The organism is Streptomyces sp. NPDC036764, assembly GCF_055609385.1.
Map to the genome: position 1 here is coordinate 228,668 of NZ_JBVJPT010000006.1, position 111,923 is coordinate 340,590.

Sequence of the window (111,923 nt, forward strand, 5' to 3'; positions counted from 1 at the left end):
GTTTTTGGTTTCCCTCCCTCCTGTAGGTTGTTGAAAAAAACCCCAACGGGAACCCCGACCACACTCCCCCCCCCCCCCCCCTCCCCCCCCTCCCCCCCTCCCCCCCCCCCCCCCCCCCCCCTCCCCCCCCCTCCCCCCCCCCCCCCCCCCCCCGCCCGTTTCGGTATTTGTTCGGACTCGCCGCTCGCCCGACTCAGGCCTTGCGGGCCCGCGTCGTCTTCTTCGCGGGAGTCGCCTTCTTCGCGGCGGCCGCCTTCTTCGTGGCCCCGGCCGCCTTGTCGGTGGCCTTGTTGTTGGCCGCCTTCGTGGTCCTGGCCGTCGCCGTCTTCTTCGCCGCCGTCCCCGCCGCGACCGTCTTCCTGGCCGCCGCCTTGCGTGGGGCCTTCACCGAGGCCGCGTCGCTGATGCGGTCGGCGCCGAGGACCTCGCGCAGGAACTTGCCGGTGTGGCTGGCGGGCACCGCGGCAACCTGCTCAGGCGTGCCCTCCGCGATGACCAGGCCACCGCCGGCGCCGCCCTCGGGGCCCATGTCCACGAGCCAGTCGGCGGTCTTGATCACGTCGAGGTTGTGCTCGATGACGATGACCGTGTTGCCCTTGTCGACCAGGCCGGAGAGGACCTTGAGCAGCTTGCTGATGTCCTCGAAGTGCAGACCGGTGGTCGGCTCGTCGAGGACGTAGACCGTGCGGCCGGTGGAGCGCTTCTGGAGCTCGCTCGCGAGCTTCACGCGCTGGGCCTCACCGCCGGACAGGGTCGTCGCCGACTGGCCGAGCCGGACGTAGCCGAGACCGACGTCGTTCAGCGTCTTCAGGTGCCGGTTGATCGCCGGGACGGCCTCGAAGAAGTCCATGGCCTCTTCGATCGGCATGTTGAGGACCTCGGAGATGGACTTGCCCTTGTAGTGGACCTCCAGGGTCTCCCGGTTGTACCGGGCACCGTGGCAGACCTCGCACGGGACGTACACGTCCGGGAGGAAGTTCATCTCGATCTTGATGGTGCCGTCGCCCGCGCAGTTCTCGCAGCGGCCGCCCTTGACGTTGAAGGAGAACCGGCCCGGCATGTATCCGCGGACCTTCGCCTCGGTGGTCTCGGCGAACAGCTTGCGGATGTGGTCGAAGACGCCGGTGTACGTCGCCGGGTTCGAGCGCGGGGTGCGGCCGATGGGCGACTGGTCGACGTGCACGACCTTGTCGACGAGGTCGTCGCCGTCCACGCGCGTGTGCCGCCCGGGGACGTTGCGGGCGCCGTTGAGCTCGCGGGCCAGGTGCGTGTACAGGATGTCGTTGACCAGCGTCGACTTGCCGGAGCCGGACACGCCCGTGACCGCGGTGAACACGCCCAGCGGGAACGAGACGTCGATGTCCTGGAGGTTGTTCTCCCGGGCGCCGTGCACCGTGAGCAGCCGGGACGGGTCGTGCGGGCGCCGGATGTCGGGCAGCGGGATCGCCTTCTTGCCGGCCAGGTACTGGCCGGTCTGCGACTCGGAGTTGGCGAGCAGCTCCTTCAGGGAGCCGCTGTGCACGACCTTGCCGCCGTGCTCACCGGCGCCGGGGCCGATGTCGACGATCCAGTCGGCGGTCTTGATGGTGTCCTCGTCGTGCTCGACGACGATGAGCGTGTTGCCCATGTCGCGCAGCCGGACGAGGGTCTCGATCAGCCGGTGGTTGTCGCGCTGGTGCAGACCGATGGAGGGCTCGTCGAGGACGTACAGCACGCCGACGAGTCCGGAGCCGATCTGGGTGGCCAGGCGGATGCGCTGGGCCTCGCCGCCGGAGAGCGTGCCTGCCGCGCGGTTGAGCGAGAGGTAGTCGAGGCCGACGTCGACCAGGAACCGCAGCCGCTCGTTGACCTCCTTCAGCACGCGCTCGGCGATCTTCTTGTCGCGGGCGTTGAGCTTCAGTTCGCCCAGGAACTCGGCGCAGTCGCTGATCGACATCGCGGAGACCTCGGCGATCGACTTCTCCATGATCGTGACCGCGAGGACGATCGGCTTCAGTCGGGTGCCTTCACAGGTGGGGCAGGGCACCTCGCGCATGTACCCCTCGAAGCGCTCACGGCTGGCGTCGCTCTCGGACTCGCTGTGCCGGCGCTTGACGAAGGGAACGGCCCCCTCGAAGGGCGTCGTGTACACACGCTCGCGGCCGTACCGGTTTCGGTACCGGACCTCGATCTGCGTCTTGTGGCCGTAGAGCAGGGCCTTCTTGGCGCGCTGCGGCAGGCCCGCGAAGGGGATGTCGGTCCGGAAGCCCAGCGCGTCGGCGAGGGCACCGATCAGACGGCCGAAGTAGTCCTTGGTGTGCCCGTGCGACCAGGGGTGGATGGCGCCCTCGTCGAGGGACTTGTCCTCGTCCGGGACGATCAGTTCGGGGTCGACCTCCATGCGCGTGCCGATGCCGGTGCACTCGGGGCAGGCGCCGAACGGAGAGTTGAAGGAGAAGGAGCGCGGCTCCAGCTCCTCGAAGGAGAGGTCGTCGTACGGGCAGTACAGGTGCTCCGAGTACATGCGCTCGCGCTCGGGGTCGTCCTCGGGGAGGTCGACGAAGTCGAGCACGACCATGCCGCCGGACAGGCCGAGGGCCGTCTCCACGGAGTCGGTGAGGCGGCGCTTGGCGGAGTCCTTCACCGTCAGACGGTCGACGACCACCTCGATGGTGTGCTTCTCCTGCTTCTTCAGCGTGGGCGGGTTGGAAAGCTGGACGGTCTCGCCGTCCACCCGCGCGCGGGAGTAGCCCTTGGTCTGCAGGTCGGCGAAGAGGTCGACGAACTCACCCTTGCGCTCGCGCACCAGCGGCGACAGCACCTGGAAGCGGCTCCCCTCCGGCAGCTCCAGGACCCTGTCGACGATGGCCTGCGGCGACTGACGGGAGATCGGCCGGCCGCACTCGGGGCAGTGCGGCTTGCCGATGCGCGCGAAGAGCAGACGCAGGTAGTCGTAGACCTCGGTGATGGTGCCGACCGTCGAGCGCGGGTTGCGCGAGGTCGATTTCTGGTCGATGGAGACGGCCGGGGACAGACCCTCGATGAAGTCGACGTCCGGCTTGTCCATCTGGCCGAGGAACTGCCGGGCGTACGACGACAGCGACTCCACGTAGCGCCGCTGCCCCTCGGCGAAGATGGTGTCGAAGGCCAGCGAGGACTTGCCCGACCCCGACAGGCCCGTGAAGACGATGAGCGAGTCGCGTGGCAGGTCGAGCGAGACATTCTTCAGATTGTGCTCGCGCGCGCCACGGACGATGAGACGGTCGGCCACGCCGGTCCGCACCTTTCTTGAGAGAAGTGACACGGAGGCGAGGCCCCCGTGTGTTCTCGGACTCGAGTCCCCCCGTGCTTTCTCAGACTAGGGGGCGCCACTGACAACGCCGGTCGGATTCCTGGATGCGTTAACAATCCCCGGCCATCCAGCATGCCCGACGCCACGACCGACCCTATAGCACGCGCATTCGATTTACGGCACTCGTTCACCACCTTCACCCAAAGGAGTGGCGAGGCTAGTGTCAGCACCATGATTGATCACGCTCGTGACCTGGTGTCTGTACATGAAGCGACCGATCGGCTGCTGACCGCAGCGGCGAAACTGGACAACGCGTCAGTGGCCGAGCCGTCACGGCTCCCCGGATGGAGCCGCGGCCATGTCCTCGCGCACATCGCCCGCAATGCGGACGCCCTCGTGAACGTCCTCGAAGGGCGCCCCATGTACGTCTCCGCCTCCGCCCGGGACGCCGACATCGAGCGCGACGCCCCGCGTCCCCTCGACGTCCAGCTCACCGACGTGCGCGCGAGCGGCAGCCGCTTCCAGGAAGCGGGCGCCGCGCCCGCGGACTGGGCGCGCACGGTGGAGCTGCGCAACGGGGTCACCGACGCGGCGGCCCGGGTGCCGTTCCGGCGGTGGGTCGAGGTGGAGCTGCACCACGTCGATCTCGGGATCGGGTACGAGCTGGAGGATCTGCCGGCGGAGTTCGTGGAGCGGGAGATCGACTTCTTGGCGGACCGGTTCACCGGTCACGCCGACGTGCCGTCGACCACGCTCACGGACGGCACGCACGCGTGGAGCACAGGCCGCAAGGCGGACTCCGCCGAGGTCACCGTCCGAGGCGCCGCACCCGACCTGCTCGGCTGGCTCGCCGGGCGCCGCGACGGGTCCGGACTCACGACGGTGGGCGGCGCGCTGCCGTCGCTTCCCCCGCTGTAGCGCCGGGGGGCCGCCGGCCACCCCGCCGCTATAGGCTGCCGCCATGACGTACAGCGGACAGGTGACGGTCGGTGGCCCCGCCGACGTGCATGAGCTCAAGGACCTGATGATCACCAAGATCGCGGTCGGCCCGATGAACAACAACGCCTATCTGCTGCGCTGCCGGGCCACGGACGAGCAACTGCTGATCGACGCCGCCAACGACGCGGACACCCTGCTCGGCATGATCGGGGACGACGGCATCGCGTCCGTCGTCACCACGCACCAGCACGGCGACCACTGGCAGGCGCTCGCCGCGGTCGTGGAGGGCACCGGCGCGCGCACGTACGCCGGCCGGGACGACGCCGACGGCATCCCGGTGCCGACCGACGTCCTGGTCGACGACGGCGACACCATCCGGGTGGGGCGCGTGGAGCTCACCGCGCGCCACCTCGTGGGGCACACGCCGGGTTCGATCGCCCTCGTCTACGACGACCCGCACGGGCATCCTCATGTGTTCACGGGGGACTGTCTCTTCCCCGGCGGTGTGGGCAACACCCGTAAGGATCCGAAGGCGTTCGCCAGCCTGATCCACGACGTGGAGACGAAGATCTTCGGCACGCTGCCGGACGAGACGTGGGTCTACCCCGGGCACGGCGACGACACGACCCTGGGCGCCGAGCGGCCGCATCTGCCGGAGTGGCACGCGCGGGGTTGGTGAGCGCAGGGTTGGTGAGCGCGGCCCAAGCGCTGTACTCACGGGGCTGGTGAGGCGCGCGGAGCAGTGCACGCGCGAATACTGGAAGCGCGCGCCCCGCGCACGCGCCCCGTGTGAACCGTTCACACACGCTGGTGTCATGCGCGCGCTCCCGGCGCGCGTTGTTGCGCAGTCAACTGGAAGCAGCCCCGCGAAGGATGACGGCTCCTGAGCGGAAAGGGCCGCCGGTCTCTCAATCCCCGCCCTCGACCGGCGGCCCCGGCGATCTCCCGCCGGACATGTTCACAGGAACGCAACACCCGTTCCCAATATGCGGACATTCACCGTCGTGACCTCGACAAAGTCGACGATGTACTGTCAATCTCGCGCCATGCACCCTGCCCCCCGCGCGCTGCGCCGCGCCGTCGCCGTCGCAACGACCGCCCTGCTCGCCACCGCTCTCGGTTGTGCTCCGCAGCCGGACGAGAAGGCCGCCGACGCGCCGTCGGGTTCGGCCGGGAACACCTGTGCCAAGGGCAAGTTGGCCACCAAGACGTCCGGCAAGCTGACCGTCGCCACCGACGAGCCGGCGTACGAGCCCTGGTTCAAGGACGACAAGCCCGCGAGCGGCGAGGGCTTCGAGTCGGCGGTCGCGTACGCCGTGGCGAAGCAGCTCGGCTACGACAAGGGCGCGGTCGTCTGGCAGAGCGTCCCGTTCAACAAGGCTTTCGCACCCGGCGAGAAGACCTTCGACTTCGACATCAACCAGGTGTCGATCAGCGACGAGCGCAAGAAGGCCGTGGACTTCTCGTCCGGCTACTACGACGTCCGCCAGGCCGTCATCGCGCTCAAGGGCGGCAAGGCCGCCAAGGCGAAGAGCGTCGCCGACCTGAAGGGCCTCAAGCTGGGCGCGCAGGTCGGCACCACCAGCCTCGACTACATCGACGACGTGGTGAAGCCGACCCAGCAGGCCGCCGCCTACGCCAAGAACGACCAGGCCAAGTCGGCGCTGAAGAACGGGCAGGTGGACGCCATCGTGGTCGACCTGCCGACCGCCTTCTACATCACCGCGGCCGAGGTGACGGACGCGACGATCGTCGGCCAGTTCGAGAACCAGGGCGGTACGCCGGAGCAGTTCGGGCTCGTGCTCGACAAGGGCAGTGCGCTGACCTCGTGCGTGACGGACGCCGTGGACGCCCTGCGTAAGGACGGCACCCTCGACAAGCTCGAGCAGCAGTGGCTGTCCGACGCCGTCGACGCCCCGGTGCTCAAGTGACGGTCACGAAGGAGGAGTCCGGCCAGGACGGAGCGGACGACGACGGCGGCATGCCGGGCGCGGACGACGGCTACGTCCCCTCGCAGCGGCGCCTGGACCGCGAGCGCTTCAAGCGCGCCCGCGCCCGCCGCGCCACGGCCATCGGCGCCCTCTCCACCCTGGTCAGCGGTGTCGTCCTCTACCTGGTCGTGGTCAACGCGCCGGGCTGGCCGCGCACCAAGGAGACGTTCTTCGAGTGGGAGTACGCGCGCGAGGCGTTCCCCAAGGTCCTCGAAGGGCTGTGGCTCAATGTCCGGCTGCTGCTGATCTGCGGCGCCTGCGTGCTGGTCCTCGGGATGCTCATCGCCGTCGCCCGCACGCTGCGCGGCCCGGTGTTCTTCCCGCTGCGGGTGCTGGCGGCCGCCTACACGGACTTCTTCCGGGGTCTTCCGCTCATCATTAACCTCATGATCGTCGTCCTCGGCGTCCCCGCACTGCGGCTCCAGGGCGTGACCGTCGATCCGGTGCTGCTGGGCGGCACGGCCCTCACGCTGACGTATTCGGCCTACGTGGCCGAGGTGTTCCGGGCGGGCATCGAGTCCGTGCACCCCTCGCAGCGCGCCGCCGCGCGCTCGCTCGGCCTGACCAACCGGCAGGCCCTGCGGCACGTCGTCCTGCCCCAAGCCGTGCGCCGCCAGGTGCCGCCCCTGCTGAACGACCTGGTGTCGTTGCAGAAGGACACCGGGCTGGTGTCGATCGGCGGCGCGGTGGACGCCGTACGGGCCGCGGACATCATCGTGGGTCGCAGCCTCAACTACACGCCCTACATCGTCGCCGGCCTGATCTTCGTGGCGCTGACCATTCCGATGACCCGCTTCACGGACTGGGTGACGGCCCGGATGGACCGCCGGCGTGCCCAAGGAGGTGCCCTGTGAGCGACGCATCCGTGAGTGACGCACCTGTGCTGCGCATGGAGTCCGTCCGCAAGGCCTTCGGCGGCTCGTTGGTGCTGCGGGACGTCGACCTGGAGGTCGCCCCGCACACGGTGACCGCGCTGATCGGCGCCTCCGGCTCCGGCAAGTCCACGCTGCTGCGGTGCGCGAACCTGCTGGAGGAGATCGACGACGGTGCGATCTGGCTGGACGGTGAGGAGATCACCGATCCACGCGTCGACCAGGACGCCGTACGCCGCCGTATCGGCGTGGTGTTCCAGGCGTACAACCTCTTCCCGCACATGACGGTCCTGGAGAACATCACCCTCGCCCCGCGCCGGGTGCACGGGCAGTCCCGCGCCGAGGCCGAGGCACACGCGCGTGAGCTGCTGGAGCGGCTGGGGCTCGCCGAGAAGGCGGGCGAGTACCCGGACCGGCTGAGCGGCGGTCAGCAGCAGCGGGTCGCGATCGTCCGAGCGCTCGCCGTACGTCCGCGGCTGCTGCTGCTCGACGAGATCACCGCCGCCCTCGACCCCGAGCTCGTGGGCGAAGTCCTCACCGTCGTGCGTGACTTGAAGGCGGACGGGATGACGATGGTGCTGGCCACGCACGAGATGGGGTTCGCTCGCGAGGTCGCCGACCAGGTTTGTTTTCTGGACGGAGGGGTGGTGCTGGAGCGCGGCACGGCCGAGCAGATCTTCGGCGATCCGCAGCAGGAGCGCACGCAGCGCTTCCTGCGGCGCATCGTGGAGGCCGGGCGGCTGTAAGGACCGCTTCGCAAGGGCGGGCGGTCCTTACAGCCGTGCCTTCCCGCAGCCGCGGCCCGGCCGCGTCACGTGTTCGCCTGCCCCTCCCCCACCAGCGCCGCGACCCGCTCCACTCCGAACACGTAACCCTGCACACCGCACCCGGCGATGACCCCGTCGGCGCGCAGCGAGACGTAGGAGTGGTGCCGGAAGGACTCACGCTTGTGGATGTTGGAGATGTGGACCTCCAACACAGGAATGCCGTCACAGGTGTTGAGCGCATCCAGGATCGCCACGGAGGTGTGCGAGTAGGCGCCGGGGTTGATCACGATCCCGCAGTGGTTCAGCCGCGCCTCGTGGATCCAGTCGACCAGCTCGCCCTCGTGATTGGACTGCCGGAGGTCGATCGTGCCGCCGTGCGCCGCCGCCGCCTTGGCGCACAGGGCCTCGACATCGGCCAGCGTCTCGGAGCCGTAGATCTCCGGCTGGCGCTGGCCGAGCAGGTTCAGGTTGGGGCCGTTGAGGATCATGATCGGGGCGTTGGCCAGGGTGCGGGGCACGGTTCCTCCGGTCCGTTCAGGGTGCGCGGTCCGTCGATGACCGCTGCTCAGACCCCGGTTTATCACGATGCACGAAGCGCGCCTCGCGCCCTACCCTCCGGACATGACCACGATCTCGTACCCTCCCAAGCCCTCACCCGGCGACCGCGTCGCCGTCATTTCGCCCGGCGCGGGCCTGCCCGGACTCTTCCCGCGCCCCTACGAACTGGGCCTGGAGCGGCTGCGCAAGGAGTACGGGCTCGAACCGGTCGAGTATCCGGCGACCCGCAAGATGGGCTCGACGCCTCAGGAGCGGGCCGACGACATCCACGCCGCGTTCGCCGACCCCGACATCAAGGCGGTCATCGCCTCGATCGGCGGCGACGACCAGATCACCGTGCTGCCGTTGCTGGACCGGGAGTTGATCCGGGCGAACCCGAAGCCGTTCTTCGGGATGAGTGACAACACGAACCTGCTGATGTTCTTGCGCAACACCGGAATCGTCGGCTATCACGGCGCCACCGTGATGTGCGAGCTGGGCCGCCCGGGTGCCATGCACCCGCAGACCGCCGACTCGCTGCGGGCCGCGCTGTTCACCTCTGGCGAGTACGAACTCGGGCCCGCCGAGCGCTGGAACGACATCAACCGTGACTGGGCCGACCCCGCGACCTTCGACGCGGAGCCGGAGACGCGGCCCGGCGGCGGGTGGACGTGGGTGAACGCCGACCGGGTGGTGGAGGGCCGCACTTGGGGCGGCTGCCTGGAGATCGTCGGTTGGCTGCTCATGGCCGACCGGGAGATCGCGCGCGATCTCTCCGAGTACGACGGTGGAGTGCTGTTGCTGGAGACGTCGGAGGAGATGCCGAGCGCTGACGAGGTCTTCTGGACCCTGCGCAACATGGGCGAGCGCGGGCTGCTCCACCGCTTCTCCGCACTGTTGATGGGGCGGGCGAAGACCTGGTCCTTCGTGCGCCCCAACGGCCCGGAGGAGGCCGCTCGTTACGCTGCGGACCAGCGCGAGGCCGTGCTGCGGGCCATGCGTGTATATGCACCGCACATCCCCATCGTCTTCGACGTGGACCTCGGCCACACCGATCCACAACTCGTGATCCCCTACGGCGGCACCGTCCGCATCGACGGCCCCGCCCGGCGCATCACCGTCACGTACTGACAAAGCCCCAGCGCGCCCGTACGCCCCCGTAACCAGCGGTCACGCTGGGTAGTTGACGCAGCATGCACGACGTACGCACAGTAAAGGCACCCCCGTCCATGCTGCGGCTCGCGGCCGCCTCGCTCGCCGGGACGGCCATCGAGTTCTACGACTTCTTCGTCTACGGAACCGCGGCGGCACTGGTCCTGGGGCCACTGTTCTTCCCGACGTTCTCGCCGGTGGCGGGAACCCTGGCCGCCTTCGCCACATTCGGGGTGGGCTTCGTGGCACGGCCCCTGGGGTCGGTGCTGTTCGGGCACATCGGGGACCGGCACGGACGCCGACCGGTCCTGGTCGCCTCACTGCTGCTGACCGGGGCGTCCACGGTCGCGGTCGGCTGCGTACCGACGTACGGAACGATCGGTGTGGCCGCTCCCCTGCTGCTGCTCGTGCTTCGTTTTCTCCAGGGACTGGGACTCGGCGGCGAGTGGGGCGGGGCCGTCCTGCTGACCGTCGAGCACGCGCCGGCCGGGCGGCGCGGTCTGTGGTCGAGCTTTCCGCAGGTCGGGCCCGCGTTGGGCTTCCTGCTCGCCAACGGTGTCGTGCTGGGGCTGTCGGCGACGCTGTCCGACGCGCAGTTCGCCTCGTGGGGCTGGCGTGTGCCTTTCTGGGCGGCGGGTGTGCTCGCGCTGGCCGGGCTGTGGCTGCGGTCGTCGCTCGCCGAGAGTCCCCGGTTCCTCGAGATCGACGACCACGCGCGCGTGCCGCTCACCGAGGTCGTACGCGACCACTGGCGGCTCGTGCTGCTGACGGCCGGAGCGCTCGCGATCGGGTACGCGATCTTCTACGCCGTGACGACCTGGTCCCTCGCGTACGCCACCGAGCGGCTGGGGGTGAGTCGTGGCGTCATGCTGACCTGCATCATGGCCGCGGTGGTGGTGAAGGGCTCGCTGACACCGCTGGCGGCGATCCTCGGCGACCGGTACGGGCGGCGGCCTCTGTGCCTCATCGGATGCACGGCGTCCGCCCTGTGGATGTTCCCGCTGGTCGCCCTTCTCGCCACGGGCCAGCCGCTGCTGATGTTCCTGGGCTTCCTCGGGGCGATGCTCGCCTTCATCACCATGTTCGCCGTGATCGCCGCGTATCTGCCGGAGCTGTACGAGCCCCGAGTGCGCTGCACGGGTGCCGCGGTGGGCTACAACCTCGGCGGCGTGATCGGGGGCGCGCTCACGCCGATCGTGGCGACAGCGCTGGTCGAGCAGGGCGACGGCCGGGTGCCCTGGGGCGTGGGGGCGTATCTGACCGGCGTCGCGCTGCTCAGTCTGGGGTGTTTCACGCTGCTGCCCGAGACGCGTCCGGTGCCGGCCGCGGCTGCGGAGCCCGCCACCGGGTGACGGGCTCCGTGGTCGGGGCGGGTTCACGGATTGATCGCGAGCTCCAGGTACGCGGCGAACAGCACCAGGTGGACGCCGCCCTGGAGCGGTGTCGCCCGCCCCGGTACGACCGTCAGCGAGCTCACCACCACCGTCAGGGCGAGCAGCACCATGTGGGTGGGGCCGAGGCCGAGGACGAGCGGGCCCGTGAGCCAGACCGAGGCCAGTGCGACCGCCGGGATGGTCAGCCCGATGCTCGCCATCGCCGAGCCGAGCGCGAGATTCAGACTGGTCTGCACCCGGTCACGGCGGGCGGAGCGCAGCGCGGCGATCGTCTCGGGAAGCAGCACCAGCAGAGCGATGATCACGCCGACGACGGCATGGGGCAGGTCAGCGGCCGCCACTCCGTCCTCGATGGTGGGCGACACCCCCTTGGCCAGGCCGACGACGCCGATCAGGGCCAGGCCCAGCAGCCCCAGGCTCACCAGCGCCGTGCGGGCGGAGGGCGCGTCGGCGTGGTCGTCACCGTCGATCACGTCGCCCTGCCGGGTGATGGGAAGGAAGTAGTCGCGGTGCCGCACGGTCTGTGTCGTCACGAAGAGGCCGTACAGGATCAGCGACGAGACCGCGGCGAACGTGAGCTGCACCGTGGAGAACTCCGGGCCCGGCTTGCTCGTGGTGAACGTCGGCAGCACCAGGCTGAGCGTGGCCAGGGTCGCCACGGTCGCCAGGGCGGCGCCGGTGCCCTCCGGGTTGAAGACGGCCGTACGGTGCCGCAGCGAGGCGACGAGCAGACACAGGCCGACGATGCCGTTACAGGTGATCATCACGGCCGCGAAGACCGTGTCGCGGGCAAGGGTGGAACTCTTGTCGCCTCCGTCGACCATCAGGGTCACGATCAGGGCGACCTCGATGATCGTGACGGCGACGGCGAGGACGAGTGAGCCGAAGGGCTCGCCGACGCGGTGCGCGACCACTTCGGCGTGGTGTACGGCGGCCAGGACGGCACCCGCGAGGACCAGCGTCACGACTGCGACGACCGCGCCGGGCAGGTCCCGCCCCCAGGTGAAGGCCAGCAGGACGACCGCGAGCGCCGGCACGAGGTACGTCCACCCCGTCGCGAGCGACCTGAGCCGATCGATCATGGAGCGATCGTCGCAGAGCGGTTGAGGCTTCGCATTCTCGTCTGTGTGGTGGTCAGGATGGCGGTCAGGCGGCCCCGCGCCCTGGGGATGCGGGGCCCCTGTGCTTCTTATGTCGCTACGCGAAATCGGTTGTCTCCTGTACGTCGCAGTCCGTGAAGGACGGCGGCCTGGTGCACAGCGCGGCCATCTGCTCCGCGAACTTGGTCGTCTCGGGGTCCTCGCTGTTGCGCATCGCGTCCTCGTGGGAGTCGAACTCGATCACCACGAGGTAGCGGTTGGTCTGCGCCCGGTCCTTGATGACGAGCCGCCGCGTGGGGCCGCCGCTGCGGCCCGCGAGGCGCTGTTCCGTCTCTTGGGCCAGCTCCCGCATCTCATCGATGCGCTCGGTCTCGAAGTCGATGATCTGTACGAACTTCATGGGTGCGTCCACAGGTGCCTCCACCCCCGGCCGTGGTGTCCCCCTGCGAGGACATCCAGCACCCAAAGAAGCACCGGGAGCGGTGCTCGGCAATTCGCTGAGCACCACCCCCGGTGATGGTTCTTCCTACGTCCGACATGGTCAGACGTCGATGCTGTCCTTCGGAGCGCCTTCGCTCCGCTCCTGCGCCGCCTCGGCCGCCGCCTGCTTCTTGGAGGCCCTCAGGCTCGTGATCGTGGTGACGATCAGGACCGAGCAGATCACGCCGAGCGAGACCGGAATGCTGATCTCGGGAACGTGGACGCCGGACTCGTGCAGTGCGTGCAGCACCAGCTTCACGCCGATGAAGCCGAGGATGATCGACAGGCCGTAGCTGAGGTGGACCAGCTTCTTCAGCAGACCGCCGATGAGGAAGTAGAGCTGCCGCAGACCCATCAGCGCGAACGCGTTGGCCGTGAACACGATGTACGGGTCCTGCGTCAGGCCGAAGATCGCCGGGATGGAGTCCAGGGCGAAGAGCACGTCCGTCGTGCCGATCGCGAGCATCACGACCAGCATCGGGGTCATGACCCGCTTGCCGTTCTCCTGGATCCACAGCTTGGTGCCGTGGTAGCGGTCGGCGACACCGAACCTGCGCTCGGCCGCCTTCAGCAGCTTGTTCTCCTCGAACTCCTCGTCGTCATCGTCGGCCCGGGCCTCCTGGATGAGCTTCCAGGCGGTCCAGATCAGGAAGGCGCCGAAGAGGTAGAACACCCACGCGAAGCTGGCGAGGATCGCGGCACCCGCGGCGATGAAGATGGCCCGCAGCACCAGGGCGATGAGGACACCGACCAGCAGCACCCGTTGCTGATACTGGGACGGCACGGCGAACTTCGCCATGATCAGGACGAAGACGAAGAGGTTGTCGACACTCAGCGACTTCTCGGTGATGAAGCCGGCGAAGAACTCGCCGCCGGCCTGTCCGTCGCCGAAGATCAGCAGGCCGAGCCCGAAGAGGCCCGCCAGGGCGATCCAGACGACCGTCCAGATTCCGGCTTCCTTGATTGATACGTCGTGTGGCTTTCGGCCGATGAAGAAATCGACCGCGATCAGGGCGGCTAGGCCCACGATGGTCAAGACCCACAAGGTCGTGGAAATTTCCACTGCGCCTCCGGCAGTCGTAACGGCAAATGTCAGCGTCGTCGCGCGCCGGAGGTCTCTTCCACCCACGATGGGCCGACGCCCCGGGATCTGGCCGGATCCGTATTGACGGGAACGTCGCAGCAGACAGGGAGTACTCCCCTCCGTGGGACAAACAGTACCCCATTCACCAAGGAAAGGTAAAGCGCTTGGCAAAAGAAGTACCAAGTTAGCTGGTCAGGGGCCCTTTACCAGTGCTTGGCCCGGGCCGCTGCGACCTGTGTGAGCACCTGCTGGAGGATCTGGCTGCCGGCCGGCACGAGCGAGGGCTCGTAGGTCCAGGCGTGCCCCACCCACGGGTCGGCGAGGTGGTCGTCGGCCACGGGGGTCAGACGCAGCAGCGCACGCCAGAGGGGGTCGAGCAGCGGGCCGTAGCCGGCCGCCTCCTCGCGGTCCGCGACCATCATCAGGTGGACGCCGACGGCGGGACCCTCGTCCGCCAGGTAGCGGAGCTGGGTCACGGCCCGGTCGTCGAAGCCGTGCGGGAAGTCGTTGACGATCAGTAGCTGCTGCGAGGTGTCGAAGCCCGGCGGCAAGGAGTCGGGCGCACCGGCGCGCAGCGCCATCTGCACGAGGTCGACGCGCTGCGTGAGCCGCGCGAGGACGTCCGCGACCCCGGCCGCGCCCACCGCGGGCGGGGCCGCCAGCACACCGGTCTGCACCAGGGGTGCAAGTGCCTGCGCGCCCGAACCGGCCGGGTCGATGACATGCACGGTGAACTCGCCGGCCGGGTAGACGGCGAGCAGCCGCGCCGCGTTCGCCACCGCCGTCTCCAACGCGAGGCGGTGCAGGTCGTGGGAGTCGTGGAAGGAAGCATCGAGCGACCCGCTGCGCCCGCTGTCGATCCACAGGCCGCGCTCCAGCGGCAGCCGGACCAGCATCGGGATGCGCAGCTCGGCGCTCTCGGGCAGGTGGAGCTCACCCAGGCGCAGGGCCATGGGGATCTCCATCGGTACGCGGTAGCCGTGCCAGACCGGGTTGTCCCAGCGGGCGTAGGCGAGCGGCAGCGCGGGTTCGACGACCTGGGACTCCGCGGTGAGCTGGGCGAGATCCCGGTCGAGCGAGGCCCTGGCCTGATTGACGAGCTCCGCGTGCTTGGCCTGGGCCGCCTCGCGGGCGGCGTCGCCCTGTCCGCCGATCCGGCTGCGCGGGTCCGACAGGACCTGGTCGAGCTCCTTCTCCATGCGCGATTCGGCGAAGTCGACCGCACTGCGGTACGCGGCGGTGGTGCGGGCCAGGTCCTCGAACATGCCCCACACCTGGTTGTAGAGCCGCTCCTCCATGGACCAGCCGGTGGCGTCGCCCGCGACGGGCTGCGCGGGCTGTCCGGGCTGCGCCGGGGGCGCGGTCGGCGGGGGCGGCGGCGGAGCCGTGTTCTGCCGGCGCGGGTGGCTGTAGTCGATCGGTCCGCCGGACGTGGGAGCGGACGGCTGGGTGGGATCGGTGGCGCCGGTTCCGCCCTGGTACGACGGCTGCGGCGCGGACTGGCCCGGCATGCCGGGCGTCTGCGTGCCGTAGGGCGACGTCGGCTGCGGTGACACGGAACCTGAGGTGCCCTGCTGTGCCGGGCCCGACTGGTCCGGGCCGAGGCCGGGTCCGGCCGCCTGCCGGGAACGGTCGCCGTCCGTGCGCGGCGGGGGCGCCGGGATCGAGCGGGCCACGCCCTGGGCCACCGCTTCGTTGATGCCACCGGCGAGCTGGTGGGCCTGGGCCAGGCCCTGGTCGGTGAAGAGGTCGGCGAGGCCACCGGCGTACCCCTGGCCTATGGCGCGCACCTTCCAGGCACCCTGGCGGCGGTAGAGCTCCAGGGCGACCACGGCGGACTCGGCCTCCAGGCCGGCGATGGTGTAGCTGGCCACCTCGGTGCCGTCGAGGCCGGTGACCGCGACGAACGGGGCGGGGACGGCGCCGAAGCGGGTCGGGCCGCCGCCCCCGATCGGCAGGGCGAGCAGCACACTGACACGGTGGACGGCCTCCGGCATGGCGTCCAGGTCCACCGCGAGGCGATGGTCGGCGGCCGCCTGCCGGGAGACCTCGAGGCCGGGCAGGGTCGGGGCGCCGGGGTGGGCCACCCATTCGACGCCGTGGATCCTGCCCTGCTCGTCGCCGAGCGTGGCGGCGGCCACGATCGGCGCACCGGCCGAGACCCGGATCTCCAGACGGGCCTGGGAGAGCGGGTGGTTCTGCCCCCGCACCAGCTCGGCCGTCATGCCTTCGTCCCCCTGTGTCAGTTGTCGTGTCGTGTGCCGCCCGCCGGGCCGCCTTGCGTGTTCTACAGGTGCGGCAGGATCGCCGGCATCAGGTCCTGGAAGGTGCGGCCGTTGGCCGGGGTGCCGAGGGCCGTCATCGCCCAGCCCGGGCCCGAGCGGTGCACCTTCGCCATGATCTGGGCCGTGTAGGCGCCGCCACCCGCGAGGGTGTAGCGGGCGAGCTCCTGGCCGTTGGTCTCGTCGACCAGGCGGCAGAACGCGTTCTGCACCTCCTGGAAGGTCTGGCCCGTGAAGGAGTTCACGGTGAAGACGATCTGGTCGATGTGGACCGGGATGCGGGCGAGGTCGACGAGGATCGCCTCGTCGTCGCCGCCCTGGCCGACACCGCCGACGAGGTTGTCACCGGTGTGGCGCACGGAGCCGTCGTCGCTCACCAGGTGGCGGAAGAAGACGACGTCGACCGGCTGCTTGTCCGCGAACAGGACGGCCGAGGCGTCGAGGTCGACCTCCCGCGTGCGCGAGCCGAACAGGCCGCGCCGGGGAGCAGCCTGCCAGCCGAGACCCATGCGCACCGCGGTCAGGCTGCCTCCGTCGTTCTTCTGCAGACTGATTGCCTGACCCTTGGTCATGTTGACGGTCACGTGCTGATTCCCCTCTCGAGCTGTCCCCTGTTGGCCGCGGAGTCCGCGGATGACGAGAACCCTACGCAGGGGCACTGACAGTGACGTACCCCGGTCCCCACTTTGTGTCGGTCTTGCAACACAGCGAGTACGGGGGGCCGGTGGACGGCCGTTCGGGCGGCGCCGGTGCCGTGCTGCGGACCGGCGCCCATGGCCCCGTCAGGCCAGTCCCGCCTCCTTCATCTGACGCAGTTCCTTCTTCATCTCGGACACCTCGTCGCGCAGCCGTGCCGCGATCTCGAACTGGAGATCCGCCGCGGCGGCGCGCATACGCTGCGTCAACTCCTCGATCTGCTCGGCGAGATCCGCCGCCGGCCGATCGGTCGGCACCGTCTCCTTGGCCTTGCCCTTGGCGGACTTGGCCGTCTTCGCGCCCTTGGCCGCCTTGTCGCCGAGGGAGGGCACGGGGGCCTTGGTGCCCCGGCCGTCCTTCTTCGCGCGGTAGCCGCTGCCGAGCAACTGCTCTGTGTCGACGTCCTCGCGGGCGATCTGCGCGACGATGTCGTTGATCTTCTTGCGGAGCGGCTGGGGGTCGATGCCGTTCGCCTTGTTGTACGCGACCTGCTTCTCCCGGCGGCGGTTGGTCTCGTCGATGGCCTTCTCCATCGCCGGGGTGATCTTGTCCGCGTACATGTGGACCTGGCCGGAGACATTGCGCGCCGCGCGGCCGATGGTCTGGATGAGGGAGGTTCCGGAGCGCAGGAAGCCCTCCTTGTCGGCGTCGAGGATCGCCACCAGGGACACCTCGGGCAGGTCGAGGCCCTCGCGCAGGAGGTTGATGCCGACGAGGACGTCGAACTCACCCGAGCGCAGCTCGCGCAGCAGCTCGACCCGGCGCAGGGTGTCGACGTCGCTGTGCAGATAGCGCACCTGGATGCCGAGCTCCAGGAAGTAGTCCGTGAGGTCCTCGGCCATCTTCTTGGTGAGCGTGGTGACCAGGACGCGCTCGTCCTTCTCGACGCGCGTGCGGATCTCGTGCACCAGGTCGTCGATCTGGCCCTCGGTCGGCTTGACGACGACCTCCGGGTCGATGAGGCCGGTGGGGCGGATGATCTGCTCGACCTGGCCGTCCCCGCGGGAGAGCTCGTACTTGCCGGGGGTCGCCGACAGGTAGACGGTCTGTCCGATGCGCTCCTGGAACTCCTCCCACTTCAGGGGACGGTTGTCGAGCGCGGAGGGCAGACGGAAGCCGTGGTCGACGAGGGTGCGCTTGCGGGAGGCGTCGCCCTCGTACATGGCGCCGATCTGCGGCACGGTGACGTGCGACTCGTCGATGACGAGCAGGAAGTCGTCCGGGAAGTAGTCCAGCAGCGTGTTCGGCGGGGAGCCGGGTTCACGGCCGTCGAAGTGCATCGAGTAGTTCTCGACGCCGGAGCAGGAGCCGATCTGGCGGAGCATCTCCAGGTCGTACGTCGTGCGCATGCGCAGTCGCTGGGCCTCCAGGAGCTTGCCCTGCTTCTCCAGTTCGGCGAGGCGCTCCCCCAGCTCCTTCTCGATGTCGTTGACGGCCCGCTCCATGCGCTCGGGGCCTGCGACGTAGTGGGAGGCCGGGAACACGTAGAGCTGCTCGTCGTCGCTGATGATCTCGCCGGTCAGCGGGTGCAGCGTGGACAGGGCCTCGATCTCGTCGCCGAACATCTCGATGCGGACGGCGAGCTCCTCGTAGACCGGGAAGATCTCGATGGTGTCGCCGCGCACGCGGAAGGTGCCGCGGGTGAAGGCGAGGTCGTTGCGCGTGTACTGGATGTCCACGAAACGGCGCAGCAGTTGGTCCCGGTCGAATTCCTCGCCGACCTTGAGGGGGACCATGCGGTCCACGTACTCCTGCGGCGTGCCGAGGCCGTAGATGCAGGAGACCGAGGCGACCACGACGACGTCGCGGCGGGTGAGCAGCGAGTTCGTCGCGGAGTGGCGCAGGCGCTCGACCTCCTCGTTGATCGAGGAGTCCTTCTCGATGTAGGTGTCCGACTGCGGGACGTAGGCCTCGGGCTGGTAGTAGTCGTAGTACGAGACGAAGTACTCGACCGCGTTGTTCGGCAGGAGCTCGCGGAACTCGTTGGCCAACTGGGCGGCCAGCGTCTTGTTCGGTGCCATCACCAGGGTGGGCCGCTGAAGCTTCTCGATCATCCACGCGGTGGTCGCGGACTTGCCTGTGCCGGTCGCGCCGAGCAGGACGACGTCCTTCTCACCGGCTTCGATGCGCCGGGCGAGCTCGGCGATGGCCGTCGGCTGGTCGCCGTTGGGCTGGTAGGGGCTGACGACCTCGAAAGGCGCCACCGTGCGTTCGATGCTGGAAACGGGCCGCATGGGATCCACCGTACGACCCCCCACTGACAACGCGGTCCGGTCAGTGGTTCTGCGGGGCCCTGGAGCCTCGGGTTCCGGCGGTACGGCGGGGCCGCAGGGAGGGGCGGCGGGCCTGGTGCGGGACGGTGGCGTGGGCCGGGACGCCCGGCTTGTGCTCGATGGGGGCCTCGGCCGGGCGCCCCATGATGATCTTCGGGTCGAACAGCACGACGGCACCGGCGAGCAGCAGGAAGGCGAGGGGGCCGACCAGCATCGGCGCGAGCAGGGCGGCGGGCGAGTCGCCGGTGGAGGGCGCCCCCGTGCCGTGGAGGTGGACGTTCAGGGCGGCCATGCCGGTGTAGTGCATGCCGCTGACGGCGAGGCCCATGACGAGGCTCGCGCCCACGCTCCACAGGAGTCCTCTGACCTGTCCGGCGGCCCACAGGGCGGCGGTGGCGGCGCCCATGGCTATGACGACGGAGACGGCCACGGTGAACGTGTTGTACTCCAGCTTGCCGTCGAGCCGCATGCCGGCCATGCCCAGATAGTGCATCGACGCTATACCGAGGCCGGTGATCGTGCCGCCGGTGAACAGGGCCGCGCCGCGGGCGCCTCGGTAGCCGACTATGAAGATCCCGACACCCACCATGACGATGGCGACGGCGAGGCTCGCGAACGTCATGGTCTTGTCGTAGTGGATGGGCGTCTCCTTGACGGTGAACCCCATCATGGCGACGAAGTGCATGGTCCATATGCCGGAGCCGATGGCCGCCGAGCCGAGGGCGAGCCAGCCTGGGCGCCAGGAGCGCGAGACGAGCATCGATCTGGTGGTGCAGCGAAGGCCGAGCGCACCGCCGAGGCAGGCCATGAGGTAAGCCACCAGAGGTGTGACGAGTCCGTAGCTGAATCCGTCGATGGTGCCCTGCATACGCGGCTGCCCTCCCCGCCCTTTTACGTCCCGGAACTCCGTGAAATGCGCCCCCTCCCAGGACCGCCCGAGCGGTCAGGGTTGAGGCAGAGGGTAACGCCCACCGGAATGGTCGAACGATTTTCCGGCAAAGAAACACGGCCTTGCCCCAGTTGTGCCGCACGGGTGAGCGCGCACAGGCAACTCCATTCAATCTGTGGTCATTCTGTACTCCTCCGCCGTTGACCCTCTGCTGTCACAGTTGAGCTGTTCGTGATCGTCCGACGCGAGGAGTACGCATGCACGCGCGCGCTGTAGCCGCCACGACGACCGCACTCCTGGGAACCGCCGCTCTGCTCATCCCCGCCCCCCACGCCCTGGCCGGCTCGGACCAGCCCACGGTCATCGCGCATCGGGGAGCTTCCGCTTACGCCCCCGAGAACACGCTGGACGCCGTCGACAAGGCCGCCGAGCTGGGTGCCGACTGGGTCGAGAACGACGTCCAGCGCACCAAGGACGGCGAGCTGGTCGTCGTCCACGACGACAACCTGAAGCGGACCACGGACGTGGAGGAGGTCTTCCCCGACCGTGCGCCCTGGAAGGTGAAGGACTTCACGGCCGCCGAGATCGCCCGGCTGGACGCGGGGAGCTGGTTCGGCCCCGCGTACGCGGACGCGCGCGTGCCGACGCTGAAGCAGTTCATCGACCGCGTGGAGCTGCACCACCAGAAACTGCTGCTGGAGATCAAGAACCCGGAGCTGTACCCGGGCATCGAGCAGGAGACCCTGAAGGTCCTGGACAACGAGGGGTGGCTGGACGCGCCCCATCTGGAGAGCCGTCTGATCGTGCAGAGCTTCAGCGCCGCCAGCGTGCGGACCGTCCACGAGCTCAGGCCCGCCGTGAAGACCGGCCTGCTGGGCACACCGCCCGTGGCGGACCTGGCCCGGCACGCGGCCTATGCCGACCAGATCAACCCCTCCTACGGCTCCATCTCCCTGGGCTACGTCGCCGCCGTCCACGCGGTCCAGGGGCCGCACGGCAGGCCGCTGGAGGTCTTCACCTGGACCGTCAACGACGCGAACACCGCCCGGCTGGTCGCCGGGTACGGCGTCGACGGCATCATCACCAACACTCCCGACGTGGTGCGGGACGCCCTTCCCACGACGTGAGGCCGCACGGCCGGATCCCGAGGGCGTTGTCAGTGGTCGGCCGTACGGTGGGCGCATGGACAGCCATGGACAGTACGAGCCGCGGGTCGTGTGGGCCGTCATCGGCACCGACATCGGTCCGCTGATGCTGGCAGCGACCCGCGACGGCCTGGTCAGCGTCGTCTTCCACGCCACGCAGAAGGTACGCGAGACGATGCTCGACCGGCTGGCCTCCCGGCTGGGCGTCGAGCCGGTCGAGGCGCCCGACTCCCCGCTGCTGGCCGAGGCGATACACCAGATGGAGCAGTACTTCGCCGGTGCGCGGCGGGACTTCGAGCTGCCGCTGGACTGGTCGCTGATCTCCGGTTTCAACCGGCAGGTGCTGCGCGAGCTGGCTTCCGGTGTCCCGTTCGGCACGGTCGTCGGGTACGGCGATCTGGCCGGGCGGGTCGGGCAGCCGGGTGCGGCCCAGGCCGTGGGTATGGCGATGGGCGCCAATCCGCTGCCGGTCGTCGTGCCCTGTCACCGGGTCGTGGAGAGCGGCGGCGGCATCGGCGGGTTCGGGGGCGGCCTGGAGACCAAGCGGAAGCTGCTGGCGTTGGAGGGGGTACTGCCGGAGCCCCTGTTCTGAGGGCTCCCCCGCTTTTTCGCGGGGTGGGCAGGCGGGAGAAGAGGGGGGAGACTGCGCCTGTGACGACACCTTTCACCCACATGTACGCGGCCGGTCCGGTGTGCTGTCTCCGGCCGGCCGGTCGGAGGCGTCGTGACGCCGGGTGTGCGGCGTGACCGCCGTCGAGCGCCAGGTCGTCGTGTCGGTCACGGCCGACCGGCTGCCGGCCCTGCGGCGCTGTATCTCGGCCGTACTGATCACGACGCAGATCCTGGGCGGGCTCGGCGTCGCCACCGGCATCGCGCTCGCGGCCGTGCTGGCCAAAGAGGTCAGCGGCACCGAGTCGCTGTCCGGGCTCGCACCCACCGCCACCGTCGCCGGCACCGCGGTGCTGTCGATGCCGCTGGCCGCGCTGATGACCGCGCGCGGCCGCCGTCCCGGTCTCGTCCTGGCCTATCTCATCGGTGCCGTGGGCGCCGCCGTCACGGTGATCGCGGCCCGCGTCGGAAGCTTTCCGCTGCTGCTGTGCGGGATGGCCGCGTTCGGAGCCGCGTCGTCCGCGAACCTCCAGGCGCGGTTCGCGGCGGCGGATCTCGCCGAGCCGGAGCGTCGGGCGCAGGCGATCTCGCTCGTCGTGTGGGCGACCACCATCGGGGCGGTCCTCGGCCCGAACATAGCCGCGCCCGCCGGTCGCAGCGTCACCGGCCTCGGGATACCGGCGACGGCGGGGCCGTTCCTGTGGGCGGCCGGGATCTTCCTGATATCCGCGCTCGTGGTGGCGGTCCTGCTGCGGCCGGACCCGCTGCTGACGGCGCGTGCGCTGGCGCCGGCCGAGGAAGGGTCGCCCGCCGCCCGTTCGCTGCGCGCCGGGATGGCCGCCGTGGCCGCCTCGCCCCGGGCGCGGCTCGCGGTGGTCACGGTTGCCGTGGCACACACGGCGATGGTGTCGGTGATGTCGATGACCCCGGTCGACCTGGCGCACCACGGCGCCGGGATCGATCTGATCGGGCTGGTCATCAGCGTGCACATCGCGGGCATGTACGCGTTCGCACCGCTCATGGGGCGGTTGTCGGACCGGCTTGGGCGGTTGTCCGGGATCGGGCTCGCCGTGGGGCTGCTTGCGTGTGCGGTGTTCCTCGCCGGTACGGCGGGCGGCAGTCACGGACAGACGGCCGTCGGGCTGTTCGTGCTGGGGCTCGGCTGGTCGGCGGGGCTCGTCTCCGGTTCCGCGCTGCTCACGGACTCGGTGCCGCAGCCGGCGCGGGCCGCCGCGCAGGGCCTGTCCGACCTCATCATGAACGCCTCCGCCGGCGTCGGCGGAGCGGTCGCGGGGCTCGTGGTCGCCAAGGCGAGCTACGGCTGGCTGAATCTCACCGCCGCGTGCCTGCTGCTCCCGCTGGCGGCGTTGGCGCTGTTCACGCGGGGCAGGCGGACGCAGGACGTTTCCACGGCCGACTGAAGTGACCTCCCGCTCCGTGGGGGAAGGACATCGTCCCGACCGGCTTCCACGGAGTGGTCAGCTCGGGTGCGGGTGCCGGCCACAGGGCGATGTGGGCGAGCAGATCGCGACGTCACCGACGCGGGTCGGCGTCTGCGAAAGGGGGCCACGCACGCGTGGCCCCCTTCGCGGCCCGTCAGTCGTAGTGCCGGGCCTCGAAGATGTTGCCGTCGGGGTCGCGGAAGTAGAAGCTGCGCGTGGCCTTTCCGCGAGCGCCGAAGGAGTCGCGGGAGATGTCCGACACCGGTGCGCCGCGCTCCTCAAGGCGGACGCGCAGGGTGTCGAAGTCGTCGCCGGGCAGCGCCAGGCAGACGTGGTTGACCGGGTGTCCGGAGCTCTCGACGGAGCCCGGCAGCATCTTCATGCGCTCCGCCATGGTGAGCGGCATGAGGTCGAGAATGGTCTCCTCGTTGAGACGTACGGAGGGGAACGGAACGGCCCCCGCGGAGAACTCCGAGAGCCTGACCGGCTCCATGCCGACCGCCTTCTCGAAGAAGTCGGCCGACGCCTCCGGGTCGCGTACCCAGAGGACGACATGGTCGAGACGTGCAATGTGGTCCTTCATACAGCCAAGGCTGGTGTCATCCGCCACAGGCTGCAAGGGGTTTGATCGGGCACGGCGCCCGCCAGAGATGAGGGAGTACCGACAGACAGGAGGCAGGCGCGTGGTGCTGGTGGTGTCGGAAGAGGTACGGGATGCGATTGACGCGCGTCGACCCGTGGTGGCCCTGGAGTCCACGATCATCGCGCACGGGCTGCCGCGCCCGCGCAATCTTCAGGTGGCACTGGAGCTGGAGGAGGTCGTACGGCGGGAGGGCGCCGTTCCGGCGACGATCGCGGTGCTGGACGGCCGCCCTCATGTCGGCCTGGACAAGGACCAGCTCGAGCGGATCGCGAACGAGGACGGGATCCGCAAGCTGGGGCACCGGGATCTGCCGCTCGCGGTGGCCGCCGGGGCGAGCGGCGCGACCACGGTGTCGGCGACGGCGCTGCTGGCTGCCCTCGCGGGCGTGCGGGTGTTCGCGACGGGCGGGCTCGGCGGTGTGCACCGGGAGTGGACGGTGACGCAGGACGAGTCGGCCGACCTGGGGCTGCTCGCACGTACCCGGATCACGGTGGTGTGCGCCGGGGTGAAGTCGATCCTGGACGTCCCGGCGACCCTGCAACGGCTGGAGACTCTGGGCGTCGCGGTGGCCGGCTATCGCACGGAGCACTTCCCCGGCTTCTACCTCTCCGACTCGGGTCACCCCGTGGACTGGACACTCCGGTCACCGGAGGATGCGGCCGAGGTGATGCGCGCTCAGGACGCTCTCGACGGGCCCGAGTCGGCTCTGATCGTCGCCAACCCGGTTCCGGAGGCGGAGCAGTTGGATCCCGAGCTGCACGCGCGTGTGCTCGCCGACGCGTTGCGCGCGTGCGATGAGCAGGGCGTCACCGGTCAGGCGGTCACGCCGTTCCTGCTGGACCACCTGGTACGGCACACGGACGGCGCCTCGCTGAGCGCCAACCTGGCGGCGGTGCGCGGCAACGTACGGCTGGCGGGGCGGATCGCGGCGGCCTGGGCCGGGGCGTGAGCGGGACGCCGTCCGGCGGATCGGACACGTTGAGCGCTCGCGACGGCGCGCTGCTGGTCGTCGGCGATGTGGTGACGGACGTCATCGCCCGGCATCAGGGGCCGCTCGCTTCGGGCACGGACACGGCCGCGGCCATCCGGACGATGCCGGGTGGCGCCGGCGCCAATGTGGCGTGCTGGGCCGCGCATCAGGGCGGTCGCCAGGTACGGCTGCTGGGGCGGGTGGGCGCGGACGCCGTCGAGTGGCACGAGCGCGAGCTGACCGCGAGCGGGGTGCGGCCCTGCCTCGTCGTCGATCCGCAGGCACCGACCGGGACGGTGATCTGCCTGGTCGACACGGGTGCCGCCGCCGAGCGGACGTTCCTGACCGACAGTGGTGCGTCCCTGCGGCTGGAGCCACGCGACTGGTCGGATGCGCTCCTCGACGATGTCGCATGGCTGCACCTGTCGGGCTATCTGCTGTTCTCCGAGCAGAGCCGCGCGCTGGTGGCGGTGGCTCTCGCGTCCGCACACGCGCGTGGAGTGCCGGTGAGCCTGGATCCCGCCTCGGCGGGGTTCCTCGTGAAGCTGGGCGTCGACCGTTTCCTGGCGCTGGTGGACGGCGTGGACGTCCTGCTGCCGAGCCGTGACGAGGCATGCCTGCTCACGGGGTTGCCGGACGCGGAGGACGCGGCCGCCAAGTTGAGCCGCCATGTCCCGCTGGTCGTCGCCAAGCAGGGCGCCGACGGCGCGCTGGTGGCCCGGTCGGGCGCGGTCACCGCCCATGTCCCCGCCGTGCCGGCCGTGCCGAGTGACACCACCGGAGCGGGCGACGCCTTCACCGGTGCCTTCCTCGCCGCCCTGCTCACCGGTGCCGCTCCGGAGGAGGCGGCTCGGGAGGGGTGCCGGGCGGGGGCGCTGGCGGTGGAACGAGTGGGCGGGAGGCCGCCGGGGGCCGGGTGACGGCGCCGACGACCGGGAAAGGGCCCGCGAGCCGTCGGCCACGGCTTGCAGTCACGGCCGCGATCAACTCTCCAGGCTGCCGCCCCGCCTACGGCCGCGATCAACTCTCCAGGCTGCCGCCGCACCTACGGCCGCGATCAACTCTCCTAGCTGCCGCCGCACCTACGGCCGCGATCAACTCTCCTAGCTGCCGCCGCACCTACGGCTGCCATCAACTCTCCTAGCTGCCGCCGCACCTACGGCTGCCATCAACCCTCCTAGCTGCCGCCGCGTCTACGGCTGCGACCACGGCTCGAAGCTACGGCTTGCGTCCCCACGCCGAGATCAGCGGGGCCGTGGCCAGGTCCATCTTGCCGGAGGCGACGTTCGCGAGGTGGCGGTCGATGTCCTCGTCCGTGGCGATGCCCTCGGTGACCAGCTCGCCGCGGATCTGGCGGACCGTGGCGGACTCCAGAGCGGCGCAGGCGGGCGAGGTGACCGGGAAGTACGCGTCGGCCGTCACCTGGCGCAGACCCGCCTCGCGGAGCAGACGGGGGAGCCTGCGGCCGTAGGAGAGGTCGGCGCCGCGGTCGGCGAGGAGCTTGCGGAAGCCGTGGCGCAGCCGGTTGGCCAGCCGCTGCTCGGCGCCGTACTCGTCGGGGCAGATGAGCGGCTGGAGGGCGGGGTCGGCGTCCTCGATCAGGAGCCGTCCGCCGGGGCGCAGTGACTCGATCATCGTGCGCAACGCCCGTTCCCGGTCCGGCACATGGACGAGGACGAGCCGGGCGTGCACCAGGTCGAACCCCTCCCCCGGCGGTTCGTCGGCGCTCACGTCGTGGACGCGGACCTCTACGGGTGGCCGGGCGGCGGAGGCGAGTTGCGAGGTGTCGATGTCGGTCGCGATGACCCTGCCGGTCGGGCCGACCTTCTTGGCCATCCAGGACACCACGGACGTGCCGCCGGCGCCGACCTCCCAGCAGCGCCAGCCGGGTCCGATGCCGAATCCTTCGAGGTGCCGGAAGGTCGTGGGGTCGAAGAGGGTGGCGAAAGCGTCGAAACGTTCGCCCGCCTCGGTCTGCCGGTTGTCGAGGAGATACCCGTCGTTTCGCGTCATACCGCGATCATTCCAGTTGGCCTGCTCGTCTTGAGCGGGCGACGCGGCGCCTACGACGAGATGGCGGACGCCGGGTCCCGCGGGGGCGGGGTTCGAGCCGATGGCATGCGCGGCGGCATCACGGGGGAAACGGTGGGCGTGGGCTCGCGCCCCCTGGCGGAACGGTGCATCCAGCCCGGCAAAGGCTGCGTCCTACCTGGGTGGGCCGGTCGTCCACAGGCGGGAACAAAGCGGAATCAGTGATTCCCACAGGCTTACCCAGCACTCACCACCGGCTGGCAAACTGGCACGCCAAGGCGCAGAGATGCGGCGCGAGGGATCCACGCAAGGAGATCCAGATGTCCATGGCAGGGAATCTGCGGAAGGTCACGGGCCTAGACAGGGTCGGCGGCCTGCGCAAGGTGGCACGGCTGGCTCGACGGCGCCCCCGCGTCGACCTCAGCCACCCCGCCAGGTCTCCGCTGGGCTCCTCCGTGGTGAACTGCGTCACGTACCGGGACGGCGCACGGGTCTCGGAGACCGGTGATCTGGTCGACGTCGTGCAAAGAGTGCGCAAGCGCGGCGGCGGATTCGTCTGGCTCGGCCTCCACGAGCCGACGGACCGGGAGTTCGCGGGCATCGCCGAGCTCTTCGACCTGCACCCGCTGGCGGTCGAGGACGCGGTCGAGGCGCATCAGCGGCCGAAGCTGGAGCGCTACGACGAGACGCTGTTCGCCGTGTTCAAGACCGTCTGCTACGTCGAGCACGAGAAGCTCACGGCGACGAGTGAGGTGGTGAACACCGGCGAGATCATGGTGTTCGTCGGCCGGGACTTCGTGATCACGGTGCGCCACGGACGGCACGGCTCGCTGGGGCCGTTGCGCGAGGAGCTCGAGTCCAACGCCGAGCAGCTAGCCAAGGGCCCGGCGGCCGTGCTGCACGCCATCGCGGACCACGTGGTCGACGATTACCTGAGCGTCACCGACTCGGTGCAGGAGGACATCGACGCGGTCGAGACGGACGTGTTCGCGGAGAACGGCGCGCGGGCCGACCCGGGGCGGATCTACCAGCTCAAGCGAGAGCTGCTGGAGCTGAAGCGAGCCGTGGTTCCGCTGAGCCGACCACTGGAGGAGTTGGCCACGGGCTCCATACGGGTTATCGAGCCGGAGATACAGGCCTACTTCCGCGACGTCTCCGACCATCTGCTGCGCGCCAAGGAGCAGATATTCGCCTTCGACGAGTTGCTCAACTCGATCCTCCAGGCGCACCTGGCACAGGTCACCGTCTCGCAGAACGAGGACATGCGGAAGATCACCGCCTGGGCCGCGATCATCGCCATCCCGACGATGGTGTGCGGGGTCTACGGCATGAACTTCGACTACATGCCGGAGCTGCGCTGGACATTCGGTTATCCGCTGGTCATCGGCGTGATATCGGTCGCGTGTGTGCTGTTGTACCGCGGCTTCCGGCGCAACGGGTGGCTCTGACGCGGCGAACACCTCTCGCCGACCGGTTCCACCCGCGAACTCCGGCGCGTCCTCGTCCGGCACGGCCGGCCGAACGAGGACGACCCGTACGGTGTGGGGCGTTCGCCGAAGCAGCGAGTCGCGTCGTCAGGGCACCGTTGAGTCAACGCGCCCCGGGTGCCGCGCTCGTGGCATAGACGCTCTCGACCCATGGGCCGATCTCGTCCTCAGACAGGCTCCGGGCCAGATCGGCCTCGCTGATCATGCCGACGAGGCGCTTGTTGTCGATGACGGGGAGCCGGCGGATCTGGTGATCCTTCATCTCCCTGAGCACATCGCTGATGTCGGCGCTCGCGTCGATCCAGCGCGGGGTGCCCTGGGCCATCTCGCCGGCGGTGACCTTGCTCGGGTCGTGGCCCACGGCAACGCAGCCGATGACGATGTCGCGGTCGGTGAGGATGCCGCAGAGCCGTTCGTTCTGATCGCTGATGGGCAGGGCTCCGACACCCAGCTCACGCATGAGCTGGGCGGCGCGGTCCAGGGTCTCGTGGGCCGGGATCCACTGGGCGCCTCGGTGCATGATGTCTCCGGCAGTGGTCATGGACTACCTCCCGATGCCGGACGGCCGGCGCGGCGCGGGACGCACCGCTAGTCCCGGCGCCCTTCATTCTCGCCGCGGCGTCCGGCCCATGCACCCGGAACCGAGCGGTAACGGCCGTGGAGGGCGGGCGGCGATCAGGCGGAGAAGCGCACGAGTTTGCTCGGGACGACACGGATGATCACGCGGGCCTCGTCGTCCTTCTCGGCGGGCGGGTCGATGCCGAGGTACTTGTGCGAGAGCTCGAACGGGAGCCGCTTGGCCTCGTCCGGGACGATCTCGGCGATGCCGCGGATCTCGACGGAGGAGTAGGGGTTGGCGAGGTCGTAGACGGAGACGCTGACGCGGGGGTCGCGGCGGAGGTTGCGCACCTTCTGGCGGGTGTCGATCGAGGAGAAGAGCACGGTGTCGCCTTCGCGCTTGATCCAGACCACCGAGTTCTGAGGAGCGCCGTCGGGGCCGAGGGTGGCCACGCTGGCGAAGTTCTTGCCGTCCAGCAGGGTGCGGACGGAGTCGTCGAAGGAGATCGGATCGCTCGCGGAGGTCGTCATGCCCCCAGGATATTTAAATGCATGCGCATGTAAAAGCGTTTTGGCGGATCACGGCTCAACCGCTCCACGCCGGGTGCCGTGGGTCGTCGGCGCGCACCAGTACATCGGCGATGCCGGCCGGGTCCGCCTCCTGGGCGTAGCGCTCGAAGGCGGGGAGGGTCCAGTGCTCGGACTCGGGGGTACGGCGGTGCAGGGCGCCCGGCGAGAGGAGGACGTGGACTGTCAGATCGAAGGGGAACCAGTGGCGCAGCAGGAGGGGGCCGTGCAGCAACAGGAAACCGCCGGGCGGGAGTTGGACGTGGGGGCTGCGGGTGGCTCGGTCGACGACCGGGTCCCACAGGTCGGGCAGGACGCGGCCGTCGCCGCCGGGATCGAGGGGGCCGAAGACCTCGCGCCACAGGGCGCCGGTGTCGACCCAGCCGTCGTAGTAGGCCTCGACGTCCCGGTGGCCGTACTCCAGGCGGACAGAGGCGGGGCGCAGGAAGCCCGCCGTGCCGACGGTGAGCGAGGGGCGGCCTCGGATGCGCAGTGCCTCACCGACCCGCTCGGCGAGGTCGCCGGGCCGGGCCGCCGGGGCACCGTCGAAGGCGACGCGCGGCCAAGGGCTGCCGTCGGCCGGCTTCAGATCGAGCAGCCGATCGGCCAGCAGTTCGCCGAGCCGGTCCCAGGTGATCGCTTCCAGTCGCACACGGCCCATGATGCGACAGGTGGCGGGCGGGGTGTGGTGCGGTCCGGGGGTGAGGGGGTGCCCACGCCGAGCCGCGTAGCCCCGTCGGTGAGTTCTCCACCCCTGATCCGAGGGGAATGAACCCGGTATGGCACCCCTTGCAACTCCCCCGCACCGCACCGGTCTTCTCGTCATTCAGCCCATCAAGCGGCGGCATTGCGCCGAGTGTCATGCGGGACCATTGCAGATGCTCGTGTTGGAGGACGGTGCGCCGCGGTGTCTGGACTGCGCCGATCTCGGGCACCTGGTGTTTCTGCCGCGCGGCGACACGGCGTTGACGCGCCGGTCGCGGGAGGAGAGTGCGCTGTCGGCGGTGGTCGTGCGGTTCAACCGGCGCCAGAGCCGTTACGAGCGGCAGGGCGTTCTCGTCGAGGAGGCGGGGCTGGCCCGTGCCGAGGAGCGGTGCCTGGTGGACGCGGAGGCCCGGCGGCGCCGCCGGATGCGGGACGCGCGGCGCCGGGCTCAGGAGGACGTGCGGTTCGCGGAGGCGTTCGCGGCGGAGATACGGCGGCTGTTCCCGGGATGTCCGGCGGACCGGGCACGGGACATCGCCGGGCATGCGTCGGTGCGGGGCAGCGGGCGGGTGGGGCGGAGTGCGGCGGGGCGGGCGTTGACCGAGGTGGCGGTGACGTCGGCGATCGTGGCGTCCGTGCGGCACGTGGACACGCCGTACGACCAGTTGCTGATGAGCGGGGTGCCGCGGCACGAGGCCCGGCGACGGATCGCGCCGGTGGTGGAGGCGACGTTGGGGGCGTGGAGGGCGCGGGCGTCGGAGGCCGGCTGATGGTGCCCCCATCACCCACGCTGCCCCCTGTCCCGTACCCCGTACCCCGTACCCCGGTCCCCGTCCCCCGTCTCAGCATGCCCACCCCCGCTCTGGACGTTCGCGTATGCCGTCGCGTCGTTCGGCCATGGTCACTGATGTCGTACAGGATTTCACTTGAGGTGACGGACGGGGCCGGGCAGGATCCCGACTGGATGCGGGAGTTGAAGTTGACATGATCGATGGGCCGTACTTCGTACTGATCGTGATCGGTGTGGTCGGCACCGGCCTCGTGGCCGGGGTCTTCTGCGCCTTCTCGACCTTCGTGATGCGCGGGCTCGCCGCGCTGCCGCCCGCGCAGGGCGTCGCCGCGATGAAGGCGATCAATGTGACCGCGCTGATGCCGGCGTTCATGCTGGTGTTCATGGGGACCGCGGTGCTGTGCGCGGTGATCGCCGTGGTGACGTTCGTGCTCTGGCCGGACGAGGGGACGGTGGAGCTGTTGCTGGGCAGCGCGCTGTATCTGTTCGGCTCGTTCGGGGTGACCATGGTGGCGAACGTGCCCCGTAACAATGCGCTGCTGAAGCTCGATGCGGGTACTCAGGAAGCGGCCGACTACTGGCCGACGTACGTGCGGGAGTGGACAGCGTGGAACCACGTCCGCACGGTCGCCTCGGCCGCCGCGACGGTGTTGTACGTGCTGGCCGTGAGCTGACGCTCCCCCCCCCCGGAGAAAGCGCTGTCCCTCCACTCTGCGCACGTGACCGGTGAGACGTATCGTTTTGGGGAGAGTGCCGCCCGATGACGCACGGCTCCACCACGTCACGCGCGCACGCGCACGCGAGGAAGACGGCCATGGCCGATCCCAAGGGCTTCATGACGACCCCCCGCCAGGACTGGCCGCGCCGGCCCGTCGAGGAGCGGGTCGGGGACTGGGACGAGGTGTACGTCCCCGGGGCGCTGCTGCCGATCATCAGCAAGCAGGCCGACCGCTGTATGGACTGTGGCATCCCGTTCTGCCACGAGGCCTGTCCGCTGGGCAATCTGATCCCCGAGTGGAACGACCTGGTGTCGCGGGAGGACTGGCGGGCGGCGGCGGACCGGCTGCACGCGACGAACAACTTCCCGGAGTTCACCGGGCGGTTGTGTCCGGCGCCGTGCGAGGCCGGGTGCGTGCTGGCGATCAACCAGCCGGCCGTCACCATCAAGAACGTCGAGTGCGCGATCGGCGACCGGGCGTGGGAAGAGGGGTTCGCTCCGCCCCGGCCGCCGGAGCGGCTGTCGGGTCGGACGGTCGCGGTGATCGGCTCGGGGCCCACGGGGCTCGCGGCGGCGCAGCAGCTCACCCGGGCCGGCCACACGGTCGCCGTGTACGAGAAGGACGACCGGATCGGCGGCCTGATGCGGTACGGCATCCCCGAGTTCAAGATGGAGAAGCACCATCTGGAACGGCGGATCGAGCAGATGCGGGCCGAGGGGACGAAGTTCCGTACGTCGACGGTGGTGGGGCGGGACATCGGGGCGGCCGAGCTGCGGTCGCGCTACGACGCGGTGGTGATCGCGACCGGGGCCACCGCTTGGCGTGAACTTACCGTTCCGGGCCGGGAGTTGAGCGGCATCGAGCAGGCCATGGAGTATCTGCCACTGGCCAATCGGGTGTGCGAGGGGGATCTGGAGTCGTCCCCCATGTCCGCCGCCGGGAAGCATGTCGTCATCGTCGGCGGCGGGGACACGGGCGCCGACTGTCTGGGCACCGCCGTGCGCGAGGGTGCCGCGTCCGTGACCCAGTTGGACATCTACGCCCAGCCCGGCGCCGAGCGGGACGAGGACGCCGAGCCCTGGCCGACGTACCCGAAGATCTACCGGCTCTCGGCCGCGCACGAGGAGGCGCGCGACCTGGTGACCGCGCCCGCGGCGGACGCCGACGCACGGCTGTTCGCGGCGTCCACGCTCCAGTTCACGGGCGACGCCGACGGGCACGTACGGTCGCTGCACCTGGTCGAGGTGGACGCGCAGCGCCGCCAGATGCCGGACACCGGGCGGACGCTGCCGGCCGACCTCGTGCTGCTCGCGCTCGGCTTCTCCGGGCCCGACCGGACGGACGGGCTCATCGAGCAGCTCGGGCTGGAGATGGAGCCGCGCGGCACGATCATGCGAGACGCCGGGTTCGCGACGAACGTGCCGGGCGTGTTCGCCGCCGGGGACGCCGCCCGGGGGCAGTCGCTCATCGTGTGGGCCATCGCCGAGGGGCGAGCGGTGGCGGCGGCCGTCGACCGTCATCTGACGGGGAGTTCGAGGCTGCCGGCACCGATCTCGCCGTACGACCGGCCCATGACCGTTTGACGCGACGCTGGGCGGTGGGGTCGCTTTCACGCGGCGGTGAGCGATGGAGGCTCCATTGAGCGCAGGCCACTTTGACGCGGCGGCGAGCGATGGGGCCGCTCGTCAGCGCCGCTCGTCCGTCCCCGCCACCTTGCCCGTGGCCAGCGCGACCCGGTTCCACGTGTTGATCGTCATGATCAAGGCCATCACGTGGGCCAGTTCCGTGTCGTCGAAGTGGGCCGCCGCCTGTGCGTAGGTCTCGTCCGGGACGCCTTCGTCGGCGACCAGGGTCAGGGCCTCCGTGAGGGCCAGGGCCGCCTGCTCCCGCTCGGTGAAGAAGTGGCGGGCCTCGCGCCAGACGGCCACCAGGTGCAGCCGGTCCTCGCTCTCTCCGGCCTTGCGGGCGTCGTTGGTGTGCATGTGGAGGCAGTAGGCGCAGTGGTTGATGAGCGAGGCGCGGATCTGGATCAGTTCGACGAGGGCAGGGTCGAGGCCCGCCCGGGCGGCGGCGTCGAAGCCGACGATCGCGCGGAAGACCTTCGGGGCGGACTTCGCGAAGTCCAGCCGGGTGCGGGCGGCCTCGGCCTCGGTGATGGCCCCGGCGATGTCGATCTCGTTGCCGTTGCCACTCGTCTTCGTGGTCGAGTCGATCGTGGTCGAGTCGATCGTGGTCGTGTCCGTCGTGTTCGTCGTCATGTTGATCGCGTTCGTCGTCATGTGGACCAACCTACGGGCCTCAAAGACCGGCTGTAGGGTGCATTTCCATGGCAGATTCGTGGGTCAATTCATGGGTCGACTCGGCGCAGCGGATCGGTGCCGACCTGCACCTGGACCTCGCGGAGTCGTCCGGACCCGGTGGCCGGCGGGCCGCGGTCACCCGTGCGCTGCGCGACGCCGTGCGCAGTGGGCGGCTGGCGCCGGGCACCCGGCTGCCGCCGTACCGTTCGCTCGCCGCCGACCTCGGGGTCGCCCGCAACACCGTGGCCGACGCGTACGCGGAACTGGTCGCCGAGGGCTGGCTCACCGCCCGGCAGGGCTCCGGGACGACCGTGGCCGAGCGCGCCGAGCCCCTGCGGCGCGCCGCGCGCGTGCCCCGCAAGGCCCCGCCACGCGCGCGTGGGCGTCTGCACGACCTTCGGCAGGGCACGCCGGACGCGTCGGCGTTCCCGCGGGCGGCCTGGCTGGCCTCCTATCGGCGGGCCCTTCAGCAGGCGCCGAACGAGGTCTTCGGGCCGGGCGACCCGGCCGGACGCGTCGAACTGCGCGAGGCGCTCACCGAGTACCTTGCACGCGCGCGTGGCGTGCGCACCGAGCCGAACCGGATCGTGATCTGCTCCGGCTTCGCGCACGCCCTGCGGCTGCTGTTCAGCCAGGACCGGGCCGGAGGCAGCAGCGTGCTGCGCGGGCCGCTGGCCGTGGAGGCGTACGGGCTGGGCTTCCACCGGGAACTGCTCGCCGCCGCGGGCGTCCGGACCGTACCGCTCCCCCTCGACGAGGACGGCGCGCGCGTCGACCGGCTGGCGCGCGAGCGGGCGGTGCTGCTCACGCCCGCGCACCAGTTCCCGACCGGCGGCCCGCTGCACCCCGAGCGCAGGGCCGCCGTGATCGACTGGGCACGCGCGCGTGGCGGCGTGGTCCTGGAGGACGACTACGACGGCGAGTTCCGATACGACCGCAAGCCCGTCGGAGCCGTCCAGGGCCTCGATCCGGAGCGGGTGATCTTCATCGGCTCGGTCAGCAAGAGCCTGTCGCCGGCGCTGCGGCTGGGCTGGATGGTGCTGCCGGAGCGGTACGTCGGCGACGTGCTCGCGGCCAAGGGCGAGCGCGAGGCGTGGGCGAGCGTGCTCGATCAGCTCAGCCTCGCCGACTTCATCGTCTCCGGGGCGTACGACCGTCATGTACGGCGCATGCGGCAGCGCTACCGGAGCCGCCGCGACCGTCTCGTGGCCGCCCTCGCCGAGCACGCCCCGCACATCGAGGTCACGGGTGTCGCCGCCGGGCTCCACGCGGTACTGCGACTGCCGTCCGGCACCGAGCGGTCCACGGTGAAGGCGGCCACCTGGCAGGGCGTCGCCCTGGACGGCCTCGCCGAGTTCCGGCACCCGGAAGCGACCGAGGCCGAGATGCCGGCCCGCGACGGCCTCGTCGTCGGTTGCGCCACGCCCTCGGAGCACGCATACGGGGCGGCGCTGGAGGCGCTGTGCGGGGTACTGCCCCCAGGGGAGGAGCCGGGGCCGGGCGCCGGGTGAGGGGGCGAAGGGGCCGGCACCGGACGGATGAGGGAGCCGAGCCGCCTCCTGCCTGCGAACGAGCCGCCCGCCGCGCCTCCTGCTCACAAAGGAGCCGCGGTCTGCTGCCGTCGGATGAGTCGGCCGGACCCGGCATACTGCCGCATTCGGATTTGTTCTCTTATCTGTCCGAAAAGTGGCTTTCAGGCTACATACAGCCAAACAGGAGTGGGATCCTCGGAACAGGAGGCGTGCTGTAGTCGCACCCCGACCGGCCCGGTAGCGGCTCGCCCCCTTCCTTCGTTCCGTCGTCAGGCGCAGGGCCACCCCCCGCGCGTCCCCCCTGTTGGCGGTCGGTCCTGGAGGGTGTTCGATGACGACGCTCGAAGAACGTCATGGAGAAGGTGCCCGCCACAGGGACGAGTGCCGGGGCGAGGTCGCCCTCGGCCAGGCCGGGACGTACGGCCCGGCTTCGGTGCGGTCGGCCATGGTCCCGCTGGACCGGCCCGGCACCGGGCTTCCGCCGCTCATGGGATCCAAGGCCGCGAACCTCGCCCGTGCCGCCGGCGCCGGACTGCCCGTGCTCCCCGGGTTCGTGATCCCGCACCGCAACCCGCACCGCACAAGCGGCGACATGCTCGACATGGTCGCCCTGCGGCGCGCGTGGGACGAGCTCTCCGACGGCGGCACCCGCCCCCTCGTCGTACGGTCCTCCTCGCCGCAGGAGGACACCGGGGAGTCGTCGCTGGCGGGCCAGTTCGCCTCGGTGCTGGACGTGCGCGGCTGGCGGGACTTCCTCGCGGCCGTGCGCACCGTGCTCGACTCGGCCGAGCGGCCCGACGGGTCCACGGCACCGATGGCGGTGCTGGTGCAGCCCATGCTGGCCACCCGGGTCGGCGGAGTGATGTTCGGTGCCGACCCGGTGGCGGGGCGGTCCGACCGGATGCTGGTCAGCGCGGTGCGCGGCGGGCCGGACAGCCTGGTCAGCGGTGCGCAGACCGGCACCGGCTACTGGCTCAGCACACACGGACGGCTGCTGCGGACCGACGTGGCCGGGACGGCGGAGGCCGGGACGGCAGAGGCCGGGACGGCAGAGGCCGGGACGGCAGAGGCCGGGACGGCGGAGGCCGGGACGGCAGAGGCCGGGACGGCAGAGGCGGGCCCGCTGCTCACGCGTGCCGAGCTGTTCCGGCTCGCGCGGCTCGCGCGGCGGGTACGGAAGGTCTTCGGCGGGCCCCAGGACGTCGAGTTCGGGTTCGACGCCGACGGACGGCTGTGGCTGTTCCAGAGCAGGCCGATCACCGCGATGGCGGCCCGGCCGGCGCGTGGGGCACGGTTGCTCGGGCCCGGTCCGGTGGCGGAGACGCTGCCCGAGCAGCTCGCGCCGCTGGAGGAGGACCTGTGGGTGGCGCCGATGGCCCATGGCCTCGCCACCGCGCTCGACATCGGCGGCACCGCACCGCGCCGCCTGCTCAGGTCGGTGCCCGTGGTGCTGACGGTCGGCGGGCGCGCGGCCGCCGACCTGCGCCTTCTCGGTACGGTGCCGCCACGCCACCGCTGGCTCGCGCTGCTCAACCCGGCGCCCGGGGCACGCCGGCTCGGCGCGGCCTGGCGGATGGGCCGCCTCACCGCCTCCCTGCCCGGACTGGCCACCGACCTCGCCGCCGACGTCGACCGCCGCCTCGCCGAGGTCCCGTCCCCCACGACCCTCACCGGCACCGCCCTGTCCGCCGAGCTCCGCTGGACCCGCCGGGTCCTGGTCTCGCTGCACGCCCAGGAGGCCCTCGCGGGTGCCCTCCTGCACGAACCGCCCAAGAGCCGCACAGCGGCCGGCGCGGCCCTCACCGCCCTGACCGAGGCCCGCGGCCGAGGCGTCGCCGACGATCAGGTGGCCGCCACGGACCCGGTCGTCCTGGCCCTCACCGCACCGAGCCTGCGCGACCGGGGACGGCTCCCGGACGCCGCGCTCCCGCCCGCGGCGTCGCGGCCCGGGGAACCGGAACACGGGCAGCCACGGCATTCCGCACCGACCGCTCCGGCGACACCCGCCGACAACCTGAGCAGCGCGATCCTCGCCGGCTACGCCACACCCTTCACACGAGCCGCTCAACCCGCCACGAACACGACGGGCACGACGAACAACACGATCAACACGAACCACACGAACACATCCGTCACCCCACCCCCCGCGACCCCACTCGCACACCCCCTCGCACACCCCCTCGTAACGGCCCTCCCACCCCGCGAAGCCCTGCGCCTGCGCGTCCGCTGGGTGCAGGAACTTCAGGTGCGGCTCGTCCGAGAGGTGGCCCTGCGACTGGGCATCGAGGCTGAGCGCATCGGCCTGTTGCGGTGGGCGGAACTGGCCCACGTACTGGACGGCGGCCCCCTGCCCGCCGACCTGCACGCACGCGTGCCGCAACCCGCCTCACCCCCGCTGCCGGACGAGTTCCGGCTCGCGGACGGTCAGGTCGTCGCCGCCGAGCGCGGCAGCCGCCGTCAGGGCGACGGGGTGCGGGGCGTGTCCGCGGGGCGCGCCGTCGGGACCGTATGGGACGGGTCGGGGCCGCGGCCGTCGGACGCCGTGCTGGTCGTGCGGACACTGGACCCCGCGCTCGCCCCGCTGCTGCCGGGCCTGACCGCTCTGGTGGCGCAGACCGGGAGCCCGCTGTCGCATCTGGCGGTCCTGGCGCGGGAGTTCGGGCTTCCCGCGGTCGTCGGCGCCGTGGACGCCGTGCGCCGCTTCCCGCCCGGCTCCCGGCTCACGGTCGACGGGACCGCCGGTGACGTACGGCCGGACGTACGACTGGGGGACGCGCCATGAGGAAGATCGCCTATGTCTTCGGAATCCTCGCCGCGACGGGCGCGGGCACCTACCTGATCGTCTATCTCTACCGGTGGCAGTGGCAGCGCGCGATGATCTGCGGCGTGCTGCTGCTGGTCGTCGAGGTGATGCTGTTCGGCCTGGTCACGCTGGGGCGGCTGAACCGGATCGAGGATCGGCTGCGCGACACCGACCGGCGGCAGCGGGAGCTGGACGCCCGCCAGGAGGACGTCCTGACCCGGCTGCGCGAGCCGGCCATGGCGCAGGAGGAGAGGCGGTTCCGCTGGCTGGAGGACCCGGCGGACCGGTCGTACGTCTTCGTGCCGGTCCTGATGGTCGCCGGCGTGGTGCTGTCCGCGCTCGCCTGGGTGGTGCAGAAGGTCGCGTCGACCACGGCAGGGCCCGCCGAGCAGCGCCTGGCCGGACGGCTGGCCGTCCTCTCCGCGCCCGATCCGGCGGCCTCCGGCGACCTGGAGGACCTGCCGGCGCCGGGCACGGGTTCCGGGCGCCGTACCAGGCGGGTGACCACCGTCGGCGTCCTCTCCGTCGCGATGCTCGCCGCCCTGATCGTGGCCCTCGCCGACCTCACGCAGACCCGCGCGGACGAGACCAACGAGCACGAGGCGACCTCTGTGCTCGTCCAGGTCGATCTGCGCGGCACGGACACGTCGACCGGCCGCAGGGCGCTGGCCGCGCAGCAGATCTGGCAGAGCTGCCGGGACTCCACCTCCGCACCGCTGCGGCACGCCCCCCTCGGCGACCTGGGGAACGGCATGTTCGCCGGGGTCGTACGGCCCGCGCTCACCGACCACGACCTCATGCGGCTGCGCGGCTGCCTGGAGGACGCCACCCTGGAGCGCGCCCACCTCACGGTGGTGGCCGTCAATGACGTGGAGTCGGGCGACGACTCACGGTGACCATCGGGGACGACTCACGGTGACCATAGGGGGACGACTCACGGTGACCGTGGGGCTTGAGCGTTCACCATGGCGGCCAACCGGACATGACAAGTGAGACGTATTGCACAAAAAAGGACACATCACCCATTGATCGCAATCTCCGGGGTACTCTGCCAAGGCGCCCACCGTCCCCTAGTCCCCCGGGTCGCTCATGGCTGTCCTCTCCGCTACTTTGCCCCGCCCTGCCCTCCGCAAGCGCCCACTGCCCCAGCGTGCACTGCGGATCCTGATCGGCATCGTGATCGGTTACTTCATTTTGTGGGCGGCAGGCGCCGGCGGCATCCTGGGGTTGTCGTACCTGGCCCGGACCGAGACTCCCGCACCCGCCGGAACGCGCGTGGTCCAGGGCGTGAACCACTTCCAGCCGGTGGACTCCGACGGCCGGCTGTGGCGCGGCTCCGCCCCCTCCCCGGCCGGTTACCGGGCCCTGGAGGGCATGGGCATCACCACCGTCGTCGACCTGCGCGCCGAGCACATGAGCGCGGCCGAGCTCGCCGAACCGCGCGATGCCGGGCTGAATGTCGTACGCCTGCCGATCCGTGACGGTCAGACGCCGGCGCCCAAGCAGGTGCAGCGCTTCATCAACGTCGTCTCGTCGGCTTCCGGCCCGGTGTTCGTGCACTGTGGCGCGGGTGTCGGCCGTACGGGCGCGATGGTCGCCGCATACGTCGTGAACACCGGTGAGGAGTCGCCGTCTCAGGCGGTCCGGCGCAACCTCGCGGTGGGACCGCCGTCGATCGAGCAGATCTGGTACGGGCTGAACCTGAGCCCGGCCAAGGCGGAGCAGCCGCCGCTGCCGGTGACGATCGTCAGCCGCCTGGTGGACGCGCCGCGGCGCATCATGTCGTACCTGTAGTGACCGCGGGGCCTTGAGGCCCGCCGAACATGAGGCCGTATCAGCAGCCGTGGCTGCCGGTACGGCCTCCGTCGTCCTACGGCTTGCGCCCCACCGCTCCGTACCCGGGAATGACCCCGTCGTCCTGTCCCGGTACGGGATCTACCAGGTCGGGGTGCCACTGGTGCGGCACCTCGACGCCCGGCGGGACGAGTTCGAGGCCGTCGAAGAAGCGGGTGAACTCGTCGCGGGAGCGCAGGGCCAGCGTGACACCCGCCGCCTTGAGTTTCTCGGTCGCCGCCGCCGACTCCTCGGGAGTGAAGTCGGCGGTCGCGTGGGTCATCACCAGATAGCTGCCCGATGGGAGTTCGGACAGCAGCCGGGCGACCAGTTCGTGCGCGCCGTCCTCGTCGGAGACGAAGTGCAACAGCGCGACGAGGGAAAGCGCGACCGGACGGCTGAAGTCCAGAATCTTCCGGGCGCCTTCGACGATGGCGCCCGGATCGCGCACGTCGGCTTGCAGGTACTCGGTGACGCCCCCCTCCGCGCCGCGCAGCAGGGCCGCCGCGTGGGCCAGCACGATGGGGTCGTTGTCGCAGTAGACGACGCGTGCGTCGGGGGCGATCCGCTGGGCGACCTGGTGGAGGTTGGGCTCGGTCGGGATTCCGGTCCCGATGTCCAGGAACTGGCGTACGCCCCGCCGGGCGAGCCAGCGGGTGGACCGGTGCATGAAAGCCCGGTTGACCCGCGCCATCACGGGGACGCGCGGGTCGAGGGCGAGCATCTGCTGCCCCATGGCCTCGTCGACGGGGTAGTTGTCCTTCCCGCCGAGATACCAGTCGTACATCCGCGCGGGATGCGGCTTGCTGATGTCGATCTCGGTCATCAGGCACTCCGTAACAAGCAATGGATTATCAACCAAGCACCAAATCAAGGACGTTGTGCGAGAAGCAGGCAAGTGACGGGCAACTGGTTCAGGACAGCAGGAAGTCGGCCTCCCCCGCCTTGGCGCCCTCGATGAACGCCGTCATCTCGTCCGGGGTGTAGATCAGCGCCGGCCCGTCCGGGTCCGTCGACTGACGCACGGCGATCCGGCCGTCGGCGAGCTTCATCGCCTCCAGGCAGTTGCCGCCGTTGCCCCCGCTCCACGGCTTGTGCCAGCCCTCGCTGCCCAAGTCCCGCGCGGGCATGCCGTTGTAGACGCGTATGCGCGGCTTGATGCGATCCATTCACAGCTCCTTGCGGAGATCCCGCAGGATCTCCTTCGTGCGATGTGCCGTGGCGGCGTGCGCCGCCATGCGGTCCATGACCTCGAGATGGGTCGCCACCTCGGCGCGCGCGTCGAGGTAGACGGCGCCGGTCAGGTACTCGCTGTAGACCATGTCCGGCAGTTCTGACACGGCAAATCGGAACAGCACGAACGGCCCGTACGTGCCGGGGTGCGGCCCGTTCGCGAACGGGGCCACCTGCAACGTCACGTTGGGCAGCTTCGCGGCCTCGAGCAATCTGTCGATCTGGGCACGCATCACCTCCGGGCCGCCCACCGGGCGGCGCAGCGCGGTCTCGTCCATCACGACCCACAGCCGGGGCGCATCCTCACGGGTGAGCAGCCGCTGGCGTTGCATACGCAGGGCGACATGGCGCTCGATGTCGTCAGGGCTGGTCTGGCCGATGGCGCCCGACTTCAGCACTCCGCGCGCGTAGTCCTCGGTCTGCAGCAGACCGGGCACGAAGTGGGGTTCGTACGACCTGATGAGGGCGGCGGCACCCTCCAGGCTGACGTACATGGAGAACCAGCCGGGCAGGATGTCGTGGAACCGCTGCCACCAGCCGGGCCTGTTGGCCTCCTCGGCCAGCAGCACGAACGCCTCGGCCTCCTCGTCGGAGATCCCGTAGGCCTTCAGGAGCAGTTGGAGGTACGGGATCTTGAGCCCGACCTCGGCCATCTCCATACGGCGGACCGTCGCGGGGGCGACGCGGAGGACGCGGGCGGCCTCCTCACGCTTGAGCCCTGCGCGTTCCCGCAGGTCCAGCAGGCGCCGGCCCAGGACGACCTGGCCGACCGTCGGCGCGGACCGCGGTTCGCTCACGCTCCACCTCCACGAATGAATCCGTACGCATCCCAAAGACCGGCCGAACCAGACCGGCCGAACCAGACCGGCCGAACCAGACCGGCCGAATCACACCGGCTGAATCAGACCGGCCGGATCGCACCGGCTGAATCAGACCGGCCGGATCAGACCGACTGCATATTGGCAGACGGACCGAATCCCGGCAGATCGACCGAACGCCGACAGGCCGACGGCGCCATTCGAAGACCTATTCGAAGATCGCAACGGATGCTCGATGATCCCAACTGGCGCCGTTCGACATGCTGTTGCGAGCAGTGTGCCACGGCCTTCCAGAGAGTCACACAGCACTCTGCATTTTTCAGAGTGACACTTGCCAAGTGTTCACGGCGGGGCGATAGTGGCAAGCGTGATTCCGTCCCCGCCCTTAGGAACAGACGCCACTGTGGCCCCCCACGGCCTCGGTGCCCCCACGGGAGTCGGCCCCCAGCGGGGCGTCGGCGCCGAGCGCCGGTTCCGGTTCGAACTGGCCGCACATCCGGGTTCTCCCGCGCAGGCCAGACGCCTGACCAGGGCGCGGCTGAACGGCTGGGCGGTGTGCGAGGACACCTGCGACACGGCGGCTCTCGTCGTGTCCGAGCTGGTCACGAACGCGATCGTGCACACGGCCAGCGAGCACATAGTGTGCGAGCTGCACGACGGCACCGATCTGGTCCGCATAGCCGTGCACGACGAGGGATGCGCGCCGGGTGAGCCCCACCCGGCGCCCGCGCGTCCCGAGGAGGAGCACGGGAGGGGACTGCTCCTCATAGACGCCCTCTGCCATGCCTGGGGGGCACAGGAACACGGGTCCGGACTGGTGGTCTGGGCCGATCTGCAGCGCGGGACCGTCTTCCACGACGTACCGCGCACCGACCGCGGGCCCTGCAACGACCTCGGCTGGGGGTCCCGGCCCAAGCCGGGTCCGCCCGGCGGCCCGGGCGACGAGGACGACGCCGAGGCTCGACACGACAGGGGAGCGGGATCCGCATGGCTGTGAGCGGCGTGTCCGGCGGCGGTCAGGTGCTGAGCCTTGACTCGCTGGTCCGCCTTCGCCGCGGCATGCGCACATCGGCCGCCCCGCGCCGCCTGCCCGTTCCGGAGGGGATGACAGCGCCCCTGGGCTGCGACGCGGTGGCGGTTCCCGCCCGCTTCGGTCCGCTGGTCCTGCCCCGGCTGCCACGCGTGGGGTGCGTGTACGCCGACGACGTGCACTGGTGGTGGATCGTCCCGTCCGACTCCGACTACGCGCTGGAGTGGCCGGCGTCCGTGCGGTACACCACGGGCGCGATCGTCACGGACACCCCGCGGCTGATCCACCGCCCGGAGGGGAAGGTGCCCTACACCCCGCCGATTCCGCTGTATCTGGCGCTGTGCAGGGTCATGGGGACCACACCGACCTGGTCCAAGCAGATCACCGCGTGAGGCTTCGCCGACTCGTCCGTCGTTCTTGAGCACGGGTACCTGACGGCGCACGCCCGCGCGCACCTCCCACCCCCACCTGCGCCCTCCCCCGGACGTCCCCACCCCGCCATAGTGGCCCTCCGTCGTCGAGGGCGGTCGGGGGAGGGTGTGCGGTGGGGAAGAAACAGGGCGCCGGTGAGGCCCGGGTGTCGGAGTCGGAGCGGCTGCTCTTCGGGGGTCCGCTGCGGTACGACATGGGGTGGAACCAGCACCGGGACGCGTTCCTGGAGCTGAGCCTGCGCGCCATGGTGACGCGGTTGCCGTCCCTGCTGGGGTCGAGCTTCCGGCTCGCCTGGCAGGCCGACCGGCGGGCCGCGCGGACCGTGCTGGTGGCCGAGGTGGGCCGGGGTCTGGCGCAGGCGGTCGGACTGCTCGCCGTCAACAGTGCGCTGGGGCGGCTGATCGAGGCCGGGGAGCTGGCCGAGCGGTTACGCGGTGCCGTTCCCGCACTCGTCACCATGGCCGCCGTCATGGTCGTCTCGACGCTGCTGCGGGCCGCGTCGACGTACGCCACCGGGCGCCTGGAGCCCAAGGTGGAGCGTGTGGCGACCGAGCTGTATCTGGAGCGGGCGGCGGCCGTGGAGCTGGCGGCGATCGAGGACCACGCCTTCCACAAACTGCTGGACACCGCGCAGTACGGCGCTGCGTCCGCGCGCCGCATGATCTCCTACAGCGCCCGCGTCGTGAACGCGGGCATCTCGCTGATCGCCGCGGCCGGCGTGCTCACCGTCCTGCACCCCGCCCTGCTCCCGCTGCTCGCCACCATGACGCTGCCCAGCGCCTGGAGCGCCCTGACCAACGCCCGGCGCCGCTACGAGTCCTTCCACACCTGGGTGCAGCACGCCCGCGCGGGCCATCTGATCAGCGGGCTGCTGACCGAGCCCGCCGCCGCGCCCGAGATCCGGGTGCACGGTGTGGGCCCCTTCCTGCTGCGCCACTACCGGGCCATGTCGGAGACGGCGGAGGCGGAGCAGGCCCGGCTGGCCCGGCTCGCCGCGCGCACCGGGCTCATCGCGGCGGCGTGGACGGGGCTCGCGACCGTCGCGACGTACGCGACGCTGGGCGGGCTGCTGCTCGCCGGTGCCATGGCGCTGTCCGTGGCGGGTACGGCCGTGATCGCCATCCGCACCGGGTCGTCGAGTCTGGACAGCCTCGTCCTGGAGGTCAACGCGCTCCACGAGGAGGCACTCTTCGTGGGCGATCTGCAACGGCTCTACGTCGAGGCGGCCGAACGGGCGATCCCGGTCGGCGGCGCCGCCCTGCCCGAGGACCCCCGGGAGGTCCGCTTCGAGAACGTCAGCTTCTCCTACCCCGGCGAGTCCGCCCGCCCCGCCCTCGACGACGTCACGCTCACCCTCCCCCTCGGCCGGATCGTCGCGCTGGTCGGCGAGAACGGCTCCGGCAAGACCACCCTGGTCAAGCTGCTCGCCGGGCTCTACACCCCGGACCGGGGCCGCATCCTGTGGGACGACGTCGACGCGGCCGGCGCCGACCGGCACCAACTCGCCGAGCGCATCGCGATGGTGGCCCAGGACTTCAAGCGCTGGCCGTTCACCGCCCGGGTCAATGTGGCCGTGGGCCGCTCCTCCGTGCCCCTCACCGAGGAACGCCTGGCCACCTCGGTCGCCGAGGCCGGGGCGCAGGAGGTGGTGGCGGACCTGCCGCGCGGCCTGGACACCCTGCTGGCCCGCCAGTTCAACGGCGGGCACGAGCTGTCCGGCGGCCAGTGGCAGCGGCTCGGGATCGCGCGGGCCGCCTACCGGCGGGGCCGCATCCTGATCGTGGACGAGCCGACGGCGGCCCTGGATGCACGGGCCGAGCTGGAGGTCTTCGAGAAGATCCGCGCCCTGGCCTCCAGCGGCCAGACGGTCGTCCTCATCACGCACCGGCTGGCGTCCGTCCGCCATGCCGATCTGGTGCACGTCCTCGACCAGGGCCGGCTCGTGGAGTCAGGGACTCCGGACGAACTGCTGGCCACCGGCGGGGTCTACGCCGAGCTGTACTCGCTCCAGGCCGAGCAGTTCACCTCGCAGGTGCCCGCACCGAAGGCGGGCTGACCGGCACGGCCTTGCCCGAGCCTCACGCGGCGGCGTCCACCGCGCCTTGCCCGAGCCTCACGCGGCGGCGTCCACCGCGCCTTCACCGCGGACGATCACCAGGAACGCGTCCGTCGCGAGGTCCATGACGACCTCGGCGGGCAGTCCCTCCATGCGCCGCGCGTGTGCGAACTCCTCCGCCGGCCACGATCCTCGCGGCCCGCCCGCGGAAAAGCGTTCGAGCACTGTTCGCCCGTTCACCATCCTGACCTCCGATAAGCGTCGTACTTGTAGGAGTTAACGCCTGCCGGAGGTGAATCGCCTCGCTCAGTGACGGGACTGAGACGTAGTTGACACTCGTTCACCGCTATGTGTGAGCAATTGACCACTCTCGATGATCATTCACTACACCGCGTGTCAGTCTTCGTACTCATCGTGATATCGGATGCGTTCGCTGCCCGCGGGCGCCCCGAGAGCCGACGCGCGCCCCTTGGGTTCCTCCCACTCCTCCTGCCGGCCCAGCGCGGTGAGGTCGAGGAAACCGGTGGTCGAGCCCAGTCCGTCCAAACCGCGCTCGTAGGTCGAGTAGGTGTGGAACACGCGGTCCCGGTCCCGCAGGAAGGAGCTGACGCCGGGCCGCTCCACCAGCTCGCCGTCCCGCTCCAGGGTCACCTCGAAGTCGCGGTTGAAGTCGCTGCCGTACGACGAGAACCAGGGCAGCGTCCAGCCCATGCGGGCCTTGAACGGCAGGATCCGGGTGAACGGCGCCCGGGAGACGGCGACGAGAGTGGTCCCGCGCGCCTTCAGATGCGCCAGATGCCCGATCTGGTCCACGAACCCCGAGCAGCTACGGCAGCCGGCGTCCCATTCGGGGGCGAACATGAAGTGGTAGACGAGAAGTTGGTGCCGTCCCTCGAAGAGGTCGAGCAGGGTCGCCTTGCCGTCGCCGCCCTCGAAGACGTACTCCTCCTCGACCTCCACCATGGGCAGTCTGCGCCGCTCGGCGTTGAGGGCGTCACGCGCACGCGTGGCCGCCTTCTCCTTGACCAGCAGTTCCTCACGTGCCGCGCGCCACTGCTCGCGCGAGACGATCTCCGGAAGCGACATGGGCGCCCTCCTGTGCAACGGTCCGTTCAAGGGTGGTGACCGCGGGCAACGGCGGAACTCATCGCCGGGCGCGAAGAAATCTCAGGAATTCTTGCCGGAGTACGACCCTGAGTACGCCTCGGAGTACGGCACCGGCAGCGCGAGCAGGCCACGCGCGCGCAGGGAGCGGCGCCACCGGAGGTCCGCGTCCGCGAGGGCGAGTTCGGGGAACCGCTCCAGCAGCGCGGTCAGGGCGATCTCGGTCTCGGCGCGGGCCGGCGGCGCGCCCAGGCAGTGGTCCACGCCGTGGCCGAGGGCGAGGTGGCCGGAGGCGATGGGGGCACCTCCCGCTCGAGCGACGCCGAGAGTGGGGGAGGGAGAGGTCCAGGCGGTCGGGGTCGGGGAAGCGGGCCGGGTCGCGGTTGGCGGCGGCCAGGGACAGCAGGACGGTCTCGCCTGTCAGCACGGTGACACCGCCGATGGTCATGTCCTCGGTGGGGAAGCGACGGATGGCGAGCAGGGCGGGCCCCTCGAAGCGGTGGAACTCCTCCACGGCGGCGGCGACGCGTGTGGGTCCCCGCGCAGGGCGTCGAGCTGTTCGGGGTGCTTCAACAGTGCCAGCACCGCGTTCCCGATGAGCTGCACGGTGTTCTCGTAGCCGGCGAAGAGGATGAGGAAGGCGAGGGACATCAGCTCGTCCTCGCTGAGCCGGTCGCCTTCGCGGACCGCGATCAGGTCGGAGAGCAGGTCGTCGCCGGGCTCCTCGCGCTTGTCGGCGAGGAGTTCACCGAAGAAGCCGAGCATGGCGACGACCGCCGCCTTCGCGTCCTGCGGGCGGGTCGGGTCGGGGGCGGAGAGCCGCGGGTCGGTCAGGTGCCTCTCGCACGTCCTGGTACCGGGTGACGACCCACGCCGAGTTGCCGTCGGCGCCGGCGATGCGGTGCACCGGCGCGGTGTCGCGCAGGCGCCGGTACACGTCGCGGGGGTGGTCGATGAGGCCGTCGGCGGGATCCATGGGGATCAGGCTAGGGGCGGTCTCAGGTGTCGTAGTCCTGGATCCGCCTGCCGTGACCGCGGTCGAGGAGGGCGGGCATGCGCTCCCCCAACTCCCTTACAACCGAAGGGACATCGTCGTCAACAGCTCCCGGTCGCGCATCAGGATCCGCCCGTCGACGATGGTCGTGCGCACGTCGGAGGAGCGGGCGCTGTGCACGAGCGTCGCGGCCAGGTCGTGGACCGGCTGGGTGTGCGGGCCGCTGAGGTCGACCAGGACGATGTCGGCGCGCCGGCCGGGCGCGAGGGTGCCGAGGCGGTCGCCGAGCCCGATCGCGCGGGCGCTCTGGAGCGTGGCGTGGTGCAGGGCTTGACGGGATGTCAGCCAACGCGGGTCGCCGGTGGTCGACTTCTGGATGAGGGCGGTGAGGGTCATCGACTCCCATACGTCGAGGGTGCTGTTGGACGCGGCGCCGTCCGTGGCGAGGCCGACGGGGATGCCGATGTCGTGCAGGGCGCGTACGGGTGTGGTGGTGGGCCAGGCGAACTTCAGGTAGCCGCGCGGGGCGGTGGCGACGGCCGTAGTGCCGTCGGCGGCTTCGAGCAGCGGCAGGTCGCTGTCGAGGATGCCGGTGCCGTGGGCGATGAGGACGTCGGTGTCGAGGATGCCGGTGCGCCTGAGCACCTCGATGGGGGTGACGCCGTGCCGGGCGAGGCTGGTCTCGGCCTGGTCGCGGTTCTCGGCGGCATGGAGGTGGACGGGCAGGCCGTGGTCGCGGGCGAGAGCGGCGGTGGCGGCGAGGTCGGCGTCGTCGACGGTGTAGGGGGCGTGCGGGGCGAGGGCGGTGGTGATACGGCCGCCGGCGCCGCCGCGGTGCCGCAGCGCGAACTCCAGTGACCTCTCCCGCCCTTGGGGACCCTGGGAGGAGAAGTACGCCTCACCGAGGTGCGCCCTGATCCCGCACTCCTCGACGACGGCGGCGACGGCGTCCATCGAGAAGTAGTGGTCGGCGAAGCAGGTGACGCCCCCGCGGATCATCTCGGCGCAGGCCAGCTTCGCCCCCAACTCCACGTCCTTCTCCGCGAGATTGGACTCGATCGGCCACACGACGTCGTTGAACCACTCCTCGATGGGCAGGTCCTCGGCGACCCCGCGCAGCGCGACCATCGGGGCGTGGGTGTGGCAGTTGACGAGGCCGGGGAGCGCGACCTGCCCGGCGGCCTCGATCCGCTCGACGGCGGCCCGCCCGCGCACGGCATCGGCGCTCACGACGGACTCGACGACTCCGTCCCGTACGACGATCGCGGCGTTCTCCTCGAACCCGATCCTCTCCTGATCGTCGTGCACGAGGACGGTGCATCCGGTGATGACGAGGTCGGCGGGAGCCGCTGCGGGAGAAAGCGTCATCACGCCAACGTACGACGCGGTCGTCGGGTCGCGTGAGGTGAACCGCGCATCCGGTCAGGGGCCTGTCGCACGGGCCCGGCGCGCGGGCAGGCTGGCCTCGTCACGGCCTGCCCGACGGCCGCACCACGGCCCTGCGGCGGCATCGCGGCCTACGGCTTCTGGAAGGAACCCGGCATGCTCCTCGGCACCTGGAACCTGGAGAACCTCTACCGGCCCGGCGGCGAGTTCGGCCCCAAGGACAAGGCGGCTTACGAGACGAAGCTCGCGGCGCTGGCGGCGGTCGTCACCGATCTCGACCCGGCGCTGCTCGGCGTGCAGGAGGTCGGGGACCCCGAGGCCCTGAGCGACCTGGCCGGGATGCTGGCCGGCGACTGGCACATCGCACTCTCCGAGCACCCGGACGGCCGGGGCATACGGGTCGGCTTCCTCAGCCGCACGGCGCTGCGCGTCCTGCACGACACGTCCGCCTTCCCGCGGAAGCTGAGGCCGGTGCAGACGGACGACGACGGCGACACCGTGTCGGACTCGGGCCGGGGCTTCCTCGCGGTGGAGACGGAACCGGAGTCGGGGGCCGGGCCGTTGCGGGTGGCGGCCGCGCATCTCAAGTCGAAACTGCTGTCCTACCCCGGCAACCGTTTCAACCCGCGTGACGAGGGCGAACGCGCCCGTTACGGCGCCTACGCCCTCTACCGCCGTACCGCAGAGGCGACGGCGCTGCGCGCGCTGGCCGACGTACTGCTGGCCGGGGAGGGAGGCGAGCGGGACGTGGCGGTCCTCGGCGACCTGAACGACGAGGTGCAGGCGGCGACCACGCAGATCCTGCTGGGCCCGCCCGGCTCGGAGATCGGCACGCCCGGCTTCGAGGTGAAGGACAAGGGCGACGCGGTCCGCCTGTGGAACGCGGCACCGCTGATCCCGGCCGAGCAACGCTTCTCCCGCGTCAACTCCGGTCGGCGTGAGCTGATCGACCACATACTGTGCAGCCACCGCCTGATCCGGCGGGTCACGGCGGCGGGGACGGGGGCACCGGGAGCCGGTGCGCCGCAACTGCCGTCGGTGGGCGCGGACCCGAAGAACCGGCGGGGCGAGGCGGGTTCGGACCACGCGCCGGTGTGGATACGGGTCGGGGCCTAAAGGGTGTTGCACAACGGCGTGACCGCTAGATTCCCGCCATGATCCGGCCTGCCAGACTCTTCGCTTTGTCCGGTTTCCTGCCGACTGGCAGCGCACATTGATCTTGCTTGCGAGCTGCTGCCCAATCTTCCCGGCCCTTGTGCAACACCCTTTAGAAGGCCACGTGAGTTCGTGGGTTCGGTTCCGGAGCGCCCGACCTGGGCGGTGCAGAACCTGCCTCCCGGCTCCGTGGACGAGTGCCGGAGAGTGATCTGCGCCTGCCTCAGCCGGCCAGGAGCGCCGGCACCTCGGGGGCATCGGGGATCCGCAGCCCGACCCGGTCGCGTTCCTGCGCGAGTTCGTCCAGCAGCTCGGTGAGCTGGGCGGTGTGCCGGGCGGTGAGGCGGCCCGAGTCGTCGAGGTGCACCGCGCACGCGGTCGTCGCGTCGACGAGCCGTTCGAGGGTGGCGACGACCTCGTCCGCGCCCTGGGTGTGCCGGGCGAGCGCGGGGAGTTCCGCGGCGGACAGGGCGATGGCGGTACGGGCCTCGGCGAGTGCGCGATAGGCCTCGCGTCGCAGGGTCCAGCGCAGGGCACGGGTGTCGTGGCCGTCCGCCGGGGCGTGGGCGGATTCCCGCACGACATGGGCGAGGTAGGCGTACGCCGCGCTCCCCGCCGCGCCGAGCCGCGCCCGTACGCCCCCGCCACGCTGTCCGGGCATCGGCAGATGCCCGACCACGAGCACGATCGCGCACGCGAGCAACGTCTCCCCGATCCGGCTCACGGAGGCCTGCGGCTCGCCGCCCACCATCACCAGGGCGAGCACGAGGACGGTCACGACGGCGGTCTGGGCGGCGAAGTGCCGGGTGGCCACGGGAATGAGGGCGCCGCTGAGGGCCACGAGTGCGATGAGCCCTTCCGGCCTGGGCAGCACGGCCGCGAACCCGGCGAAGAGCAGGGCTCCCAGCACGGTGCCGGCGGCCCGGCACAGCACCCGGGAGACGAGGGGCCCGAGGTCGGGCTTGACGAGGAAGACGGCGGTGGCCGGCAGCCAGTACCAGTGCTCGTGCTGCCCGTACCACCGGGCGTGGTACAGCCCTTGCGCGATGGCGGCGCTGGCTCCGAAGGACAGGGCGACCCGCAGCCCGTACTCCCGCCCGCCGACCCCGAACACGGCACGGACCAGATCCCCGGCCGTACGACGCCGAGTGTGCAGATCCCTGTTCTCCTTGCCCCGGTCGAATGCCTCGGCGGCGTGCAGCAGGGCGTCGTCGAGGGCACGCAGGGCGGCCTCGGAGCGGGAAGGCGCGGGGAGGGGGCCGGTGTGGGTGTTGCCGCGCACGGCGGCGGCGAGGCGTCGGGGCCCTTCGGAGGCCCGCGCGGGCACGGGGTCGCCGACCCAGGCGAGCGCGGTGGCGGCCTCGGCGAGCGGCAGGGCGGCGGCGTACTGCGCGTGCAGCCGCCGTTCGGTGGAAGAGGAGGCGTACCGCCGCAGCCGGGGTCCGGTGAGGGCGTCCTGCGCGTGATCGAGGGCGGCGGTGAGGGCGGCACGGCGAACGGTGGCGCGGTCGGTCCCCACGGCGTCGAGCAACTCGGCGACGGCGTCGTACACCCGCGCCACCGCGTCCCGCTCCCCGTCGAACCGGAAGTCCCCGACGAGGGACCCGGGCGTGGGAAGCACGAGCCGGAGCAGCAGCAGCCACACGGCACCGCCGAGATAGGCGACCGCCCGCTCCCACCCGCTCTCGGGCAACGGCATCCCGGCCCCGATGGCAGCGGCGACGAGCAACTGCGTACCGGCGGCGGAGGCGACGGGCCCGACGGCACTGATGCCGCCGGCGAAGAGCCCGAGCCCCGCGAACAGAAGACTGAGCGCCACGGCCCCGAGACGATCCCCGGCACACGTCCCGACGAACAGCCCGACCGCCCCCACCACCGCGGGCACCCCGAGCCGCCGCACGGAGCCCCGACGGCTACCGGGCCGGTCGTTGATCCCGGCGAGCATGGCGGCGATGGCGGCGACGACACCGAGGGAGGTACGGCCGGCGAGCACCGCGGCAAGGAGCAACGGCCCCGCGGCCAACGCCCCACGCGTGACCGCGCTCCAGGGAACGGGCCCACGCTGCGCCCGCAGAGCATGAGCGAGCCAGGGCGGAAGGTGCGGCCGGGGTACGACACGACGTGCGGGGCGGGACACAGGGCTCCTGTCGGGGCGAGGGCGGGGGTGGATGCCTTCGGGCGACGGTGGCCGGGCAGTGAGGTGGCCGTAAGGGGTGTGGCCGGTGGTGTCCACGGTAGATCGGGATCTTGGTGACGACGGGACGTTCGGGTTTCGGGGATGTGACGATGCTTGGAAAGGGCACGTTCTTTATGAACGCAATTTCGATGCGTGGCATTTGTCGAACAGCGTCTGCGTGTCGGCGATCGCTCGCAGCAGGGCCGCCGGCTGCGGTCGCAGAGCCCCGAGGATCCCGTCCACCGCGCGCAGCCCGGCCCGCTCCAACAGCCGCTTCTCGTTCGTCACCCACTCCCCCCGCGCTGCCAGCACCCCATGTCCCGTCTGTACGGCGGCTGTGGCGAGGGCGCCGGCGACCTCGGTGAGGCGGCCGGAGGGGGCGTGGTTGGCCTTCGCGTAGGCGAGGGTGGCCAGGGCCGTGCCGTGCCAGCGCTCGCTCGCCGTGCGGCGCAGCTTCTGCGGGTATCGGGCGGGCCTCGGCAGCTCGCCCCGCAGCACCTGGTTGATCGCCAGCTCCGCGACGACCAGGTAGCTGGGAATCCCGGCGAGATGGAACAACAACGGCTCCACCCGGAATCGCCCTTCCTCCGCCTCCGCCAACTCCCGCTCCACCACGTCGAGATCGCGGTAGTGGACGTCGACCCGCCGTCCCTCGATCGTCAGCCACGCTCCCCCGTTGAAGACGCCACCGCCCCAGCCGCCGACCTCCGACACCTCGCCCTCCCAGCCGAGGGCGCGCAGGTCGGCCGGGTCGAAGGGGCCGCGGTAGTAGACGGCCAGGTCCCAGTCGCTGTCGGGCCGGTGGGTGCCCTGGGCCCGGGAACCGCCGAGGGCGACGGCCCGGACGGCGGGGAGCGCGGCGAGGCGGTCGGCGGTGGTGTCGAGGAAGGCGGTGTCGTCGGGGGTGGGCATGGGGCGAGCGTACGGAGCAGGTGGGGCGTGGCTCCAGGTAATTTGCCCCTGCTGCCTGACCCGGGTCGGGGGTGACGGGAGTGCCCGAGCGGGGAGGCGACGGGAGGTGCCTACGCGGGGGCGATGGAAAGTGCCCGCGCGGATCGCGGCGGGTCGGCCTGCGCCGGAAAGTCTGCGCGGCCATCGCCGACGGCCTGCCCGGATCTTGCGCGCGCGTGCACACAACGACCGAGTGAACCGACCCCAGCCGGAAATTCGGATGCGTCGGCCGAGCCGGGCACCCATGATCGGCAGATTGACCGCCGAACGCCCCGCCCTGGCCCACAGGAGCCCGCATGATCCGTCGCGTCACCTCCCCCGCCCTCTTCCCTCCCCCGACCTACTCCCACGCCTCCGTCGTCGAGGCCGGCACGAGGATCGCCTTCCTCGCCGGCTCCGTGCCGCTCGACGGCGACGGGAATCTCGTCGGGGAGGGGGATCCCGTCCGGCAGGCCGAGCAGGTGATCGCCAATCTCGGCGAGCAACTGCGTTCCATCGGGAGCGACTTGGCGCATGTACTGTCGACCGACGTGTACGTGGTGAGCAGTGACACCGCCGTGCTGTCCGCCGTCTGGGAGGTCGTCGAGGCGTCCGGGCTCAGCGTCGGGCCTCATTCGTCGACGCTTCTCGGGGTGGCCTGCCTCGGATACACGGGGCAGTTGGTCGAGATCACCGCCACCGCCGTCGTTCCCGACGAGGGTACGGAGGGAACACGGCCATGACCGCCGTCGCCCTGCGCCGTGCCCTGCCCACCGACGCCGGCGCCACCGCCGACGTCTGGCTGCGCTCCTTCACCGCCGCCCTGCCGACCGTCGTCCGGCCGCGCTCCGACGACGAGGTGCGGACGTATTTCCGGGAGGTCGTGGTGCTCCTGCGGGAGACCTGGGTGGCCGAGGCGGCCGGCCGGGTCGTCGGCGTCATGGTGCTCGACGGCGGCCTGCTCTCCCAGCTCTATCTCGACCCCGACTGGCGGGGCCGCGGCATCGGCGACCGGTTCGTCGACCTCGCCAAGCGGTGCCGGCCGGGCGGGCTGAGCCTGTGGACCTTCCAGGTCAACAAGCCCGCCCACCGCTTCTACGAGCGCCATGGCTTCGTCGCCGTCGAGTACACGGACGGCAGCGGCAACGAGGAGCGGGAGCCGGACGTGCGGTACGTCTGGCATCCGGGGCTCGATCAATCAGCCTGAGTGCCCCTGGGACGGCCCCATGCCCGCCGCTTGGGCAACGGCCTCGCGTACCCGCCGACCCGACTCGTCCGCAGCCCCAACCCCACCAGCGACTCGGCGAGTTTGACGGCGGCCCCGACCCCGTCGACCACCGGAACTCCCAGCTTCTCCTCCACGGCCCGCTGCAGGCCGGTCATCCCGGCGCACCCCAGCACGAGGACTTCGGCGCCGGCGTCCCGGGCCCGTTCGGCAGCCCGCACAAAGGCGGCCTCCGTGCGCTCGACGTCCTCCAGCTCCAGCACCCCGAGCCCGGTGCCGATCACGGCGGCACAGTTCCGTCCGACCCCCGCCAGCTCCAGACTGTCCTCGATCTGCCCGCACGAGCGCTCCAGCGTGGTCACCACGCCGTAGCGCCGCCCCAGGAGGCAGGCCAGGTGCGCGGCGGCCTCCGTGATGTCGACGACCGGTACGTCCGTCAGCTCCCGGACGCCCTCCCGTCCGTGCTCGCCGAAGCCGGCCATGACGACCGCGTCGTACGCCGGACCCTCGAAGTCGCGCAGCGCGTCCATCACCGCCGCCGCCGAGAGGTAGCTGTCGAGCCAGCCCTCCGCCGACTCGGGGCCCCACGTGGGGGTCAGCCCGAGCACGGTGGTGCCCGGGCCTGCGGCGGCCCGGGCACCTCGTACGATCTCCTCGGTCATCTCCTGCGTGGTGTTGCAGTTGGTGACGACGATCCGCACGTCCTTCAGACCTCCCGCACCACAGACCCGGCGGCCGGCGCATCAGACCCGGCAGCCGGCTCACCGGCCCCGGAGGCCCCGGCGGCCCGCTCATCGCGGCACAGCACCAGATACAGCCCCGCCGCCAGCGCCGTACCGATGAACCAGGAGTACGGCGCCACATCGCCGAACGCCTTCACCAGCGCCAGCACCGCCGCGACACCCGCCGCCGGCAGGAACGCCCACAGCGCCTTGGGGTTGACGCCCTTGCGGTAGTAGTAGCGCGAGCCGGGCTCGGCGGAGAACAGCTCGTTCACGTCCACCCGGCCGCGCTTGACCAGGTAGTAGTCGACCATGATCACGCCGAACAGCGGGCCCAGGAAGGCGCCGAGGCCGCCCAGGAAGTAGTTGACGACCGTCGGGTTCGAGAAGAGGTTCCACGGCGTCACCGCCAGCGCCGCGACCGTACTGATCATGCCGCCGACCTTGAAGGTGATCTTCTGCGGCCAGACGTTGGCCAGGTCGTACGCAGGAGAGACGAAGTTGGCGACGATGTTGACGCCCATGGTGGCGATGGCGAAGGTCAGGGCGGCGAGGACCAGGATCCAGGTGTTGCCGACCTTGGCCACCAGCTCCGCCGGATCCGTGATGGCCTCGCCGAACACCTCCAGCGAACCGGCCGTGACGATCACCGAGACGACCACGAACGCCGTCGAGTTGATGGGCAGGCCCCAGAAGTTGCCCTTGCGGACCGTCCGGTAGTCCGGGGCGAAGCGGGAGAAGTCGCAGAAGTTGAGCATCAGCGTGCCATACGTGGCGAGGATCAGGCCGATCGCGCCGAACCACTGACGCCACTGCTCGCCGACTGACACGGGGTGCGGGGTGGACGTGAGCGAGATCGTCCAGTTGGCCTTGGCGAGCACCCAGACGGCCAGGGCGATCATCACGACCCAGATCGCCGGACCGCAGAAGTCCTGGAACTTGCGCACCGACTCCATGCCCTGGCTGATGATCAACGCTTGGATGAGCCAGAGGGAGAGGAAGGAGACCCAGCCGAGCGCGTGCAGGCCGAGGAAGGAGCTGTGGGTCCAGGACTCCAGGCCGGGCCACGCGGCCAGCAGCATCACGTTCACGGCGACCGACGCCAGATACGTCTGGATGCCGTACCACATGATGGCGATCACGGCCCTGATCAGCGCCGGGATGTTGGCGCCCCAGACGCCGAAGCTGATGCGGCTGACGACGGGGAACGGGACGCCGTGGCGCTGGCCGATCCTCCCCATCCAGTTCATGCCGATGTAGATGAGCACGAAGCCGACGAGCAGGGAGGTGAAGACCTGCCACACGTTCATGCCGAGGACCAGCAGGCCTGCCGCGAACGTGTAGTTGCCGAGGTTGTGGACGTCGGACATCCACAGGGCGAAGAGGTCGAAGACCTTCCAGTTGCGCTTGCCGGCGGGGGCGAGGTCTTCGTTGGTGAGCCGGGGATCGGGGACGAACGCTGCTGTGCCGGTGACTTCGGCACGGTCGGCGAGGGACACGGGGCCTCCAGGGGGAGGGGACGGAGGAGGACTGCTTTCCGGTCGCTTGGCTAGTTTCCGGTCACTTGGCAACACGTTTGGTATACCAAACTGCGCTCATAGTCCTCCCGTCAACCGTTCGGACAGATATCGCTGCTGTTAACGCTCCGTAAATCACGCCCGGAGTCGGCGAAGATGGCCTCATGACGAAGATCGAACCGCTCGGAGCGATCCGCGAGCGTGTCCTCGCCACGCTGCGGCAGGACATCATCGCGGGCCGCCTGCTTCCGGGGGATCGCCTGGTCGAGCGCGAGCTGGCGGACCGCTTCGGGGTCTCCCGGGTGCCGGTCCGCGAGGCGATCCGCGCGCTGGTCGCCGAGGGGTTCGTCCACTTCGAGACGCCCCGCCGGACAGTGGTACGACGGCTGACCCCCGCCGACGTCAAGGAACTCTTCGAGCTGCGCGAGGCGTTGGAGGTGTACGCGGCCGGCCTCGCGGCGTCACGGGCGACGCAGGAGGACCTGGCGGAACTACGGGAGCTGCTGCGCGCCGCGGCCAGCGCCACCGAGGCCGGGGACGCCGAGAAGATCACCGACGTCAACACCCGGTTCCACAACCGGATCCTGGCCATGGCCGGCAACAGCCTGCTGACCTCGGTCATGGAGCCGGTCGACGGCCGCCTGCGCTGGCTCACCCGGCAGAACGAGGAGTGGCCCCAACTCCTCACCGAACACCGGGACTTGTACGAGGCCATCGCCTCCGGCGATCCCGACCGCGCCCGCGCCCACACCCTCACCCACGTGCAGGCCAACTACCGCTCTACGGTCCGCCACCTCTTCGGCGAGAGCGAGGCCGAGGGCGAGAGCCAGGAGGACCGCTAGCGCCACGCGTACTCCCCTCACTTTCCGAGCCCCGCCGCCTGAGCCGCCGCACTCAGCACCTCCCGCAGCATCGCGGGCGTGAGCTTGCCGGTGAAGGTGTTGCGCTGGCTGACGTGGAAGCACCCGAAGAGTTCGAGCCCGGCGCGTCCGTCGCCCCGTTCGAGCCCGGCGCCCCCTTCGAACCCGTCGCCTCGCTCCAGCCCACCGCCCCCTTCGAGCCCGACCCGCACCCCGTGCCCGAACGCGGGCCGTGGCCGGGGCACCCTCCACCCCGCCTCCGCCAGTGCCGGCAGCGTCGCCTGCCAGCCGAAGGCGCCCAGTACGACGACCGCCCGCACCGTCGGCCGCAGCAGCCGCAGCTCCTGCACGAGCCAGGGCCGGCAGGTCTCCCGCTCGCCGGGCGTGGGCTTGTTGGCGGGCGGGGCGCAGTGCACGGGGGCCGTGACGCGGACGCCGTACAGCTCCAGGCCGTCGCCGACGGCGACCGACGTGGGCTGCGAGGCGAGCCCGACGTCGTACAGGGCCTGATAGAGCACGTCACCGGAGCGGTCCCCGGTGAACATCCGGCCGGTGCGGTTGCCGCCGTGTGCCGCCGGCGCGAGCCCGACGATCAGCAGCCGGGCGTCCGGCGGGCCGAAGCCGGGCACCGGGCGGCCCCAGTACGTCTGGTCGGCGAAGGCGGCGCGCTTGGTGCGGGCCACCTCCTCGCGCCAGTCGACCAGCCGCGGACAGGCCCGGCAGCCCGAAACCCGCAGGTCGAGATCGTCGAGGGCGTCCACAGCTCCACCGTACGGCCTTGCCCGGACCGTACGGGGACTAAGGTCGAGACATGGCAGCCGAGGATGACGAGCAGCGGGGCGGCAACGCGGCCGAGGGGCACCCCCCGGACGCGGCGACCGCCCAGCAGCCCGTCGACACGGCGACCGCTGTGCAGCCCGTCGACGCGGCAGGCGCCGAACAGCCCGTCGACCCGAAGATCGCCGACGCCGTCGCCGCGGCCGAGGCCGCCGGTGTGCAGAGCGGCGAGTCCGTGCGCATCGATAGCTGGATCTGGGCCGTACGCCTGGTGAAGACCCGCTCCATGGGCGCCACCGCCTGCAAGGGCGGGCATGTGCGCCTGAACGGCCAGAACGTGAAGCCCTCGCACACCCTGCGCATCGGCGACGAGGTGCGGGTGCGTCACGAGAACCGGGAGCGGATCGTCGTCGTCAAACGGCTCATCCGCAAACGGGTCGGCGCGCCGGTCGCGGCCCAGTGCTACGTCGACAACTCGCCCCCTCCCCCGCCGCGCGAGGCCGTCGCCCCGGCCGGCATCCGCGACCGCGGCACCGGCCGCCCCACCAAGCGGGACCGCCGCGACATGGAACGCCTGCGCGGCCTCATGGGCGGCAGCGCGGGACGGCCACGCGAACGCTGACATGCGTCGCCTGAGAGCTCGGGACTCCGGGTTTCGGCGGCTGGTGCGGGCCGCGCATGGCTGATCGCGCAGTTCCCCGCGCCCCTGAGTCGGCCTGACGGCCGCCAACCCGGGGGCGCGGGGAACTGCGCGAACGGCCCCCACCGGCCCGCACCCATCGGCGCACGCCGGCGTCGGCTCACGCGCGTCGTCGCAGCAGCCGCAGCAGATCCGCGTTCGAACTCCGCCGGGCCCAGGCGATCAGGGTGAGCGGCACGATGAGGATGAGCGGCGTCGCCGCGTTCTCGCCGCCGAAGGCGGTGATCGTGACGACGAACGCGCCGACCATCAGCGCGCTCAGTGCCATCGCCGCCACCGACTGGAGCACCGGGATCAACAGCGCGATCGCACCGGCCAGTTCGAGCGCGCCGATGGTGTACATCCCCGCGCTGCCCCAGCCGAGCTCGTCGAAGCCCTCGGCGGCCGACGGGTGCGCGATCAGCTTGGGCAGCGCGCTGGCGATGGCGTAGAAGAGGGCGAGCACTATCTGAAGGCCGCGCAGGGCGATCCGGGCGCGGCGCCCGCGCGGGGTCGCGGACTCGGCTATGACGGTGCGGGAGTTGACGGATGCGGCGGCGGTGACGGAGGCGGTGGTCTCGGACATCGGGGGTCTCCTGTGTTCAGCGGTCCGTGGTGCTGTCACAGAGGTAGACCGGCACTCGCTCCCGAACTCATCGCCGTACGACCGGAATTTCAGCCGTTCGTCTCGAACGGCAGCCACCCGTGCCCGATGTACCAGTGTCCGCCCGCCCGCAGATGGTCCCCGACGGCGCGCTCCACGGCCGTGCCGCGCGGCAGGCTCTCGATCGGCAACTCCGGGTCGCCGAAGACGAATTGGACGGGCTCGGTGTCGGCCGGCTCCCGGTCCTCGCGGGCGACGCGGAAACGCTGCTGGAAGCGGACGATGTTGGAGTCGCCGGGAAGGTACTTCCTGAGCTGGTCGTCCAGCAGCCAGGAGTGGCAGGTCGCCACCCGGTACCGCTCCAGCGGGAAGTGCAGCGCGAAGAACTCCCGGGCCAGGGCCAGCGAACGGTCGACCGCGGCCGGGGACATCGGCCCGCGGAAGTCGGGTATGTGCACATTGAGGCAGAGCGAGTCCGGACCCACGTCGAGCCCCGCCGCCGCGAGCCGCGTCCCGGCACGCTGCCCGAGCCGCGCCCGCTCGAACTGCAGCCGGCCGAGCTGGTACAGCTCGCCGCGGAAGTGATGGATGAGCCACCAGGGCGCCTGCACGCCCGCCCGGCCGTACCGCCTGCGGTGCACCGCCATGTTCCGCCCGAGGTCGGCGAGGGTGCGCCGGGAGACGTCGGCCGGGATGCCGCGCTCGCGGTGGTAGGCACGGGTGTACGGCAGCGCCGCGACGAACACGTACACCGGGAAGCAGCGCTGCAGGGGACCCGAGGGCCAGTCGAGGTCGGGCAGGTCGACCGGTCCGCCGACCTCGCCCATCCCCCGGACGAGCTCGTCGACGGACCGCTCCAGGAACCCGCGCAGCTCGGGGTCGTCCGTCACCCGGCGGCCCATCCGTACGAGGTCGTTGACGTCCTCGTGGGGTACGGAGAGGTCGAGCAGCAACTCGGCGAGTTCATCGGTGTCCGGCAGCACTGGGCCCCCTGCGGGAAGAACGAGGAGTACGTTTCAAGAAGGAGTGGTGATCCGATGCGTACGGGCAGTGAGCCTACGACGGCGCGCAGTGCACTGCGGGTCCGTTTCTGGCTGTGCGTGTGGGGCGTGCTCTGGGCGATCTTCGGCACCGCCGCGTTCGCCCTGGCGGGACGCCCCGGCTGGGCGGCGGCCTGCGGGGTGCTGTGGCTGGTGATCACGATCGACATGACCATGATCCTGCGGCACATCCGCCAGGGGCCGCACTACCAGCCGGGCCGTGACATACCCCCGTACCTCCCGCCCGAGAGCCGTCCGTACCGCCCGTCCGGGCCCCGGCCCGGCACACCGCCGAAGAACCGCCCCGGCCGGCCGCCGCCGCAGAACCCCCACCCCTAGTCCCGCCTAGAGCCGTCGCCCCAGTCGCCGTAGCTCACGCGTCGAACCGCGCCGCCTTCAGGTACTGGGGGTTCGGGTCGAGCGCGGCCGCCAGCCGGAAGTGGCGCTTGGCCTGGACGGCCCGGCCCTGGCGTTCGTAGGTGCGGGCGAGCGCGAAATGCGCGAACGCGTTGTCCGGCTCGCGCTCCAGGACGATCGTGAACTCCAGCTCGGCGGGCCGCAGTTGCGCGGCGGCGAAGAAGGCACGCGCGCGCAGCAGCCGGGCGGCGGTGTTCTCCGGGTGCACGGCGATGACCTCGTCGAGCAGCTTCACCGCGCCCCGCGGGTCCCGCGCGGCGAGCAGTTGCTCGGCGGCGCGGAAGTCGATGACATGCGTCTCCGGAGTACGTCCGGTCGAACCGCTGGTCTCGGGCACGGCAGAGTCCTTCCCTCACTGAGAGGGTTCAACGCGCGAACGCAGCAGGGCTATTCCTGTGCCGAGCGGGACGACCGGTCCTCATGGGCCCCGTGCGCTCGACGCACGAGCTCGTCCCAGACGTCCTTCACGCGCCACTGAAGCCCCTCCAGCGGTACGTCGTTGTCGATGACGATGTCCGCGATCTCCAGGCGCTGGGCACGCGTCGCCTGCACGGCCATACGCGCGCGTGCGTCCTCCTCGGTCATACCGCGCAGCCGGACCAGGCGGTCGAGCTGGGTGTCCGGAGCGGCGTCCACGACGACCACGACGTCGTACAGCGCCGCCAGGCCGTTCTCCGTGAGGAGCGGGACGTCGTGGATGACGACGGCGTCCTCGGCGGCGGACTCCTCCAGCTCGCGGGAGCGGGCGCCGACCAGCGGATGCACGATCGAGTTGAGCACGGCGAGCCGGTCGGCGTCCGCGAAGACGATCGAGCCCAGCCTGGGCCGGTCCAGGCTGCCGTCCGCGGCGAGCACGTCCTCGCCGAACGCCTCCACGACGGCGGCGAGACCGGGGGTGCCGGGTGCGACGACCTCCCGCGCGATCCGGTCCGCGTCGATCAGCACGGCCCCGTGTTCCACGAGCAGCCGTGACACCTCGCTCTTACCGGCGCCGATACCGCCGGTCAGGCCCACCTTCAGCATGACCGACAGCTTAGGTCCTGCCACTGACCGCGCACCGGGCAGGACTGCCGCTCGCTCCCGCCCGTCCGTTCAGCCGTCGCCCTCGCGCTCGGCCAGGAACCGCTCGAACTCCCGGCCGATCTCGTCGGCCGAGGGGATGTCCACCGGCTCGGCGAGCATGTTGCCGCGGCTCTCGGCGCCGGCGACGGCGTCGTACTGGTGCTCCAGGCCCTCGACGAGGTTGGTGAGCTCCTCGTCGCCCTCGCGGATCTGGCGGTCGATCTCGTTCTGTGTGCGGTGGGCGTCGGTGCGCAGGGAGTGCGCGATGCCGGGCAGGACCAGTCCGGTCGCCGCCGTGACGGCCTCCAGGACGGTCAGGGCCGCGTCCGGGTACGGGGAGCGGGCGATGTAGTGCGGGACGTGCGCGGCGACGCCCAGTACGTCGTGCCCGGCTTCCATGAGCCGGTACTCGACCAGGGACTCGGCGCTGCCGGGCACCTGCGCCTCGTCGAAGGGGCTGCTGTGGCCCGGGACGAGGTCGGTGCGGTTGCCGTGCGGGGTGAGGCCGACCGGGCGGGTGTGCGGGACGCCCATGGGGATGCCGTGGAAGTTCACCGACAGACGCACCCCGAGCCGCTCCACGATCTCCTTGACGGCGGCGGCGAAGCGCTCCCACTCCACGTCCGGCTCGGGTCCGGACAGCAGCAGGAAGGGCGCTCCGGTGGCGTCCTGGACGAGGCGCACCTCTATGGCGGGCACCTCGTAGTCGGCCCAGCGGTCGCGCTTGAACGTCAGCAGCGGTCGGCGGGCGCGGTAGTCCACCAGCCGGTCGTGGTCGAAGCGCGCGACGACCTGGTGGGGCAGTGAGTCGAGGAGCCCGTCGACGATCTGGTCGCCGGTCTCACCCGCGTCGATGTATCCGTCGAAGTGGTAGAGCATGACAAGACCGGCCGACTCCTGGGCGAGCGCCATGTCCACCACGGCGAGGCCCTTCGGCTCCCATGCGTACAAACCCTGCGGATCAAGCACTGTGACCGCTCCTCCTCGTGTCCATATGTGACAACACCCTTACGGGCGGCGGCATTCCCGAGGACGAGGAGTTCATGATCTTGCCGGCTACGGGCAGCGACCTGGGGGCGCGGGGAACTGCGCGACAAGCCACGACGGCGCCACAGATGAACGACACAGGGGCCGCACCCCGAAAGGTACGGCCCCTGTATTAAGAGCTACTGCTCAGTGGGCGTTCAGCTCTGCCCACCGGCCAGCTTCTCGCGCAGCGCGGCAAGCGCCTCGTCCGAGGCCAGCGCACCGCTGTTGTCGGCGCCCTCGGAGGAGTACGAACCGCCACCGGACGCGGCCGGAGCCGCACCCGCGGCGTCGCCACCCTCGGCGGCAGCGGCAGCGTCGGCCTCGCGGCTCTTGATGACCTGCTGCTGGTGCTGCTCGAAGCGCTGCTGCGCCTCGGCGTACTGGTTCTCCCACACCTCGCGCTGAGCCTCGAAGCCCTCGAGCCAGTCGTTGGTCTCGGGGTCGAAGCCCTCGGGGTAGATGTAGTTGCCCTGGTCGTCGTACGACGCGGCCATGCCGTACAGGGTCGGGTCGAACTCGACCGAGGCCGGGTCGGCACCGAAGGACTCGTTGGCCTGCTTCAGCGAGAGGCTGATGCGACGACGCTCGAGGTCGATGTCGATGACCTTGACGAAGATCTCGTCGTTGACCTGGACGACCTGCTCCGGGATCTCCACGTGGCGCTCGGCCAGCTCGGAGATGTGGACCAGACCCTCGATGCCCTCGTCCACGCGGACGAACGCACCGAACGGAACCAGCTTCGTGACCTTGCCGGGCACGACCTGGCCGATCTGGTGGGTGCGGGCGAACTGCTGCCACGGGTCTTCCTGGGTCGCCTTCAGCGACAGGGAGACACGCTCGCGGTCCATGTCGACGTCGAGGACCTCGACGGTGACTTCCTGGCCGACCTCGACAACCTCGGACGGGTGGTCGATGTGCTTCCAGGAGAGCTCGGAGACGTGGACCAGACCGTCGACGCCACCCAGGTCCACGAAGGCACCGAAGTTGACGATCGAGGAGACGACGCCGGAACGGACCTGACCCTTCTGGAGGGTGGTGAGGAACGTCTGGCGGACCTCGGACTGGGTCTGCTCCAGCCAGGCACGGCGGGACAGGACCACGTTGTTGCGGTTCTTGTCCAGCTCGATGATCTTGGCCTCGAGCTCCTTGCCGACGTACGGCTGGAGGTCGCGAACACGGCGCATCTCGACCAGGGAGGCCGGGAGGAAGCCGCGGAGGCCGATGTCGAGGATGAGACCACCCTTGACGACCTCGATGACGGTACCGGTGACGATGCCGTCCTCTTCCTTGATCTTCTCGATGGTGCCCCAGGCACGCTCGTACTGGGCGCGCTTCTTCGAGAGGATCAGGCGGCCTTCCTTGTCCTCCTTCTGAAGAACAAGGGCTTCGATCTCGTCACCGACGGCGACGACCTCGTTCGGGTCGACGTCGTGCTTGATCGAGAGCTCACGGCTCGGGATGACACCTTCGGTCTTGTAACCGATGTCGAGGAGAACCTCGTCCCGGTCAACCTTGACGATGACGCCGTCGACGATGTCGCCATCGTTGAAGTACTTGATCGTCTCGTCGATAGCGGCGAGGAAGGCTTCCTCGTTACCGATGTCGTTGACCGCAACCTGCGGGGTGGTGGCGGTGGTCTCGGTGCTGCTCGTCATGTGGGAAAGGGCTCCGGTACGGACATTGAAGTCGTAGGTACTGCTACGCCGGGAGCCCGTATCGCTCTGAAGAAGCCGGACAGCCAAGGAAGCGCCACACAAAATCGTGGGGCGCCTCGACAACCGAGGGGACATACAACAGATGCGAGCGCAGCCTGCTACGTCTGAGGTGCGCAGGCCCGCAGCGCAACTTGTAGCATACGGGGGCAGCCGGACAGGGTCAATGCGCGAAGCCGCACACCCGGGGCGGATCGCCCCATACCCGGCACAAAACCTGTCTCTTGAGGCCACGCGGGCCTTGGGCAGTCCCTTTCGTGACACTGCCGAGAAGGGGCCGCGCCATTCAGGTGACGGAAGAGTACGACGAGGGAGCCGATCATCCAAGAGCCCGTATCGCCCGAGATCGAGTCCGACGAGCCGGAGGCCACGCGGCGTCAGGCAGACGTCGCCGAGAGTTCCCGAGCCAACCGGGGCTGGTGGGACCGCAACGCGGACGAGTACCAGATCGAGCACGGCACCTTCCTCGGTGACGACCGTTTCGTCTGGGGTCCCGAGGGCCTGGACGAGGTGGAGGCCGAGCTGCTCGGCCCGCCGGAGGAGCTCAAGGGCAAGGACGTCCTGGAGATCGGCGCCGGCGCGGCGCAGTGCTCGCGCTGGCTGGCCGCGCAGGGGGCCCGCCCGGTCGCCCTGGACATCTCCCACCGCCAGCTCCAGCACTCGTTGCGCATCGGGGGCGCGTTCCCTCTGGTGTGCGCCGACGCGGGCGCTCTCCCCTTCGCCGACGGCTCCTTCGACCTGGCGTGCTCGGCCTACGGCGCGCTGCCGTTCGTCGCCGACCCGGTGCTGGTGCTGCGTGAGGTGCGGCGGGTGCTGCGGCCGGGCGGCCGATTCGTCTTCTCGGTCACCCACCCGATCCGCTGGGCCTTCCCCGACGAGCCCGGCCCGGAGGGCCTGTCCGTCGCCGCCTCCTACTTCGACCGCACGCCGTACGTCGAGCAGGACGACGAGGGCCACGCGGTCTACGTCGAGCACCACCGCACCATCGGCGACCGGGTGCGGGACGTCGTGGCCGGGGGGTTCCGGCTGGTGGACCTGGTCGAGCCGGAGTGGCCGGCCTGGAACACCTCGGAGTGGGGCGGCTGGTCGCCGCTGCGCGGGAACCTGATCCCGGGGACGGCGATCTTCGTGTGCGAGCGAAGCGAGACGGGGGCGCCCCCGGCCGGAGGCTGAGGGAGAGACTGAGCGTGTGATCCGTTACGACGCCCTGGACGCGCTGCCCGTACGCGGTGCCCTGCCCGGTCTGACCGACGCCCTGGACGGGCACGGCACGGCGGTGCTCGTCGCGCCGCCCGGCACCGGCAAGACGACGCTGGTGCCGCTCGCGCTTGCGGGGCTGCTCGGCGAGGGGCCGGCGCGGCGGGTCGTCGTCGCGGAGCCGCGGCGGATCGCCGCCCGGGCCGCCGCGCGGCGGATGGCGTGGCTGCTGGGCGAGAAGGTCGGCGAGAGCGTCGGTTACACCGTGCGCGGGGAGCGGGTCGTCGGACGCCACGCGCGCGTGGAGGTCGTCACGACCGGTGTGCTGCTCCAGCGGTTGCAGCGCGACCAGGAGCTCGCGGGCGTGGACGTCGTGATCCTCGACGAGTGCCACGAGCGGCATCTGGACGCGGACACGGTGGCGGCGTTCCTTTGGGACGTACGGCAGGCCCTTCGGCCGGAGCTGCGGCTGGTGGCCGCGTCGGCGACGACGGACGCGCAGGGGTGGGCGCGCCTGCTGGGCGACGCGCCGGTCGTGGAGGCCGAGGGCACCGCGCACCCCGTGGACGTGGTGTGGGCGCCGCCGACGCGTCCCGTACGGCCGCCGCACGGCATGCGGGTCGACCCGGCTCTGCTGACGCATGTGGCGTCGGTGGTACGGCGGGCGCTGGCCGAGCGGGCCGGGGACGTGCTGTGTTTCCTGCCGGGCACGGGCGAGATCGCGCGGGTGGCCGGGCAACTGGGGGATCTCGGGGACGTCGAGGTGCTCCAGGTGCACGGGCGGGCGCCGGCGGCCGTGCAGGACGCGGTGCTGGCCGGCGGGGAGCGACGCCGGGTGGTGCTGGCGACGTCCGTGGCGGAGTCGTCGCTGACGGTGCCCGGGGTGCGGGTGGTCGTCGACTCCGGGCTGGCGCGGGAGCCCCGCGTCGACCACGCCCGCGGGCTGAGCGCCCTGACGACGGTACGGGCTTCGCAGGCGGCCGGGCGGCAGCGGGCGGGGCGGGCCGGGCGTGAGGCGCCGGGCGCGGTGTACCGCTGCTGGACGGAGGCCGAGGACACCCGGCTCCCCCGCTTCCCGTCGCCGGAGATCAAGGTGGCCGACCTGACGGCCTTCGCCTTGCAGGCGGCGTGCTGGGGTGACCCGGAGGCGACGGGGCTGGCCCTGCTGGACCCACCGCCGGGCGGCGCGATGGCGGCGGCGAGAAGCGTCCTGACGGCCATCGGCGCCGTGGACACGGACGGCCGGGCCACACCGCGCGGCACCGCCTTGGCCCGCCTGGGGCTGCATCCCCGGCTGGGACGGGCACTCGTGGACACGTCCGGCGAGGGCGCCGAGGTGGTCGCGCTCCTGAGCGAGGAGCCCCCGAGGGACTACGGCGACGACCTGACCGCCGCGCTACGGACGGCCCGACGCTGCGGTGACGCCTATGCGGGGCGCTGGCGCGCGGAGGTACGGCGGTTGCGGACGAACAGCGGGGGCACGCAGGCACGGGGCGCGGGCGCCAGCGCGATGACACGGGGCGGAGACGACCGCACGGCGACGCACGGCGGGAGCGACCGCCCCGCGGTGCATGGCGGAGGCGAGCGCACCCCGGCACACGGCGGAGACGAGCGGCCCCCGGCGCACGGCGGCAACGACCGCACCCCGGCCCCCGGCAAGAGCGACCGCGCCTCAGCGCACGGCGGAGACGAGCGAATCGCCGGGCTTGTCGCTGCCCTCGCCTTCCCCGAGCGTGTTGCCAAGGCTGACGGTGGTTCCTATCTCATGGCCTCCGGGACGCGGGCCGAGTTGCGTGACGGGAGTCCGTTGCGGGGTGCGCAGTGGATCGCCGTGGCTGTGGCGGACCGGCCCGTGGGCAAGGGGCACGCGCGGGTGCAGCTCGCCGCGGCGGTGGACGAGGACACGGCTCGGTCGGCGGCGGCCTCGCTGTATCACGCGGGCCAGGAGGTGCACTGGGCCGACGGGGACGTCGTCGCCCGGCGGGTCGAGCGGCTCGGGGCGATAGAGCTCGCGGTGCGGCCTCTGAAGGACGCCGACCCCGTTCTCGTACGCGACGCTCTGCTCGAAGGGCTGCGGCAGGAAGGGTTCGGCCTGTTGCGCTGGTCCGCCGACGCCGGCGTACTGCGGCAGCGGCTCGCCTTCCTGCGGCTGCATCTCGGGGAGCCGTGGCCCGATGTCCGCGACGACGCGCTGCACGCGCGCGTGGACGAGTGGCTGGAGCCCGAGCTGGGGCGGGCCCGGCGGCGGGGCGACCTGGCGCGGATCGACGCCGGGGCGGCGCTCGCGCGGCTGCTCCCGTGGGCCTCGGGGGACGCCGGGCGGCTGGACGAGCTGGCCCCGGAGCGGATCGCCGTACCCAGTGGGTCCAGGATCCGGATCGACTACGGCAATCCGGAGCAGCCCGTGCTCGCCGTGAAGTTGCAGGAGATGTTCGGCCTGCACGAGTCGCCGGCCGTGGCCGGGGTGCCGCTCCTGGTCCATCTCCTCTCCCCCGCCGGCCGGCCCGCGGCCGTGACCGCGGACCTCGCCTCCTTCTGGAAGGACGGCTACAAGGGCGTACGGGCGGAGCTGCGCGGTCGCTATCCCAAGCACCCGTGGCCCGAGGATCCCGCGGGCGCCGAGCCGACCCGGCACACCAACGCCCGGCTCAGGCGGTGACCGGCTCCGGCTCGGTTTCCTTCGTCGGTTCCGGGCCGCCGGGGCGGCGGCCGCGCGCCTCCAGGTAGAGGGAGAGCGCGAGGAGGAGGACGCCGAGGGTCAGGAAGCCCCAGGGCAGGTACGACGTCAGCAGCAGGACCAGCGTGCGGTTGGAGCTGACGAGGTCGACGGTGTAGTCGATGTAGTCCTCGCGCATCTTCACGTGGCCCGCGAACGCCGTCACCTTGTCGCGGCCACCGAGCAGGGTGCCGCCGCGCAGTTCCTCCTTGTGGATCTCCTCGCCGTAGACGGGGGCGCCGGTGAGGGGTTCGACCCAGAACTTGCGGACGGTGGTGTACCAGCGGGTGGTGCCCGTCTTGGCGACGGACTCCGGCGTGATGCCCTGGACCGGCATCGTCTTGGGGAACGTCACCTTGGTCCACGGGATGGTCTGCTCGAAGTAGTAGACCTCGACACCGCGGAAGTCCTGAGTGCCCTTGTAGTGGATGGGGGCGGTGATCCGTGCCTGGGCGTCGAAGTACTCGTAGTCCCGCTTCTCCGTCAGGAAGGGCCACTTGAACTCGATGCCCTGCCGTCTGACCGGATCGCCGTCGACCATCTCGCCCGTGGCGTGGACGGGTTCCTGGCTGTGGGCGTCGAAGATGTAGCGCTCGGGGATCTTGGAGACCATCTTGCCGTCGGGACCGACGACATAGGAGAGGCCGTCCCAGACGACGACGTCCTTGCCGGCCGTCTTCTCGATCTTCTCCGACTCCTCGACGTTGCCCTTCAGCGTCTGCACGATGGTGACCTTGGGGACCTTGCGGGCCTTCATCGTGCCGTAGTCGAGGAGGGTCGCGTCCTTCGCCTCCAGGACCATGTCCTGGTACTGGTTCGCCGGGATCTTCGCCAGGCGCGGGTAGGCGTACCAGCGCAGCAGCGGGGACAGGGCCGCGAAGAACACGGCGAGGGCGAGCAGGATCAGACTGACCTTGCGGCGCATCTCGGCCTCCCTCTCCCGGGCGGGGCGGTTACGGGTGTGCGGGCACCGTCGTCAGCAGCGGCTTCGGGGAGGTCTCGCCCGTCGGTGAGCCCATCGCGGTGAGCGCGAGGACCAGGGCGAGCGCGACGGCGAGGCCGGTCGCGGCGGCGATCAGGGCACGCATACGGGCCTCCCGGAACCCCGGAGCTGATTCATCTGCTTCTGCGGCTACATCTGCTTCTGCGGCTACATCGGCTACATCTGATACGTCGTCAGGTCCGGCACCGTAGCAACGCTCGGGCGAGATGAGAACACGTTGCACACACAGACGAAGGGCGCCCTGTCCGCCGGAGCGGAAGAGCGCCCTTCGTACGGGTGCCGGTGGGGCTATGCGCTGGGGCTCGGGCTCGCCGAGGCCGAGCCGGACTCCGACTCCGAGGGGGTGGGGCTGGGCGTCGTGTCGGCCGCCGCCACCTTGAGCTCGACGGTCAGGGTCGCGCCGCCCGCGGTGTTGATGCGGAGCAGGAACGTGCCGGTGGCGTCGTCGGCGTACAGCTTGGGCAGCTTGAGCAGGCCCTTCGCGTCCGTCGTCAGACCGGTCAGGGTGCGCACCGCCTTGCCGTCGGCGTCCTTGAAGTAGGGGCCCTTGTCGTTCTCGGTCGCGTCGTCCGCCGACTTGATGAGCGTGGCGGTGGCCGCGACCTTGTCCGCGACGGCCCCCTTGTATGTCGCCTTCACCTCGACCTGGTCGGCGAACTCGCCGCCCGGGGTGCAGGTCAGGGCGTCCTCGCTGGTGCGGGCGAGGGTGTCGGCGGCACGCTCGGTGACGGTGGCCGTGTAGTCGAGCCCGGTGACCGTGCGGCCGACGACGGTGGCGCGCACGACGAACTCGCCGGTGTTCTCGCCCGCCTGGAGCGCGGGCGCCACCGCCTCACCGATGCTGTTGGTGAGGACCGTGGCGTATTTCTCGCCGGTGCTGAACGCGGCGTCGGTGGCACCGATGATCGCGAAGCGGACGCGGACCTTCGGGACTGCCTTGCCGGCCTTGGTCTCGGCGCGGGCGCTGATCTTCTCGGTGAAGGCGTCGCCCGCCATCGCGCTGAGCTTGGCGGTCCCCGCGTCCTCCAGGTGGTGGACGGTGTCGGTGGGGGTGGCCGGCGGAGTGCTCGGCGGCGTCGTGCTCGGCGGGGTCGGCTCGGGGCTCGTGGTGCCGCCGTTGTCGCCGCCGGGCTTGGGGCTGCTCGGCGGGGTCGGTGTCGTCGGTGCGGCGGGCGGCGTCGGCGTGGGGCTCGCGCCCGCCGTGTCGTCGCTGCGGTCGGAGGGGAGGGTGCCCGTGCCGTCCGGGATCTCGTGGGTGCCCTTGCGGTAGTACTCCAGCCACCTCAGGACGAGGTTCAGATAGTCCTGCGAGTTGTTGTAGCTGAGGATCGCGCTGTCGAGGTCGCCCTTGGTGGACAGGTCCCAGCCGAAGCGGCACAGATAGTGGCCGGCGGCGAGCGCGGCGTCGTAGACGTTGTTGGGGTCCTTCTTCCCGTCGCCGTTGCCGTCGCGGCCGGCCCACTCCCAGGTGGACGGGATGAACTGCATGGGGCCGACGGCACGGTCGTAGGAACTGTCGCCGTCGTAGGCGCCGCCGTCGGTGTCGCTGATGCTCGCGAAGCCGTTGCCGTTGAGCTGCGGGCCCAGAATCGGTGAGAGCGTGTTGCCGTTCGCGTCGACCCGGCCACCGCGGGCCTGGCCCGACTCGACCTTGCCGATGGCGGCGAGCAGCTCCCAGGGGAGGTTGCAGCCGGGCTTGGCCTGCTGGAGCGCGGTCGCGGCCTTCTTGTAGGCGTCGAGGACGGTCGCGGGGATGCCCGCCTCGCTCGTGCCCTGGGTGACGGGCGTGCCGGTGGTGGGCGAGGGGTTGGGGCTGTTGAGCGGCGGCAGGTCCGTGTAGTACGGCGAGTTGCCGGTCGCGCTGTTCTCGGCGGGCGTGTCCGGGGACGGCTGGGTGCCGGTGGTGACCTTTCTGCCGGCGTCGTCGGTCATCACTCCCGGAGCCTGGGACGCGGCCAGTGCCGCGACCACGACCGCGGCGACCGTGGTGTTCACCGCGCCCTTGCGGAGCCTGCCGAATTGCGCCGCCATGAAATGGACCCTCCCGTGGACGCCCGAGCGCCCGACTCCGTCTGCCGGGCTCGCCGTGTCGTGCTCGCCCCTGTAGTGACGATCGACTCGCCGCGACAGTTGCCCTCGCGGCGCACCTTCGTCGCTGTTCTTCTGTTCGACCGCATCCCCGTGGCGCAGCGACCCAGGCGACCCTACGACAACTTCCTTTGCAGGGTCACCCGTTGGTGCCCGATTTTTACCGCTTGGCCATGTGAGAGCTGTCCGTCGTACGCCCCGCATACTGGCTACTCCGACGACCTGGATCGGCCGGTCGCGCAACACCCCCCGCGAGGAGCCCCGTTGCCGTTCACGCTCAGCCATGCGGCGGCCGTACTGCCGGCCGTCCGCACCGACGGAACCGGCCGCGGCACGCTCGTACCGGCCATGCTGGTGGCGGGTTCCTTCTCTCCCGACATGACCTATTACGCGGCGAGTGTCCTGTCCGGGGCGATGGGGTTCGGCGACGTCACGCACTCGTTCGCGGGCGTGTTCACGGTCGATGTGGTGGTCGCCTGGGCGCTGGTGGGCCTGTGGCTCCTGCTGCGCGAACCGCTCGTGGCACTGCTGCCGGCTCGGCGGCAGGCGCGGGTGGCCACGCTGTTGCGCTGCGGGGCGCCCCGCGCGCGTGTCCGGCCGTCGGTGGCGGCGCGCTGGTACGTCTCGGCCGCGCTCGGCGCGCTGACGCATGTCGTGTGGGACGCGTTCACGCATCTCGACCGCTGGGGAATGCGGCTGTTCCCCGTGCTGGGCGAGGAGATCGCGGGATCGCCGCTGTACTGGTACCTCCAGTACGGCGGTTCGGCGGTGGCGGCGGTCGTCATCGCCGCGTTCGTCATCGTGGCGCTACGTCGGACACACCCGGGCGCGCCCGTCGGGGTTCCCGCGCTCTCGGTACGCGACCGGTGGTGGGCCGGCGCCGTGATCGGTGCCCTGGCCGTGGTGGCCGCGGTGCAGCGGGCGGCGCGGTGGTGGGCGTACTGGGGGTCGACCGCCAAGTACTGGGAGCTGATTCCCACGCTGTGCTTCGGTGCGGGCGCGGGGCTCGTCCTGGGGCTTGTGCTGTACGCCCTCGGGGTCAGGGTGTGGCGTCCTGTTCCGCGCCCGGGCAGTGCGGGTGCCGATGGGGCGGGGCGGGAGCCGAGCCGTCCCGCTGTTCGCTGAGGGCGCGGGCGGTCGCCACGAACACCGTGACGGCGCGGACGGGGCGCGAGCGGGCTAGGGCCGTGCGGGCGAGGGCGAGCCGGCTGCGGAGCGTCGCCGTCGTCCGCAGCAGGGGTGCCATCAGGTCGGCCGGGATGCGGGCGGTGCTTGCGTCGGCGGCGAAGTGCGGGACCGAGGGCGGTCTGGTGGCGGGGGCGTCGTCGCTGGTCACGTTCGCCGGTGCCGGTGTGGTCCGGCGATGGAGCATGCGTATACCCATGCCCGCATCCTTACGGGCGGTGGGTGCCGGGAGCGTGTTTGCGGGGGCCACGCGAGTGACGGGTCCCTCCGGGGGTGGGGCCGGGGCCGGAGCGTCTGCCGGGTGGTGTCGGGTCGGGGCCGCGGGTCCGTTGTGGCCGGTCGCGCAGTTCCCCGCGCCCCTGAAAAAACCCCGCGCCCCTGGAGGAGTCCTCCGCATGCCCGGACCGGTACCGCCCCATCTACCCGGTCGCGGTTCCTTTCGGGCTGCGGGTCCGCTGTGGCTCGTCGCGCAGTTCCCCGCGCCCCTGAGAAAACCGCGCGCCCCTGGAGGGGCGCGGGGCGTTCTGGACGGGGTGGCGGAGGGGCTAGTGCGCTGCTGATTCCCAGTCCGGGCCGGCGCCTACCGAGACGCCCAGGGGGACGTTGAGGTGGACGGCGTCGGACATTTCGCGGCGGACCAGGGTCTCGGCCGCCTCGCGTTCGCCGGGGGCGATCTCCAGGACGATTTCGTCGTGGACCTGGAGGAGCATGCGGGAGGTGAGGTTCTCCTCGCGCAGGGCGCGGTCCACGTTCAGCATGGCGATCTTGACGATGTCCGCCGCCGTGCCCTGGATGGGGGCGTTGAGGGCCATGCGCTCGGCCGCCTCACGACGCTGGCGGTTGTCGCTGTTGAGGTCGGGGAGGTAGCGGCGGCGGCCGAAGAGCGTGGCCGTGTACCCCGTCGCCCTGGCCTCGTCGACCGCGCGGCGCAGATAGTCCCGTACCCCGCCGAAGCGCTCGAAGTAGGCGTCCATCAGGGCGCGGGCCTCACCCGCGTCGATGTTGAGCTGCTGCGAGAGCCCGAAGGCCGACAGACCGTACGCCAGGCCGTACGACATGGCCTTGATCTTGCGGCGCATCTCCGCGTCCACCGCGGCCGGCTCCACGGCGAAGACCTGTGAGGCGGCCGTGGTGTGCAGGTCCTCCCCCGAGGTGAACGCCTCGATCAGGCCCTCGTCCTCGGAGAGGTGGGCCATCACGCGCAGCTCGATCTGGCTGTAGTCGGCGGTCATCAGGGACTCGAAGCCCTCGCCGACCACGAAGCCCCGGCGGATCGCCCGGCCCTCGTCGGTGCGGACCGGGATGTTCTGCAGGTTCGGGTCCGTGGAGGACAGCCGGCCCGTCGCGGCGACCGTCTGGTTGAAGGTGGTGTGGATCCGGCCGTCCGCGGCGATGGTCTTGATCAGGCCCTCGACGGTGACGCGCAGCTTCGCCTGCTCGCGGTGGCGCAGCATGATGACCGGCAGTTCGTTGTCGGTCTGGCCGGCGAGCCAGGCCAGGGCGTCGGCGTCCGTGGTGTAGCCGGTCTTCGTCTTCTTCGTCTTGGGCAGGGCGAGCTCGCCGAAGAGGACCTCCTGGAGCTGCTTGGGCGAGCCCAGGTTGAACTCGTGCCCGGCCGCCGCGTGCGCCTCCTTCACGGCCTGCTGCACCGCGCCCGCGAACATCTGCTCCATGGCCTCCAGATGGGCCCGGTCGGCCGCGATGCCGTGCCGCTCCATGCGGGCCAGCAGGGCGGACGTCGGCAGCTCCATGTCCCGCAGCAGGTCCGCGGCGCCGACCTCCTGAAGGCGGCCCTCGAAGGCTTCGCCCAGGTCGAGGACCGCGCGGGCCTGGACCATCAGCGCCTCGGCCTCGGCGCCGTCGTCCGCGCCGAAGGCGAGCTGGCCGTCGGCAGCGGCGGCCGGGGCCAGCTCGCGGTGGAGGTACTCCAGGGACAGCGCGTCCAGGTCGAAGGAGCGGCGGCCCGGCTTGACCAGGTAGGCGGCGAGCGCGGTGTCCATGCGGACGCCGTCGATGGTCCAGCCGTGCTCGGCGAAGACGCGCATCGCGCCCTTGGCGTTGTGGAAGACCTTCGGCTTGGCGGCGTCGGCCAGCCAGGCCGCGAACGCCTTCTCGTCGGCCTCGTCCAGTTGCGACGGGTCGAACCAGCCGGCCGCGCCGCCGCCCGCCGCGAGAGCCACCTCGGCGACCGAGCCGGTGCCCAGGGCCCAGGTGTCGACGGTGGCGACACCCAGGACCTCGCCCGCGTGCTCCGCCAGCCAGCCGGCCAGTTCGCCGGTGCCGAGCACCGCGCCGTCGATCTCCACGCCTTCGGTGGCGATCGGGGTGGCCTCGGCCTCCTCGGCGCCGGGGTCGACGCCGAAGAGCCGCTCGCGCAGGGACGGGTTCCTGATCTCCAGGGTGTCCAGGACCATGGACACGGCCTTGCGGTCGTACGGCTCGCGCGCGAGCTCGGTGACGGTCTTGGGGAGCTCGACCTGACGCTCCAGCTCGGTGAGGCGGCGGTTGAGCTTGACCGCGTCCAGGTGGTCGCGGAGGTTCTGGCCGGCCTTGCCCTTGACCTCCTCGACGCGCTCGACCAGCTCCGCGAACGAACCGAACTGGTTGATCCACTTCGCGGCGGTCTTCTCGCCGACGCCCGGGATGCCCGGCAGGTTGTCGGACGGGTCGCCGCGCAGGGCCGCGAAGTCGGGGTACTGGGCGGGCGTCAGACCGTACTTCTCGAAGACCTTCTCCGGGGTGAAGCGGGTCAGCTCGGAGACGCCCTTCGTCGGGTACAGCACCGTCGTCCGGTCGCTGACCAGTTGGAAGGAGTCCCGGTCGCCGGTGACGATCAGCACCTCGAAGCCGTCGGCCTCGGCCTGGGTGGCGAGGGTGGCGATCACGTCGTCGGCCTCGAAGCCGTCGACCGCGAAGCGTGAGACGTGCATCGCGTCGAGGAGCTCGCCGATCAGCTCGACCTGGCCCTTGAACTCGTCCGGGGTCTTGGAGCGGTTCGCCTTGTACTCGGTGAACTCCGCGGAGCGCCAGGTCTTGCGGGACACGTCGAAGGCCACGGCGAAGTGCGTGGGCGCCTCGTCGCGCAGCGTGTTGGCCAGCATCGACGCGAAGCCGTAGATCGCGTTCGTCGGCTGGCCGGTCGCGGTCGTGAAGTTCTCCGCGGGGAGCGCGAAGAACGCGCGGTAGGCCAGCGAGTGCCCGTCCATGAGCATCAGGCGGGGCCGGCTGTCCCCGGGGTTGCTGTCGGTCTTCTTCGATGCTGTCTCTGCCACGCCCCCGATCCTGCCACGCCCCACTGACACTCGGTCCCCATCGGGGGTGCGGCCCCGTGGAGGGGATGTGCGGGCCGTGGGGGTGGGGCGTCCCAGGTGCCGGAACCGCCCGCCGCGTCGTCCGTCCCGCATGCGAGGATCGGCGATGTAGCTCACACGTGTACATGAAGAGGAGTGCGCGATGGCCACCAAGCCGCCCAAGGGTGATCCGGTTCAGGACGCGCCGCAGGTCGCCGAGCCTCAGCATGCGGCGGCGGGGCTGCCTGCCATCGGGCACACTCTGCGCATCGCGCAGCAGCAGATGGGTGTGAAGCGGACCATGTTGACGCTGCTCAGCGTCAACCAGAAGAACGGCTTCGACTGCCCGGGCTGCGCCTGGCCGGAGCCGGACCACCGGCACAAGGCGGAGTTCTGTGAGAACGGCGCGAAGGCGGTGGCCGAGGAGGCGACCCTGCGCCGGGTCACCCCGGAGTTCTTCGCCGCCCACTCCGTGGCCGACCTCGCGAGCCGCAGCGGGTACTGGCTGGGGCAGCAGGGCAGGCTGACGCACCCGATGTACCTCCCCGAGGGCGGCACGCACTACGAGCCGGTCACCTGGGAGCGGGCCTTCGACATCGTCGCCGAGGACATCGGCGCCCTCGGCTCCCCCGACGAGGCCGTCTTCTACACCTCGGGCCGCACCAGCAACGAGGCCGCGTTCCTCTACCAGCTCTTCGCGCGCGAGCTCGGCACGAACAACCTGCCGGACTGCTCCAACATGTGCCACGAGTCGTCCGGGTCGGCGCTCTCCGAGACCATCGGCATCGGCAAGGGCAGCGTCCTGCTCGACGATCTGTACAAGGCCGAGCTGATCATCGTCGCCGGACAGAACCCGGGGACGAACCACCCGCGCATGCTGTCCGCCCTTGAGAAGGCCAAGGCGAACGGCGCGAAGATCATCACCGTCAACCCGCTGCCCGAGGCCGGCCTGGAGCGGTTCAAGAACCCGCAGACCCCGCAGGGCATGTTCAAGGGCGCCGCGCTCACGGACCTGTTCCTCCAGATCCGCATCGGCGGCGACCAGGCCCTGTTCCGTCTCCTCAACAAGCTCATCCTGGAGACGGAGGGCGCGCTCGACGAGGAGTTCGTGCGCGACCACACCCATGGCTACGAGGAGTTCGCCGAGGCCGCTCGCGCCGCCGACTGGGACGAGACCCTGACGGCGACCGGCCTCACGCGCGAGGACATCGACAAGGCCATGGCGATGATCCTGGCCTCCCGGCGCACCATCGTGTGCTGGGCGATGGGCCTGACCCAGCACAAGCACTCGGTGCCGACGATCCGCGAGGTCGTCAACTTCCTTCTGCTGCGCGGCGACATCGGCCGTCCGGGCTCGGGCGTGTGCCCGGTGCGCGGTCACTCGAACGTGCAGGGCGACCGCACCATGGGCATCTTCGAGCGGCCCGCCGCGGCGTTCCTGGACGCGCTGGAGAAGGAGTTCGGCTTCGCGCCGCCGCGCGAGCACGGCTTCGACGTCGTACGCGCCATCCGCGCGCTGCGTGACGGCGAGGCGAAGGTCTTCTTCGCGATGGGCGGCAACTTCGTGGCCGCCACGCCCGACACCGACGTCACCGAGGCGGCCGTGCGGCGCGCCCGGCTGACCGTGCACGTGTCGACGAAGCTCAACCGCAGCCATGCCGTCACGGGCGCCCGCGCGCTGATCCTGCCGACGCTGGGCCGCACCGAGCGCGATCTCCAGGGCAGCGGCGAGCAGTTCGTGACCGTCGAGGACTCCATGGGCATGGTGCACGCCTCGCGCGGCCGTCTGGAGCCGGCGAGCGGGCATCTGCTGTCGGAGCCGGCGATCGTGTGCCGTCTGGCGCGGAGGGTGCTCGGCGAGAACAGCCGCACACCGTGGGAGGAGTTCGAGAAGGACTACGCGACCGTGCGCGACCGCATCGCGCGCGTGATCCCCGGCTTCGAGGACTTCAACGCGCGCGTGGCCCGCCCCGGCGGCTTCACGCTCCCGCACGCCCCGCGCGACGAGCGCCGCTTCCCGACGGCGACCGGCAAGGCCAACTTCACGGCGGCCCCGGTCGAGTACCCGAAGGTCCCCGAGGGACGGCTGCTGCTGCAGACCCTGCGCTCGCACGACCAGTACAACACCACGATCTACGGCCTCGACGACCGTTACCGGGGCATCAAAAACGGCCGCCGGGTGGTCATGATCAACCCCGAGGACGCACAGCGCCTGAAGATCGCCGACGGCTCGTACGTCGACCTGGTCGGGGAGTGGAAGGACGGCGTCGAGCGGCGGGCGCCCGGCTTCCGGGTCGTGCACTATCCGACGGCCCGGGGCTGCGCGGCGGCGTACTACCCGGAGACCAATGTCCTGGTCCCGCTGGATGCCACCGCGGACACCAGCAACACCCCGGCCAGCAAGTCCGTCGTCGTCCGTCTGGAACAATCGGCGACCGACTGAGCGTTTGCTCAGTCGTCCCGCAGCGACTGAGCAGAATGAACGGAGCCGACCCCATGGGCGAGCAGCAGCACGTGAAGTTCCCGCAAGAGGTCATCGACGAGTACGCCGCGCTCGGCGTCGACCTGCCGGCCCTGTTCTCCGCCGGGCATCTCGGTACGCGCATGGGCGTCGAGATCGTCGAGGCGTCCGCGGAGCGGGTCGTCGGGACCATGCCGGTGGAGGGGAACACCCAGCCTTACGGGCTGCTGCACGGCGGCGCCTCCGCGGTGCTCGCCGAGACGCTCGGGTCGGTGGGGTCGATGCTGCACGCCGGGACCTCCAAGATCGCGGTCGGCGTCGACCTCAACTGCACCCATCACCGGGGCGTGCGCTCCGGCCTCGTGACGGGCGTGGCCACGCCGCTGCACCAGGGCCGCTCGACGGCGACGTACGAGATCGTGATCAGTGACGACCAGGGGCGGCGGGTGTGCAGCGCGCGGCTCACCTGTCTGCTGCGCGACGTGAAGCCGGGCGACGGGGAGCACCTCCGGCCGGCGAACTGAAGCCGACGCCTTGACGACGACGGCGTGACCACAACCCCCTTGGGCCTACCGACCGTTGAAACGCCCGCACCCGACGGCATAACGTCGGGGGCATGACGACGGGAGGACCCCGCCGCAAGGGGGTCGCGCTCGGACCGGCGCTGCTGGCCGCCGTACTGGCGGCCGGCTGCGGGGGTCCGGGCGCCCGAGGCGAGGCGCCCGAGCCCCGGGCGAGCGCCAACTCCCCCTCCGCGTCGGCGACTCCGCCCGCGCAGCTCTGCGCGCACCTCATCGGATACTGGGCGCGCCGGTCCCTGACCGGCGACACCTACGGCGACTACCAGTCGATGGGCCTGTCCGACGGCCAGTACGAGATCCTGCGCAAGGTCGTGGACGCCGCGCGGGCCGAGCGCGAGCGCGCGGACGAACGGTCCGCGGACCGGCTGATCGACCGCAGGGCACGGGAGTTGTGCGCGCAGCGGTACCGCGAAGGCGAGCCGACCGGGGGTCCATGGGGCTGAGCGGGACATTCCTAATTCCAATTTCGGTGCCCTATGCACGAAAAGACCGGGCCGCCGAACACCTTTCACATTCGTAACGCTGTGTAATACGGGTGCAATACGAACCAACAGTTCTCCCGCGGCGACCATCTTTCGCACAGGGCACCCGAGAACCCCTGGTAGCCTCCAGCAACGACCTCGGTAATCACCAAAACACGTGAACACTCGTGAAGAAGCTACGCGCGAACGCTGCGAGTTCTCACAATGTGGACAGGGCGAATCGGCCGGAAATCCGCTCTTCCCCCCACGGAGTACCGCTCTGTGTTACCCCGTGTCATAACAAGAGCGTCACAGCCTTGGTCCAAGCCTCCTCCATGTTCCCCACCCGCGCTTAGAGTCACCGCCAGTCACCGCGCCATCGGATTCGAAGTCACTTCGGCCCAGCGCTCGACTCGGCGAGTTCCATGGGGAGCCGCCGTGCCAGGGAAAGGACCTGATTCGTGCGTCAACGTTCGATCATCGCCATAACCGCCGCGCTCGCGGCGGGATCGCTGACACTCACGGCTTGTGGGTCGCGTGACGACGACGGCGGCAGCAGCAACGGCGACAAGACCACTGTTGTGATCGGTGTCGACGCCCCGCTGACCGGCGACCTGTCGGCCCTCGGCCTCGGCATCAAGAACTCCGCCGACCTGGCCGCCAAGGTGGCCAACAAGAAGGAGTACGTCAAGGGCGTCGAGTTCAAGATCGAGGCCCTCGACGACCAGGCGCAGCCCACCGTCGGCCAGCAGAACGCCGTCAAGTTCATCAACAACAAGGACATCCTCGGCGTCGTCGGCCCGCTGAACTCCAGCGTCTCGCAGCAGATGCAGAAGCCGTTCAACGACGCCGGCCTCACCCAGGTGTCCCCGGCCAACACCGGTACGGAACTGACCCAGGGCGACGGCTGGAAGACCGGCGACTCGGTCCGCCAGTTCAAGACCTTCTTCCGTACGGCCACCACGGACGAGATCCAGGGCGCCTTCGCAGCCGACTACCTGTACAACCAGGCGAAGCTGAAGAAGGTCTACCTGATCGACGACCAGAAGACCTACGGCGCCGGCCTCGCCGCCTCCTTCAAGGCGAACTTCACCAAGTTCGGTGGTCAGATCGTGGGCTCCGACCACGTGAACCCCGACGACCGTGACTTCAACGCCGTGGTCGCCAAGATCAAGAAGACCGGCGCCCAGGCCCTCTACTACGGCGGCGAGTACCCGGCCGCCGGTCCGCTGAGCCAGCAGCTCAAGGACAGCGGCCAGAACATCCCGCTCATGGGCGGCGACGGCATCTACTCCGGTGAGTTCCCGAAGCTGAACAAGAAGGCCGAGGGCGACCTCGCGACCTCCGTGGGCAAGCCGGTCGAGCAGCTCGACTCCGCCAAGACGTTCATCAAGGACTACGAGGCGGCGGGCTACGAGGACGCCTACGAGGCGTACGGCGGCCTCACCTACGACGCCACCTGGGCCATCATCGAGGCCGTGAAGCTGGCGGTCGAGGGCAACGACGGCAAGGTTCCGTCCGACGGCCGCAAGGCGGTCCTGGACGCCATGGCCAAGGTCAAGTTCGACGGCGTCACCGGCACCATCTCGTTCGACGAGTTCGGTGACACCACGAACCACACGATGACCGCGTACAAGGTCAAGAACAACGCGTGGGCGCCGGAGTTCAGCGGCGAGCCCAAGCTCGGATGACGAGGAACGAGTAGAGACTTCCCACTCACACATTGATCCAGGCCGCGCGGGAAGCGCCCATCAGCGCTCCCGCGCGGCGCCATATCCGAACCACTCCACGGAGGCCCTGCGGTGAACGAACTGCCGCAACAGCTGGCCAATGGACTCATCCTCGGCGCGATGTACGGACTCATCGCGATCGGCTACACGATGGTCTACGGCATCGTCCAGCTCATCAACTTCGCCCACGGCGAGATCTTCATGGTCGGGGGCTTCGGGGCCCTCACCGTCTGGTTGGTACTCCCCGAGGGCTTCGGCCTCGGGGCTGCAGTCCCGCTCATGATCATTGGCGGCGTCCTCGTCTCGGTCGCCGTCGGCACAGCGGCGGAACGGTTCGCCTACCGTCCCCTGCGCACCGCGCCACGACTGGCGCCCCTCATCACCGCGATCGGCCTGTCCATCGTCCTCCAGCAGGCCGTGTGGATGTGGTACCCGGACGCGAAGAAGGACCACCCCTTCCCGCAGTTCCAAGGCGGTCCCATCGAGATCCTCGGCGCCAACATCCAGCGCGGTGACCTCTTCGTCCTCATAGCCGCCCCGCTGTGCATGCTCGCCCTGGGCTTCTTCGTCACGAAGACGCGCTCCGGCCGCGGTATGCAGGCCACCGCCCAGGACCCGGACACGGCCAAGCTGATGGGCATCAACACCGACCGCATCATCGTCATGGCGTTCGCCATCGGTGCCGCGTTCGCCGCCGTCGCGGCCGTCGCCTACGGCCTGAAGAACGGCCAGGTCGGCTTCCGCATGGGCTTCCTGATGGGCCTGAAGGCCTTCACGGCGGCCGTGCTCGGCGGCATCGGCAACATCTACGGCGCCATGCTCGGCGGCATCGTCCTCGGCGTCGCGGAGTCCCTCGCCACCGGCTACATCGGCGACATTCCCGGCATGGACCTCTTCGGCGGCGGCGCCTGGAAGGACGTGTGGGCCTTCGCCCTCCTCATCCTCGTCCTGCTGTTCAGGCCACAGGGTCTGCTCGGCGAACGCGTCGCGGATCGGGCGTGATACGCATGACCACCGAGATCCCCATGGACAAGACCTCCGACACCGCCAAGGTGTCCACCGCGGAGGCCACCCCGATCATCCCGCTGCCGCAGGCCGTGGCTCGCGGGCTGGTGGTCGGCGGCTCCGCCCTCGCCCTCATAGGCACCTTCCTCGCCTGGACCTGGACCGAGGAGTTCCCGGGCAACCTGACCGTCACCGGCTACCCGGGCGGCCTTCAGGTGCTCACCCTCTTCGGGTCGCTGCTGACGCTGCTGTTCGCCCTCGCGGGCTACGGCATCCGCGGCCTGGGCTGGCTCACCCCCGGCGGCAAGAACAGCCCCGTCCTGCTCGCCGCCCTCGGCGTGCTCGGCACCACGGGCTACGCCATCGGCGCGATCACCCAGGAGCTCGGCGGCCTGGTCAACCTGGAGCCCGGCGCCTGGGTCTCCGGCATCGGCGCGCTCGTCGCCGTGATCGGCGCCCTCGGCCTCTCCGTCGACCAGCCCTACGACGCGGCGGACCCGACCCCGAGCCTCTGGGGCCGTATCCGTCACTCGCTCACCGCGCCCGACCCCGGCCGTGCCAAGGAACTGCCCAACTGGGTCGAAATCCTGATCATCGCCGCCGGCTTCGGCGTCGGCCTGTACGTCTTCACGTACGGCATCGCCACCGAGTACTCCGAGCTGTTCATCGGCTTCCTGATCATCGCGGCCTTCGGCTTCACCGCCATCACCCGCGCCGGTCTGCTGAAGCGGCTGTCGGCCCTGACCGCCAAGCACCGCAACGTCACCCTCGGGGCGGCGTTCGCCGCGGCGATCTGCTTCCCGTTCACCCAGTCCAACGACCAGTTCGCCCTCATCGGCGCGAACATCCTGATCTTCGCCACGGTCGCCCTGGGCCTCAACGTGGTCGTCGGCCTCGCCGGCCTGCTCGACCTCGGTTACGTCGCCTTCCTCGGCGTCGGCGCCTACGCCGCCGCCCTGGTCTCCGGCTCCCCTTCGTCGACCATCGGCGTCCAGTTCCCGTTCTGGGCGGCCGTTCTCACCGGCGCCGCCGCCTCGCTGATCTTCGGCGTGGTCATCGGCGCTCCGACCCTGCGACTGCGTGGCGACTACCTCGCCATCGTGACGCTCGGCTTCGGTGAGATCTTCCGCATCACCATGAACAACCTGAACGGCAACAGCGGCCCGGACGTCACCAACGGCTCCAACGGCATCCCGCAGATCCCCGACCTGGAGATCCTCGGGTTCAACCTCGGAGTCCCGCACGACGTCCTCGGCCACGAGCTGACCCGCTCGGCCAACTACTACCTGCTGATGCTGGTGTTCACGGCGATCGTCGTGATGGTCTTCCGCCGCTCGGCGGAGTCCCGTATCGGCCGTGCGTGGGTGGCCATCCGCGAGGACGAGACGGCCGCGACCGCGATGGGCATCAACGGCTTCCGTCTGAAGCTCCTCGCCTTCGCGCTCGGCGCCTCCCTCGCCGGTCTCGCGGGCACCGTCCAGGCGCACGTGTCCTACAGCGTCACCCCCGAGCAGTACCAGTTCGCCGGCTCCGTGCCGCCGAACTCCGCGTTCCTGCTCGCCGCCGTCATCCTCGGCGGCATGGGCACCATCAGCGGCCCGCTGATCGGCGCCGCGCTGCTCTACCTGATCCCGGCCAAGCTCCAGTTCATGGCGGAGTACCAGTTGCTGCTCTTCGGCATCGCGCTGATGCTGCTGATGCGCTTCCGTCCCGAGGGCCTGGTCGCCGACCGCAGGAAGCAGCTCGAATTCCACGAGACCGGACAGCTCGACGTACCGGAGGACAAGCCATTGCCCGAAGGCGCGACCGGCGTCGCGAAGGCAGGGGCGTGACCGCCATGACGACCACCACGACCGCACCCAGCACGACGACGGTGCTCGACGCGAGCGGTGTCACCATGCGCTTCGGCGGTCTGACCGCCGTACGCGACGTGGACCTCACCGTGAACACCGGCGAGATCGTCGGACTCATCGGCCCCAACGGCGCCGGCAAGACGACCTTCTTCAACTGCCTCACCGGCCTGTACGTGCCGACCGAGGGCAAGGTCGCCTACAAGGGCACCGTCCTGCCGCCCAAGCCGCACCTGGTCACCCAGGCCGGCATCGCCCGTACGTTCCAGAACATCCGGCTCTTCGCCAACATGACCGTTCTGGAGAACGTGCTGGTCGGACGGCACACCCGCACCAAGGAAGGCCTCTGGTCGGCCCTGCTGCGGCTGCCCGGCTTCAAGAAGGCCGAGGACGCGTCCCGGGCCCGCGCCATGGAGCTCCTGGAGTTCACCGGTCTGGCCGCCAAGGCCGACCACCTCGCCCGCAACCTGCCCTACGGCGAGCAGCGCAAGCTGGAGATCGCCCGGGCGCTGGCGAGCGAGCCCGGTCTGCTCCTCCTCGACGAGCCGACCGCCGGTATGAACCCGCAGGAGACCCGGGCGGCCGAGGAGCTCATCTTCGCCATCCGGGACCAGGGCATCGCCGTCCTCGTCATCGAGCACGACATCCGGTTCATCATGAACCTCTGCGACCGGGTCGCCGTGCTGGTCCAGGGCGAGAAGATCGTCGAGGGCCCCGCCGAGGTCGTCCAGGCCGACGAGCGCGTCATCGCCGCCTACCTGGGCACGCCCTTCGAGGGCGAGCCCGGCGCCGCGGAAGCCGCCGAGGTCGAGGCCGCGGAGGCTGACGCGCAGAGCACCACGGAAGGGGATGACAAGTGACCGCACTGCTCGAGGTCGAGGACCTCAGGGTCGCCTACGGCAAGATCGAGGCCGTCAAGGGCATCTCGTTCAAGGTGGAAGCGGGCGAGGTCGTCACCCTCATCGGCACCAACGGCGCCGGCAAGACCACGACCCTGCGCACCTTGTCGGGTCTGCTCCAGCCGCTGTCCGGCGAGATCAAGTTCGACGGCAAGTCGCTGAAGAAGATCCCCGCGCACAAGGTCGTCTCGCTGGGGCTCGCCCACTCCCCCGAGGGGCGGCACATCTTCCCCCGCATGACGATCGAGGACAACCTCCGTCTCGGCGCGTTCCTGCGCAACGACAAGGAGGGCATCGAGAAGGACATCCAGCGCGCCTACGACCTGTTCCCCATCCTCGGGGAGCGCAGGAAGCAGGCCGCGGGCACCCTGTCCGGCGGTGAGCAGCAGATGCTCGCCATGGGACGGGCGCTGATGTCCAAGCCAAAGCTGCTCATGCTCGACGAGCCCTCGATGGGTCTGTCGCCGATCATGATGCAGAAGATCATGGCGACCATCCAGGAGCTCAAGGCCGCGGGCACCACCATTCTGCTCATCGAGCAGAACGCCCAGGCCGCGCTCTCCCTGGCCGACCACGGCCATGTGATGGAGGTCGGCAAGATCGTCCTCTCCGGCTCCGGGCAGGACCTCCTGCACGACGAGTCGGTGCGCAAGGCGTACCTGGGCGAGGACTGATCACCCAACTCAAGAGCTGAGGCCCGTGCCCCCCGGTCAGGGGCACGGGCCTCACTCGTGCTGCCGCTGTGTGTCAGCCCTTGGCGGCCTTCTTCTCGTCGGCGTCCTGGATGACGGCCTCGGCGACCTGCTGCATCGACATGCGGCGGTCCATGGACGTCTTCTGGATCCAGCGGAACGCGGCCGGCTCGGTCAGTCCGTACTGGGTCTGGAGGATGGACTTCGCGCGGTCGACCAGCTTGCGGGTCTCCAGGCGCAGGGTGAGGTCGGCGACCTCCTTCTCCAGCTCCTTCAGCTCCGTGAACCGCGAGACGGCCATCTCGATCGCCGGCACGACATCGCTCTTGCTGAACGGCTTGACCAGGTAGGCCATGGCACCGGCGTCCCGGGCCCGCTCGACGAGGTCGCGCTGCGAGAACGCGGTCAGCATCAGCACCGGGGCGATGGACTCCTCGGCGATCTTCTCGGCCGCCGAAATGCCGTCCAGCTTGGGCATCTTGACATCGAGGATGACGAGGTCGGGCCGGTGCTCGCGGGCCAGCTCCACGGCCTGCTCACCGTCACCGGCCTCTCCGACGACGGTGTACCCCTCTTCTTCGAGCATCTCTTTGAGATCGAGTCGGATCAGCGCCTCGTCCTCGGCGATGACGACGCGGGTCGTCAGCGGAGGCACGTGCGACTTGTCGTCGTCGGGCGCGTCTACGGGCTGGGGCGACTCGGGGGCGGTCACGAAGGCTCCTCGTTCAGGGGCAGGGGTACTGCTCCCAAGAGCCTACCTAGCTACGGTAAGGTGGACGCGCGGAGGGTCGGGGGAAACCTTGGATTCTTCGAGCCCCGGTAGCCCAATTGGCAGCAGGCAACGGATTCAAAACCCGTACAGTGTCGGTTCGAGTCCGACCCGGGGCACTTTTCCTTGGATTTCAAGGTCGCAATTAGGGCCCCTCCGGTGGAGGGGCCCTAAAGCTTTTCCGGGATTTTCTACTTGGGGCTGTCGTCCTCGCCGATGTGGTGGACGCGGACCAGGTTCGTCGAGCCGGAAACCCCGGGCGGCGATCCGGCGGTGATGACGACGGTGTCGCCCTTCCGGCAACGGCCGTATTTCAGGAGCAGTTCGTCGACCTGGTCGACCATCGCGTCCGTGGAGTCCACGTGCGGGCCCAGGAAAGTCTCCACACCCCACGACAGATTGAGCTGCGAGCGGGTGGCGGGTTCCGGGGTGAAGGCCAGCAGCGGGATGGGCGAGCGGTAGCGGGAGAGCCGACGGGCCGTGTCGCCGGACTGGGTGAAGGCGACCAGGAACTTCGCGCCCAGGAAGTCGCCGATCTCGGCCGCGGCACGGGCCACCGCGCCGCCCTGGGTGCGGGGCTTGTTGCGCTCGGTCAGCGGCGGCAGGCCCTTGGCGAGCAGGTCCTCCTCGGCCGCCTCGACGATCTTCGCCATCGTCCGGACGGTCTCGATCGGGTACTTGCCGACGCTGGTCTCACCGGACAGCATCACCGCGTCGGTGCCGTCGATGACCGCGTTGGCCACGTCGCTGGCCTCGGCGCGGGTCGGGCGGGAGTTGTCGATCATCGAGTCGAGCATCTGGGTGGCGACGATGACCGGCTTGGCGTTGCGCTTGGCGAGCTTGATCGCGCGCTTCTGGACGATCGGGACCTGCTCCAGCGGCATCTCCACGCCCAGGTCGCCGCGGGCGACCATGATGCCGTCGAAGGCGGCCACGATGTCGTCGATCGCATCGACGGCCTGCGGCTTCTCCACCTTGGCGATCACCGGCAGGCGGCGGCCCTCCTCGTCCATGATGCGGTGGACGTCCTCGATGTCACGGCCGCTGCGCACGAAGGACAGGGCGATGACGTCGAAGCCGGTGCGCAGCGCCCAGCGCAGGTCCGCCTCGTCCTTGTCGGAGAGGGCCGGCACGGAGACGGCGACGCCGGGGAGGTTCAGGCCCTTGTTGTCGGAGACCATGCCGCCCTCGACGACGGTGGTGTGCACGCGGGGTCCGTCGACGGAGGTGACCTCCAGACAGACCTTGCCGTCGTCGACGAGGATGCGCTCACCGGGGGTGACGTCGCCGGCGAGACCGGAGTAGGTGGTGCCGCACTGCCGTCGGTCGCCCTCCGCGCCCTCCTCGACGGTGATGACGAAGGAGTCGCCGCGTTCAAGGAGTACAGGTCCTTCGGTGAAGCGGCCGAGGCGGATCTTCGGGCCTTGAAGGTCGGCGAGCACGCCGACGCTGCGGCCGGTCTCGTCGGAGGCCTTTCGCACGCGCTGGTAGCGCTCCTCGTGGTCGGCGTAGCTGCCGTGGCTGAGGTTGAACCGGGCGACGTCCATTCCGGCGTCGACCAGTGCCTTTATCTGGTCGTAGGAGTCGGTGGCGGGGCCCAGGGTGCAGACGATCTTTGCTCGGCGCATGTTTCGACTCTATGACTTACCGGCGGGTAGAGAATTGGTCCAGCGTGACTACTCAACAACCTTTGCGTGAAGGGCTATTGACAAGTGTTGAATTGTGCGGCGGGGTGCTCCGATGAGCGTTCGAAACACCTCGCCCCGGCAATTCAGAGCTGCGGCGGTGTCATCGTGAAGCGGGCATTGACCTGGGCGTGGACGTGCTGTCGCTGGGGCTCCAGATCGAGCGGGGCCGCCGCCGTGTCCTCCGCGGCGCCGTAGGCCATGGAGCGCATCCGGCCGCCGGGCGCCTGCGGATAGGGCGGCGGGGCGCTCTCCGCGCCGATGTCGGCGAGCTCCACGAGCGCCGCCAGGGACGACCCCAGCGCCTCCGCGTACTCCCGCGCGCGCTGCACGGCCTCGCGTACCGCCTGCTGACGCGCCTGACGGTGGGCCGGCGAGTCGGGGCGCAGGGCCCACCAGGGGCCGTCCACGCGCGTGAGATCCAAGTCGGCCAGTCGGGTGGTCAGTTCGCCGAGCGCGGTGAAGTCCGTGAGGACGGCGGTGATGTGGACGCGGCCGTGGTAGGCGTGGACGCGTTCGCCGCGGCCCTTGTCCTTCAGCTCCGGGCTGATGGAGAAGGCGCCGGTCTCCAGGCGTTCGACCGCGTCGCCGTAGGTCTTGACGAGGTCGAGGACGGTGGCGTTGCGGCGGGTGAGGTCGTCGAGGGCGGCGCGGCGGTCCTTGCCGCGGGAGGCGACGGTGACGCCGATGCGGGCGATCTCGGGGTCAACCTCCAGACGGGCCTCGCCGCGCACGGCGATACGCGGGGCGTCGGGGGTGCCGTAGGGGACGGCCGGCTGAAGTTCCTCTGATGGCACGGTCATACGTCCCACTCTGTCATCGCTTGCTTGGTTACGGCCCCCGCGGGTCACCAGATCGAAACCTGCGAGGTCTGTTGCGATTCGCCATGAGCAAGTCAGAATCTACGCGCGTTGTCGACCATTCCCACGGGAGAAGAGCTCATGCCGTTGAACCGCCGGAAGTTCCTGAAGAAGTCCGCTGTGACCGGAGCGGGGGTGGCGCTGGCCGGTGCGGCGGTGCCGACGGCACAGGCGGCGGAGGCAGAGGCCATGACGGCGAAGAAGTGCGAGAAGCGGTACTCGCTGACCGTGATGGGCACGACCGATCTGCACGGTCACGTCTTCAACTGGGACTACTTCAAGAACGCGGAGTACACCGACGCCAAGGGCAACGCGCAGGGCCTGGCCCGGGTGTCGACGCTGGTGAACCAGCTCCGGGCGGAGCGGGGCCGGCGCAACACGCTGCTGATCGACGCGGGTGACACGATCCAGGGCACCCCGCTGACGTACTACTACGCCAAGGTCGACCCGATCACCGCCAAGGGCGGCCCGGTGCACCCGATGGCGCTGGCGATGAACGCCATCGGCTTCGACGCGGTCGCGCTCGGCAACCACGAGTTCAACTACGGCATCGAGACGCTGCGCAAGTTCGAGGAGCAGTGCCGCTTCCCGCTCCTCGGTGCGAACGCGCTGGACGCGAAGACGCTGAAGCCCGCCTTCCCGCCGTACTTCATGAAGAACTTCCGGGTGCCGGGCGCCCCGCCCGTGAAGGTCGCCGTCCTCGGTCTGACCAACCCCGGCATCGCGATCTGGGACAAGGCCTATGTGCAGGGCAAGCTGACCTTCCCGGCCCTGGAGGAGCAGGCGGCCAAGTGGGTGCCGAAGCTGAAGGCGATGGGCGCGGACGTGGTGATCGTCTCGGCCCACTCCGGCTCCTCGGGCACCTCGTCCTACGGTGACCAGCTCCCCTACATCGAGAACTCGGCGGCGCTGGTCGCGCAGCAGGTGCCGGACATCGACGCGATCCTGGTCGGCCACGCGCACGTGGAGATCCCGGAGCTGAAGGTCACCAACGCCAAGACCGGCAAGACGGTCGTGCTGTCGGAGCCGCTGTGCTTCGCCGAGCGGCTGTCGCTGTTCGACATCGAGCTGACCTTCGCCAAGGGCCGCTGGTCGGTCGAGAAGGTCGCCGCGTCGGTCCTCAACTCCAACACGGTCGCCGACGACCCGAAGATCACCAAGCTGCTCTCCGACGAGCACGAGAAGGTCGTCGCGTACGTCAACCAGGTCGTCGGCACCGCCACCACGACCCTGACCACGGTCGACGCCCGCTACAAGGACGCCCCGATCATCGACCTGATCACCAAGGTCCAGGAGGACGTCGCCAAGGCGGCGCTGGCCGGCACCGAGTACGCCTCGCTGCCCGTCATCGCGCAGGCGTCCCCGTTCTCGCGCACCTCCCAGATCCCGGCCGGCGACGTGACGATCCGGGATCTGTCGAGCCTGTACGTGTACGACAACACGCTGGTCGCGAAGCTGATGACGGGCGCGCAGCTCAAGGCGTACCTGGAGTACTCGGCCGAGTACTTCGTGCAGACCGCCGCCGACGCCGCCGTCGACGTGGAGAAGCTGACGAACGCGAACAACCGCCCCGACTACAACTACGACTACGTCTCGGGGCTGGCGTACGAGATCGACATCGCGCAGGCCGCCGGCTCGCGGATCAAGAACGTGACCTACAACGGTGCCGCTCTCGACGACGCGCAGAAGTTCGTGTTCGCGGTGAACAACTACCGGGCCAACGGCGGTGGCGCGTTCCCGCATGTGGCGGCGGCCCAGGAGCTGTGGTCGGAGTCGACGGAGATCCGCACCCGGATCGCGGAGTGGGTGACCGCGAAGGGTGTGCTGGACCCGAAGGACTTCGCGTCCGTGGACTGGAAGCTGACGCGCGAGGGCAAGCCCGTCTTCTAGGCCCGGCAGGGCAGGCCGACGGCGCACCGGCCGTCGGCCTCCCCAATCACCCCGTCGGGTCAGAACAGGCCGGCCACGCTGTCCTGAATGGCCGCCACATCGCCCGCGACGGCGGCCGTGGCCGCCACGCCGGGGGCGAGGAAGCCGAGCCAGCGCAGCAGGACGCCTCGGCGGGGCTCGTCCTGGGCGAGTTCGGCCTCGACGCGCTCGGCGGCCCGGACGAGTTCCTCGCCGTCCTCGTACTCGTCCTGGTGGGTGCGTACCCGGTCGAGCAGCAGCCGTGCCGCGGCGCGCAGTTCGGCGACGGCGGCCTCGCGGTCGGCGGCGGCCGGGGTGCCGGTGGTCGCGGTCGAGCGGTTGACGGCGACCGCGCTGCCGTCGATGCGGATGTCGCCGCCGGCCTGGATGCCGCTGTTGTCGCCGGCTCCGGTCTCTGTCATGTCGTCACCTTCCCCGGTTGGCGGGCGGGGCGGCGGCGGGAGGTGCGCCGGGCGCCGACTGCCCGGCCGCACCCGGCGCCTGGCCGCGTCGGAAGACTCCGGCGATGCTGCCGCCGACGCCGACGGCGGAGCCGTTGAGGGTGACGTCGCCGCCCGCGTACAAGCCGGTGTTGTAGATGGTGGTCTGACGCTGGATCAGTTCACTGGTGTCGATGTCGTGCTCCTCCAGGAACTCCACCAGTGCGCCCAGCACCCGGTGTTCGACCGTCTTGGCGTACAACTCCCGGTCGAGCTGCTGGAAGTAGCGGTAGTAGAGCCGGTCGCTGGCCGCGTCCCTGATACTGAAGGGCGCGCCGTAGTTGAAGGCGCGGTGGCGGATCTCCTGTGCCTGACGGCGTTGCTTGCCGTGCTGGTTGAACGGCCCGAGCAGCCCCGCGGCGACGGAGAAGGGCGAACCGATCAGCAGCAGCGGCGCGCGCAGGCCGGCCTGGGCCACCAGGGTCCACCACTGGCGCAAGGTCGGCGAGTCGAGCAACTGGTCCGCGATGCGGTAGCGCTCGCGCACCGGGGCGAGCAGGGAGCTGCTGCCCTCGATGAAGAGCATCTTGCGGTCGGACAGCAGTGCGCACCGCAGGAAGAAGGTGATGGCCAGTTCACCGCTCCAGCCGGTGACCCGGACGGCCAGATAGGGGCGGGCCCGACCCCTGCCGTCCTCGCGCAGCGCGTCGAGAAGGTCCGGTGAGACTCTCGCGCTCGGCGGTCCGGCAGGGTTCGGCAGCAGCTCGGAGCGGGTGCGCTCGTCCACCTCGTACTGCAGGTCCTTGCCGTTGACCAGCAGCAGGTTCTCGACGTGGACGCCGGGCAGCTTCAGGTCCCCGACCCGGGCGGCGAGGTGGTCGTTGAGCTCGTGCACGGTGAACGGCACGACCTGCTTGCCCTCCGCGGGGCGTGCCGTGTCGAGCGCGAACGACCAGGTGCTCGTCGTCTCGCCGTACCCGACGAAGGGCGCGTACGTCGAGGAGACCACGACGTTGCCGCGGTCGCGCCGCTCGATCTCCTCAACGCGCCGCCGGTTCTCCGAGCCGGCCGGCTCAGGGGCCTTGTCCGGGGCGAAGTTCTCCCGGCTGAGCTGTTTGGCGACCACGCCGTAGTGCACCGAGAGCGACTCGACGGCGACGATGATCCAGGCCACGAGCCAGCCCAGGACGATCGCCGTGCCGAAGGCACTCGGCAGCATGATCACCACGACCAGCAGCAGCACGGCGAGGAGGACGTCCCGTCCTACCTGGCGGCGCCGGGCGGCCAGGGCGTGCCGCAGCACACAGCCGAGGTCGACGCCCGGCGAGGAGGCGACGGCACGCCGCGGCTCCTCCACGATCTGCTCGACGGCCCTGCGGGCGAACTTGGTGTCGGTGTGGACGGCCGTGCACAGGTACCGGGTGATGTCGGGGGCGAAGCGGACGGGCGAGGCCGTGTCCGGGGCGCGGGAGGGCTCCGGTGGCGCGGCGGCGGTGCGGGGGACGTCGGCGGGAGGCTGCGCCGGTACGGCGGGGACGGTGGGCGGCGACGGGTTCGGGCCCTGCGTCGGGTCGGCACCGCGTAAGGAGCCGCAGTTGGCGCAGGCGGTGTAGTTGCGATCGTTGTCCGCTTGGCAGCGCGGGCATTTGAGGGTGGGAGTGGTCATGGCTTTCTTCCTCCTCTCGGTTTTCGGGCTCAGGTCGGGCGCATGTCTGCTTCGAAATCGGCGGCGCCCATTCGGATTCGGATGGCGATGAAAATCAGCCATTCCCGGTGGCCGGATATGTGTCCGCGGAAAAGGCGGCGGGGGACACGGCCGGGGCGGGACGCCACGCGTGGAGCAGCGGGATTGCCGCGGCCGAGGGCACCGGCGGGCCGATCTCCGATCGAAAGAACCGTTTCTCTAATCGGACGCCCCCGTTGCCGCCGCATGAACCGGAAGGTAGCAGCGCGCCGGGGCAGATGGGAGGGACAGGGGATATTCAAGTGGCCTTTTCCGCGCCCCCTTCCACAATTCTTCACCCCGATCGCACAGCTCCGCCCGGGGCTGTTACCGCAGTGACGGGAGGGACTTGCGCAAAGGGCCCACAGCACTGCCCCTCCCCCGCTGTCACCGCCTGTCGACCAGCGGGGTGAGCACCGGTGCCTGGCGTGCGGACGGGATCCTGGGCCGCTGTTCGAGGCCGAAGGTGGTGAACGCGGTACGGCCGGGCAGGGCGTAGGTCTCCTTGCCGGTGACGGAGTTGAGGATGCCGGCGCTGCGCCAGGCCGCGAGGCCGAGGTCCGGGGTGCCGATGCCGTGGGTGTGGCGCTCGGCGTTCTGGACGTAGACGTGGCAGCCGGAGCCGGTGACGGCCGGGTCCATGACCAGGCGGTACCGGTCGTCGACGCGGGGGCGCTCCCGGCTGTCGCGGCGCATGTAGGGGTCGAGGCCGGCGAGGATGCGGTCGAGGGAGCGCTCGCGGTAGCCGGTGGCCAGGACGACCGCGTCGGTGGTCATGCGCGAGCGGGTGTTCTGCTGGATGTGCTCCAGATGCAGCTCGACCTTGGTCGTGGCGATACGGCCGGCGGTGCGCACGCGGACGCCCGGGGTGAGGACGGTGTCCGGCCAGCCGCCGTTCAGGGTGCGACGGTAGAGCTCGTCGTGGATGGCGGCGAGGGTGGCGGCGTCGATGCCCTTGTGGAGCTGCCACTGGGAGTCGAGGAGCCGGTCGCGGACCGGTTCGGCGAGGGCGTGGAAGTAGCGGGTGTAGTCGGGGGTGAAGTGCTCCAGGCCGAGCTTTGAGTACTCCATCGGCGCGAAGGCCTCGGTGCGGCCGAGCCAGTTCAGCCTCTCCCGCCCGGCGGGGCGGCTTCGGAGCAGGTCAAGGAAGATCTCGGCACCCGACTGTCCCGAGCCGATGACGGTGATGTGCTCGGCGGCGAGCAGGGTCTCGCGGTGGTCGAGATAGTCGGCGGCGTGGATGACGGGCACGGCGGGCGCCTCGACCAGGGGCCGCAGCGGGTCGGGGACGTACGGCTCGGTGCCGATGCCGAGGACGATGTTGCGTGCGTAGGTACGCCCGAGCGCCTCGACCTCTCCGTCGGGCGCGATCTGGGTGAAGTCGACCTCGAAGACGTCGCGTTCGGGGTTGAAGCGGACCGCGTCGACCTGGTGGCCGAAGCGCAGCCCGGTGAGGTTCTCGCAGACCCAGCGGCAGTAGGCGTCGTACTCGGCGCGCTGGATGTGGAAGCGCTCGGCGAAGTAGAAGGGGAAGAGCCGGCCGCGGTGCCTGAGGTAGTTCAGGAACGACCAGGGGCTGGCGGGGTCGGCGAGCGTCACCAGGTCGGCGAGGAAGGGAACCTGGAGCCGGGAGCCGTCGATGAGCAGCCCCGGGTGCCAGGAGAACGCGTTGCGCTGTTCGTAGAAGACGGCGTCGAGTTCGGCGAGCGGCTGGGCGAGGGCGGCCAGCGAGAGGTTGAAGGGGCCGATGCCGATGCCGACGAGGTCTCGGGGCGTGTCGGCGTCCTGGGCCGGGGGGTTGGGGTGCGCGTCGGCAGGGGGGTTCGACTGCGGGCTCATCGGGGGGTGTTTCCTTCCACCAGTTTCAGGAGGGCGGCCAGGTCGTCCGGGCGCGTACGGGGGTTGAGGAGGGTCACCTTCAACCACAGGCGCCCGTCTATGCGGGCCCGGCCGAGGACGGCTCGGCCGTCGGTGAGGAGCCTTCGGCGTACGGCCGCGACCGAGTCGTCGGCGGCGTGTGCGGGCCGGAACAGGACCGTGCTGAGGGTGGGCCGGTCGTGCAGCTCGAAGCCGGGGTGGTCATGGACGAGGGCGGCGAACTCGCGGGCTCCGTCGCAGACCTGCTCGACCAGTCGGCCGAGGCCGCTGCGGCCGAGGGTCTTGAGGGTGACGGCGATCTTGAGGGCGTCGGGTCTGCGGCTGGTGCGCAGGGAGCGGCCCAGCAGATCGGGCAGGCCCGCCTCGGTGTCGTCGTCGGCGTTGAGGTAGTCGGCGCGGTGGTGGAGCACGGCGAGACCGGCCGCGTCACGGACGGCGAGGAGACCCGCGGCGACCGGCTGCCAGCCGAGTTTGTGCAGGTCGAGGGTGACGGTGTCGGCGGCGTCGAGGCCGGCCAGACGGTCCCGGTAGCGGTCGCTGAAGAGCAGGCCGCCGCCGTAGGCGGCGTCCACGTGGAGCCGTGCGCCGTGTGCCGCGCACAGGGCCGCGATCTCGGGGAGGGGGTCGATCATCCCGGCGTCGGTGGTGCCGGCGGTGGCGGCGACGAGGTGCGGGCCGGGCAGCGACGTGAGGGCATCGTCGAGGGCGGCGGGGTCGAGGGCACCGGCCGGGGCGGGCACGACGACGGGCTCGGGCAGCCCGAGCAGCCAGGCGGCCCGCGGCAGCGAGTGGTGGGCGTTGGCCCCGTGCACCAGCCGCATCCCGGCGCCGCGCGCCTCCCGGGCGAGCAGCAGGGCGACCTGGTTGGACTCGGTTCCGCCGGTGGTGATCAGGGCGGCGGGGGCTTCCTGAGCCGAAGCACCGCCTCGCCGCCCGGCCTCGGCATCGAAGACCTCCCGCGCGAGCGCCCCCGTCACCAGTGCCTCCAGTTCCGACGCGCCCGGGGCCTGGTCCCAGGAGTCGAGGGAGGGGTTGAGGGTGGACACGGCGAGGTCGGCGGCGGTGGCGAGGGCGAGGGGCGGGCAGTGCAGATGGGCGGTGCACAAGGGGTCGGCGGGGTCGGCGGCGGTCTCCGCGAGCGCGCGGACGACGGTGTGCAGGGCGTTCGGATCGCCCTGGTCCGGCAGTACGTCCCCGACCGCGGCCCGCATCCGCGCGGCCACCGCGTCCGGCCCGCCCGCGGGCAGCGGTCCCCGGCGCGCCCGGGCGCCCTCGCTCAGCGCGTCGAGCACGGTGTCCAGCAACGGCCGCAGGGCGTGGGGACCTTCGGGGCCTGACGCGAGCGACGCAGACGTGCTCATCGTGTCCTCCCGGGCGCTGGGCGAGAAGGACTTCCAGCTTGTACCCGGATGGACGACGGCGCCCGAAAAGCCCAATGACCGGAACCCGAAAGGGGGTACTTCCGTGCGAGGAAAGCGTGTCGGAAGCGGTGTGCGGACTTCGGCGGAGTAAGGGGCGTCCGCAAGGACCGGCGCCCCCTACGTCGGACGTACTAGCCCTTGTGGTCCTCCCGCACCCTCAACGCCCTTGCCAGGTCGTCGAGTTGGTCGGCGAGCCTGCGGCGCAGCGCCGGGATCGGCTCGCCGTCGCGCAGGCACTCCTCCCCCAGCCGCAGGGCTTCGGCGTCCACGGCGTGCACCGGGAAGGCGTAGCGGCCGGCGGCGTCCGCGATGGCGGGGCCGCGGCGGGCGGCGAGGGCGATGGCGTCCTTGTAGAAGCGCGCCACGTACGGGCCCACGAGGTCGGCCTGTTCGGGCTGCCAGAAGCCCTGGGCGGTCGCGGTGAACAGGTAGTTGGACAGGTCGCCGCTCTCATCGGTGGCGAACAGGGCCTCCCATGCCTTCGCCTTGGCCTCCTCGTCGGGCAGGGCGGCGCGGCAGCGCGCGGCGCCCTCCTCGCCGGTGGCGCTCGGGTCGCGCTCCAGCTCGGCTGCGATGGCGGCCTCGTCGACGGCACCGAGGACGGCGAGGCGGCCCAGGACCCGCCAGCGCAGCTCGGGGTCGAGCTCGGGTCCGCCGGGCACCGTGCCGTCGGTGAGCCAGGCGGCGATCGTGTCGGGGTGCGCGGCCACGGAGATGAAGTGGCGTACGGCGATCAGCCGCAGGCCGGGGTGGTCGCCGTCCTCGGTGCGGCGGATCAGGTCGCGGCACAGGGCGGACAGGGTGGCCAGGGCGGCGGGCCGCTCCTCGGCGGGGAGGTAGCGGTCGGCGATCTGGGCGGAGGCGAAGGCCAGGACGCCCTCCACGATGGCGAGATCCCGCTCACGGGGCAGGTGGGCGCGGGCGGCCTCCAGATAGGCGGTGGCGGCCAGTTCGCCGTCGCGGACCGCGTCGCGCAGGGCGTTCCAGACGACCGCGCGGGTGAGCGGGTCGGGCAGGCCGCACAGGCGCTCACGGACGGCCGTGAAGGACTCGGCGTCGAAGCGGACCTTGGCATAGGTCAGGTCGCCGTCGTTCAGCACCAGCAGGGCCGGGCGCTTGCCGATGGGCCGCGGGGCGCTCTGCGGGACGTCGATCTCCAGACGGTCGCGCAGGGTGAGGCGGCGGCCCTGGTCGTCGCCGAGGTCCTGGTCGTACAGGCCGACCGTGACGCGGTGGGGGCGGCTGCCCGCGCGGTCGACGGTGAGGCTGTAGGTGCCGTTGTCGCCGGGTGTGACCTGCGGGGTGAGGGTGTCGACGCCGGTGGTGCGCAACCAGCTATCGGCCCAGGCGTGGACGTCGCGGTCGGTGGCGGAGGCCAGGGAGTCGATGAAGTCGGCGAGGGCGGCGTTGGCGAACTTGTGCCGGGCGAAGTGGGTGTTGATGCCGGCGAGGAAGTCCTTCTCGCCGAGCCAGGCCACGAGCTGGCGCAGCGCGGAGGCGCCCTTGGCGTAGGAGATGCCGTCGAAGTTGAGCATGGCGGAGGCCGTGTCGTCGACGGCCTCGGGGGCCACGGGGTGGGTGGAGGGCCGCTGGTCGGCGTCGTAGCCCCAGGCCTTGCGGGCGATGCCGAAGTCGGTCCAGGTGTCGGTGAAGCGGGTGGCCTCGATGAGGGTCTGGTAGCCCATGTACTCGGCGAACGACTCGTTCAGCCAGATGTCGTCCCACCAGCGCAGCGTGACGAGGTCGCCGAACCACATGTGCGCCATCTCGTGGGCGATGACCATGGCGCGGGTCTGCCGCTCGGTGTCGGTGACGGCGGAGCGGTAGACGAACTCGTCGCGGAAGGTGACCAGTCCGGGGTTCTCCATGGCGCCGGCGTTGAACTCGGGCACGAACGCCTGGTCGTAGGAGTCGAAGGGGTAGGGCTCGTCGAACTTCTCGTGGAAGCGGTCGAAACACTGCCGGGTGACCTGGAACAGCTCGTCGGCGTCCGTGTCCAGGTAGGGGGCCAGGGAGCGGCGGCAGTGGATGCCGAAGGGCAGGCCGCGGTGCTCGGTGCGCACCGAGTGCCAGGGGCCGGCCGCGACCGCGACGAGGTAGGTGGAGATCAGCGGCGTGGGCGCGGCCTGCCAGCGGCCGTCGCCGGTGTGCTCGGTGCGGCCGTTGGCGAGGACGGTCCAGCCCTCGGGGGCGGTCACGGACAGCTCGAAGACGGCTTTGAGGTCGGGCTGGTCGAAGGCGGCGAAGACGCGCTGGACGTCCTCCATGAAGAGCTGGGTGTAGAGGTAGGTCTCGCCGTCGGTGGGGTCGGTGAAGCGGTGCATGCCCTCGCCGGTGCGGGAGTAGCGCATGGCCGCGTCGATGCGCAGCTCGTGCTCGCCGGCGGCCAGGTCCTTCAGGGGCAGTCTGTTCCCGTCCAGGGTCTCAGGGTCCAGCGGCCGGCCGTCCAGCGTGACGGAGCGCAGCTCGGCCGGCTTGACCTCGACGAAGGTGTCCGCGCCGGTGCGCGCGGTGAACGCGATGACGGTACGGGAGTCGAAGGTCTCGTCCCCGGTGGTGAGATCGAGTTCGATCGTGTACCGATGGACGTCGAGGAGCTGGGAACGAGTCTGCGCTTCGTTGCGCGTGAGTACGGACATGGACGACATGCTGCCTGATGCCGCTGACCAGGCACAGGGGTGGATCACTACGTACGCTATGTCCGATTCTTTGCGGCGGGGCCGTCGCGCTGGGGCGGGACACGCGTGTCGGGGTGGGGCAGGGCCGGGCGCTTGGGGGGCTGCGGGTCGTCGGCGTGGCCCTTGACCAGGGCGCGCAACTCGCGGACCTCCTCCTCCAGGGCACGGTGGCGCTGGTAGGCGTCGTACAGGTAGCGGACCTTGGTGCGCAGCGCCCAGGGGTCGGTGGGCTTCAGGACCAGGTCGGCGACGCCGAGTCCGAAGGCGGTGGCGGTCAGTTCGTGGTCCGCGCCGAAGCCCGTGAGCAGGATGACCGGTATGTTCTGGGTCTGTTCCACGCGCCGCATGTACCGCACCACGTCCAGCCCGCTGACGCCCGGCATGCGGACGTCCAGGAGCAGGAGGCCGACCTGGCCGCGGAGCACCTCCTTGAGCGCCTCGTCACCGCTGGTGGCGCGGGCGAGCCGGTAGCCCAGCGGGGCCAGGGCGCTCTCCAGGGCGTACAGCGTTTCCTCGTGGTCGTCGACGATGAGGATCTTGGCATCCGACGGCATGGCCCGACGTCCCTCCCGCGTGGACATCCAGGTATGTCCGGGGGTGCTGACGGAGCGTGCTCGTCAGCCTGCATGCGGTGCACAGCGCAGCATGCCCCGCGCGGGCCGCCGTGTCACCCCCCGGGCCGGCCGACAGGCGTCAGTTCGCCGTGGGCGCAGCGCCGTTGACGGCGTCCTCGGCGATGCTCTCGTGGTGCCTGATCACCTCGGCGATGATGAAGGTCAGGAACTTCTCGGCGAAGGCCGGGTCGAGCTTGGCGTTCTCGGCGAGGGTGCGCAGCCGGGCGATCTGGCGGGACTCGCGGGCCGGGTCGGCCGGCGGGAGCTGGTGGCGGGCCTTGAGGTGGCCGACCTGCTGGGTGCACTTGAAGCGCTCGGCGAGCATGTGGACGACGGCCGCGTCGATGTTGTCGATGCTGTCGCGCAGCCGGGCGAGCTCCTCGCGGACGGCGGGGTCGACGTCACCTGGGGACATGTTGCTGGTCATGAGCGCTCAGCCTACGGGGCCGCCGCGGTCGTCGTTCGCCCGATCACGGGTGGATCGTCGGGATCGGGGACCTGGTTGCTCCAGCCGCCGGGCACGGTGCGGCCCTGCTGCGCGCGGAAGCGGACCGGCGCCATGCCGACCCGGCGGGTGAACAGGCGGGAGAAGTAGGCGGGGTCGTCGTAGCCGACACGCCGGGCGACGGCGGCGACGGGCAGGTCGGTGGCGGCGAGGAGTTCCTTGGCGCGGCCCAGGCGGATGCCGAGCAGATAGTCCTTGGGGCTGCATCCGGCACCCCTGCGGACGGCCGTGCGCAGTTCGGCCAAGGTCATGCCGTGCCGGGCGGCGTGGTCGGCGACCGTCAGCGGCAGGCACGCGTCGCGGGCGAGGGCCTTGAGCACGAGGTCACCGTCCGGGGCGAGGTCGGCACGCGCGCGACGCAGGGCGACGAGGAGTTCGTGGACGGCGGCGCCGGTCTCCACCTCCAGCAGGGGGTTGTCGCGGCGCGCGGCGCGGGCCATGCGCCCGATGACGGCACGCGGGCCGGCGGCGTCGGAGAGGGGCACGACGGGGCGGTCCGGCTCGATGTAGCCGAGTTCGGTGTACGAGGCGGCTGCGGGCCCGGCGAAGTCGACGAAGCCCTCGTCCCAGCCGGTGCCCGCATCGGGCGCGTAGTGGTGCGGGACGCCGGGGGTGAGCCACAGCAGCGCGGGTGCGGTGACGGGCGTACGGCGGCCGTCGGGGTCGGCGTACCACCCGGCGCCGGTGCTGATGACGACGGCGACATGGTGGTCCAGGACCCGGGGTCCGACGGGGGGCAGGGCGCCGTACTGGAGGCCGACGCCCAGGCAGGCGAGGCCGAGGCTGTGATGGGCGGGGCCGGGCGTGAAGAACCGCATCCATGTGTGGTACATGCCCCTGCCTCCCGTCCGCCGCTTCGGTCCAAGCAGCGCCGATCTTTGTCCATGGACCCTGACCTGCGCCAGAGGCGAGGGTGGGGCGCATGAGTGAGTTCGCGGTGGGGGACGAAGACCTTCTGCTGAACGGGCGGCCGGTGCGGTTGCTGTCCGGCGCGCTGCACTACTTCCGGGTGCACGAGGCGCAGTGGGGACACCGGCTGGCGATGCTGCGGGCGATGGGCCTGAACTGCGTGGAGACGTATGTGCCGTGGAACCTGCACGAGCCGGCGCCGGGGCGGACCCGGGACGTGGCCGCGCTCGGCCGGTTCCTGGACGCGGCCCGGGATGCGGGGCTGTGGGCGATCGTGCGTCCGGGACCGTACATCTGCGCCGAGTGGGAGAACGGCGGGCTGCCGTACTGGCTGACGGCCGAGGTGGGCGCACGCGCGCGTACCCGTGACGAACGCTATATGGGGCACGTGTCGAACTGGTTCCGGCGGCTGCTGCCCGAGATCGTGTGCCGGCAGATCGACCGCGACGGACCGGTGATCATGGTGCAGGTCGAGAACGAGTACGGCAGCCACGGCTCGGACGCGGAGTATCTGCGCCAGTTGGCCGACCTGCTGCGCGAACTCGGCGTGACCGTCCCGCTGTTCACCTCCGACGGCCCTGAGGACCACATGCTGTCCGGCGGCTCCGTCCCGGGTGTCCTGGCGACGGCGAACTTCGGCTCGCACGCGCGCGAGGCGTTCCGGACGCTGCGCCGGCACCGCCCCGAAGGGCCGCTGATGTGCATGGAGTTCTGGTGCGGCTGGTTCGACCACTGGAGCGGCGAGCACGCCGCTCGGGATCCCCAGGACGCGGCGGCGGCGCTGCGCGAGATCCTGGAGTGCGGGGCCTCGGTCAACCTCTACATGGCGCATGGCGGCACGAGCTTCGCCGGCTGGGCGGGCGCCAACCGGGGCGGCGGCGCGCTGCACGACGGGCCGCTGGAGCCCGATGTGACGTCGTACGACTACGACGCCCCGATCGACGAGTACGGCCGCCCCACCGAGAAGTTCCGGGCCTTCCGCGAGGTCCTCGCCGAGTACGCCGACGGCCCGCTGCCCGAAGTCCCGCCCGCGCCGCCGCCGTTGGGGGCGCCGACCAAGGCGGCCCTGACCAACTGGGCGGCGCTCACGGACGTACTGGAGACGCTGGGCGGCCCGCAGGCGTCCGGCCCCGTCCCGCCCACCTTCGAGGAACTGGGCGTCGAGCGGGGCCTGGTGCGCTACGAGGTGACGGTGCCGGGGCCGCGCGGGCCGTACCCGCTGACGGTGCGCGGGCTGCGGGACCTCGCCGTCGTGTACGTCGACGGGGAGCGGGCCGGGGTGCTCACCGAGGAGGAGCCGAGCCTGAAGGAGCCGGTCGCCGGGCACGCGCGCGTGGAGCTGTGGGTGGAGTCCCTGGGCAGGGTCAACTACGGGCCGCGGCTGGGCGAGTCCAAGGGGATCACCGGGGGCGTCCTGCACGAGCGGCAGTTCCTGTACGGCGTACGCGCGCGTGGGCTGCGGCTGGAGGCGCTGGACGACGCCGAGGGGGTGCGGGCGGTGCCGTCGCGGGAGCTGCCCGAGGACGGTGCACCGGGGCTCTACCGGGGCACCGTCACGGTGCGGGGCGCCGGTGACGCCCGACTGGAGCTGCCGGGCTGGACCCGCGGGTTCGTGTGGATCAACGGCTTCGCTCTGGGCCGTTACTGGTCCGCGGGCCCGCAGCGCACCCTGTTCGTGCCGGGGCCCGTGCTGCGCGAGGGCGGCAACGAGCTGTGGGTGCTGGAGCTGGAAGGGACGGCCCGGACCGGGTCCGGCGAAGCCGGTGCACCGGTCCTGCGGGCCGTCTGACGACCTCGCCGCGGCGGCTGCCTAGAGCGCGGCCGCCGCGCGGGCGATGTCGCTCGCGAAGTGGCTGACCTCGGTGTAGACGCCGGGCACACCGGCGCGGGCGCAGCCGTCTCCCCAGCTCACGATGCCGACCTGGATCCACTTGCCCGCGTCGTCCTTACGGAACATGGGGCCGCCGGAGTCGCCCTGGCAGGTGTCGATGCCGCCGCTCTGCCAGCCGGCGCACAGTTCCTCCTTCGACACCAGCCGGTTGCCGTAGTGGCGCTTGCACACGCGGTCGGCGACGAAGGGAACACTGGCCTTGCGGAGCTTGGTCGTGCCCGCGCCGTCCCCCTCCTCGGTGTCGCCCCAGCCCGCGATCGTGAACGTGCCGCGGTTGTACTGGTCCGTCGTGGCGATCTTCAGCGTCGGCTTGTCGATGGGCCGGGCGAGCTTGATCAGCGCCCAGTCCTTGCCGTTGCCGTCGTAGCCGGGGGCGACCTTGACCTTCTTCGACTTCACCTTGATCGCGGCCGAGGAGTTGAGGTCGTTGACACCGGCGGTGACGGTGATGCTGGTGTTGTTGCCGGAGCCCGACATGCAGTGGGCCGCCGTCAGCACGACGTCCTTCTTGTAGAGCGCCCCGCCGCAGCCCATTGAGAGGTGGACCATGAAGGGGAACTCGTTCTGCGCGGCAGTCGTTCCACCGACGATACGGGTGGACGCGGCCTGCGCGCTGACCGGCTGGAGGGAGGCGACCGCGAGCGCGACGGCGCCGACCGCGGCGGCTCTCTTCGCCAGGGTGATGCCGGTTCTCCGGGATATGTGATGGCTCAACACTGCTCCTTTCGTGGGGGGTTGAGCGACCCGGAGTATGAAGATCAAAGGGGGTTCTTGACAAGGACGGATCTCACGTCCCGCACATGGAACCCCACCAGGGAAAATCCCCTCACATCCCCGTAGAGTGGAATCGGTTTCGAGGCGTCTTGGGGGTACGGACGTGGCGAACGGCGGACCGGTCCAGCACGGCTTCCCGCACCTGGAGACGGTGCGGGCCGCGATCACCGCGCTCTACAGGCGGCTGTCGTACGACACCATCCAGACCTTCGCGACCAGCGTGGCCCCGGCCGACGTGGCGTTCTGCGACACGGACGATCTCCATCTGGGCGCGCAGCGGGTGGCCCGCGAGCTGTTGCGGCACTACCGCCTTCCGGACGCCCGGCTGATCGTCGGATTCCGGGAGATGACCCACGCGGCGAACGTCGAACTCGCCGCCGGGCCCGAGTACTTCGTCGAGCTGAACGACCGCTTCCGCACCCATCGCCGGGACATCGGTGCGGCGCTCGCGCACGAGGTGATGCATGTGTATCTGCACCGCCTCGGTCTGTCCTTCCCGGGCACCCGCGACAACGAGATCCTCACGGACACCGCGACGACGTATCTGGGCGCGGGCTGGCTGCTGCTCGACGCCTACCGGGAGGACTCGGCGTCCTCGCAGAAGCTGGGGTATCTGACGCCGGAGGAGTTCGGGTACGTCCTCGCCAAGCGGTCGCAGGTCTTCGCCGAGGACCCGTCGATCTGGTTCACCAGCCCGCAGGCGTACACGGCGTACGGGAAGGGCATGGCGCAGGCCCGGCGCGACGAGCAGCAGCCTCCGCTGACGGCGGCCGGATGGGCGGGGCGCCGGCGCTACGCCCGGGACCGGCGGCATGCGCAGGACCAGCACGGGGGCGGTCCCCAGGCGGGGGTTGAGTACACGTTCACGCCGGACGGGCATGGGCCGCTGCGGGTGTCGTTCCCGTGTCCGACGTGCCGGCAGCGGATCCGGGTGCCGGTGAAGGGGCGGGTTCGGGCGCGGTGTGGGTTGTGCCGGTCGGTGCTCGAGTGTGATACCTGAGCGCCTATTGGGGTGGGGGCTTGTGTCGCGGGGCGGCTGCGGGTTGGTCGTGGCTGGTCGCGCAGTTCCCCGCGCCCCCATTGGGGCGTCACATCAGGCCCCGTACACCCGTCCCGGTGCTTGCGCCCGGCCCAGCAACTCAAGCGCCGTTTCCCCGGCCTCCTCCGGCGTCCACCTGGCCGCCTTGTCCGCCGTCGGACCCGCCCTCCACCCCTCCATCACCGTGATCCGGCCGCCCTCCGTCTCGAAGACGCGGCCCGTCACCCTGGTGCTCGCCTCCGCGCCCAGCCAGACGACCAGTGGGGAGACGTTCTCGGGGGCCATGGCGTCGAAGCCGGAGTCGGGGGCGGTCATCGTCTCGGCGAAGGTGCGCTCCGTCATGCGGGTGCGGGCGGCCGGGGCGATGGCGTTGACCTGGACGCCGTAGCGGGCCAGTTCGGCGGCCGCGACCAGGGTGAGGCCGACGATCCCGGCCTTGGCTGCGCTGTAGTTCGACTGCCCGACCGAGCCCAGCAGCCCTGCCCCGCTGCTCGTGTTGACGATCCGGGCGGCCGGCGTGCGCCCCGCCTTCGCCTCGGCCCGCCAGTGCGCGGCGGCGTGCTTCAGAGGGAGGAAGTGGCCCTTGAGGTGGACGCGTACGACGGCGTCCCAGTCGTCCTCGTCGAGGTTGACCAGCATCCGGTCGCGCAGGAACCCGGCGTTGTTGACGAGGGTGTCGAGCCGGCCGTATGTCTCCAGCGCGGCCGTCACCAGGGACGCGGCCCCGGCGCTGGTCGCCACGTCGCCGCCGTGCGCGATCGCCTCGCCGCCCGCCGCGCGGATCTCCTCGACCACGTACAGGGAGGGGCCGTCGGCGCCCGGTGCGCCGTCGAGGCCGACGCCGAGGTCGTTGACGACGACCTTCGCCCCCTCGGCTGCGAACGCGAGCGCGTGGGCGCGACCGAGCCCCCGGCCCGCCCCGGTGACGACGACGACCCGCCCTTCACACATCCGGCTCATGTCAGGCCTCCTTGTTGACCGTTGCGGCGTCCAGGAACGCGGGTCGTTCGCCCCCGCCGTGCACATGCAGGCTCGCCCCGCTGATGTAGGCGGCGGCGTCGGAGGCGAGGAAGACGGCGGCCGCGCCGACGTCGGCCGGTTCGGCGAGGCGGCCGAGCGGGACGGTGCGCGAGACACCGGCGATGCCGTCCTCGCCGCCGTAGTGGAGGTGGGACCGTTCGGTGCGGACCATGCCGACGACGAGTGTGTTGACGCGCACCTCCGGCGCCCACTCCACCGCCATGGAGCGGGCCAGGTTCTCCAGCCCCGCCTTGGCCGCCCCGTACGCCGCCGAGCCGGGCGAGGGCCGCCCGCCGCTGACGCTGCCGATCATCACGACGGACCCCTGCGACCGCTTCAGGTGCTCGTACGCGGCCAGGGACGCCGTCAGCGGGGCGAGAAGGTTCAGCTCGATCACGCGCGCGTGCCGCTCGGCATCCGCGTCCGTCAACCGCCGGTACGGTGTGCCACCCGCGTTGTTGACGAGCACGTCCAGTCGGGGCAGGGCGGCGAAGAAGGCCCGTACGGCATCCGGGTCGCGCAGGTCCAACGGTCTGAACTCGGCCCCGGGGAGCGGGACTTCGGGTGCCCTGCGGGCACAGACCACGACCTGCGCGCCGGCCTCGGTGAAGGCCCTGGTCACCCCCGCGCCGACGCCGCGCGTACCCCCCGTGACGACAACGACCTTCCCGTCCAGCCCCATTGGCGGCTACCCTCCACCTAACAAACGTTTGGTGGAAAGGTAGCTGATGCGGCCATGGGTGTCTCCACCTCGTCCCCGGAAAAGGGGTCCGAGAAAGAAGGAATCGCCGTCGTCACGGTCGACTTCCCACCGGTGAACGCCCTGCCGGTGGACGGCTGGTTCGCCCTGGCCGACGCGCTGCGGGCGGCGGGCCGCGATCCGGCGGTCCGGTGTGTCGTCCTCACGGCGGAGGGGCGCGGGTTCAACGCGGGCGTGGACATCAAGGAGCTCCAGCGGGACGGGAACGACGCGCTGATCGGGGTGAACCACGGCTGCGCGGACGCCTTCGCGGCCGTGTACGACTGCGAGGTGCCGGTGGTGGCGGCCGTGCACGGCTTCTGTCTGGGCGGCGGCATCGGCCTGGTGGGCAACGCGGACGCGATCGTGGCGAGCGAGGACGCCACCTTCGGGCTGCCCGAGCTGGACCGGGGCGCCCTGGGCGCGGCCACCCATCTGGCCCGCCTGGTCCCCCAGCACCTGATGCGCGCCCTGTACTACACCTCCCGCACGGCGACCGCGGCCGAGCTGCACGCGCACGGCTCGGTGTGGCGGGTGGTGCCGCGCGCGGAACTGCGCTCCTGCGCGCTGGAGTTGGCGCGTGAGATCGCCGCGAAGGACGGGCGGCTGCTGCGCCTGGCCAAGGCCGCGATCAACGGCATCGACCCGGTCGACGTCCGCCGCAGCTACCGCTTCGAGCAGGGCTTCACCTTCGAGGCGGGCCTCAGCGGGGTGGCCGACCGGGTCCGGGACACCTTCGGAAGGGACGGTGGCTGAGTGAGCGACAAGACGACGACCGCGGACGAGGTCGCATCGCGTCTGCACAGCGGCATGACGCTCGGCATCGGCGGCTGGGGCTCGCGCCGCAAGCCGATGGCCCTGGTGCGCGCACTGCTGCGCTCCGGCGTCACTGACCTCACGATCGTCTCGTACGGCGGCCCGGACGTCGGGATGCTGGCCGCCGCGGGACGGATCCGCAAGCTGGTCACCCCCTTCGTCACCCTTGACTCCATCCCGCTGGAACCCCACTACCGCGCGGCCCGTGAGCGCGGCGCGTTCGAGCTCATGGAGATCGACGAGGCGATGTTCATGTGGGGCCTGCACGCCGCTGCGAACCGGCTGCCGTTCCTGCCGGTGCGGGCGGGGATCGGTTCCGACGTCATGCGGGTCAACCCCGGGCTGCGGACGGTGACTTCGCCGTACGACGACGGGGAGACGTTCGTGGCCATGCCCGCCCTGCGGCTGGATGCGGCCCTGGTCCACGTCAGCCGTGCCGACCGGCAGGGCAACGGCCGGTACCTGGGCCCCGACCCCTACTTCGACGACCTCTTCTGCGAGGCGGCGGACACCGCGTACGTCTCGTGCGAACGGATCGTCGACACGGCCGAGTTGACGAAGGAGGCGGCCCCGCAGTCGCTGCTGATCAAGCGGCACACGGTGACGGGGGTGGTCGAGGCACCGAACGGCGCGCACTTCACGTCCTGCGCCCCCGACTACGGCCGTGACGAGGCCTTCCAGAAGACGTACGCGACGACGCCCTGGGCCGACTTCGCGGCGCGGTTCCTCGGCGGGGACGAGCAGGCGTACCAGGCGGCGGTCACGGAGGGGACATGGAAGGCATGACTCAGGCCGGCGGCAGCGGATCCACGGAGGTCACGGAGGTGACTCGCGCCGAGCACTGCGTGATCGCCTGTGCCGAGGCCTGGCGGGACGCCGGGGAGGTGCTGGCCGGCCCGATGGGCCTGATCCCGTCCGTCGGGGCCCGGCTGGCGCGCCTGACCTTCTCGCCGGACCTGCTACTGACCGACGGCGAGGCGATGCTGGTCACCGCCGACGGCACCGTCGAGGGCTGGCTGCCGTACCGCCAGCACCTCGCCCTGGTCACCGGGGGCCGGCGGCACGTGATGATGGGCGCGAGCCAGATCGACCGGTACGGCAACCAGAACATCTCGTGCATCGGCGACTGGGAGCGGCCGAAGCGGCAGTTGCTGGGGGTGCGGGGAGCGCCGGTCAACACGCTGAACAATCCGACCAGTTACTGGATCCCCAGGCACTCCCGGCGGGTCTTCGTCGAGAAGGTCGACATGGTGTGCGGGGTCGGATACGACCACGCGGCGGGCGCCCGGTACCACCGGATCCCCCGTGTCGTCTCCGACCTGGGCGTCTTCGACTTCGCCACGCCCGACCACTCGATGCGGCTCGTCTCGCTCCACCCGGGCGTCACCCTGGAGCAGGTCGTGGAGGCGACGTCCTTCGAACTGGCGGTCCCGGACGACGTACCGCGAACCCGTCCGCCCACCGCCGAGGAACTGCGTCTCATCCGCGAGGTGATCGACCCGGGGAACACCCGCGCGAGGGAGGTCGGCGCGTGATGGAGACGCCGCTGACCCGGCTGGTCGGGGTGCGCCACCCGATCGTGCAGACGGGGATGGGCTGGGTGGCGGGACCCCGGCTGGTCTCGGCGACGGCGAACGCGGGGGCGCTGGGCATCCTGGCGTCCGCGACGATGACGATCGACGGGCTGCGTGCGGCGATACGGGAGGTGAAGTCCCGTACGGACGCGCCGTTCGGGGTGAATCTGCGGGCGGACGCCTCGGACGCGGGCGACCGGGTCTGCCTCATGATCGAGGAGGGCGTGCGGGTCGCGTCCTTCGCGCTCGCACCGTCCCGTGAGCTGATGGCCGAGCTCAAGGACGCGGGCGTGGTCGTGATCCCCTCGATCGGCGCCCGGCGGCATGCCGAGAAGGTCGCGGCCTGGGGTGCGGACGCGGTGATCGTGCAGGGCGGGGAGGGCGGCGGGCACACCGGCGAGGTGGCGACGACCGTGCTGTTGCCGCAGGTGGCGGACGCCGTGGAGATACCGGTCGTGGCGGCGGGCGGCTTCTTCGACGGGCGGGGACTCATCGCCGCGCTGTCCTACGGGGCGGCCGGCATCGCCATGGGCACGCGCTTCCTGCTGACGTCGGACTCGACGGTGCCGGACGCGGTGAAGGCAAGGTATCTGGCGGCGACCGTACGGGATGTCACGGTCACCACGGCCGTGGACGGCCTGCCCCACCGCATGCTGCGCACGGACCTGGTCGACGCCCTGGAGCGCTCCGGCCGCGCGCGGACGCTCCTCCAGGCGGTCCGCCGGGCGGCGGGCTACCGCAAGCTGTCCGGCACGACATGGCGCCGCATGCTCCTCGACGGCCGGGCACTGCGGCACGGCAAGGACCTGACCTTCAGCCAGGTCCTGCTGGCCGCGAACACGCCGATGCTGCTCAAGGCGTCGATGGTCGACGGCCGCACGGACCTGGGCGTGATGGCGTCCGGGCAGGTCGCCGGAGTGATCGACGACCTGCCGTCGTGCGCGGAACTGGTGGAGCGGATCATGAAGGAGGCGGAGGAGGCACGGGAGCGACTGACAGAGCTCTGAGGGCACAGTTCGGCAGCGCCGCCAAAGGGGCGCGGGGAACTGCTCGACCAGCCACGACGGCGCCGCAGTCAAACGACGACACGGCGCGGCACTCACAGTGGAGCGCGTCTCACACCCGCTCGATGATCGTCACATTCGCCTGTCCCCCGCCCTCGCACATCGTCTGCAGCCCGAACCGACCACCCGTGCGCTCCAGTTCGTGCAGCAGCGTCGTCATCAGCTTCACGCCCGTCGCGCCCAGCGGATGCCCCAGGGCGATCGCGCCGCCGTTGACGTTGACCTTGTCGGGATCCGCGCCGGTCTCCTTCAGCCACGCCAGGACGACCGGCGCGAAGGCCTCGTTGATCTCGACGAGGTCGATGTCGTCGATCGACAGGCCGGTCTTCTTCAGGGCGTGGGCGGTGGCGGGTATCGGCGCGGTGAGCATGCGGATGGGATCCTCACCGCGCACCGAGAGGTGGTGCACCCGGGCCCGGGGCGTGAGCCCATGCTCGCGCACCGCCCGCTCCGAGGCCAGCAGCATCGCCGCGGCGCCGTCGGAGACCTGCGAGGAACACGCGGCGGTGATCGTGCCACCGTCGACGACCGGCTTCAGGCCGGCCATCTTCTCCAGCGAGGTGTCCCGGCGCGGCCCCTCGTCGACGGCTACCTGGCCGTACGCCACGGTCTCCCGCTCGAAGCGGCCCTCGTCGATCGCCCGCAGCGCCCGCCGGTGCGAGCGCAGTGCGAACTCCTCCTGGTCCTGCCGGGTGATCCCCCACTTGCCGGCGATCATCTCGGCGCCGACGAACTGATTGACCGGCTTCTCCCCGTACCGCGCCCGCCAGCCCTCGCTGCCCGCGAAGGGACCCGCGGTCAGCCCGAGCGGTTCGGCGGCCTGCCGTGTGGCGAAGGCGATGGGGATCATCGACATGTTCTGCACGCCGCCCGCGACCACCAGATCCTGGGTGCCGGACAGCACGCCCTGCGCGGCGAAGTGCACGGCCTGCTGCGAGGACCCGCACTGCCGGTCCACGGTCACGCCCGGCACCTCCTCGGGCAGCCCGGCGGCCAGCCAGCAGGTCCGCGCGATGTCCCCGGCCTGCGGCCCGACGGTGTCCAGACAGCCGAAGACGACGTCCTCGACGGCCGCCGGGTCCATGCCCGCGCGCTCCACGAGCGCCTTGAGGACATGCGCGCCCAGGTCGGCCGGATGGACCCCGCTGAGTCCTCCTCCGCGCCGCCCGACGGGCGTACGGACCGCTTCGACGATGTAGGCCTCGGCCATGGCAACTCCCCAGTGGGAAAAGTGGGTTACGTGCGTACGGCGATCCCGTCCAGCACCATCGACAGGTACTGCCGGGCGATCTCCTCGGGGCTGTGCTGTCCGCCGGGCCGGTACCAGGACGCGGCGACCCACACCGTGTCGCGCACGAACCGGTAGGTGAGCCGGACGTCGAGGTCGGACCGGAACACCCCGGCCGCGACCCCGCGCTCCAGCGTGGACAGCCACGCCTTCTCGAACTTGCGCTGCGACTCGGCGAGGAACGCGAACCGCTCCTGCGCGACGAGCTGCCGGTTCTCCTTCTGGTAGATCGCGACGGCGGCGCGGTGCCGGTCGATCTCCCGGAACGACTCGGTGACCAGCGCCGCCAGCGTCTCGCGCGGGCCCAGCTCGGCCTCCAGGACGGCGTCGTAACCGCTCCACAGCTCGTCG

At 70.8% G+C, this 111,923-nt stretch carries 102 protein-coding genes, 1 tRNA gene and 2 pseudogenes (1 of these 105 cut by a window edge); 48 read left to right on the forward strand and 57 right to left on the reverse strand.

The genetic code is table 11. From position 1 onward, the window contains the following. Positions 1-193: 193 nt before the first annotated feature. Entirely contained in the window at positions 194-3,250 is a 3,057-nt protein-coding gene (gene uvrA / locus ACZ69Q_RS23855; protein ID WP_471045141.1) for an excinuclease ABC subunit UvrA, read from the reverse strand. Positions 3,251-3,502: 252 nt separating this feature from the next. On the opposite strand from uvrA, the gene ACZ69Q_RS23860 reads away from it, so the two are divergent. The 5 genes from ACZ69Q_RS23860 (at position 3,503) to ACZ69Q_RS23880 (ending at position 7,819) form a co-directional block, all read left to right on the forward strand. Beyond that, positions 3,503-4,189: a maleylpyruvate isomerase family mycothiol-dependent enzyme gene (locus tag ACZ69Q_RS23860; protein WP_471045144.1), complete on the forward strand. Its 687-nt coding sequence runs from the start codon at positions 3,503-3,505 to the stop codon at positions 4,187-4,189. A gap of 43 nt (positions 4,190-4,232) precedes the next feature. Next, on the forward strand, positions 4,233-4,889 hold the full coding sequence (locus tag ACZ69Q_RS23865; RefSeq protein ID WP_471045145.1) for an MBL fold metallo-hydrolase: 657 nt from the start codon (positions 4,233-4,235) through the stop codon (positions 4,887-4,889). Positions 4,890-5,256: 367 nt separating this feature from the next. Then, positions 5,257-6,141 carry an ABC transporter substrate-binding protein gene (locus ACZ69Q_RS23870; protein WP_471045148.1) on the forward strand — a complete coding sequence of 295 codons (885 nt, stop codon included), beginning with the start codon at positions 5,257-5,259 and terminating at the stop codon, positions 6,139-6,141. Further along, on the forward strand, positions 6,138-7,055 hold the full coding sequence (locus ACZ69Q_RS23875) for an amino acid ABC transporter permease (protein ID WP_471045151.1): 918 nt from the start codon (positions 6,138-6,140) through the stop codon (positions 7,053-7,055). Before ACZ69Q_RS23870 ends, ACZ69Q_RS23875 begins: the two co-directional genes overlap by 4 nt. Before the next feature lie 35 nt (positions 7,056-7,090). After that, entirely contained in the window at positions 7,091-7,819 is a 729-nt protein-coding gene (locus tag ACZ69Q_RS23880) for an amino acid ABC transporter ATP-binding protein (protein WP_471045589.1), read from the forward strand. A gap of 65 nt (positions 7,820-7,884) precedes the next feature. Here ACZ69Q_RS23880 and aroQ read toward each other — a convergent pair whose 3' ends face one another. Next, positions 7,885-8,358, reverse strand: coding sequence for a type II 3-dehydroquinate dehydratase (gene aroQ / locus ACZ69Q_RS23885; RefSeq protein ID WP_471045153.1), 474 nt, complete (start codon positions 8,356-8,358; stop codon positions 7,885-7,887). Positions 8,359-8,461: 103 nt separating this feature from the next. Here aroQ and ACZ69Q_RS23890 point away from each other — a divergent pair, with 103 nt between their 5' ends. Beyond that, positions 8,462-9,508: a S66 family peptidase gene (locus ACZ69Q_RS23890; RefSeq protein ID WP_471045156.1), complete on the forward strand. Its 1,047-nt coding sequence runs from the start codon at positions 8,462-8,464 to the stop codon at positions 9,506-9,508. A 62-nt stretch (positions 9,509-9,570) separates the two neighbouring features. Continuing rightward, positions 9,571-10,881, forward strand: a complete 1,311-nt coding sequence (locus ACZ69Q_RS23895; RefSeq protein ID WP_471045159.1) for an MFS transporter — start codon at positions 9,571-9,573, stop codon at positions 10,879-10,881. A 23-nt stretch (positions 10,882-10,904) separates the two neighbouring features. Here ACZ69Q_RS23895 and ACZ69Q_RS23900 read toward each other — a convergent pair whose 3' ends face one another. From ACZ69Q_RS23900 to ACZ69Q_RS23930, 7 genes are all read right to left on the reverse strand, one after another. After that, the gene (locus ACZ69Q_RS23900) at positions 10,905-12,005 is read right to left on the reverse strand and encodes a calcium:cation antiporter (RefSeq protein WP_471045161.1); all 1,101 of its coding nucleotides are present in this window, start codon (positions 12,003-12,005) and stop codon (positions 10,905-10,907) included. A 115-nt stretch (positions 12,006-12,120) separates the two neighbouring features. Beyond that, entirely contained in the window at positions 12,121-12,423 is a 303-nt protein-coding gene (locus ACZ69Q_RS23905) for a hypothetical protein (protein WP_471045164.1), read from the reverse strand. A 141-nt stretch (positions 12,424-12,564) separates the two neighbouring features. Beyond that, the gene (locus tag ACZ69Q_RS23910; protein ID WP_471045167.1) at positions 12,565-13,566 is read right to left on the reverse strand and encodes a TerC/Alx family metal homeostasis membrane protein; all 1,002 of its coding nucleotides are present in this window, start codon (positions 13,564-13,566) and stop codon (positions 12,565-12,567) included. Between the two features lie 224 nt (positions 13,567-13,790). Next, on the reverse strand, positions 13,791-15,812 hold the full coding sequence (locus ACZ69Q_RS23915) for a TerD family protein (RefSeq protein WP_471045170.1): 2,022 nt from the start codon (positions 15,810-15,812) through the stop codon (positions 13,791-13,793). Positions 15,813-15,874: 62 nt separating this feature from the next. Beyond that, positions 15,875-16,453, reverse strand: coding sequence for a TerD family protein (locus tag ACZ69Q_RS23920; protein WP_107907157.1), 579 nt, complete (start codon positions 16,451-16,453; stop codon positions 15,875-15,877). 198 nt (positions 16,454-16,651) lie between these two features. After that, the gene (uvrB, locus tag ACZ69Q_RS23925) at positions 16,652-18,799 is read right to left on the reverse strand and encodes an excinuclease ABC subunit UvrB (RefSeq protein ID WP_471045173.1); all 2,148 of its coding nucleotides are present in this window, start codon (positions 18,797-18,799) and stop codon (positions 16,652-16,654) included. A 40-nt stretch (positions 18,800-18,839) separates the two neighbouring features. Next, positions 18,840-19,706, reverse strand: a complete 867-nt coding sequence (locus tag ACZ69Q_RS23930; protein ID WP_471045175.1) for an MHYT domain-containing protein — start codon at positions 19,704-19,706, stop codon at positions 18,840-18,842. A gap of 278 nt (positions 19,707-19,984) precedes the next feature. On the opposite strand from ACZ69Q_RS23930, the gene ACZ69Q_RS23935 reads away from it, so the two are divergent. From ACZ69Q_RS23935 to ACZ69Q_RS23945, 3 genes are all read left to right on the forward strand, one after another. Beyond that, positions 19,985-20,854: a glycerophosphodiester phosphodiesterase gene (locus tag ACZ69Q_RS23935; protein ID WP_471045178.1), complete on the forward strand. Its 870-nt coding sequence runs from the start codon at positions 19,985-19,987 to the stop codon at positions 20,852-20,854. Between the two features lie 55 nt (positions 20,855-20,909). Next, positions 20,910-21,464, forward strand: a complete 555-nt coding sequence (locus ACZ69Q_RS23940; RefSeq protein ID WP_471045180.1) for a methylated-DNA--[protein]-cysteine S-methyltransferase — start codon at positions 20,910-20,912, stop codon at positions 21,462-21,464. A gap of 151 nt (positions 21,465-21,615) precedes the next feature. Beyond that, positions 21,616-22,902 carry an MFS transporter gene (locus ACZ69Q_RS23945; RefSeq protein ID WP_471045183.1) on the forward strand — a complete coding sequence of 429 codons (1,287 nt, stop codon included), beginning with the start codon at positions 21,616-21,618 and terminating at the stop codon, positions 22,900-22,902. 175 nt (positions 22,903-23,077) lie between these two features. Here the strand turns inward: ACZ69Q_RS23945 and ACZ69Q_RS23950 are convergent, their stop codons facing one another. Next, positions 23,078-23,506: a VOC family protein gene (locus tag ACZ69Q_RS23950; protein WP_471045184.1), complete on the reverse strand. Its 429-nt coding sequence runs from the start codon at positions 23,504-23,506 to the stop codon at positions 23,078-23,080. A gap of 100 nt (positions 23,507-23,606) precedes the next feature. Between ACZ69Q_RS23950 and ACZ69Q_RS23955 the strand changes: the two genes are divergently transcribed. Together ACZ69Q_RS23955 and ACZ69Q_RS23960 are read left to right on the forward strand one after the other, a co-directional pair. Next, the gene (locus ACZ69Q_RS23955) at positions 23,607-24,515 is read left to right on the forward strand and encodes a pseudouridine-5'-phosphate glycosidase (RefSeq protein WP_471045186.1); all 909 of its coding nucleotides are present in this window, start codon (positions 23,607-23,609) and stop codon (positions 24,513-24,515) included. After that, positions 24,500-25,456, forward strand: coding sequence for a carbohydrate kinase family protein (locus ACZ69Q_RS23960; protein WP_471045591.1), 957 nt, complete (start codon positions 24,500-24,502; stop codon positions 25,454-25,456). The genes ACZ69Q_RS23955 and ACZ69Q_RS23960 overlap by 16 nt, the downstream gene beginning before the upstream one ends. 298 nt (positions 25,457-25,754) lie before the next feature. Here the strand turns inward: ACZ69Q_RS23960 and ACZ69Q_RS23965 are convergent, their stop codons facing one another. Then, positions 25,755-26,549, reverse strand: a complete 795-nt coding sequence (locus tag ACZ69Q_RS23965) for a methyltransferase domain-containing protein (RefSeq protein WP_471045188.1) — start codon at positions 26,547-26,549, stop codon at positions 25,755-25,757. A 338-nt stretch (positions 26,550-26,887) separates the two neighbouring features. Between ACZ69Q_RS23965 and ACZ69Q_RS23970 the strand changes: the two genes are divergently transcribed. Further along, on the forward strand, positions 26,888-28,015 hold the full coding sequence (locus ACZ69Q_RS23970) for a magnesium and cobalt transport protein CorA (protein ID WP_471045191.1): 1,128 nt from the start codon (positions 26,888-26,890) through the stop codon (positions 28,013-28,015). A 142-nt stretch (positions 28,016-28,157) separates the two neighbouring features. Here ACZ69Q_RS23970 and ACZ69Q_RS23975 read toward each other — a convergent pair whose 3' ends face one another. From ACZ69Q_RS23975 to ACZ69Q_RS23985, 3 genes are all read right to left on the reverse strand, one after another. Further along, positions 28,158-28,595: a CBS domain-containing protein gene (locus ACZ69Q_RS23975; protein ID WP_471045194.1), complete on the reverse strand. Its 438-nt coding sequence runs from the start codon at positions 28,593-28,595 to the stop codon at positions 28,158-28,160. 134 nt (positions 28,596-28,729) lie between these two features. Then, positions 28,730-29,143: a PPOX class F420-dependent oxidoreductase gene (locus ACZ69Q_RS23980; RefSeq protein ID WP_471045197.1), complete on the reverse strand. Its 414-nt coding sequence runs from the start codon at positions 29,141-29,143 to the stop codon at positions 28,730-28,732. Positions 29,144-29,198: 55 nt separating this feature from the next. Beyond that, positions 29,199-29,840 (reverse strand): nucleoside/nucleotide kinase family protein, encoded by a 642-nt coding sequence (locus ACZ69Q_RS23985; RefSeq protein ID WP_471045200.1) that lies wholly within the window; start codon positions 29,838-29,840, stop codon positions 29,199-29,201. 118 nt (positions 29,841-29,958) lie between these two features. Here ACZ69Q_RS23985 and ACZ69Q_RS23990 point away from each other — a divergent pair, with 118 nt between their 5' ends. The 3 genes from ACZ69Q_RS23990 to ACZ69Q_RS24000 all read left to right on the forward strand — a co-directional run bounded on the left by ACZ69Q_RS23990 (position 29,959) and on the right by ACZ69Q_RS24000 (position 32,976). Then, positions 29,959-30,654 (forward strand): DUF2293 domain-containing protein, encoded by a 696-nt coding sequence (locus ACZ69Q_RS23990; RefSeq protein ID WP_471045203.1) that lies wholly within the window; start codon positions 29,959-29,961, stop codon positions 30,652-30,654. Between the two features lie 214 nt (positions 30,655-30,868). After that, on the forward strand, positions 30,869-31,348 hold the full coding sequence (locus tag ACZ69Q_RS23995) for an anthrone oxygenase family protein (protein WP_471045206.1): 480 nt from the start codon (positions 30,869-30,871) through the stop codon (positions 31,346-31,348). A 140-nt stretch (positions 31,349-31,488) separates the two neighbouring features. Continuing rightward, positions 31,489-32,976 carry a glutamate synthase subunit beta gene (locus ACZ69Q_RS24000; RefSeq protein ID WP_471045209.1) on the forward strand — a complete coding sequence of 496 codons (1,488 nt, stop codon included), beginning with the start codon at positions 31,489-31,491 and terminating at the stop codon, positions 32,974-32,976. Positions 32,977-33,078: 102 nt separating this feature from the next. Here the strand turns inward: ACZ69Q_RS24000 and ACZ69Q_RS24005 are convergent, their stop codons facing one another. After that, complete coding sequence (locus ACZ69Q_RS24005; protein WP_471045212.1) at positions 33,079-33,672, reverse strand: carboxymuconolactone decarboxylase family protein; 594 nt, start codon at positions 33,670-33,672, stop codon at positions 33,079-33,081. Between the two features lie 47 nt (positions 33,673-33,719). Between ACZ69Q_RS24005 and pdxR the strand changes: the two genes are divergently transcribed. The 4 genes from pdxR (at position 33,720) to ACZ69Q_RS24025 (ending at position 39,822) form a co-directional block, all read left to right on the forward strand. Next, the gene (pdxR, locus tag ACZ69Q_RS24010; protein ID WP_471045214.1) at positions 33,720-35,204 is read left to right on the forward strand and encodes a MocR-like pyridoxine biosynthesis transcription factor PdxR; all 1,485 of its coding nucleotides are present in this window, start codon (positions 33,720-33,722) and stop codon (positions 35,202-35,204) included. Positions 35,205-35,556: 352 nt separating this feature from the next. Then, a complete protein-coding gene (locus ACZ69Q_RS24015) occupies positions 35,557-38,007 on the forward strand; it encodes a PEP/pyruvate-binding domain-containing protein (protein ID WP_471045217.1) in 2,451 nt (816 codons plus the stop codon). Beyond that, positions 38,004-38,924, forward strand: a complete 921-nt coding sequence (locus tag ACZ69Q_RS24020; protein ID WP_471045220.1) for a hypothetical protein — start codon at positions 38,004-38,006, stop codon at positions 38,922-38,924. Before ACZ69Q_RS24015 ends, ACZ69Q_RS24020 begins: the two co-directional genes overlap by 4 nt. Positions 38,925-39,204: 280 nt before the next feature. Next, positions 39,205-39,822: a fused DSP-PTPase phosphatase/NAD kinase-like protein gene (locus ACZ69Q_RS24025; protein ID WP_471045222.1), complete on the forward strand. Its 618-nt coding sequence runs from the start codon at positions 39,205-39,207 to the stop codon at positions 39,820-39,822. A 76-nt stretch (positions 39,823-39,898) separates the two neighbouring features. On the opposite strand, the gene ACZ69Q_RS24030 is transcribed toward ACZ69Q_RS24025, so the two are convergent. The 3 genes from ACZ69Q_RS24030 to ACZ69Q_RS24040 form a co-directional block, all read right to left on the reverse strand. After that, positions 39,899-40,687, reverse strand: coding sequence for an SAM-dependent methyltransferase (locus ACZ69Q_RS24030; RefSeq protein WP_471045224.1), 789 nt, complete (start codon positions 40,685-40,687; stop codon positions 39,899-39,901). Between the two features lie 88 nt (positions 40,688-40,775). Further along, positions 40,776-41,030: a DUF397 domain-containing protein gene (locus ACZ69Q_RS24035; protein WP_234766900.1), complete on the reverse strand. Its 255-nt coding sequence runs from the start codon at positions 41,028-41,030 to the stop codon at positions 40,776-40,778. After that, a complete protein-coding gene (locus tag ACZ69Q_RS24040) occupies positions 41,031-41,891 on the reverse strand; it encodes a helix-turn-helix domain-containing protein (RefSeq protein WP_471045227.1) in 861 nt (286 codons plus the stop codon). Between the two features lie 379 nt (positions 41,892-42,270). Between ACZ69Q_RS24040 and ACZ69Q_RS24045 the strand changes: the two genes are divergently transcribed. From ACZ69Q_RS24045 to ACZ69Q_RS24055, 3 genes are all read left to right on the forward strand, one after another. Then, positions 42,271-42,909 (forward strand): ATP-binding protein, encoded by a 639-nt coding sequence (locus ACZ69Q_RS24045; protein WP_471045230.1) that lies wholly within the window; start codon positions 42,271-42,273, stop codon positions 42,907-42,909. Then, a complete protein-coding gene (locus ACZ69Q_RS24050) occupies positions 42,900-43,334 on the forward strand; it encodes a hypothetical protein (RefSeq protein ID WP_471045232.1) in 435 nt (144 codons plus the stop codon). The genes ACZ69Q_RS24045 and ACZ69Q_RS24050 overlap by 10 nt, the downstream gene beginning before the upstream one ends. Positions 43,335-43,486: 152 nt before the next feature. Continuing rightward, on the forward strand, positions 43,487-45,430 hold the full coding sequence (locus ACZ69Q_RS24055) for an ABC transporter ATP-binding protein (protein ID WP_471045235.1): 1,944 nt from the start codon (positions 43,487-43,489) through the stop codon (positions 45,428-45,430). A 57-nt stretch (positions 45,431-45,487) separates the two neighbouring features. Here ACZ69Q_RS24055 and ACZ69Q_RS24060 read toward each other — a convergent pair whose 3' ends face one another. The 7 genes and pseudogenes from ACZ69Q_RS24060 to ACZ69Q_RS24090 all read right to left on the reverse strand — a co-directional run bounded on the left by ACZ69Q_RS24060 (position 45,488) and on the right by ACZ69Q_RS24090 (position 48,896). After that, a complete protein-coding gene (locus ACZ69Q_RS24060; protein WP_471045236.1) occupies positions 45,488-45,673 on the reverse strand; it encodes a hypothetical protein in 186 nt (61 codons plus the stop codon). 153 nt (positions 45,674-45,826) lie between these two features. Further along, on the reverse strand, positions 45,827-46,516 hold the full coding sequence (locus tag ACZ69Q_RS24065) for a DUF899 domain-containing protein (RefSeq protein WP_471045239.1): 690 nt from the start codon (positions 46,514-46,516) through the stop codon (positions 45,827-45,829). An 81-nt stretch (positions 46,517-46,597) separates the two neighbouring features. After that, entirely contained in the window at positions 46,598-46,798 is a 201-nt protein-coding gene (locus ACZ69Q_RS24070) for a hypothetical protein (RefSeq protein ID WP_471045603.1), read from the reverse strand. Between the two features lie 139 nt (positions 46,799-46,937). After that, positions 46,938-47,015, reverse strand: a pseudogene (locus tag ACZ69Q_RS24075) (hypothetical protein); the annotation flags it as partial. Further along, the gene (locus ACZ69Q_RS24080; protein WP_471045242.1) at positions 46,979-47,299 is read right to left on the reverse strand and encodes a cytochrome P450; all 321 of its coding nucleotides are present in this window, start codon (positions 47,297-47,299) and stop codon (positions 46,979-46,981) included. The pseudogene ACZ69Q_RS24075 and the gene ACZ69Q_RS24080, both read right to left, overlap by 37 nt. After that, the gene (locus ACZ69Q_RS24085) at positions 47,280-47,510 is read right to left on the reverse strand and encodes a hypothetical protein (protein WP_471045244.1); all 231 of its coding nucleotides are present in this window, start codon (positions 47,508-47,510) and stop codon (positions 47,280-47,282) included. The genes ACZ69Q_RS24080 and ACZ69Q_RS24085 overlap by 20 nt, the downstream gene beginning before the upstream one ends. Before the next feature lie 22 nt (positions 47,511-47,532). Then, positions 47,533-48,896: pseudogene (locus ACZ69Q_RS24090) on the reverse strand (amidohydrolase). Positions 48,897-49,070: 174 nt separating this feature from the next. Between ACZ69Q_RS24090 and ACZ69Q_RS24095 the strand changes: the two are divergent. Beyond that, complete coding sequence (locus ACZ69Q_RS24095; protein WP_471045247.1) at positions 49,071-50,030, forward strand: endonuclease/exonuclease/phosphatase family protein; 960 nt, start codon at positions 49,071-49,073, stop codon at positions 50,028-50,030. A 262-nt stretch (positions 50,031-50,292) separates the two neighbouring features. Here ACZ69Q_RS24095 and ACZ69Q_RS24100 read toward each other — a convergent pair whose 3' ends face one another. Further along, complete coding sequence (locus tag ACZ69Q_RS24100) at positions 50,293-52,206, reverse strand: FUSC family protein (RefSeq protein ID WP_471045249.1); 1,914 nt, start codon at positions 52,204-52,206, stop codon at positions 50,293-50,295. A gap of 171 nt (positions 52,207-52,377) precedes the next feature. Next, entirely contained in the window at positions 52,378-53,157 is a 780-nt protein-coding gene (locus ACZ69Q_RS24105; RefSeq protein WP_471045251.1) for a nucleotidyltransferase domain-containing protein, read from the reverse strand. A gap of 335 nt (positions 53,158-53,492) precedes the next feature. Between ACZ69Q_RS24105 and ACZ69Q_RS24110 the strand changes: the two genes are divergently transcribed. Both ACZ69Q_RS24110 and ACZ69Q_RS24115 read left to right on the forward strand, forming a co-directional pair. Further along, positions 53,493-53,918, forward strand: a complete 426-nt coding sequence (locus ACZ69Q_RS24110; protein WP_471045252.1) for a RidA family protein — start codon at positions 53,493-53,495, stop codon at positions 53,916-53,918. Further along, complete coding sequence (locus tag ACZ69Q_RS24115; protein ID WP_471045255.1) at positions 53,915-54,382, forward strand: GNAT family N-acetyltransferase; 468 nt, start codon at positions 53,915-53,917, stop codon at positions 54,380-54,382. The genes ACZ69Q_RS24110 and ACZ69Q_RS24115 overlap by 4 nt, the downstream gene beginning before the upstream one ends. Here the strand turns inward: ACZ69Q_RS24115 and ACZ69Q_RS24120 are convergent. Together ACZ69Q_RS24120 and ACZ69Q_RS24125 are read right to left on the reverse strand one after the other, a co-directional pair. Then, a complete protein-coding gene (locus tag ACZ69Q_RS24120) occupies positions 54,370-55,101 on the reverse strand; it encodes an aspartate/glutamate racemase family protein (protein WP_471045257.1) in 732 nt (243 codons plus the stop codon). The two genes, ACZ69Q_RS24115 and ACZ69Q_RS24120, sit on opposite strands and share 13 nt — an antisense overlap. 5 nt (positions 55,102-55,106) lie before the next feature. Next, positions 55,107-56,621 carry an NCS1 family nucleobase:cation symporter-1 gene (locus ACZ69Q_RS24125; protein ID WP_471045259.1) on the reverse strand — a complete coding sequence of 505 codons (1,515 nt, stop codon included), beginning with the start codon at positions 56,619-56,621 and terminating at the stop codon, positions 55,107-55,109. 182 nt (positions 56,622-56,803) lie between these two features. Here ACZ69Q_RS24125 and ACZ69Q_RS24130 point away from each other — a divergent pair, with 182 nt between their 5' ends. Continuing rightward, entirely contained in the window at positions 56,804-57,481 is a 678-nt protein-coding gene (locus ACZ69Q_RS24130) for a GntR family transcriptional regulator (RefSeq protein ID WP_471045261.1), read from the forward strand. Positions 57,482-57,498: 17 nt separating this feature from the next. Here ACZ69Q_RS24130 and ACZ69Q_RS24135 read toward each other — a convergent pair whose 3' ends face one another. Continuing rightward, positions 57,499-58,260: a uracil-DNA glycosylase gene (locus ACZ69Q_RS24135; protein ID WP_471045264.1), complete on the reverse strand. Its 762-nt coding sequence runs from the start codon at positions 58,258-58,260 to the stop codon at positions 57,499-57,501. A 50-nt stretch (positions 58,261-58,310) separates the two neighbouring features. On the opposite strand from ACZ69Q_RS24135, the gene ACZ69Q_RS24140 reads away from it, so the two are divergent. Then, positions 58,311-58,898 (forward strand): RNA-binding S4 domain-containing protein, encoded by a 588-nt coding sequence (locus tag ACZ69Q_RS24140; RefSeq protein WP_471045267.1) that lies wholly within the window; start codon positions 58,311-58,313, stop codon positions 58,896-58,898. Between the two features lie 178 nt (positions 58,899-59,076). On the opposite strand, the gene ACZ69Q_RS24145 is transcribed toward ACZ69Q_RS24140, so the two are convergent. Both ACZ69Q_RS24145 and ACZ69Q_RS24150 read right to left on the reverse strand, forming a co-directional pair. After that, positions 59,077-59,541, reverse strand: a complete 465-nt coding sequence (locus ACZ69Q_RS24145; protein ID WP_471045268.1) for a DoxX family protein — start codon at positions 59,539-59,541, stop codon at positions 59,077-59,079. Between the two features lie 89 nt (positions 59,542-59,630). Continuing rightward, the gene (locus ACZ69Q_RS24150; protein ID WP_471045270.1) at positions 59,631-60,542 is read right to left on the reverse strand and encodes an acyltransferase domain-containing protein; all 912 of its coding nucleotides are present in this window, start codon (positions 60,540-60,542) and stop codon (positions 59,631-59,633) included. Between the two features lie 54 nt (positions 60,543-60,596). On the opposite strand from ACZ69Q_RS24150, the gene ACZ69Q_RS24155 reads away from it, so the two are divergent. After that, complete coding sequence (locus ACZ69Q_RS24155; protein WP_471045272.1) at positions 60,597-60,938, forward strand: DUF6343 family protein; 342 nt, start codon at positions 60,597-60,599, stop codon at positions 60,936-60,938. Between the two features lie 34 nt (positions 60,939-60,972). Here the strand turns inward: ACZ69Q_RS24155 and ACZ69Q_RS24160 are convergent, their stop codons facing one another. The 4 genes from ACZ69Q_RS24160 to rpsA all read right to left on the reverse strand — a co-directional run bounded on the left by ACZ69Q_RS24160 (position 60,973) and on the right by rpsA (position 64,762). Further along, positions 60,973-61,353, reverse strand: coding sequence for a tetratricopeptide repeat protein (locus ACZ69Q_RS24160; protein ID WP_471045275.1), 381 nt, complete (start codon positions 61,351-61,353; stop codon positions 60,973-60,975). Between the two features lie 50 nt (positions 61,354-61,403). Beyond that, entirely contained in the window at positions 61,404-62,039 is a 636-nt protein-coding gene (gene coaE, locus ACZ69Q_RS24165; RefSeq protein WP_471045277.1) for a dephospho-CoA kinase, read from the reverse strand. A gap of 69 nt (positions 62,040-62,108) precedes the next feature. Then, positions 62,109-63,047 carry a PAC2 family protein gene (locus ACZ69Q_RS24170; RefSeq protein WP_471045279.1) on the reverse strand — a complete coding sequence of 313 codons (939 nt, stop codon included), beginning with the start codon at positions 63,045-63,047 and terminating at the stop codon, positions 62,109-62,111. 215 nt (positions 63,048-63,262) lie between these two features. Beyond that, a complete protein-coding gene (rpsA, locus tag ACZ69Q_RS24175) occupies positions 63,263-64,762 on the reverse strand; it encodes a 30S ribosomal protein S1 (protein WP_471045282.1) in 1,500 nt (499 codons plus the stop codon). A 375-nt stretch (positions 64,763-65,137) separates the two neighbouring features. Between rpsA and ACZ69Q_RS24180 the strand changes: the two genes are divergently transcribed. After that, on the forward strand, positions 65,138-65,992 hold the full coding sequence (locus ACZ69Q_RS24180; RefSeq protein WP_471045593.1) for a class I SAM-dependent methyltransferase: 855 nt from the start codon (positions 65,138-65,140) through the stop codon (positions 65,990-65,992). Between the two features lie 16 nt (positions 65,993-66,008). Further along, positions 66,009-68,675 carry an ATP-dependent RNA helicase gene (locus ACZ69Q_RS24185; RefSeq protein WP_471045285.1) on the forward strand — a complete coding sequence of 889 codons (2,667 nt, stop codon included), beginning with the start codon at positions 66,009-66,011 and terminating at the stop codon, positions 68,673-68,675. Here ACZ69Q_RS24185 and pgfA read toward each other — a convergent pair. The 3 genes from pgfA to ACZ69Q_RS24200 all read right to left on the reverse strand — a co-directional run bounded on the left by pgfA (position 68,665) and on the right by ACZ69Q_RS24200 (position 71,766). Beyond that, complete coding sequence (gene pgfA / locus ACZ69Q_RS24190; protein ID WP_471045286.1) at positions 68,665-69,657, reverse strand: cell envelope lipid trafficking protein PgfA; 993 nt, start codon at positions 69,655-69,657, stop codon at positions 68,665-68,667. The two genes, ACZ69Q_RS24185 and pgfA, sit on opposite strands and share 11 nt — an antisense overlap. 28 nt (positions 69,658-69,685) lie before the next feature. After that, entirely contained in the window at positions 69,686-69,820 is a 135-nt protein-coding gene (locus ACZ69Q_RS24195) for an SPW_0924 family protein (protein ID WP_269645629.1), read from the reverse strand. 203 nt (positions 69,821-70,023) lie between these two features. Continuing rightward, entirely contained in the window at positions 70,024-71,766 is a 1,743-nt protein-coding gene (locus tag ACZ69Q_RS24200) for a lytic transglycosylase domain-containing protein (protein ID WP_471045290.1), read from the reverse strand. A gap of 321 nt (positions 71,767-72,087) precedes the next feature. Here ACZ69Q_RS24200 and ACZ69Q_RS24205 point away from each other — a divergent pair, with 321 nt between their 5' ends. Beyond that, positions 72,088-72,948 carry a DUF4184 family protein gene (locus tag ACZ69Q_RS24205; RefSeq protein WP_471045292.1) on the forward strand — a complete coding sequence of 287 codons (861 nt, stop codon included), beginning with the start codon at positions 72,088-72,090 and terminating at the stop codon, positions 72,946-72,948. Here the strand turns inward: ACZ69Q_RS24205 and ACZ69Q_RS24210 are convergent. Together ACZ69Q_RS24210 and polA are read right to left on the reverse strand one after the other, a co-directional pair. Beyond that, positions 72,863-73,207 (reverse strand): hypothetical protein, encoded by a 345-nt coding sequence (locus tag ACZ69Q_RS24210; RefSeq protein WP_471045295.1) that lies wholly within the window; start codon positions 73,205-73,207, stop codon positions 72,863-72,865. The genes ACZ69Q_RS24205 and ACZ69Q_RS24210 overlap by 86 nt on opposite strands. 346 nt (positions 73,208-73,553) lie before the next feature. Further along, positions 73,554-76,280 carry a DNA polymerase I gene (gene polA, locus ACZ69Q_RS24215; protein WP_471045298.1) on the reverse strand — a complete coding sequence of 909 codons (2,727 nt, stop codon included), beginning with the start codon at positions 76,278-76,280 and terminating at the stop codon, positions 73,554-73,556. 181 nt (positions 76,281-76,461) lie between these two features. On the opposite strand from polA, the gene ACZ69Q_RS24220 reads away from it, so the two are divergent. The 8 genes from ACZ69Q_RS24220 to ACZ69Q_RS24255 all read left to right on the forward strand — a co-directional run bounded on the left by ACZ69Q_RS24220 (position 76,462) and on the right by ACZ69Q_RS24255 (position 85,959). Further along, on the forward strand, positions 76,462-78,741 hold the full coding sequence (locus tag ACZ69Q_RS24220) for an FdhF/YdeP family oxidoreductase (RefSeq protein WP_471045301.1): 2,280 nt from the start codon (positions 76,462-76,464) through the stop codon (positions 78,739-78,741). A gap of 53 nt (positions 78,742-78,794) precedes the next feature. Then, positions 78,795-79,283, forward strand: coding sequence for a hotdog fold thioesterase (locus ACZ69Q_RS24225; protein WP_471045304.1), 489 nt, complete (start codon positions 78,795-78,797; stop codon positions 79,281-79,283). Positions 79,284-79,375: 92 nt separating this feature from the next. Further along, on the forward strand, positions 79,376-79,783 hold the full coding sequence (locus ACZ69Q_RS24230) for a hypothetical protein (protein ID WP_471045306.1): 408 nt from the start codon (positions 79,376-79,378) through the stop codon (positions 79,781-79,783). Between the two features lie 479 nt (positions 79,784-80,262). After that, positions 80,263-81,492 carry a branched-chain amino acid ABC transporter substrate-binding protein gene (locus ACZ69Q_RS24235; protein WP_471045308.1) on the forward strand — a complete coding sequence of 410 codons (1,230 nt, stop codon included), beginning with the start codon at positions 80,263-80,265 and terminating at the stop codon, positions 81,490-81,492. A gap of 111 nt (positions 81,493-81,603) precedes the next feature. After that, positions 81,604-82,533, forward strand: coding sequence for a branched-chain amino acid ABC transporter permease (locus tag ACZ69Q_RS24240; protein ID WP_471045311.1), 930 nt, complete (start codon positions 81,604-81,606; stop codon positions 82,531-82,533). 23 nt (positions 82,534-82,556) lie between these two features. Further along, positions 82,557-84,368 carry a branched-chain amino acid ABC transporter permease gene (locus ACZ69Q_RS24245; RefSeq protein WP_471045595.1) on the forward strand — a complete coding sequence of 604 codons (1,812 nt, stop codon included), beginning with the start codon at positions 82,557-82,559 and terminating at the stop codon, positions 84,366-84,368. Between the two features lie 5 nt (positions 84,369-84,373). Next, a complete protein-coding gene (locus ACZ69Q_RS24250; RefSeq protein WP_471045313.1) occupies positions 84,374-85,246 on the forward strand; it encodes an ABC transporter ATP-binding protein in 873 nt (290 codons plus the stop codon). After that, entirely contained in the window at positions 85,243-85,959 is a 717-nt protein-coding gene (locus ACZ69Q_RS24255; protein WP_471045315.1) for an ABC transporter ATP-binding protein, read from the forward strand. Before ACZ69Q_RS24250 ends, ACZ69Q_RS24255 begins: the two co-directional genes overlap by 4 nt. A gap of 73 nt (positions 85,960-86,032) precedes the next feature. Here ACZ69Q_RS24255 and ACZ69Q_RS24260 read toward each other — a convergent pair whose 3' ends face one another. Beyond that, positions 86,033-86,689 carry an ANTAR domain-containing response regulator gene (locus ACZ69Q_RS24260; protein ID WP_328882324.1) on the reverse strand — a complete coding sequence of 219 codons (657 nt, stop codon included), beginning with the start codon at positions 86,687-86,689 and terminating at the stop codon, positions 86,033-86,035. 101 nt (positions 86,690-86,790) lie between these two features. On the opposite strand from ACZ69Q_RS24260, the gene ACZ69Q_RS24265 reads away from it, so the two are divergent. Further along, a tRNA-Leu gene (locus ACZ69Q_RS24265) sits at positions 86,791-86,865 on the forward strand. 72 nt (positions 86,866-86,937) lie between these two features. On the opposite strand, the gene pyk is transcribed toward ACZ69Q_RS24265, so the two are convergent. Both pyk and ACZ69Q_RS24275 read right to left on the reverse strand, forming a co-directional pair. Further along, entirely contained in the window at positions 86,938-88,374 is a 1,437-nt protein-coding gene (gene pyk, locus ACZ69Q_RS24270) for a pyruvate kinase (protein ID WP_471045317.1), read from the reverse strand. Between the two features lie 143 nt (positions 88,375-88,517). Further along, positions 88,518-89,234 carry an SIMPL domain-containing protein gene (locus ACZ69Q_RS24275; protein WP_471045320.1) on the reverse strand — a complete coding sequence of 239 codons (717 nt, stop codon included), beginning with the start codon at positions 89,232-89,234 and terminating at the stop codon, positions 88,518-88,520. Between the two features lie 138 nt (positions 89,235-89,372). Between ACZ69Q_RS24275 and ACZ69Q_RS24280 the strand changes: the two genes are divergently transcribed. Further along, complete coding sequence (locus tag ACZ69Q_RS24280; protein ID WP_471045323.1) at positions 89,373-91,181, forward strand: bifunctional metallophosphatase/5'-nucleotidase; 1,809 nt, start codon at positions 89,373-89,375, stop codon at positions 91,179-91,181. A gap of 59 nt (positions 91,182-91,240) precedes the next feature. Here ACZ69Q_RS24280 and ACZ69Q_RS24285 read toward each other — a convergent pair whose 3' ends face one another. The 8 genes from ACZ69Q_RS24285 to ACZ69Q_RS24320 all read right to left on the reverse strand — a co-directional run bounded on the left by ACZ69Q_RS24285 (position 91,241) and on the right by ACZ69Q_RS24320 (position 101,291). After that, on the reverse strand, positions 91,241-91,621 hold the full coding sequence (locus tag ACZ69Q_RS24285) for a hypothetical protein (protein WP_471045326.1): 381 nt from the start codon (positions 91,619-91,621) through the stop codon (positions 91,241-91,243). 4 nt (positions 91,622-91,625) lie between these two features. Next, on the reverse strand, positions 91,626-93,305 hold the full coding sequence (locus tag ACZ69Q_RS24290) for a hypothetical protein (protein WP_471045328.1): 1,680 nt from the start codon (positions 93,303-93,305) through the stop codon (positions 91,626-91,628). A 444-nt stretch (positions 93,306-93,749) separates the two neighbouring features. Then, a complete protein-coding gene (locus tag ACZ69Q_RS24295) occupies positions 93,750-95,201 on the reverse strand; it encodes a lysine N(6)-hydroxylase/L-ornithine N(5)-oxygenase family protein (RefSeq protein ID WP_471045330.1) in 1,452 nt (483 codons plus the stop codon). Continuing rightward, positions 95,198-96,601: a pyridoxal phosphate-dependent decarboxylase family protein gene (locus ACZ69Q_RS24300; RefSeq protein WP_471045332.1), complete on the reverse strand. Its 1,404-nt coding sequence runs from the start codon at positions 96,599-96,601 to the stop codon at positions 95,198-95,200. The genes ACZ69Q_RS24295 and ACZ69Q_RS24300 overlap by 4 nt, the downstream gene beginning before the upstream one ends. 191 nt (positions 96,602-96,792) lie before the next feature. Beyond that, positions 96,793-99,300, reverse strand: a complete 2,508-nt coding sequence (gene pepN, locus ACZ69Q_RS24305; protein WP_471045335.1) for an aminopeptidase N — start codon at positions 99,298-99,300, stop codon at positions 96,793-96,795. A gap of 56 nt (positions 99,301-99,356) precedes the next feature. Further along, entirely contained in the window at positions 99,357-99,893 is a 537-nt protein-coding gene (locus ACZ69Q_RS24310) for a response regulator (RefSeq protein WP_471045337.1), read from the reverse strand. A 139-nt stretch (positions 99,894-100,032) separates the two neighbouring features. Beyond that, positions 100,033-100,380 carry a chorismate mutase gene (locus tag ACZ69Q_RS24315; RefSeq protein WP_471045340.1) on the reverse strand — a complete coding sequence of 116 codons (348 nt, stop codon included), beginning with the start codon at positions 100,378-100,380 and terminating at the stop codon, positions 100,033-100,035. A gap of 11 nt (positions 100,381-100,391) precedes the next feature. After that, on the reverse strand, positions 100,392-101,291 hold the full coding sequence (locus tag ACZ69Q_RS24320) for a helix-turn-helix domain-containing protein (RefSeq protein ID WP_471045342.1): 900 nt from the start codon (positions 101,289-101,291) through the stop codon (positions 100,392-100,394). Between the two features lie 89 nt (positions 101,292-101,380). Here ACZ69Q_RS24320 and ACZ69Q_RS24325 point away from each other — a divergent pair, with 89 nt between their 5' ends. Beyond that, positions 101,381-103,156: a glycoside hydrolase family 35 protein gene (locus tag ACZ69Q_RS24325; protein WP_471045343.1), complete on the forward strand. Its 1,776-nt coding sequence runs from the start codon at positions 101,381-101,383 to the stop codon at positions 103,154-103,156. Positions 103,157-103,177: 21 nt separating this feature from the next. Here ACZ69Q_RS24325 and ACZ69Q_RS24330 read toward each other — a convergent pair whose 3' ends face one another. Then, the gene (locus ACZ69Q_RS24330; RefSeq protein WP_471045346.1) at positions 103,178-103,972 is read right to left on the reverse strand and encodes a S1 family peptidase; all 795 of its coding nucleotides are present in this window, start codon (positions 103,970-103,972) and stop codon (positions 103,178-103,180) included. Positions 103,973-104,135: 163 nt separating this feature from the next. On the opposite strand from ACZ69Q_RS24330, the gene ACZ69Q_RS24335 reads away from it, so the two are divergent. Continuing rightward, on the forward strand, positions 104,136-105,032 hold the full coding sequence (locus ACZ69Q_RS24335; protein WP_471045349.1) for a hypothetical protein: 897 nt from the start codon (positions 104,136-104,138) through the stop codon (positions 105,030-105,032). Between the two features lie 93 nt (positions 105,033-105,125). Here the strand turns inward: ACZ69Q_RS24335 and ACZ69Q_RS24340 are convergent, their stop codons facing one another. Together ACZ69Q_RS24340 and ACZ69Q_RS24345 are read right to left on the reverse strand one after the other, a co-directional pair. Beyond that, positions 105,126-106,031: an SDR family oxidoreductase gene (locus ACZ69Q_RS24340; protein WP_471045352.1), complete on the reverse strand. Its 906-nt coding sequence runs from the start codon at positions 106,029-106,031 to the stop codon at positions 105,126-105,128. A 1-nt stretch (position 106,032) separates the two neighbouring features. Further along, entirely contained in the window at positions 106,033-106,773 is a 741-nt protein-coding gene (locus ACZ69Q_RS24345; RefSeq protein ID WP_471045353.1) for an SDR family oxidoreductase, read from the reverse strand. Positions 106,774-106,827: 54 nt separating this feature from the next. Here ACZ69Q_RS24345 and ACZ69Q_RS24350 point away from each other — a divergent pair, with 54 nt between their 5' ends. From ACZ69Q_RS24350 to ACZ69Q_RS24365, 4 genes are read left to right on the forward strand one after another with little or no spacing between them, the layout of a single operon-like run. Beyond that, the gene (locus ACZ69Q_RS24350) at positions 106,828-107,586 is read left to right on the forward strand and encodes an enoyl-CoA hydratase family protein (protein ID WP_471045355.1); all 759 of its coding nucleotides are present in this window, start codon (positions 106,828-106,830) and stop codon (positions 107,584-107,586) included. After that, positions 107,587-108,432, forward strand: a complete 846-nt coding sequence (locus ACZ69Q_RS24355) for a CoA transferase subunit A (protein WP_471045357.1) — start codon at positions 107,587-107,589, stop codon at positions 108,430-108,432. Further along, entirely contained in the window at positions 108,420-109,181 is a 762-nt protein-coding gene (locus tag ACZ69Q_RS24360; RefSeq protein WP_471045359.1) for a CoA-transferase subunit beta, read from the forward strand. The genes ACZ69Q_RS24355 and ACZ69Q_RS24360 overlap by 13 nt, the downstream gene beginning before the upstream one ends. Continuing rightward, positions 109,181-110,227, forward strand: a complete 1,047-nt coding sequence (locus ACZ69Q_RS24365; protein WP_471045597.1) for an NAD(P)H-dependent flavin oxidoreductase — start codon at positions 109,181-109,183, stop codon at positions 110,225-110,227. The genes ACZ69Q_RS24360 and ACZ69Q_RS24365 overlap by 1 nt, the downstream gene beginning before the upstream one ends. Positions 110,228-110,336: 109 nt before the next feature. On the opposite strand, the gene ACZ69Q_RS24370 is transcribed toward ACZ69Q_RS24365, so the two are convergent. Both ACZ69Q_RS24370 and ACZ69Q_RS24375 read right to left on the reverse strand, forming a co-directional pair. Further along, positions 110,337-111,494: an acetyl-CoA C-acetyltransferase gene (locus tag ACZ69Q_RS24370; protein WP_471045360.1), complete on the reverse strand. Its 1,158-nt coding sequence runs from the start codon at positions 111,492-111,494 to the stop codon at positions 110,337-110,339. 26 nt (positions 111,495-111,520) lie between these two features. Continuing rightward, on the reverse strand, positions 111,521-111,923 hold the 3' portion of the coding sequence (locus tag ACZ69Q_RS24375) for a TetR/AcrR family transcriptional regulator (protein ID WP_471045362.1). It continues 209 nt past the right edge of the window; the window shows 403 of its 612 coding nt (coding positions 210-612); the start codon falls outside the window, past its right edge; its stop codon occupies positions 111,521-111,523.

Excerpts from the sequence above, each read along its gene's own strand:
- ACZ69Q_RS23860 (WP_471045144.1), top strand. The coding sequence starts at position 3,503 with ATGATTGATCACGCTCGTGACCTGGTGTCTGTACATGAAGCGACCGAT.
- ACZ69Q_RS23865 (WP_471045145.1), top strand. The coding sequence starts at position 4,233 with ATGACGTACAGCGGACAGGTGACGGTCGGTGGCCCCGCCGACGTGCAT.
- ACZ69Q_RS23870 (WP_471045148.1), top strand. The coding sequence starts at position 5,257 with ATGCACCCTGCCCCCCGCGCGCTGCGCCGCGCCGTCGCCGTCGCAACG.
- ACZ69Q_RS23880 (WP_471045589.1), top strand. The coding sequence starts at position 7,091 with ATGGAGTCCGTCCGCAAGGCCTTCGGCGGCTCGTTGGTGCTGCGGGAC.
- ACZ69Q_RS23890 (WP_471045156.1), top strand. The coding sequence starts at position 8,462 with ATGACCACGATCTCGTACCCTCCCAAGCCCTCACCCGGCGACCGCGTC.
- ACZ69Q_RS23895 (WP_471045159.1), top strand. The coding sequence starts at position 9,571 with ATGCACGACGTACGCACAGTAAAGGCACCCCCGTCCATGCTGCGGCTC.
- ACZ69Q_RS23900 (WP_471045161.1), bottom strand. The coding sequence starts at position 12,005 with ATGATCGATCGGCTCAGGTCGCTCGCGACGGGGTGGACGTACCTCGTG.
- ACZ69Q_RS23905 (WP_471045164.1), bottom strand. The coding sequence starts at position 12,423 with ATGAAGTTCGTACAGATCATCGACTTCGAGACCGAGCGCATCGATGAG.
- ACZ69Q_RS23915 (WP_471045170.1), bottom strand. The coding sequence starts at position 15,812 with ATGACGGCCGAGCTGGTGCGGGGGCAGAACCACCCGCTCTCCCAGGCC.
- uvrB (WP_471045173.1), bottom strand. The coding sequence starts at position 18,799 with ATGCGGCCCGTTTCCAGCATCGAACGCACGGTGGCGCCTTTCGAGGTC.
- ACZ69Q_RS23930 (WP_471045175.1), bottom strand. The coding sequence starts at position 19,706 with ATGCAGGGCACCATCGACGGATTCAGCTACGGACTCGTCACACCTCTG.
- ACZ69Q_RS23935 (WP_471045178.1), top strand. The coding sequence starts at position 19,985 with ATGCACGCGCGCGCTGTAGCCGCCACGACGACCGCACTCCTGGGAACC.
- ACZ69Q_RS23940 (WP_471045180.1), top strand. The coding sequence starts at position 20,910 with ATGGACAGCCATGGACAGTACGAGCCGCGGGTCGTGTGGGCCGTCATC.
- ACZ69Q_RS23950 (WP_471045184.1), bottom strand. The coding sequence starts at position 23,506 with ATGAAGGACCACATTGCACGTCTCGACCATGTCGTCCTCTGGGTACGC.
- ACZ69Q_RS23965 (WP_471045188.1), bottom strand. The coding sequence starts at position 26,549 with ATGACGCGAAACGACGGGTATCTCCTCGACAACCGGCAGACCGAGGCG.
- ACZ69Q_RS23970 (WP_471045191.1), top strand. The coding sequence starts at position 26,888 with ATGTCCATGGCAGGGAATCTGCGGAAGGTCACGGGCCTAGACAGGGTC.
- ACZ69Q_RS23975 (WP_471045194.1), bottom strand. The coding sequence starts at position 28,595 with ATGACCACTGCCGGAGACATCATGCACCGAGGCGCCCAGTGGATCCCG.
- ACZ69Q_RS23980 (WP_471045197.1), bottom strand. The coding sequence starts at position 29,143 with ATGACGACCTCCGCGAGCGATCCGATCTCCTTCGACGACTCCGTCCGC.
- ACZ69Q_RS23985 (WP_471045200.1), bottom strand. The coding sequence starts at position 29,840 with ATGGGCCGTGTGCGACTGGAAGCGATCACCTGGGACCGGCTCGGCGAA.
- ACZ69Q_RS23990 (WP_471045203.1), top strand. The coding sequence starts at position 29,959 with ATGGCACCCCTTGCAACTCCCCCGCACCGCACCGGTCTTCTCGTCATT.
- ACZ69Q_RS23995 (WP_471045206.1), top strand. The coding sequence starts at position 30,869 with ATGATCGATGGGCCGTACTTCGTACTGATCGTGATCGGTGTGGTCGGC.
- ACZ69Q_RS24000 (WP_471045209.1), top strand. The coding sequence starts at position 31,489 with ATGGCCGATCCCAAGGGCTTCATGACGACCCCCCGCCAGGACTGGCCG.
- ACZ69Q_RS24005 (WP_471045212.1), bottom strand. The coding sequence starts at position 33,672 with ATGACGACGAACGCGATCAACATGACGACGAACACGACGGACACGACC.
- pdxR (WP_471045214.1), top strand. The coding sequence starts at position 33,720 with ATGGCAGATTCGTGGGTCAATTCATGGGTCGACTCGGCGCAGCGGATC.
- ACZ69Q_RS24015 (WP_471045217.1), top strand. The coding sequence starts at position 35,557 with ATGACGACGCTCGAAGAACGTCATGGAGAAGGTGCCCGCCACAGGGAC.
- ACZ69Q_RS24020 (WP_471045220.1), top strand. The coding sequence starts at position 38,004 with ATGAGGAAGATCGCCTATGTCTTCGGAATCCTCGCCGCGACGGGCGCG.
- ACZ69Q_RS24030 (WP_471045224.1), bottom strand. The coding sequence starts at position 40,687 with ATGACCGAGATCGACATCAGCAAGCCGCATCCCGCGCGGATGTACGAC.
- ACZ69Q_RS24035 (WP_234766900.1), bottom strand. The coding sequence starts at position 41,030 with ATGGATCGCATCAAGCCGCGCATACGCGTCTACAACGGCATGCCCGCG.
- ACZ69Q_RS24050 (WP_471045232.1), top strand. The coding sequence starts at position 42,900 with ATGGCTGTGAGCGGCGTGTCCGGCGGCGGTCAGGTGCTGAGCCTTGAC.
- ACZ69Q_RS24060 (WP_471045236.1), bottom strand. The coding sequence starts at position 45,673 with ATGGTGAACGGGCGAACAGTGCTCGAACGCTTTTCCGCGGGCGGGCCG.
- ACZ69Q_RS24065 (WP_471045239.1), bottom strand. The coding sequence starts at position 46,516 with ATGTCGCTTCCGGAGATCGTCTCGCGCGAGCAGTGGCGCGCGGCACGT.
- ACZ69Q_RS24080 (WP_471045242.1), bottom strand. The coding sequence starts at position 47,299 with ATGCTCGGCTTCTTCGGTGAACTCCTCGCCGACAAGCGCGAGGAGCCC.
- ACZ69Q_RS24085 (WP_471045244.1), bottom strand. The coding sequence starts at position 47,510 with ATGGATCCCGCCGACGGCCTCATCGACCACCCCCGCGACGTGTACCGG.
- ACZ69Q_RS24095 (WP_471045247.1), top strand. The coding sequence starts at position 49,071 with ATGCTCCTCGGCACCTGGAACCTGGAGAACCTCTACCGGCCCGGCGGC.
- ACZ69Q_RS24105 (WP_471045251.1), bottom strand. The coding sequence starts at position 53,157 with ATGCCCACCCCCGACGACACCGCCTTCCTCGACACCACCGCCGACCGC.
- ACZ69Q_RS24110 (WP_471045252.1), top strand. The coding sequence starts at position 53,493 with ATGATCCGTCGCGTCACCTCCCCCGCCCTCTTCCCTCCCCCGACCTAC.
- ACZ69Q_RS24115 (WP_471045255.1), top strand. The coding sequence starts at position 53,915 with ATGACCGCCGTCGCCCTGCGCCGTGCCCTGCCCACCGACGCCGGCGCC.
- ACZ69Q_RS24130 (WP_471045261.1), top strand. The coding sequence starts at position 56,804 with ATGACGAAGATCGAACCGCTCGGAGCGATCCGCGAGCGTGTCCTCGCC.
- ACZ69Q_RS24140 (WP_471045267.1), top strand. The coding sequence starts at position 58,311 with ATGGCAGCCGAGGATGACGAGCAGCGGGGCGGCAACGCGGCCGAGGGG.
- ACZ69Q_RS24145 (WP_471045268.1), bottom strand. The coding sequence starts at position 59,541 with ATGTCCGAGACCACCGCCTCCGTCACCGCCGCCGCATCCGTCAACTCC.
- ACZ69Q_RS24155 (WP_471045272.1), top strand. The coding sequence starts at position 60,597 with ATGCGTACGGGCAGTGAGCCTACGACGGCGCGCAGTGCACTGCGGGTC.
- coaE (WP_471045277.1), bottom strand. The coding sequence starts at position 62,039 with ATGCTGAAGGTGGGCCTGACCGGCGGTATCGGCGCCGGTAAGAGCGAG.
- rpsA (WP_471045282.1), bottom strand. The coding sequence starts at position 64,762 with ATGACGAGCAGCACCGAGACCACCGCCACCACCCCGCAGGTTGCGGTC.
- pgfA (WP_471045286.1), bottom strand. The coding sequence starts at position 69,657 with ATGCGCCGCAAGGTCAGTCTGATCCTGCTCGCCCTCGCCGTGTTCTTC.
- ACZ69Q_RS24195 (WP_269645629.1), bottom strand. The coding sequence starts at position 69,820 with ATGCGTGCCCTGATCGCCGCCGCGACCGGCCTCGCCGTCGCGCTCGCC.
- ACZ69Q_RS24200 (WP_471045290.1), bottom strand. The coding sequence starts at position 71,766 with ATGGCGGCGCAATTCGGCAGGCTCCGCAAGGGCGCGGTGAACACCACG.
- ACZ69Q_RS24210 (WP_471045295.1), bottom strand. The coding sequence starts at position 73,207 with ATGGGTATACGCATGCTCCATCGCCGGACCACACCGGCACCGGCGAAC.
- ACZ69Q_RS24220 (WP_471045301.1), top strand. The coding sequence starts at position 76,462 with ATGGCCACCAAGCCGCCCAAGGGTGATCCGGTTCAGGACGCGCCGCAG.
- ACZ69Q_RS24225 (WP_471045304.1), top strand. The coding sequence starts at position 78,795 with ATGGGCGAGCAGCAGCACGTGAAGTTCCCGCAAGAGGTCATCGACGAG.
- ACZ69Q_RS24230 (WP_471045306.1), top strand. The coding sequence starts at position 79,376 with ATGACGACGGGAGGACCCCGCCGCAAGGGGGTCGCGCTCGGACCGGCG.
- ACZ69Q_RS24245 (WP_471045595.1), top strand. The coding sequence starts at position 82,557 with ATGGACAAGACCTCCGACACCGCCAAGGTGTCCACCGCGGAGGCCACC.
- ACZ69Q_RS24250 (WP_471045313.1), top strand. The coding sequence starts at position 84,374 with ATGACGACCACCACGACCGCACCCAGCACGACGACGGTGCTCGACGCG.
- pyk (WP_471045317.1), bottom strand. The coding sequence starts at position 88,374 with ATGCGCCGAGCAAAGATCGTCTGCACCCTGGGCCCCGCCACCGACTCC.
- ACZ69Q_RS24275 (WP_471045320.1), bottom strand. The coding sequence starts at position 89,234 with ATGACCGTGCCATCAGAGGAACTTCAGCCGGCCGTCCCCTACGGCACC.
- ACZ69Q_RS24280 (WP_471045323.1), top strand. The coding sequence starts at position 89,373 with ATGCCGTTGAACCGCCGGAAGTTCCTGAAGAAGTCCGCTGTGACCGGA.
- ACZ69Q_RS24285 (WP_471045326.1), bottom strand. The coding sequence starts at position 91,621 with ATGACAGAGACCGGAGCCGGCGACAACAGCGGCATCCAGGCCGGCGGC.
- ACZ69Q_RS24290 (WP_471045328.1), bottom strand. The coding sequence starts at position 93,305 with ATGACCACTCCCACCCTCAAATGCCCGCGCTGCCAAGCGGACAACGAT.
- ACZ69Q_RS24295 (WP_471045330.1), bottom strand. The coding sequence starts at position 95,201 with ATGAGCCCGCAGTCGAACCCCCCTGCCGACGCGCACCCCAACCCCCCG.
- ACZ69Q_RS24300 (WP_471045332.1), bottom strand. The coding sequence starts at position 96,601 with ATGAGCACGTCTGCGTCGCTCGCGTCAGGCCCCGAAGGTCCCCACGCC.
- pepN (WP_471045335.1), bottom strand. The coding sequence starts at position 99,300 with ATGTCCGTACTCACGCGCAACGAAGCGCAGACTCGTTCCCAGCTCCTC.
- ACZ69Q_RS24310 (WP_471045337.1), bottom strand. The coding sequence starts at position 99,893 with ATGCCGTCGGATGCCAAGATCCTCATCGTCGACGACCACGAGGAAACG.
- ACZ69Q_RS24315 (WP_471045340.1), bottom strand. The coding sequence starts at position 100,380 with ATGACCAGCAACATGTCCCCAGGTGACGTCGACCCCGCCGTCCGCGAG.
- ACZ69Q_RS24320 (WP_471045342.1), bottom strand. The coding sequence starts at position 101,291 with ATGTACCACACATGGATGCGGTTCTTCACGCCCGGCCCCGCCCATCAC.
- ACZ69Q_RS24325 (WP_471045343.1), top strand. The coding sequence starts at position 101,381 with ATGAGTGAGTTCGCGGTGGGGGACGAAGACCTTCTGCTGAACGGGCGG.
- ACZ69Q_RS24340 (WP_471045352.1), bottom strand. The coding sequence starts at position 106,031 with ATGAGCCGGATGTGTGAAGGGCGGGTCGTCGTCGTCACCGGGGCGGGC.
- ACZ69Q_RS24345 (WP_471045353.1), bottom strand. The coding sequence starts at position 106,773 with ATGGGGCTGGACGGGAAGGTCGTTGTCGTCACGGGGGGTACGCGCGGC.
- ACZ69Q_RS24350 (WP_471045355.1), top strand. The coding sequence starts at position 106,828 with ATGGGTGTCTCCACCTCGTCCCCGGAAAAGGGGTCCGAGAAAGAAGGA.
- ACZ69Q_RS24360 (WP_471045359.1), top strand. The coding sequence starts at position 108,420 with ATGGAAGGCATGACTCAGGCCGGCGGCAGCGGATCCACGGAGGTCACG.
- ACZ69Q_RS24365 (WP_471045597.1), top strand. The coding sequence starts at position 109,181 with ATGGAGACGCCGCTGACCCGGCTGGTCGGGGTGCGCCACCCGATCGTG.
- ACZ69Q_RS24370 (WP_471045360.1), bottom strand. The coding sequence starts at position 111,494 with ATGGCCGAGGCCTACATCGTCGAAGCGGTCCGTACGCCCGTCGGGCGG.